Genomic DNA, 114,514 nt, shown 5'->3' with positions numbered 1-114,514 from the left:
GCCGAACGGTTGCCGTCCATCCTGCCCGAGTTGGACGACGACGCGGCGCTGGAGGTCACCGCGTTGCACTCGGTCGCCGGGCTGCTGCCGCCCGGCGGTCGCCTGCTGCGTCGCCCGCCGTTCCAGGCGCCGCACCACACCGCGACGGTGCCGTCGCTGGTCGGCGGTGGCTCGGGGCTGGCCCGGCCCGGCGCGGTGTCGCTGGCGCACCGCGGGGTGCTGTTCCTGGATGAGGCCCCCGAATTCAGCAAGGGTGCGTTGGAGGCGCTGCGCCAGCCGCTGGAGCACGGCCACATCCAGTTGAGCCGCAGCGGGGGCGGCACCGTGTACCCGGCGCGCACCCAGTTGGTGCTGGCGGCCAATCCGTGTCCGTGCGCGAAGCCGGCCGGCGACGCGCACTGCGAGTGCTCGCCGCTGGTCCGCCGCCGCTACCTGGGCAAGATTTCCGGTCCGCTGCTCGACCGGATCGACGTCCAGGTGCGACTGATGCCGGTACGGGCGGCCGAGCTGATGGCGACCGACGGTGGCGTCGAGCCGTCGGCGACGGTCGCCACCCGGGTGGCGGCGGCCCGGCAGGCGGCGGCCGCTCGCTGGGCCGACCTCGGCCGGCGGCTCAACGCCGAGGTGGACGGCCCGTACCTGCGCCGACCGCCGTGGCGACTGCCGGCCCGGGTCACCGTCGAGCTGCGGGGCCGGCTCGACTCCGGCTCGCTGTCGGCACGCGGCTTCGACCGCGTGATCCGGATGGCCTGGACCATCGCTGATCTGGACGGCCGGGACCGACCGGACCAGGACGACGTCCGGGAAGCGCTGCAACTACGGACGGGGGAGGCGACGTGAACGCCGAGGATGAGCGCAGGCTGGCCCGGGTCGCCCTGACCTGGTTGGCGGAGCCGGGCACACGCGCCGTGCACCGGCTGGTCGAACGGCACGGCCCGGTGGCGACCCTGGATCTGCTGCTCGACGGCGGCAGCCCGGACGGCTGGCTGCACACCACCGTCGCCGCACGGTCCGCGGCCGGCGACGCGCGGGCGGTGGCGGCCGAGGCTCTGGAGCGGGCGGACCGACTGGGCGCCCGGCTGGTCACGCCGGACGACGAGGAGTGGCCGGCCCAGGTCGCCGGCCTGACCACGTTGCGTCTGCCGGACGTCAGCCGCCGGGTGGACGCCGAGACCGCCCCGCCGCTGTGCTTCTGGGTACGCGGAAGCTGGCCGCTCGGCGAAGCCCTGGACCGCTCGGTGGCGGTGGTCGGGGCCCGGGCCGCCACCGGCTACGGGCAGCACGTCGCAACCGAGCTGGGGTACGGGTTGGCGGAGCGGGACTGGACTGTCGTGTCCGGTGGCGCGTTCGGCATCGACGCCGCCGCCCACCGGGGCGCCCTGACCGCGGGCGGGCTGACCGTCGCGGTGCTCGCCTGCGGGCTCGACCGCCCGTACCCGATGGGCAACGCCGCGCTCTTCGACCGGATCGCCGAGACGGGTCTGCTGGTCAGCGAGTGGCCTCCGGGTGCCGAGCCGCTGCGACCCCGGTTCCTGATCCGTAACCGGGTGATCGCCGTGGGCACCCGGGGCACCGTCGTGGTGGAGGCCTCGGCGCGCAGCGGCGCGACGCAGACCGCGCGGCGAGCCATCCACGCCAATCGGGTGACCATGGTGGTGCCGGGGCCGGTCACCTCGGCGATGTCCGTCGGCGCACACGAGTTCCTGCGCGAGTTCCCCGACAAGGCCCGGCTGGTCACCGGGGTGGCGCACGTGCTGGAGGAGGTGGGCCGGATCGGCGCGGACCTGGCCCCGTCGGCACGTGGGCCGCAGCGGGCCGCCGACGCACTCGACGACGACGCGCGGTCGCTGCTGGAGGCGCTGCCCCGTCGGGGCGCGATGGGCGTGGACCGGCTCTCCGCCCGCGCCGGTGTCGACGTACGGACCGCGCTGCGCAAGCTGTCGCTGCTGGAGGAGCTGTCCATGGTGGTCCGTCGTGAGGAGGGCTACGCCCTCGCCCTGCCCGCGAAGCCCAGGCGGGCGGCCGCATCGGAGACGTCCGGCCCGCCGTGAGGCTGAGCGGGTGCGACACGGCTCGTCGGGCGCGGTGGTCGCCGGATGCCCGCACGCTCTCCTGCTCCGGACCCCGGCCAACTGCCATTGCCGGTACGGTGCCCGGTCATGGGTGCAATCAAGCCGTGGCACATCAGCGTGCTCTTCTGTCTCGCCACGACCGCCGTGTTGGTTGTCGGCGTGGTCGTCTTCCTGATGAAGAAGAACAACCGCCACCAGTAGGCGAACGCCGGCACCGTCGTGTCCGGTGACGTGGGCGGACCGGCCGTAGGCTGGGGCCGTGCCAGCTGTCAGTGAGGGTGCCTGTCCCGGTGGACCGGGCGGCGCCTCGGCGCGGCCCCGGTGAGCCGCCCCGACCGGGGCACCCGGGCCATGCACCAGGCGTTGCCGCCGGCGTTGCGCGACGCTGTCGACGACTTCGCCGAGCACCTGTCCCGGGTCCGTAACCGGTCGACGCACACCGTCCGCGCGTACGTCACCGATCTGGTGTCGCTGCTCGACCACGCCGTCCGGATGGGCTGCGTGGACCTGGCCGATCTGGACCTGTCGGTGCTGCGCAGTTGGCTGGCGCGGCAGCGCACCACCGGCGCGGCCCGCACCTCGTTGGCCCGCCGCGCCGCGTCGGCGCGGGCGTTCAGCGGCTGGGCACACCGGGCCGGACTGCTCCCCGTGGACGTGGGTGCCGCGCTGGCCAGCCCACGCGCGCACCGGGAACTGCCCAGCGTGCTGCGCGCCGACCAGGCCGCCGCCCTGGTCGAGGCGCCGTCCCGGCAGACCCCGCCGAGCAACCCGCCGCCGACGGACCCAGCGGGCACGAACCCAGCGGGCACAGACCCAGCCGGCACGAACCAAGCGGGCACGCACCAAGCGGGCACAGACCAGGAGCACACGGGCCTGGTCTGCGCGGACGTAGCGGCCGGATCGGCGCAGGGCGCGGCGGAACGGGCCGAGGCGGTGTCGCTGCGTGACCGGGTGCTGCTGGAGTTGCTCTACGCCACCGGCGTACGGGTCAGCGAGGCATGCGGGTTGGACGTCGGCGACGTCGACCACGGCCGGCGGGTGATCCGGGTGTTCGGCAAGGGCGGGCGGGAGCGCGCGGTGCCGTACGGGGGGCCCGCCCAACGGGCGTTGGACGACTGGCTGCGCCGGGGCCGCCCGGCGATGGTGGCCGCCCACTCCGGCGACGCGCTGCTGTTGGGTGCCCGGGGCGGTCGGCTCAACCCGACGACCGCACGTCAGATCGTCGGTGCGTACGCCGAAACCGCCGGGCTGCCCCGAACCAGCCCGCACGGCCTCCGCCACTCCGCTGCCACCCACCTCCTGGAGGGCGGTGCCGACCTGCGCGCCGTGCAGGAGCTGCTCGGTCACTCGTCGCTGGCGAGCACCCAGATCTACACGCACGTCTCGGTCGAGCGGCTGCGTGCCGCGTACCGGCAGGCGCACCCGCGGGCCTGAGCAAGGGCCGGAGGGTGCCGAGCACCGCGGTTACGATCATCGAGTGAGCGTCCCGCAGCCCCCTGAGCCGATCCCGGGCGCCCGCCTGCTCTTCTCCCTGGACCCGGCGGTCAGCCACCTCAACCACGGTTCATTCGGCGCGGTGCCGATCGGCGTGCAGCGCGCCCAGCAGCGGCTGCGCGACGAGATGGAGGCGAACCCGCTGCGCTTCTTCACCCAGGGGCTGGTCGACCGGATCGCGCACACCCGTCGGCACCTCGCCAATTTCCTGGGCGCCGACCCGGACGGCAGCGCCCTGGTGGGCAACACCACCACCGGCGTCGCCGTGGTGCTCCAGTCGGTGGGCCTGCAACCCGGCGACGAGGTGCTGAGCACCGACCACGGGTACGGGGCGGTGAGCCTGGCCATCCAGCGCGAGTGCCGGCGCACCGGCGCGGTCAGCCGGGTCCTGCCGATCCCGCTGGCGGCCACCGACGAGCAGATCGTGCAGAGCATCCGGGCCGGCCTGCGCCCCGGGCGGACCCGGCTGCTCGTCGTCGACCAGCTCACCTCGGCTACCGCCAAGCTCTTCCCGGTCACCGCCATCGCCCGGGTGGCCCGGGAACACGGCGTGCCCGTCCTGGTGGATGCCGCGCACGCCCCGGGCATGCTGTCCACCCCGGTGGCGAGCATCGGCGCGGACTTCTGGGTGGGCAACCTGCACAAGTGGGCGTACGCCCCGCGCGGAACAGCCCTGCTGACGGTGGCACCGCAGTGGCGGGACCGGATCGAGCCGCTGGTGGTGTCCTGGGAGCAGGAGTCGGATTTCCCGGCCCCCCTCGAGTGGCAGGCGACTCTCGACTACACGTCCTGGTTGGCCGCCCCCGCGGGCCTGTTCACGATGCGCAGTCTGGGCGTCGACCTGGTGCGCACGCACAACGCCGCGCTCGCCGGGTACGGCCAGCGGGTGGTGGGAGACGCCCTGGGGGTGGCTCCGGTCGACCTGCCCGACCCTGGCGGGCCGGAGGTGGCTCTGCGTCTCATCCCGCTGCCGCCCGGCACGGGCACCACTATCGACGCCGCGCGGGCGTTGCAGACCCGGATCGGTGAGCGGCTCGCCGCCGAGGTGGCGGTGATGAGCTGGAACGGCCGGGGGTGGTTGCGGCTCACCGGTCAGGTCTACAACGGCGCCGACGAATACGACCGGCTGGCCGCACGGCTGCCGGCCCTGCTCACCCAGCGCTGACCGCACCGACCGGGAGCAGCCGCACCGGTCCGAGGCCGAGCAGGGCCAGCGGGTCGAGATAGTCGTCGCTCCGGCGTAGACCCCAGTGCAGGCACGCCTCGACCGGGCAACCCGGATGCCCGGGCAGCAGCTCGCCGAGCGGCGCGCCGGCACCGACCGGCTGGCCGGGGCGTACGGCGGGTCGGACCGGCTCGTAGGTGGTCCGCAGCCCGTCCGGGTGGCCCACGGTGACCACCGGTCGGCCGGCCACCGGGCCGGCGAAGAGCACCGTGCCCGCCCCGGCGCTGCGGACCACCGCTCCGACCGGGGCGGCCAGGTCGACGCCACGATGGCCGGGCAGCCACGGGCGGGGCGGCGGGTCGAACCGGCGCACCGGGCGGGGCGGCCCATCGACCGGCCAGCGGAACCGCCCGGCGGTGTCCGGGGCGGACGCGAGGGTCGCCGCGACCGGCATGGTCGGCGTCGGTGGTTGGCCGGGCACCGCCGCGACCAGCACCGCCAGCCCGCAGAGCTGGACGGTCAGCGCGAGCGGGAGCGCGGCGCAGAGCAGCACGGTGCGTCGGACCGAACGGAGGACTGGCGGTCGCATGACGGCAGCCTCCGGCCGAGGCGGGGTCGTCCGCCAGCCCAGCCGGCGGGCCTGTGGACAACCGGCGGCGCTGTGGACGACCACCCGACGGCTTCGATGATCTGTTATGGGCGGTCCCCCGGCCCGACGCGGGTACGCCGACCTACCTCCGGTGCCCGTTCTCGGGCCGCCACCCAGGGCCTAGGCTGGGCCGCGTGCGGCGGCTGCCGCCGTCTGCACCGGGGAGGCCCACATGACCACTCACGCTGACCGGACGTCGCCGCTCACCGGGCCGACGGTGGCCGACGTGAGCGGCCCGTCCCGGCTCGCGGAGCCGGACGAGACGATCAGCGCCGAGGAGTTGCAGCTCGCGGCCCGCAACCACGGCATCCCGTTGGAGGCGCTGCGCTACGACGTCACCCCGGCCGGGCTGCACTACCTGCTGATCCACTACGACATCCCGGCGCTCGACCCGGCGACGCACACGCTGAGCATCGACGGGGCGGTGGACCGGCCGTTGACGGTGACCCTCGCCGACCTGCGCGAGCGCCAGCGGGTCACCCAGCAGGTGACGTTGGAGTGCGCCGGCAACGGCCGGGCCCTTCTGCACCCCCGGCCGGTCAGCCAGCCGTGGCTGGTCGAGGCGGTCGGCAACGCCGAGTGGACCGGCACCCCGCTCGCTCCGCTGCTGCGGGAGGCAGGCATCGACCCGGACGCGGTGGACGTGGTCTTCACCGGCGCCGATCACGGCGTGGAGCGCGGCGTCGAGCAGGACTACCAGCGGGCGCTTCCGGTCGCCGACGCGCTGCGCGAGGAGGTGCTGCTGGCGTACGAGATGAACGGCGCTCCCCTGCTGCCGCAGCACGGCGCGCCACTGCGGCTGATCGTGCCGGGCTGGTACGGCATGGCGCACGTGAAGTGGGTCCACTCGATCGAGCTGCGGACCGAGCCGTTCGAGGGATACCAGAACGCGGTGGCCTACCGGGTCCGCCGCGACGCCGACGACCCGGGGGTGCCGGTCACCCGGATCGAGCCGCGTGCGCTGGTCCGCCCGCCCGGCTTCCCCGATTTCATGTCCCGCCGTCGGGTGCTGCGCCCCGGCCCGTGCACCCTGGATGGTCGGGCCTGGTCGGGGCACGCGCCGGTGGTGGCGGTGGAGGTGACCACCGATGGCGGGGAGAGCTGGGCACCGGCCGAGCTGGACCCGACGGACGCCGGAGATTTCGCGTGGCGGCGCTGGCGGCACGAGTGGGTTGCCACGCCCGGCCGGTACGTGCTCGGCGCGCGGGCGACCGACGCGTCCGGGCGGACCCAGCCGGTCGAGCAGCAGTGGAACCGTGGCGGCTTCGCCAACAACATGGCGCAGCGGGTCGAGGTCGTGGTGCCGGCCGAGTGACCGGCTGGTGTCAGGCCACGGGTGGGGGGCCCGTGGCGCGGCACCGCGCCTGGGGTGCGCTCAGCCGCCGAAGCCGGAGTCGGCGGGCAGCGAGATGTCGGGCTTCTCCAGCTCCTCGACGTTGACGTCCTTGAAGGTCATCACCCGGACATTCTTCACGAAGCGGGCGGGACGGTACATGTCCCACACCCAGGCGTCGTGCATCTCGACCTCGAAGTAGACCTCGCCGTCGGAGTTACGCACGTGCAGGTCGACCTGGTTGGCCAGGTAGAACCGCCGCTCCGTCTCCACCACATAGGAGAATTGGCGGACAATGTCGCGGTACTCCCGGTAGAGCTGCAGCTCCATCTCGGTCTCGTACTTCTCGAGATCTTCCGCGCTCATCGCACTCCGCCTTCCATGGCCACATCTTCCCCCACCGGCGCCGGAGGCCGAGGCTGCTCGCCCAACGCCACGCCGACGGTACCCCCTGACGCCCGCGAGCGCTCCATCGGCTCATCCGGGCCCTGGCCGCCGGGCCGCCGGGCGCGCGGCGGCCGGCCGTCGCGGCCGGAGACCGCGGCGACATTGACGTACGAGAAACGGTGCTCCCGGCACGGCCCGTGCTCCCGCAGCGCCGCCGAGTGCTCCGGGGTGATGTAGCCCTTGTGCTCGGCGAAGCCGTACGCCGGGAACACCCCGTCCAGCTCCACCATGAGCCGGTCCCGGGTGACCTTGGCAAGCACACTGGCCGCCGCCACGCACGCGGCCACCCGGTCGCCCTTCCACACCGCCAGCCCGGGCACCCCCAGGCCGTCCACGCCGAAGCCGTCGGTCAGCACGTACTCCGGGCGGATCGTGAGCGAGGCGAGCGCCCGGCGCATCGCGGCCAGGTTGCACACGTGCAGGCCCCGGGCGTCGACCTCCTCGGCCGGGATCACCACCACGGCGTACGCGAGCGCGCGGTCCACGACCTCCGCGTACACCCGTTCCCGGCTCGCCGGGGTGAGCAGCTTCGAGTCGGCCAACCCCTCGATCTCGCCGCGCCGCCCCTCGGGCAGCACCGCCGCAGCGGCGACCAATGGACCGGCGCACGCCCCCCGACCGGCCTCGTCCGCACCGGCGACGTGCCGGAAGCCACGCCGCTGCAACGCCCGCTCCAGGGCGTACAGGCCGGCCTCCCGGCGGACCACGGTACGCGGCGGGGTCAGCATGACGTCTCCTCCTCCTGGCCCGTGGTGGCGGGCCGCCCCAGCCGGGTCAGCAGGGCGGGCAGTTCCGGTGGGTAGAACCGGTCGCCGCTGGCGGCCAGCTCGTCCGGAAGCCACCAGCGGTGGCCGGCGATGCTGCGCCGCTCGACGTCGTTGAAGCCGGTGGTGTCCACCCGCCAGGAGTCCACCCGGAAGAGAAAGAAATCCTGCTCCTGGCGGTACCAGATGCCGTCGAAGGAGAACTCGGTCGCGTCGGACCAGACCGGCTCGCCCAACGCGGCCGGGTCGAGCAGCAGGCCGGTCTCCTCGGCCAACTCCCGGGCCGCGCCCGCCGCCGGGGACTCCAGCGGGTCGAGCCCGCCGCCGGGCGTGAACCAGTACCGGTGCCCGGGGCGGGCCGGGTCGAAGCCCTCGAACAGCAGGACCCGGCCGGCCGCGTCGACGAGCAGCACGCGGGCCGCGCGTCGAGGGGTGTGGACACGGTCGTCGCTGTTCGCGACTGCGGGGCTCGGACGTTCACTCCTCGCGCTCACGGTCACCGCACCAGCCTGCCAGACCGACGACGGATCGCCCACGCCCCGTCGGTCTACGGCTTGGGAATGCCGTCGAACCCGTCGGGCACTGTCAGCCAGGTGGCCCGGCTGACCGGCCAGAAGACGGTGAACGCCCGCCCGACGACGTCGTTCTCGGGGATCGTGGCCTCGGTGATGTTCTGCCCGGACTGCTGCCAGTGCTCCAGTGAGTCGCCGGAGGCCGACCGGTGGTCGCCCATCACCCACAGCCGACCCTCCGGCACGGTGATGTCGAACTCCTGGTCGGCGGGCTTGTCGCGAACCCCGTCCATCGAGAAGATGTACGGCTCGTCCAGCGACTTGCCGTTGATCATCAGCCGTTCCTGCGGGTCACAGCAGACCACGTGGTCGCCGGGAACCCCGATCACCCGCTTGATGAAGTCCTCACCGTCGGGGTTACCGCTCCACGAGGTGGGAGCCTTGAACACGATCACCTCGCCGCGGTGCGGTGATCGGAAGTCGTAGACCAGCTTGTTGACCAGCACCCGGTCATCGATCTTGAGGGTGTTCTCCATGGACGGGGAGGGGATGAAGAAGGTCTGCAGCACGAAGGCGCGGACCAGCACCGCGACCAGGATCGCCACACCCAGCAGGATCGGCAGTTCCTTCCAGAAGGAACTGCGCGGCTTGTCGGTCTGCTCGTCAATCACGCCAAGGAGCCTACGTTGCCCGGCTGGACAGCACCGACCGGAACGCGCGGGAACCACGCAGCGCGGCCACCAACGGGAGTATCAGCAGCACACCGCCCTGCGGGGTCGGTCGCACCGGAGGTGCTCCGGGAGACGCCGTGGCGGGCCCGGAGACGTCGTCGAACGTCGACGGCACCGACAGCGGATTCCACCGGGACGAGGGCCAGACCACGACGAAGGCCCGGCCGACCACGTTGTCGATCGGCACCGGGCCCTGGCAGCGGGCGTCCTGGGAGACCTCGCGGTGGTCGCCCATCACGAAGATCTGACCGGGCGGTACGACGACCTCGTCGAAGCGCCGGGAGCGACACTCCGCAGGGTTGGGCGGCAGGTCCAGTGGTGAGTCCCGCAGGACGTACGTCTCGTTGAGCGGGATGCCGTTGACTGTCACCCGCCCCTGACTGTCGCAGCACTGCACCCGGTCGCCGGGCAGGCCGATCACCCGCTTGATGAAGTCCTTCTCACCGGGCCGGCTCACCCCGACCAGGTCGCCGACGGTGCGGGCGAGCCGGCCGGCGACGCCCGGCTTCGGCTGCTCGTCGACCTGCGGCGCCCAGCGGTCGGTGCCCCGGAAGACCACCACCTCGCCGCGCAGCGGGTCCCGCACGTCGTAGACGACCTTGTTGACCAGCACCCGGTCACCGACGAGGAGGGTGTCCTCCATCGAGCCGGACGGGATGAAGAACGCCTGGAGCAGGAAGGTGCGGATCAGCACCGCGAGGCAGAACGCGACCACCAGCAGCAGCGGCAGCTCCTGCCAGAGGGGCATCTGTCGGCGGGTGCGGCGGGCCCGTCGACGCCACGGATCGACGGTGCCGTCATCGTCAAGCGTCTGCACCACGCCACTCCCCGGTCCGCAGAAACACCACCGCCCGGGAGCCTCGTCGAGGCTCCACGGGCGGTAGTGGACAACTGCCCGCCGCGAGGGCGGGGTCGCCGCCTCGCTGCGCCCGTACGACCAGGGTAGTGCGCTCTGGTCGGTACGGCATACGCGCAGCTCGGGCGGCGTGGCGAGCGGGAAGTCAGCTGGGCTGCTTCTCCCGCTTCTCCTTGATCTTGGCCTTCTTGCCGCGCAGCTCGCGCAGGTAGTAGAGCTTGGCGCGACGCACGTCACCGCGGGTCACGACCTCGATCCGGTCGATGCCCGGGCCGTTGAGCGGGTAGGTCCGCTCGACGCCGACGCCGAAGCTGACCTTGCGGACCGAGAAGGTCTCGCGCAGACCGTCACCCTGGCGGCGGATCACGACGCCCTGGAAGATCTGAACACGGGACCGGTTGCCCTCGACGACGCGGGCGTGCACCTTGACGGTGTCACCGGCCCGGAAGTCGGGAAGGTCGGTCCGCTTCGACTGGGCGTCAAGGGCGTCCAGGATGTTCATCGCTGCGTCCTCGTAAGGCTCACGGCGCACCGTCACTCGGTGCGCGGGTGGGTGATTCTGATTCCCGGGTGGTGATCGGCGGACCGACCCCGGTCGGGGATCCTCGCAGCCGACCGCGGGCGCGGACGGATGCGGCAACCCCCCTACTTTGCCACATCCCCCGGCGGAGGTTGAAATCCGGCCTGGTCCAGGGCCGCGATGTCCCGTTTGTCGAGCCGGTCGGCGGGCAGCGCGGCCAGCAGGTCCGGACGGCGGGCAGCGGTCCGCAGCAGACCCTCCTCGCGCCGCCAGCGGGCGATCTTGCCGTGGTCGCCGGAGCGGAGCACCTCCGGCACGTCGTGCCCACGCCAACTCGGCGGCTTGGTGTAGATCGGCGCCTCCAGCAGCCCGTGCGCGTGCGACTCCTCGTCAAGCGAGCCCGCGTTGCCCAGCACCCCCGGCAGCAGCCGGGTGACCGCCTCCATCATCACCAGGACCGCGACCTCGCCACCGAAGAGCACGTAGTCACCGAGCGACACCTCGGTGACCGGCATCCGGGTGGCGGCGTGCGCGAGAACCCGCTGGTCGATCCCCTCGTAGCGGCCGCAGGCGAAGAGCAGATGCGGCTCGGCGGCCAACTCGTATGCCATGGCCTGGGTGAACGGGGCGCCGGCCGGCGACGGCACCAGCAGCCGGGGCGGCGGGGCGTCCACCGGCGCGAGGGCGTCCAGCGCCTCACCCCACGGCTCCGGGCGCATCACCATCCCCGGACCGCCGCCGTACGGGGTGTCGTCGACGGTGCGGTGCACGTCGTGGGTCCAGGTCCGCAGGTCGTGCACGGCGAGCTGGAGTACGCCGTTGGCCCGCGCCCGTCCGATCAGCGACAGGTCCAGCGGGGCGAAGTACTCCGGAAAGATCGACACGACGTCGACGCGCATGCGGGCTGGTCCTAAAGGTCGAGCAGTCCGGCTGGCGGGTCGACGATCACACGTCCGCCGGCCAGGTCGACCTCCGGGACGATCGCCCGGACGAACGGGATCAACGCGGTACGCCCCTCGGGGCGCCGCAACACCAGCAGGTCGGACGAGGGTGCGTGGTCGATGCGGGCGACCTCGCCGAGGCGTTCGCCGGCCGGGGTCACCACGGCCAACCCGACCAACTGGTGGTCGTGGAACTCCTCCGGGTCGTCCGGTGGGGCCACGTCGGCGCTGTCCACCACGAGCAGCGTGCCGCGCAGCGCCTCGGCGGTGTTGCGGTCCAGGATGCCGTCGAACGCGATCAGCACCCGGCCCTGGTGGAAGCGGGCTTCCTCGATGGTCAGCTCCGCCGGAATCCGGAACGGCACCCCGGGACCGTCGGAGGACGGCGGGGGTGTCGCCCCCGGTTCAGTGCGCAGCACTGCACCGGGGGCGAACCGTGCCTCGGGCTCGTCGGTCCGCACTTCCACGGTGACCTCACCGCGGACACCGTGCGGCTTGCCGATCCTGCCGACGACGAGCTGCATCAGTACGAGTCGACGATGTCGACGCGAACCCCACGCCCGCCGATGGAGCCGATCACCTGGCGCAGCGCCTTGGCGGTCCGGCCGGACCGCCCGATCACAGTGCCGAGGTCCTCGGGGTGCACGCGGACTTCGAGCCGCTTGCCCCGACGGGAATCGACCATCCGCACCCGGACGTCATCCGGGTGGTCGACGATGCCCTTGACCAGGTGCTCCAACGCCGGACGCAGTGGCATGTCAGGCCTGCTCACCGGCGTCGGCAGCGGCCGGGGCCTCGGCCGGAGCCTCGGTCTTCGGAGCCTCGGCGGCCGGAGCCTCCGTCTTCGGAGCCTCGGCGGCCTTGGCGGCCTTCTTGGCCGGCTTGGCCGGGGTCTCCGGGGCGAGCCCGGCGGCGGCCTTCGACTCAGCCTCGTACGCCGCCTTGCGGTCGGCCTTCTCGGGGGCGACCAGGAGCGGCGGCGGGGCCGGCAGGCCCTTGTACTTCTGCCAGTCACCGGTCAGCTCCAGCAGCCGCTGCACCGCCTCGCTCGGCTGAGCGCCGACGGACAGCCAGTACTGGACCCGCTCCGACTTGACCTCGATGATCGAGGGGTCTTCCTTGGGCTGGTAAACCCCGACGAACTCGATCGCCCGGCCGTCACGCTTGGTGCGCGAGTCGGCGACGACGATGCGGTACTGCGGGTTGCGGATCTTGCCCATCCGCAGGAGCCGGATCTTTACGGCCACAGTTGTTTCGCTCCTGTTGCGATCTCACCGGCCCAAGACGGGCGGTGTGCATGGGTGAGCGCCGACCGGCACAGTGGGGTTGGGCCGGAGACTACTCGGTGGACTGGCGACGTGCCCGGGTTAGAGGGCGCCGGACGCGCGCCGGATACCAGCGGCCTATTCTGCCAGATCCCCGGCCGATCTTCCGCATCGGACCCGGACAGTACGTCGCCGGTGACCTGGAACACCGCTCATCGCACCGGCGGACGATCCCACCCTGGCGGCAACTTGTCCGGTGCGTCCCATTCCGGCGGAGGTGCGAAGTCAGTCCAGGTGCCGTCGAACGGGAACTCGCCCGCCTCGGCGAGCGCGATCACCCGCTCCCCCTCGGCGCGGACCGCCTTTTCGTCGATCACCCAGTAGTCGGCGCCGAAGGCGAGCCGCTCGACGAACTCGCCCTCGTCCTTCCACTCCCAGCTACGGTCCGGCCAGACCACCACGTCCAGGTCCTGGTCCACCACGTCGACGCCGGCCACCGGGCCGTCGTCCCAGCGGACACCGGGCTCCTCCAGGTTGACGTACCAGTTGGCGAACCCGCCCTGCGCGTCGGAGAACCACCAGACCGAGTGGGCTGCCCCGGTGGGCAGGAACTTCAGCAGCGGCGGACCGTTCCAACGCCCCTGCGCCAACCGGTAGCTCGACGCGATCCACTCGGCGAACGGCATCGCCCGCATCCCCAGCCCGGCCTCGGTCACCTCGTGGGCCACCGGCGAGTCCCGGGCGACCCAGACCAGCAACCCCCGATCGTCGTCGCTGACCACGCGGGCCGGCCGGACCCATCCGATCCGGCCGTGCCGCACGTTCCGGTGCATGATCAGCCGACCCGGCTCGAACCGGTCGACGAGCACCTCAGTAGGCGCGGGCGAGGATGGCGACCAGATCCGGCTCGTCCTCCGAGTCGGGAACCGAACCGTCGGCGCGCAACAGGCAGCGCACCGTGACGCCCTGACCGTTCGCCTCCGCCTCACCGGCCACACCGACCGCCGACCACGGCACCCGGGCCCAGCCGGTCGCGGCGGCCTCGATCGCCTCGGCCAGGGTGGCCACGTCCACCGTGCGCGCCTCACGGTTGGCCAACGCCTGATCGTGCAGCACCTGCTGGTCGGTCTCCAGCGCCGCCAGCACCGCGGCGACCACGTCCGCCACCGGCGTCGGGGTCTTCGAGCCGTCGGTCCGGCGAACCACCGTCGCGTTGCCCACGGCCAGGTCACGGGGGCCGACCTCGACGCGTACCGGATAGCCACGCAGCTCGGCGTCGACGGCCCGGCGGCCGAACGGGGTGTCGGTCCGGTCGTCGAGGGCGACCCGGACACCGGCGTCGCGCAGGCCGTCGCGCAGCTTGGCCGCCGCCTCGCCGACGCCGTCACCGTCCTTGACGATCATGACGTACGCCTGGATCGGCGCCAGCTTCGGCGGCACCCGCAGACCGTTGTCGTCGCCGTGTGCCATGATCAGGCCACCGAGCATCCGGGTGGACGTGCCCCAGGAGGTCGTCCAGGCGTGCTCCCGGCCCCCCTCCTTGGAGGAGTAGCTGATGTCGAACGCCTTGGCGAAGTTCTGACCCAACTCGTGGCTGGTGCCCAGTTGCAACGCCTTGCCGTCACCCATCATGCCTTCGCAGGTGTACGTGGCCGTCGCGCCGGCGAAACGCTCGCGCGCCGTCTTCAGGCCGACCACCACCGGGATGCCGATCACGTTGACCATCAGGTCCTCGTACGCCTCGTGCAGGATCCGCCGCGCGTACGCGCGGGCGTCCTCGCGGGTGGCGTGCGCGGTGTGCCCCTCCTGCCAGAGGAACTCGCTGGTCCGCAGGAAGATCCGCGGACGCAGCTCCCACCGGACCACGTTCGCCCACTGGTTGAGCAGCAGCGGCAGGTCCCGGTACGAGTCGATCCACTTGGCCATGAACTCGCCGATGACCGTCTCACTGGTCGGACGCACCACCACCGGCTCGGCCAGCGGCTTGCCGCCACCGTGCGTGACGACCGCCAGCTCCGGCGAGAAGCCCTCGACGTGCTGCGCCTCGCGCTTGAGGTAGCTCTCGGGGATGAACAACGGGAAGTACGCGTTCTCCGCACCCGCCGCCTTGATCCGAGCGTCCATCTCAGCCTGCATACGCTCCCAGATGGCGTAGCCGGCCGGTCGGATGACCATGGTGCCGCGAACCGGGCCGTTGTCGGCCAGCTTCGCCTTGGCGATCAGGTCCTGGTACCAGCGGGGGAAATCCTCCGCACGGGGAGTGAGCACGCGTGCCATGACCGCACATCCTATGCGCCGCGCGGGCGGACACCGCGTCCGGGAGTCGCCACGCCGCGCCGTTCCGCTCCGCTGACGGGCCGTGACGGCGCTGGGCCGGGCAGCGGGTGCGCCCGTAGAATTCGACCACCATGGTTACCTCGACGGACTCCCCCCGCCAGCGGCTGCGGGACACGATCGTGGACGCCGCCCGCGCCCGGACCGTCGCCGCCGGGTGGGACGCGGTCCGGATGGGCGGGGTGGCCACCGCGGCCGGGGTGAGCCGGCAGACGGTCTACAACGAGTTCGGCAGCAAGGCGGGCCTCGCCGAGGCGCTCGCCCGCTCCGAGGTGGACCGGTTCGTTGGCGATGTGCGCGACGCGCTGCTCGCCCACGACTCGGACGTGCGGGCCGGCGCGTACGCCGCCATCGCGCGCACCCTCTCCACGGCGGCGGACAACCCGCTGGTCAAGGCGATCCTGACCAGCGCCCGGGGCGGGTCGGACGAGTTACTGCCGTACCTCACCACCCGTGCCGAGGTGGTGCTCACCGAGGCGTCCGGCGCGCTGATCGACTGGGCCGGTGACCACCTGCCCGGGGCGGACCAGGCCGCGCTGGCCTTCGCCGCCGACACCGTCGTCCGTCTGGTGGTCAGCCACATCGTGCTCCCCCGCGAACCGATCGAGGAGACCGCGACGGCCCTCGCCGACCTCGCCGTACGCCTCTTCAGCGCCGCCGCCACCGCGCGCCGCTGACCCGCGCCCCGCGCCCCGCGCCCCGCGCCCCGCGCCCCGCGCCCCGCGCCCCGCGCCCCGCGCCCCGCGCCAAGATCCTCACAACATCACCGAAGTTGCTGCCTCAGACGCACCGGAAGCAGCAACAACCCTGATATTGCGCGGATCTTGGGCCGGCAAGATCGCGCTGCATCCCGGATGTCGTGGGATCCCACGACGCCGAGGCCACTACATCCAGGATCGAGCACGATCTTGCGCGGCCCGGCACAGCCCAGCGCGGCACAACGCGGCGCAGCCCAACGAGGCGCAGCCCAACGAGGCGCGGCGCGGAAGAGGTCAGCGGACCACTCGGCCGCGGAGGATCGTGCGGGACGGGGCGCGGACGACGCGCAGGTCGGTACGGGGGTCTTCGGGGTAGACGGTCAGGTCGGCGAGCCCGCCCTCGACCAGGCCGGGGAAACCGAGCCATTCGCGGGCGCCCCAGGAGGCTGCGGCGAGGACGTCGACGGGTGCCATGCCGGCCTGCTCGTGCAGCAGCAGCATCTCCTCGGCGGCCAGCCCGTGGTCGATGCCGCCACCGGCGTCGGTGCCCACGTAGATCGGTACGCCCGCCTCGTGGGCGGCGCGCACCACGTCGGGGAAGCCGTCGCGCAGCGCGAGCATGTGCTCGGCGTACCCGGGGAACTTGCCCCGCGCCTGCTCGGCGATGCCCCCGAAGGTGGCAATGTTGATCATTGTGGGGACCAACGCGGTGCCCTGGCGGGCCATCTCGTCGATCAGGTCGAGGCTGAGCCCGGTGCCGTGCTCCACCGAGTCGACGCCGGCCCGCACCATGATCTCGACGGCCGACTCGGAGAAGGTGTGCACCGCGGCGCGTACGCCGGCGTCGTGCGCCGCCCGCACGGCGGCGGTGAGGGTGTCCGCGTCCCAGGCCGGCGCCAGGTCACCGACGCCCCTGTCGATCCAGTCGCCGACCAGCTTCACCCAGCCGTTGCCGGCCCGCGCCTGGGCGGCCACCGTGGCGGCCACCTCGGTCGCGTCGACCTCCACGCCGATGTCGCGCAGGTAGCGCTTCGGCGGGGCGACATGCTGGCCCGCGCGGGCCAGTCGCGGCAGGCCCGGCTCGTCGTCCAGTTCGGGGTACGGGTACGGCGACCCGGCGTCCCGGATCGCCAGCACCCCGGCGTCCCGGTCGACGTGGGCCAGCGCGCGGGCCTGGTCGAGTGAGGTGATCGGGGCGCCACCTCGGGCGATGCCGATGTGGCAGTGCGCGTCGACAAGCCCTGGCAGCACAAAGCCGCCGTCGACGACGGTCTCCGCACCGGGCACCGGGGTGAAGGTCACCCGGTCGCCGACCAGCCAGAGATCCCGGACCTCGTCGTCGGGGAGCAGCACGCCGCGCACATGAAGAGCCATGTGCACAGTCCTACCGGATCACCTCGTCGTCCGCGCAAGGACCTCCTGCCGGCGCTGCGTCCACGCCGGCAGGACTCCTTCCAGGGGGCGACATCACCCCAGGTGCCGGATCAGTCGCCCGCCGTCACCGACACGCGTCAGCGCGGGCCCTTGTCGCCGCCCTTGCCGAGCTTGTTGAAGTCGATCTTCGGGAGCTTGAAGCCGGGCGGAAGGCCCTGCGCACCCGAGAGGTCGTTCGGGTCCATCCCCGGCGGTAGCTGCGGCATGCCACCCGGGAAGCCGGCCGGCATGCCGGCGCCGGTACGCGGGCGACCGCCGCCCTTGGTGCCCTTGCGCTTGTTCTTCGGCGACTTGGTCGCCTTGCGGCGGCCACCGCCGGGCAGGCCCATCATGCCGCCCATCTGCTTCATCATCTTCTGCGCGTCGGCGAAGCGGTTGAGCAGCTGGTTGACGTCCATCACGGTGACGCCGGAGCCGTTGGCGATGCGCGCCCGGCGGGAGCCGTTGATGATCTTCGGGTTGGTCCGCTCGCCCGGGGTCATCGACCGGATGATCGCGGTGACCCGGTCGAAGTGACTGTCGTCCAGCTCGGCGAGCTGGTCCTTCATCTGCCCCATGCCGGGCATCATGGCCAGCACGTTGGCGATCGGGCCCATCCGCCGCACCGCGATGAGCTGGTCGAGGAAGTCGTCCAGGGTGAACTGCTCACCGCCCATCAGCTTGGCGGTCATCTTCTCCTTCTGATCGGAGTCGAAGGCCTGCTCGGCCTGCTCGATCAGAGTGAGGACGTCGCCCATGCCGAGGATCCGGCTGGCCATCCGGTCGGGGTGGAAGACGTCGAAGTCCTCCAGCTTCTCACCGGTGGAGGCGAACAGGATCGGCTGCCCGGTGACCTCGCGGACCGACAGCGCGGCACCACCACGGGCGTCGCCGTCAAGCTTGGAGAGCACCACACCGGTGATGCCGACGCCGTCGCGGAACGCCTCGGCGGTGCGCACGGCGTCCTGACCGACCATGGCGTCGATGACGAAGATGACCTCGTCCGGCGAGACGGCGTCGCGGATGTCGGCGGCCTGCTGCATCATCTCGGCGTCGATGCCGAGGCGGCCGGCGGTGTCGACGATGACGATGTCGCGGGCGGCGCGCTTCGCGTGCTCGATCGACGCGCGGGCCACCTGCACCGGGTCACCGGTGCCGTTGCCGGGCTCCGGGGCGTACACCTCGACGCCGGCCCGGCCACCGAGCACCTGGAGCTGCCCGACGGCGTTGGGGCGCTGGAGGTCGGCGGCGACGAGCAGCGGCTGGTGGCCCTGGCCCTTGAGCCAGCGGGCCAGCTTGCCGGCGAGGGTCGTCTTACCGGACCCCTGGAGGCCGGCCAGCATGATCACCGTGGGCGGCTGCTTGGCGAACTGGAGCCGTCGCCCCTCACCGCCGAGCACGTTGATCAGCTCTTCGTTGACGATCTTGATGATCTGCTGGGCCGGGTTCAGCGCCTGCGAGACCTCCGCGCTGCGGGCGCGCTCCTTGACGGCCGCGATGAAGCCCTTGACCACCGGCAGCGCGACGTCCGCCTCCAGCAGCGCGAGGCGGATCTCGCGCGCGGTGGCGTCGATGTCGGCGTCGGTGAGCCGCCCCTTGCCGCGGAGCTTGGTGAAGATCCCGGACAGGCGGTCACTCAAGGTGTCAAACACGCGAACATCCCGTTTGTCAGTGTTTCCGGCGGGCACAACACGGCCGGCACTGCGGAGTCCGGCCACCGCTAGGGTAACCGCCCCACCGCGGGGCCGCTGTCGCCCGGCCCGGGCCTCACCCCGACACCAGACCCGACTGGTACGCGAAGACGACGAGCTGGGCCCGGTCCCGGGCTCCCAGCTTGCCCATCGCCCGGCTGACATGGGTCCGCGCGGTCGCCGGGCTGACCACCAACCGTGCCGCGATCTCCTCGTTGTTCAGGCCCTCACCGACCAGGCCGACGACCTGACGCTCCCGATCGGTCAGCGTGTCCAGCCGGGGGTGCGGACGAAGCACCCGGGACGGCCGGGTGGCGAACTCCCGCACCACCCGACGGGTCACCGACGGCGACAGCAGCGCCTCCCCCTCGGCGACGAGCCGGATCGCCCGCAGCAGCTCGGCCGGCCTGGTGTCCTTGGTGAGGAATCCGCTGGCACCGTGGCGCAACGCGTCGAAGACGTACTCGTCCAGCTCGAAGGTGGTGAGCACCACCACCCGCGTACCGGTCAGGTCGCTGTCGGCGACGATCCGGCGGGTCGCCTCGATGCCGTCGATGCCGGGCATCCGGATGTCCATCAGCACCACGTCCGGCCGTTCCCGGCGGGCCAACTCGACCGCCCGCAGCCCGTCGGACGCCTCGCCGGCCAACGCCAGGTCGTCCTCGCTCTCCACCAGCGCACGCAGTCCGAGCCGGACCAGGTCCTGGTCGTCGGCGATCAGGACCCGGATCACGTCGACGTCCCCACGGGCAGCCCGGCGTACACCCGGAACCCGCCCTCGGCGCGCGGCCCGGTGCTCAACCGCCCGCCCAACGCCGCGACCCGCTCCCGCATCCCGGCCAGACCGTGACCGCCCTCGTCGTCGGCCGGCGCGGTCCCGGCCCGGCCCGACCCCACCCCCCGGTCGGTGACCTCGACGGTCACCTCATCCGCGCGGTAGTCCACCGTCACCTGCGCGCTCGACACCCCCGCGTGCCGCAGCACGTTGGTCAACGCCTCCTGCACCACCCGGTACGCGGCCAGGTCCACCGCTGCCGGCAACTCCCGGGGATCACCCACCACGCGCACCTCGACGGCGAGCCCCGCCCCGGCGAGCCGGTCGCGCAGCGCGGGGAGCCGGGCCAGGCCGGGTACCGGCTCGCGCTCGGCGCCGCGCCGTACCGCGCCCAGGGTGACCCTCAGCTCGTCCAGGGCCTCGCGGCTGGTCCGGCTGATCGCGGTCAGGGCCACCTCCGCCTGCTCCGGGCGCTTGGGCAGCAGGTGCAGGGCGATCTCGGCCTGCATGCTGATCGCGGCGAGCCCGTGCCCGACCACGTCGTGTACCTCCTGCGCGATGCGCAGCCGCTCCTCGTCGGCCTGCCGTCGGGCCTGTTCGGCACGGCTGCGGGCCGCCTCGGCACGGGTACGCGCCGCCGTCTCACGGCTCACCCGCACCACCACCCCCACCGCGAACGGTACGACCACCCAGGCCGACGCGGGCAGCACTCCCGTCCAACCCGGGGCCGGCCCCCTGCCGACGAAGACGTGCGCCAACAACAGGACGAACGCGCCACCGGCGGCGAGCCCCGCCGGACGCACCGGCAGCCGCACCGCCACGCTGTACACCGCGATCAGGAACGTCAGCAGAATCGGCCCGTACGGGTAGCCGATCAGCAGGTACGTCGAGGTGGCCACGGTGACCACGGCGAGGGTGGCGACCGGAGCATGCCGGCGGACCAGCAGGGCGAGCGCGGCGACGGCGATCAGCGCCCGACAGCCGGCGTCCACCGGCCTCGACCCCGGCTGGTTGTTCCCGGCCAGACCGGTGGCGAGCAGCCCGAAGCAGAGCAGCGCCAGGGCGAGCGCGGCATCCGCCGTCTGCTCCGGCCATCGCCACCGCCCGCTGTCCCGCATGGCCGTCATTCTGCCCGCGCCGGGACCGTCCGACGTGCGTCCACGGGCGGCACCGCCGCTACGCCCCCGGACGTACCCGCGCCCGGCCCGAACGGCCCCGCGAGCCGCCGGGGGCGGGCCGGCGCGCGCGGACGAGCTGGCGCGTGCGGGCCGGCGGGCGCGCGAGCGGACTGGCCGGCGGGCCGGCGGGCGCGCGAGCGGACTGGCCGGCGGGCCGGCGGGCGCGCGAGCGGACTGGCCGGCGGGCCGGCCGGTACCGCCCGGGCTGGCACGTCGCGCCGCGACGCGGCAGTCGGAGGCGGACGTTCCTCCGAGCATGATGTCTGTGAGACATCAAGATGACTCACAGGCATCACGCCCGAAACGGAATGGCCGGCCGGACTCGCTACGGAGAGCGCACAACCCTGAGCCGGGCCGCGGGCTGCCGCGGGAACCGGGCTTCCTAGGCCAGCCGAGCTGCCGGGCTTCCGGGGTCAGACGGCGGCGAGGACCGCGGCTTCCAGGCGGGCTCGGGTGGCGTCGTCCGGCCAACCGCCGACCAGGTAGAACGCGTCGACCACGTCGGCGCCGAGGGTGGAGATGCGGGCCGCCCGAACCAGGGCGCCGGCCTCGTCGAGGGCACCGGCGACCCGGTAGAGCAGGCCGGCGGCGTCGGCGGCGCGCAGTTCCAGCAGGACGGCGTCGGTGGCCGCCTCGCGATGCCAGACCACCCGTGGAGCCGCGCCGCCGGCACGGCTGGCGAGTGCCCGACCGCGCAGCCGTTGGGTGACCGACACGTCGCCGGCGACCGCCCGGCGCAGGTCGGCGCGGAGCGGGACCGGGTCCGGCGGGAGGCCGTAGCGGGGCTGTACCCGGCACTCGACCAGCGCCCGGCCATCGACGGCGGAGGCGTCGGCGGAGATCACCTCCAGCCGGTGCAGCGCCAGGCAGCCGGCCACCGTGGCGAGCAGACCACGCCGGTCGGCCGCCGCCACCGACACCCGGTCGCCGGTCAGATGGATGACCGGCAGCGGCCCGGCCAGCAGCTCCGGGTCCGGGGCGGGTGGTTCGGGGAGTACACCGGTGTCCAGCGCGGTGCGGACCCTGGCGACCAGCTCGGCGACGAGTCGGCCCTTCCAGTCGGACCAGGCCGCGGGCCCGGTCGCCGCCGCGTCGGCGCGGACCAACGCGTGCAACAGGTCGAGGGTGCCGGTGTCACCGACCGCCTCGGCCACCGAGGCGATGGTGACCGGGTCGGCCAGGTCCCGGCGCGTCGCCACGTCGGGCAGCAGCAGGTGCAGCCGGACCAGCCTGCCGATCAGCTCGACCTCCGGGGCCGGCAGGCCGACCCGGGTGGCCACCGCCTGGGCGACCGGCACGCCGACGGTGCTGTGATCACCGGGGAGGCCCTTGCCGATGTCGTGCAGGAGGGCGCCGAGGAGCAGCAGGTCGGGGCGTTCCACCTCGCGGGCGTGCCGGCTGGCCTCGTGCGCGGTCTGCACGAGGTGCCGGTCGAGGGTGAAGCGGTGCACGGGGTTGTGCTGGGGCAGGCTGCGCAGCCGGGTCCACTCGGGCAGCCAGCCGTCGACAAGCCCGTACCGGTCGCAGGTCTCCCAGGCCGGCACCAACCCGGGACCGGCGCCGAGCAGGGTGATCAGCGCGGCCCGAGCCTCGGCGGGCCACGGGGCGGGCAGCGGCGGGCAGTACGCCGCCAGCCACTCGCAGGTGGCCCGCGCGATGGGGATTCGGGTGGTGGCCGACGCGGCGGCCACCCGCAGCGAGAGGCTCGGGTCCGGGCGTGCCCCGATCGCCGTGCGGGCGAGCACCAGCTCGCCGTCGTGTTCCACCACGTCGCGGGCGACCGGGCGGCGGGCGGGGCGGCCGTTCCCGCCCCGGGAGCGGCCGGAGCGCAGCCGGTCGGCGGCCCGGAAGGCGTCGTCCAGGGCGTGGCTGACCGTGCGGGCGTCACCGGCGACCCGCCGCAGCAACGCGTCGCGGTCTTCCAGCCCGAGCAGCGCGGCCACCCCGTCGCCCTCCTGGGCGACCAGCCGGTCGACCCGCCGGCCGACCTGCTGGTGCAGGGCGTCACGGGTGTCCAGCAGGCGCAGGTGGGCGGCGCGCACGGCGGGACGCAGCGCATCGGTGATACCGGCGGCGGAGATCGCCCGCAGCAGCCCCACGTCGCGCAGACCACCGGCGGCCTCCTTGAGGTCGCCTTCCAGCAGGAACGCCAGCTCACCGTGGGTCTGCCAGCGGCTGGCGGTGACCTCCCGCAGGCCGGGCAGGTGCCGGACGGCGGTGCGCCGCCAGTGATCGGCGGCGGTGCTGATCAGCGCGTCGGCCAGTGCCTGGTCCCCCACGACCAGCCGGGCGTCGAGCAGCCCGAGCGCGACCTTGACGTCGTCCTGGGCCACCGACAGCGCCTCGGCGACGGTACGGACGGAATGGTCGAGCCGTAGGCCCGCGTCCCAGATCGGGTACCAGACCGAGGCGGCCAACTCGTCAGTGCCGGGCACCCCGGCGTGCACCAGCACCAGGTCGAGGTCGCTGTACGGGGCGCACTGCCGCCGCCCCAACCCCCCGACGGCCAGCAGCGCCACCCCGTCGCGCGCCGGCAGCAGCCCGCGCAGGAAGCTGTCGTACGCGGCAGCCCGCCGCTGCCGAGCCGACTCCCCGATCCCCGCGGGAACGCCGACGACCTCGTTGATCAAGAGGTTCGCGTCGCCATCGGCGGCGTGCCCCGACGCGTTCTTCCTGATCAACGAGGTCATCTCAGTCGTGGCCGAGGTCAGAGTGCGTCGAGGCCGCGTTCGCCGGTACGTACCCGGACGACCTCTTCGACTCCGGTGACCCAGACCTTGCCGTCACCGATCTTGCCGGTGCGGGCCGCCCCGACGATGGCGTCCACGACCTTGTCCACGTCGATCTCGTCGGTGAGCACCTCGACCCGGATCTTGGGCAGGAACTCGACCGTGTACTCGGCACCCCGGTAGACCTCGGTGTGCCCCTTCTGCCGCCCGTACCCCTGAACCTCGCTGACGGTCAGCCCGGCCACCCCGAGGGCGTGCAGGGCCTCCTTCACCGCGTCCAGCTGGTACGGCTTGATGACTGCGGTCACCAGCTTCATGTCCAACCCCTCCATCCCAGGAACGTTAACCGGCGACCTTTTCGTTGACCGGCTCGGCGGGCTCCGCCTCCGGCTTGGCACCACTCGTCGTGCCGCCACCGGGGGTGCCGATGCCGGCCATCGCGAACGCGCTGCCCGTGCCGCCGCCGGCCGGGGACAGGTCGTAGCTGCTCTCGGCGTGCTCGGCGATGTCGATGCCCTCGACCTCCGCCTCGCCCTTGACCCGGAAGCCGATCGTCTTCTCGATGACGAAGGCGAGCACCCAGGCGATGCCGAAGGACCAGGCCGTGACGATCAGGCCGGCGAGGGCCTGCCGCCCGAGCTGGGTCGCGCCGCCGCCGTAGAAGAGCCCGTCGGAGGCGCCGACCACGTCGCTGATCGCGGCGTTGACCGAGTTGGTGGCGAACAGGCCGAGCCAGAGCGAGCCGATCCAACCACCGACGAAGTGCACACCGACCACGTCGAGCGAGTCGTCGTAACCGAGCTTGTACTTGAGGCTGACGGCGAGCGCGCAGACGGCGCCGGCGACGATGCCGAGCAGGACGGCGGCCCACGGTGCGATGAAGCCACAGGCCGGGGTGATGGCGACCAGGCCGGCGACGGCGCCGGACGAGGCGCCGACCATCGTCGGCTTACGGGTCTTGACCCACTCGACGGCGATCCAGCCGAGCACCGCCGCCGCCGTGGCGAGCTGAGTGTTGATGAAGGCGAGGCCGGCCACCGAGTCGACGGTCAGCTCCGAGCCGGCGTTGAACCCGAACCAGCCGAACCACAGCAGGCCCGCACCGAGCGCGACCAACGGGATGTTGTGCGGCTTCATGCCCTCCCGCGGCCAACCGAGCCGCTTACCGAGGACCAGGGCCACGGCCAGGGCCGCCGCACCGGCGTTGATGTGCACAGCGGTGCCACCGGCGAAGTCCAGCGCGTGGATGTCGGCGCCGATGATGCCGCCGCCCCACACCCAGTGCGCGACCGGGAAGTAGACCAGGGTGGCCCAACCGAACGCGAACAGCAGCCAGCCGGCGAACTTGGCCCGGTCGGCGATGGCACCGCTGATCAGCGCGACGGTGATCACCGCGAAGACCATCTGGAAGGCCATGAACACGTAGAGCGGGACCCCGATGCCGCTGGGGTTCTCCGCCGTGGCACCCCACAGGTCGGTCTCGGCGAGGAAGGTCTTGGTGCCGAGGTACGCGCCCGGGTCGCCCCAGAAGCCGTTCACGTCGGTCCCGAAGGCGACGCTGAAACCGTAGAACCACCACAGAATGGAGATGAGCCCGATAGCGGAGAAGCTCATCATCATCATGTTGAGTACGCCCTTGGCCCGGTTGAGGCCGCCGTAGAACAGCGCCAGTCCGGGGGTCATGAGCAGCACGAGTGCGGTCGAAACCAGCAGCCACGTGGTATTGGCGCCGTCGATCGTCGGTGCTTCAGGCACGCTGGCCTCCTAAAAGGTGAAGTCCTCCTTCGCGGCTTTCCGGGGCAGCGTCGCCCGTAGGCCGGTTGCGCGGAAGCTTCGCGGCCGGCTGTTTCACTTTGGGTCCCGTGCGGGTTTCCGTTTCGTGACGGGTTGTTTCGGACGTGTCACGAACTCCGCACACTCATCAGCATGGACGATTGTGGATCGACCGGACGGCGACCATCGATGACTGACCGGCCAGACGCATCGACCGGTCCGCTTGACGGGACCGGCCGAGCATCGACGGGGCGGCTCTCAGCGCAGGGCGTTCTCCAGGGCGTGCCGCTCGTAGTCGAGCAGCCGCAGATCGCGCATCGGTCGGCGCAGGTGGCCCTTGTGCACGATCCGCACGAACGCCGGCTCACCGGCGGCGGCCATCCGGCGGATCCCCTCGACGTGGTCCACGATCCGTTTGCGGATGGTCCGGATCAGCCGGTGCCGGTCCCGGGGGATCAGCCCGTACGCGTCGGCGAAGAGCCGGAGTCGGCGCGGCCGGTCCGGGTGCTTCCACCCGAGCGTGATCGAGTCACGGTCCGCGAAGATCGGCACCCAGGTCCAGGCCGCGTACGCCACGTCGTAGATCCGCGCTCCGGGTGAGGCGAGGTCGAAGTCGATCAGCCCGAGGGTGCCGTCCGGACGCCAGATCACGTTGTGCGGCGCCGCGTCGTGGTGGCAGATCACCTCGGTGTCCGGTGGCGGGGGCCCGAACGAGCGCCAGACCGCCGCCTGCGGAGGGGTGAACCCGTACTGCGCGTCGTGGAACATCCGCAGCATGGTGGCGACGGTGACCAGGGCCTCGTCGGTCACCCAGTGCGGGGCGAGTGGATATTCTCCGCACTCCCCCTCCAGGTACGACAGCACCTCACGGTTGCGCTCGTCCATGCCGAGCGCCCGGGGGGCGCCGGTGAACCCCACGTACTCCAGGTGGCGCAGCAGCGCGTGCACGGACGGGGTCCACGGCCCGGCGTTGCGCCGCACCGTGTCACCCACGCGGACAACGGTGCTCACGTTGCCGCCGTGCAGCGGGATCTCCTGCGAAGTCACGTACGGTCTCCCGAGGCGCTGCGAAGGATGGCCGGGGTCACGCCAACCCGCGTACGCGCGATCGTCAGTGGTCACTCGAGACTACGCGTCCCGGCCGGTGGCCTCGGTCCCCAGCAACGCGTCGACGAACTGCGCCGGGTCGAACGGGGCCAGGTCGTCCTTGCCTTCGCCGAGGCCGACCAGCTTCACGGGGATGCCGAGCTTGCGCTGCACGGCGATCACGATGCCACCCTTGGCGGTGCCGTCGAGCTTGGTCAGCACCACACCTGTCACGTTGACCACCTCGGTGAACACCCGGGCCTGCTCCAGGCCGTTCTGCCCGGTGGTGGCGTCCAGGATGAGCAGTGTCTCGTCGATCGGGCCCTGCTTCTCCACCACCCGCTTGACCTTGCCCAGCTCGTCCATCAGGCCGACCTTGTTCTGCAGGCGGCCGGCGGTGTCGATGAGCACGGTGTCCACGCCGGTGTCGATGCCGCGCTTGACGGCGTCGAAGGCGACGCTCGCCGGGTCGGCGGCCTCGGGCCCCCGGACGGTCTCCGCGCCGACCCGGGAGCCCCAGGTCTCCAACTGGTCGGCTGCCGCGGCCCGGAAGGTGTCGGCCGCGCCGAGCAGCACGCTGCGACCGTCGGCCACCAGCACCCGGGCGATCTTGCCGCAGGTGGTGGTCTTGCCGGCGCCGTTGACGCCGACGACCAGGACCACCGCCGGCACGCCGTCCTTGGGGGCGGTGCGCAGCGAGCGGTCCAGGCTCGGGTCGAGCGCGTTGACCAGCTCGGCGGCGAGCAGCGCCCGCAGCTCGGATGCCGAGCGGGTGCCGAGCACCCGGGTGCGCTCCCGGAGCCGGTCGACGATGTCGCGGGTGGCGTCGACGCCGACGTCGGCGGTGATCAGGCTGTCCTCGATCTCCTCCCAGACGTCCTCGTCGAGGTGGTCCCGGGCGAGCAGGCCAAGCAGACCCTTGCCGAACACGTTCTGTGAGCGGGACAGCCGCGAACGGAGCCGGACCAGCCGCCCGGCGGTCGGTTCGGGGACCTCCACCTGCGGTTCGAGCACCGGAGGCGGCTCGACCAGGACGCCGGTGGACAGATCGGACTCCGGTGCCTCGACCGGCGGGCCGGCGAGATCCTCCTCAGCCCTGGTGTCGACCTCGGTGCGCGGCAGCGGGGGCTCGGGCCGCCGCCGCAATCGCGGCACGACCAGCCCGACTGTGCCGGCGATCAGCACACCGAGCAGGACCAGAGCGAGGACGAGATATTCGGCCATGCCGGAATCCTGTCAGATGCCGGCGGCGGCGTCCCAGCCACCGCACCCGCGAGCGGTGCCCGGGGTCTCCGCCACCGCACCTCGAGCGGTGCCCGGGGTCTCAGCCACCGCACCCGGCCTGGGTCGCTCACCGGCGGTAGGCTCGGCCGCATGCCCGCCGCACACCTCCTCATCGGCCCACTGCTGCGGCGCGTGGTGGACACCCGGGCGACGATCTGGGTCGAGACGGCGGCGCCCGCCGTGGTCACGGTCCGCACCGCCGGCGGCGCCACCGGCACCGCGCCCACCTTCTCGGCGTACGACCACCACTACGCCCTCGTGGTGGTGGAGGGGCTCACTCCGGACAGCGAGACCACCTACGAGGTCCTGGTCGACGACGAGATGGTCTGGCCGGTGCCGAGCAGCGGGTTCCCGCCGAGCGTGATCCGCACCCGGGCCGCCGACGACCGGGACCAGCCGGTCAACATGATCTTCGGTTCGTGCCGGGAGACCACCCAGCACGCCACCACCCGCAAGCTGCCGCCGGACGCGCTGGACGCGTACGCCCGGCGGTTGATGGCCGACCCGGAGTCGAACCCGCTGCCCGACCTGCTGGTGCTGCTCGGTGACCAGGTCTACGCCGACGTCACCTCGCCGACCGTGCGTCGGCTGCTGCGTCGACGGCGGCGGCGGCCGAAGGGCGCGCCGGCCGACCAGGTGGTGAGCTTCGACGAGTACACCAAGCTCTACCTGGAGTCCTGGCGCGATCCGGAGATCCGCTGGCTGCTCTCCACCGTGCCGAGCGTGATGATCTTCGACGATCACGAGATCATCGACGACTGGAACACCTCGGCGGCCTGGCGTGCCGAGGTGCGCGAGCAGCCGTGGTGGCAGGAGCGGATCGGCAGCGGGCTCGCCTCGTACTGGGTCTACCAGCACCTGGGCAACCTCTCCCCCGACGAGATCGTCGCCGATCCGGTCTTCGCGAAGGTCGTCGCCGCCGAGGACGCCACCAGCGTGCTGCGCGAGTTCGGCCACCGGGTCGACCAGGAGTCCGACCTGGCGCACGACACCGAGCGTTGGCGCGCGGTGCAGTACCAGTGGAGCTACGCGCTGGATCTGGGCCGGACCCGGCTGGTGATGCTGGACAACAGGTGCAGCCGGGTGCTCGAGTCCAACAGCCGGGCGATGCTGCCGCCCGGCGAGTGGGCCTGGTTCCTCGATCAGGCGCACGGCGTCTACGACCACCTGGTGGTGGGCGCCTCGCTGCCCTGGCTGCTGCCGCAGGGCATTCACCACATCGAGGCGTGGAACGAGAAACTGGCGGACTCGCGCCGACCGTGGGTGGCACGCGGGGCGGAGAAGCTGCGCCGCGCCCTGGACCTGGAGCACTGGGCGGCGTTCCGGCGTTCCTTCGAGGCGCTCGCGGAGACGTTCGCGCGTATCGGCACCGGCACGCCGCGGCAGTCCGGGGCGCGGGTCGGGGCCGGTCCGGCGTACGCCCCACCGGCGTCGATCAGCGTGCTCTCCGGCGACGTCCACCACTCGTACGTGGCGCGGGCACGGTTCGCCGATCCGGCGGTGGTGACTCCGGTGCACCAGCTCACCTGTTCGCCGATCCACAACCAGGTGCCGGCGGGCATCCGTCCGCTGATGCGGCTGGGCTGGTCGCCCGGTCCGGCCGGGGCGACCCGGGCGTTGGCGCGTTCGGCGGGCGTACGCCGGCCGGGGGTGCGCTGGCGCAAGCTGGCCGGCCCGTACTTCGGTAACGCGGTCGCCACCCTGACGCATCGGGGGCGCGACGCCGACGTGGTCATCGAGGGCACCACGAGCGACGGGCACCTACGCCCGGTGATGCGGCGTCGACTCTCCGGGGGCAGCGGCGCGGACGCGCCGTAGTCTCTACGGCGTGGATGAGCACCTGCCGGAGCCGATCCGGGCGGTTGAGCACGAGTTGACCGCTCTGCTGCGCCGTGGCCGGGCGGTCTCCTGGGAGATCGCCCGGGAGGTGCACCCGAACCTGGAGCCGAACACCTACGGGTTGCTGCTCTGGTTGCGCCGTAGCGGGTCGATCCGGTTGACCGAGTTGGCGGCGCGGCTGGGCGTGGGCAAGGGGACGCTGAGCCGGCAGATCAACGCGTTGGAGGTCCTCGGTCTGGTCCACCGCGACCCCGATCCGAGTGACCGGCGGGCCGCGCAGATCAGCCTGACCGAGCAGGGGCAGCGCCGATTCGACGTGGCCCGCGCGGCCCGGCTGGGCGAGTTCGTGCGCGCCCTGGACGGCTGGTCGGAGCGCGACATCGAGGATTTCGCCCGACTGCTCGGCCGGTTCAACGACTCCTGGCAGTAACCCCCGGTGACGGGGAATAGGGTGCCAGTCCGACAAGTTGTTGCTTCAGGCAACTAAGGCATACGGTTGCTTCAGGCAACTCTCAGGCGGACGCGCGCCGCACTCCGCCGTTCCACCTCGACTCCGCTCGGAGGCAACAAACGATGAGCCAGGCGACAGTGCCTCCCCAGGCAACCGCCGTGACCATGACCCACCGGCAGATCCTGGAAGCACTCTCCGGCCTCCTGCTGGGCCTGTTCGTCGCGATCCTCTCATCCACGGTCATCTCGAACGCGCTGCCACGGATCATCACCGAACTGCACGGCGGCCAGTCCGCGTACACCTGGGTGGTGACCTCGGCCCTGCTCGCGACCACCGCGACGACCCCCATCTGGGGCAAACTGGCCGACCTGACCAGCAAGAAGACCCTGGTCCAGCTGGCCCTGGGGATCTACGTGCTGGGCTCGGTGCTGGCCGGCCTCGCCCAGGGCACCGGAGAGCTGATCGCGTGCCGGGTGCTCCAGGGCATCGGTGCCGGCGGCCTCACCGCACTGGCCCAGGTGATCATGGCCACGATGATCGCGCCCCGCGAGCGGGGCCGCTACAGCGGCTACCTCGGCGCGGTGATGGCCGTCGGCACCATCGGCGGACCGCTGATCGGCGGCGTGATCGTGGACACCTCCTGGCTCGGCTGGCGCTGGTGCTTCTACGTCGGCGTGCCGTTCGCCATCGTCGCGCTGATCGTGCTCCAGAAGACCCTGCACCTTCCGGTCGTCAAGCGGAAGGCCGAGATCGACTGGTGGGGCGCCACCCTGATCACCGCGGCCGTGTCGCTGCTGCTGATCTGGGTCTCGCTCGCCGGCGACCAGTACGCCTGGGCTTCCTGGCAGACCGCCGCCATGGTCCTCGGCGCGCTGATCCTCGGCGCCCTGGCGATCCGGGTCGAGACCCGGGCCGCTGAGCCCATGATCCCGCCGCGGCTGTTCCGCAACCGCACCATCACCCTCGCCGTGGTCGCCAGCATCGCGGTCGGTGTGGGCATGTTCGGCGCGTCGATCTTCCTGGGCCAGTACTTCCAGATCAGCCGCGGTCAGAGCCCGACCATGTCCGGTCTGATGACCCTGCCGATGATCCTCGGCCTGCTGGTCTCCTCCACCGTCATCGGGCGGGTCATCACCAGGACCGGCCGGTGGAAGCGGTACCTGGTGATCGGCTCGGCGCTGCTCACCATCGGCTTCGCGCTGATGGGCACCCTTCGCGCCGACACCAGCTTCACCCTGCTCAGCGTCTACATGCTGGTGATCGGCGTCGGCCTCGGCATGACCATGCAGAACCTGGTCCTCGCCGTGCAGAACACCGTCGGTCCGCACGAACTCGGCGCGGCCAGCTCGGTGGTGGCGTTCTTCCGCAGCCTCGGCGGCGCGATCGGTGTGTCCGCTCTCGGCGCGGTGCTCGCCCACAAGGTCAAGGACTACACCGCCGACGGCCTGGCCCAGCTCGGCATCCCGGCATCCAGCTCGGGCGGCGGCGGCACCCTGCCCGACGTGCACACCCTGCCCGGCCCGCTGCGGGCGGTGGTGGAGAGCGCGTACGGCCACGGCGCCGGAGACATCTTCCTGACCGCCGCCCCGTTCGCGTTGATCGCGCTGATCGCGGTGGCCTTCATCAAGGAGGTGCCGCTGCGCCAGCACAACGGCAACCCGGTTTCCGACGAGGTCGAGCGGGAATCGACACTCGCCGCCGGCGCTGGCGCACCCGTGATCCGTACCGGCGAGCAGAGGTGAGGTAGAACCATGGGCGTGGGAGCACCGGACCGCGAGGAGTACGGTCCCCGGACCCGACCGCTGCCGTTCGAGCGCGGCACGGACGGACCTCGGGTGATCATGGTGGGCGTCGACGGCACCCGCACCTCCGAGCGGGCCGGCTCCTACGCCGCCGGCCTGGCCCGTCGGCAGGGCGCCGCGCTGGTGGTGGTCTTCGTCAGCTCACCGAGCGGGTTGACCGCCCTGGTACCCGGAATGGATGCCGGCGCGGTCCAGCGCACCCACGACGAGCTGGCCGACGAGCTGCGCCGCGAGTGCCGGCGCGGGGCCGAGCAGTGGGGCATTCCGGTGACCCTGGTGGTGCGGCGCGGCGACGCGTACGGCGAGCTGCGCGCCGCGGCCGACGAGTTCCAGGCCGACATGGTGGTGGTCGGGGCCTCCGAGCAGGCCGGGCACCGGCTGGTCGGCTCGGTCGCCACCCGGCTGGTCCGGGCCGGCCGCTGGCCCGTCGTCGTGGTGCCCTGATAACGGGTCGCGGCTGTCGGAGGGGCCGGGCAGGATGCGCCGCATGACATGGATCGCACCGGAGATCACCCGGACCCCCGAACCGTACGTCGGCGACGAGCGCACCATGCTCGACGGCTGGCTCGACTACCACCGACAGACCCTGCTGCTCAAGTGCGCCGGCCTCACCGAGGAGCAGTTGCGCACACCGAGCGTCGAACCGTCCGGGCTGACCCTGCTCGGCCTGGTCCGGCACCTCGCCGAGGTCGAGGCCTGGTGGTTCCGGGAGAACTTCGCCAGCCAGCAGGTCGACTACCCGTACTTCACCCCGGAGAATCCGGACGCCGACCACGACGTCAGCGCCGCCGACGCCGAAGCCGACTTCGCCATCTTCCACCGCGAGGTGGCGCTGGCCCGCGAGGCCGCCGCCGGTCACTCGCTCAACGAGACGTTCACCGAGGTCGGCGCGAAGAAGCGCACGTTCAACCTGCGCTGGGTGTACGTGCACATGATCGAGGAGTACGCCCGGCACAACGGCCACGCCGACCTGATCCGCGAACGCATCGACGGCGTCACCGGCGAGTGATCGGGCCACCCCGTCGGTCCGGCCGTCCAGCCCGCAGCATGTGCTCGCCCAGCGGGGTCAGCGTGTGCACCACTGACGAACCGGCCCGGTGGGTGGCGACCAGTCCGGCCCGGCGCAGGGTGCTGGTGTGCTCGCTGGCGGAGGCGAGCGAGATGCCCACCGCGCGGGCCACCTCTGACGTGCTGAGGCCGTCGGCGACCACTCCCAGCACCGCGGCCCGGCTCCGGCCGAGCAGGTGGGCAAGGGACTGGCCGGTGGCCAGTTCCCGCTGGGCCGGCCGGATCGGGTAGGTCAGCACCAGTGGGCCGGTCGGGTCGTCGAGCACGGCAGGCTGCGGCACGAAGTACGAGGGCACCAGGGTGACCCCCCGGCCGCCCGGCGACAGACCGACGTCGCCGCCGAAGGCGCACCGGTACGACAGCTCGTACGTGTCCCCGGTCGGCGTGAACTGCAGGTAAGGGCTGAGCCCACGGAGCACGCGGTCGAGCCCGGCGTCCACGATGGCTCGACCGCGTACCGCCCGGTCGGCGTGCACCGCCGCGACGATCGTCTCCCAGTACGCGCCCACCGCGACGGCGTGGAAAGCCTCCATCGCACCGAGCAGCCGGCGTACCGCGTCCGGTTTCCCATCGGCGAGCGGACCGACCCGGGGTGGTAGCTCGCCGGCCTCGATCCGGGGTCGTAGCTGCTCGGTGAGGGCCGCCGCCGGGGTGGCCGCGACCTCCACCAGCGCGGGGCCCAACTCCCCGCCGAAACTGGGCGGAGTGAGGAAGTCCGGGAACCAGCGCTCGTGGCGGCACAGGTCCAGGTAGGGCAACATGACCGGACGCAGGGCGGCCCGGGTGCGGGCCCGCCAGGCGACCAGGTGTTCCGGAACGGTGCTCTGGAACACCCGTTGTCCGGCCGCTCCCAGCTCCAACAACACCGACGGCTCGGAGCGCAACACGGTGCGGCTGAGGTCCGCCGCGCTCAGGTGCAGAGTCACCACGGCATCGACGCTAGCCACCTTTCGGGCAGGTGCGAAAGGGGCTGGAGACCGCCCGGCGGTGCGGTGACCCTCGGGATATGAAGAAGTTGCTCGCATCGGCCACCGCCGGCCTGGCCGTGCTGACCGTCGCCGTTCCCGCGCCGGCGCTCGCCGTCGGCCCGCGCCCCGACACGTACGTGGTCTCCCGGGCATCCGGGGTGCTGCCCGAGGGGATCGCGGTGAGCCGGGACGGCACCCTCTACGTCACCAGTCTCGGCACCGGTGCCGTCTACCGTGGCCACGTCCGCGACCGGGAGCTGCGACAGTTCCTGCCGCCGGGGGCGGACGGGCGCACCCGGGCAGCCGGGTTGCACCTCGACGGGCGGGGCCGGATCTTCGTCGCCGGCTGGGACACCGGCGCGCTCTTCGTGCACGCCCCGGACGGTGAGCTGCTGGCCCGCCGGACGGGGCCGGGCGGCGCCCTCAACGACCTGGCGCTGACCGCCGACGCGGTGTACGTCACCGACTCGGCCACGGGCACGCTGTGGCGGGCGGCACTGGACGGCCCGACGGTCGGGAACCTCGTACGGTGGCTCACCGCCGCTGACTTCCCGGTCGCGCCGGGTTTCCTCAACGGCATCGTCGCCACCGACGGCGGGCGGGTCGCGCTCGTCGCCGATCAGGGCGACGGCCAGCCCGGCACCGAGCGGCTGTGGCGCGTCGACCTGGTCGGGCGGACGGCCACGGCCGTCGAGGTGATTGACGGTCAACTGGGCGCGGACGGGCTGCTGTTGGAGGGCGACCGCCTCTACGGGGTGGTGAACTTCCCCGACGGCGCCGGCGGCTGGGACTTCGCGGTGAATCTGGCGATCGTGGATGCCGACCGACGAACCGCGCGGGTGGTACGCCAGTCCCGTCCGGCCGGTCTGGCGCAGTCGCCGACCACCCTCGTCCGGGACGCCGGCCGGCTGCTCTGGGTGAACAGCCAGCTCAACGCGCCCGCCCCGGCACCACCCTTCACCGTCACCCAGGTCCCCGGTCTGCGCTGACCCGCCCCGACGCGGCGGCGTCAGGTGACCGGGTCAGCGCGATGTCGCCCGGCTCAGTAGGCCAGGGCGGCGCGCAGGTAACGGAGGTCGGCGTGACCGCCCCAGCGGTGCGCCGACAGCCCGGCGGCCCGGGCACCCCGCACGGCCCAGTCCTCGTCGTCGACGAAGAGCACCCGGGCCGGCGGGGTGGCCAGCGCCTGGCAGGCCGCCTGGAAGTACTCCGGGGCGGGCTTGTGCACACCGACGACTGACGAGTTGACCACCACGTCCAACTCGTCGACGAGGCCGAGAGCGGCCAGGTCGGCGTCGAGCAGGTCGGTGGCGTTGGTGCCCAGCCCGACCCGGACGCCGGCGGCCCGCACCTCCCGGACGAACGCCAGCACCTCCTGGTCGACCTCTCCCCGGTAGCTCTGCCACTGCTCCACCGCGGCACGGGCCCGTTCCGGGCTGCCCACCGATTCGGTCAGGGCGTCCGCCACGCTGCTCACCCACTCGGCGTGGGTGACCTGACCGGTGAGCACCGGCTGGAGCCGCCCCCACTGCATGGCGATCTCGCCGAGCACCCCCTCGGAGAGGCCGTATTCCCGCTCCACAACGGCGGCCACCGCCGGGTCCCACCGGCGCAGTACGCCGTCGAAGTCCAGCAGGAGCGCCGTCGCGCGTTCCCGAGCCACTACCCGTTCTCCTCGCCGCGGCCGTGCCGCTGGTCGTCCTCGTCGGCCCGGTTGAGCCGTTGGCTGATCACTTGGGTGACACCGCTGCGCATGGTGACCCCGTAGAGGGCGTCAGCGATCTCCATCGTCCGCTTCTGGTGCGTGATGACGATCAGCTGACTCTTCTCCCGCAACTGTGCCAGCAGTGTGATCAACCGGCCCAGGTTGACGTCGTCCAGGGCCGCCTCCACCTCGTCCATGATGTAGAACGGGCTCGGCCGGGCGCGGAAGATCGCCACCAGCATGGCCACCGCGGTCAGCGACCGCTCGCCACCGGAGAGCAGCGACAACCGCTTGATCTTCTTGCCCGGCGGGCGGGCCTCCACCTCGACGCCGGTGGTGAGCAGGTCCTCCGGTTCGGTGAGGATCAGCCGTCCCTCGCCGCCGGGGAAGAGCACTGTGAACACCTGCTCGAACTCGCGGGCGGTGTCCTCGAAGGCGCTGGCGAACACCTCCAGGATCCGCTCGTCCACGTCCTTGACCACGGTGAGCAGGTCCCGGCGGGTGGCCTTGAGGTCCTCCAGCTGCTCGGAGAGGAACTTGAAACGCTCCTCCAGCGCGGCGAACTCCTCCAGCGCGAGCGGGTTGACCTTGCCCAGCAGGGCGAGTTCGCGTTCCGCCTTCGCGGCCCGCTTCTCCTGCACCGGCCGCTCGTAGCGCACCGGCTCGGGCACCGGCAGACCGTCCCGTTCGGCTGCCGCGACGTCGACCTGGGTCGGCGGCACGGGCTGGGTGGGGCCGTACTCGGCGACGAGCGTCTCCACGTCCAGCCCGAAGTCCTCGGCGGCCTTCGCCTCCAACTGCTCGATACGCAGCCGCTGCTCCGCCCGGGCCACCTCGTCGCGGTGCACCTGGCTGGTCAGCCGCTCCAGCTCCGCGCCGAGCCGCTTGGCGGCGCCGCGTACCTCCTGAAGCTCCGCCTCGCGCGCGGCCCGTTCCAGGGCGACCGCGTCGCGGTGCTCCTCGGCCGTCGCGATCGAGGTGGTCAGCCGGGTGAGCGCCTCCCGGGCGCCACCGGCGACGGACCGGGCGATGCTCGCGCCCCGGGCGCGGGCGGCCCGCCGGGCCGCCGCGCGTTCCCGGGCAGCCCGCTCTGCGGTGGCCTGCCGGGCGAGGGAGTCGGCCCGGCCGGCGATCGAGGAGACCCGCTCCTCGGCGGTACGGACGGCGAGCCGGACCTCCATCTCGTTCTGCCGGGCCTGCGGCACCATGGCCGCCAGTTGGTCGCGTTCCTCGGTGGAGGGCTCGGCGTCGACGGGGGTTTCCTCGGCCAGCCGCAACCGCTCCTCCAGCTCGGCGAGGGCGGTGAGGTCCCGTTGCCGGGCGGCCTCGGCGCGGGAGCGGGAGTCCCCGAGCCGGTCCGTCTCGGCCTTCGCGGACCGGGCCGCCGCGCCCAGCTCGGCCAGGCGGCGGGCGGCGGCGTTGCGGTGGCTCTCCGCCTCGCGCTTCTCGGCGGCGGCGTGCTGCACGGCCTCCTTGGCGGCGGCCACCTCGGCGCGCGCCCCGACGAGCTGTTCACGTAGCACCGCGCCGGTGCGCTCGGCGGTGAGTCGGTTGGCGCGGGCCTCCTCGACGGCGGCCTGCACCTCGATGTAGCTGGGGGCCTTGGCCGATCCACCCGCCGCCGCGTACGCCCCGACCACGTCACCGTCCGGGGTGACCGCCCGCAGCTCGGGGTTGGTGGCGACCAGCTCCGCCGCGGCGGCGAGATCATCGACGAGCGCCACGTCGCGGAGGGCCCGGTGCACCGCCGGCCGCAGCTCCGCGCCGCACTCCACCAGGTCGGGGGCCCACCGGGCGCCGTCCGGCAGCTTCGGGCGCAGCGCGTCCGCGGAGCCGGTCATGCCGGGCCCCGCCGGGCTGCCGACCAGCAGGCCGGCGCGGCCGGCGTCGGAGATCTTCAGCAGCCGCATCGCCTCGACGGCCTCGTCCACCCCACTGACGGCGACCGCGTCGGCGAGGCCGCCGAGCGCGGCGGCCAGCGCGGCCTCGTGGCCCGGGGCTACGGTGAGCAGCCCGGCGAGGCTGCCGAGCAGGCCGGGCACGTCCCCGGCGCGGGCGAGCAGGGCCCCGGCGCCGTCCTTGCGCCGCAGCCCCAGGGCGAGCGCCTCCTCCCTGGCCTTCCAGGTGGCGGCGTCCTTCTCCGCCGCCCGCTCGGCGTCGGTCAGTGACCGGACGCTGGCCTGTGCGCGCTCCTGCACGGCGACGGCCTCGGCGTGCCGGGCGTCCAGGTCCGCGTTGTCCCGGTCGGCCTCGGTGGACTGGGCGGCGACCGCGTCCAGGTCGGCCTGCGCCTGCTCGGCGCGGCCCAGCGCGTCGGCGTGCGCGATGGCGAGGCGTTCGATCTCCTCGCCGGCACTGGTGGTCCGAGCCCGGGCGGAGTTGACCTGGCCGGTGAGCCGGGCCAGTCCCTCCCGCCGGTCAGCGATGGCCTTGGCCGCGGCGACCAGCTCCCGTTCGGCGGCGGCGAGCTGCCGCTCCAGCTCCTGGCGGTGCTCGACCGCCTCGGCCAGTCGGATCTGGTCGTCGGTGAGCGCGCCGCGCAGCTCCTCCTCCTGCTCGCGGACGCGTTCCGCCTCGGCCTCCAGCTGGTCCGGGTCGCGGCCGGGTCGCTCGTCGTCGCCGGTGGCGCTCAGGTGCCGCAGCCGCTCCCGGGCCAGTTGCTCGATCGAGCGGAAGCGTTCCTGCAGGGCGGACAGCTTGTACCAGGTGTCCTGGGCGGCGGCGAGCAGCGGCGCGTCCTCCGCGAGGGCGGCCTCCAACTCGCCGAGCCGGCCCTGCACCTCGGCGTGCTCACCCTCGATCTGCTCACGCCGCTCGCGCAGCGCGGTCTCGTCGGCAATCTCCCGGTCCAGGGTGGTCCGCAGGGTGGCCAGATCGTCGGCGAGCAGCCGCAACCGGGCATCGCGCAGGTTGGCCTGGATGGCGGCGGCGCGTCGGGCCACCTCAGCCTGGCGGCCCAGCGGCTTGAGCTGACGACGCAGCTCGGCGGTGAGGTCGGTGAGGCGGTTGAGGTTGGTCTGCATCGCGTCGAGCTTGCGCAGCGCCTTTTCCTTGCGCTTGCGGTGCTTGAGGACGCCGGCTGCCTCCTCGATGAACGCGCGGCGGTCCTCCGGCTTGGCGTGCAGCATGCCGTCGAGGCGGCCCTGCCCGACGATGATGTGCATCTCCCGGCCGATGCCGGAGTCGGAGAGCAGCTCCTGGATGTCGAGCAGCCGGCAGGAGTTGCCGTTGATCTCGTACTCGCTCTCGCCGGAGCGGAACATCCGGCGGGTGATGGAGACCTCGGTGTACTCGATCGGCAGCGCCCCGTCGGTGTTGTCGATGGTGAGGGTGACCTCGGCGCGGCCCAGCGGCGCCCGGCCGGCGGTGCCGGCGAAGATGACGTCCTCCATCTTGCCGCCACGCAGCGCCTTGGCGCCCTGCTCGCCGAGCACCCAGGCGATGGCGTCGACGACGTTGGACTTGCCCGAGCCGTTCGGGCCCACCACACAGGTGATCCCGGGTTCCAGCTTCAACGTCGTGGCGGAGGCGAAGGACTTGAACCCCTTCACCGTCAGGCTCTTGAGATACACCTACTCGATCCTCGTCCGGTGGCCGCCGTACCGTCGCCGGCTGTGGGGACCTGGGTGAACTCGCAGACTAACCCGGCGGTGGGAGCGGGCCGGCACGCGACCCGCCCCGCGTCGCGTCGACCATGGGGGCGCTGCCGTTCTGCCGCCCACAAAGAAAGACAAGCACCTTTCATGATCGCTTATCCATCGACGCGCTTTTCGGTAACTGCGAGGTGCGCTTCCCCGCCGACCCATCGCAAGATCATGAATGGTCGGTGTCGAAAAGATGCCGGACAGTGTTGCGCGCCGGCACAGAGGTGTCGGCGCGCATTTTTGCGGTGGTGCGATTCAGTTTTGAGGACCCGAAGATCAGGTCAGCGCCGGCTCGGCCAGACGGAGCAGATCGTCCGCCTCTGCCGCAGCCGCCGCGAGCCGATCATTGTCGGCACGCAGACGCGTGATCTCGAACTCCAGTGCCTGGACCCTGGCACGCAGTCGGGTGACCTCGTCGAGCAGACGCCGGTCGGGCGCTGCACCTACGTGGCCGTAGAGGGCCTTCGCCATGCTGACTCCTTGATATGCGCTGCCGGAAAGGCCGGCCAACGCGCGCCCATTTGTACGCGGCTGTCATTCCAGGCTGTATCTGGGCATGACCGGGCGCGACTGGCGACACCTATATATTGAGCCGCAAACCCCTCCTTCGTCAAGTTCTCGCAGGCCGTAGATCATCTCCACGTCGACCTGTCCACTTGGCGGGGGGCTGCCGCAAGGCACGGACACTCTCTGTCCGGACGCCTTTACTGTACGCCTGGATCCGCAGAAGTCCGCACCCTGGCGTCCGACTTCGCCTTAACTCTTTCTTAGCCACGTTGCCGCAGGTCGCAGGCGCGCCGTAGCGTCACCCCGGCCCGCAACCGACCCCTGGAGGCATAGGCGTGTACGGCTGGACCGATCCGATGGACCCGAACGGCGCCCCCCGGCGCACCGGAGGGCCGACCGACGAGCCGGCCTGGCTGCACGACCGCCCGGAGCCCCGCTCGGCCTACCTGTTCGGCGACGAGCCCGGTCAACCGGGCGACGAGTGGCACCGGGAACAGCCCACCACCGGCCGTCGGCCGGAGCCGGCGACGCCCGCGGAGGCGCACACCGAAGCCTGGCCGGCCCACCAGCCGGACGGTGCGAACAGCCGCTGGGGCGACAACCGCCCGGGGGCGCAGGACACCGGCGGCTGGCACGCCGAGAACGAGACGCCCGGCGGCTGGCACGCCGACAGCGACCCGGAGACCAGCAACGGCTGGCGCGCCGCCGCCGAGACCGGGCGGCCCGCAGAGGGACGGCACCGCTCCCCACGCCGCTGGCGCAAGCCGCTGATGATCGGGGGCGCCGCCGCGGCCGCCACCCTCGTGGTGAGCTTCGGCGTCGGCGCGCTCGCGCTTCCCGGCGGTGACGACGGGGCCGCGCAACCGACAGCCGTCGACGACTCCTTCGCCGCGTCGGCCGTACCGACCGAGGAGCCGGTGCTGGACACCCTCGCCGCGCCCTCCCCGTCCGCCTCACCCAGCCCGACGTCGCCGAGCCCGACGCCGAGCAAGGTCGTCAAGCCCACGCCGGCATCGTCGCGGAGCACCGCGGCGTCACGGCGCAGCGTCACGCGCACCAGCGCGCCGAGCAGCACCGGCGGCTCCACCAACACCGGCGGCTCCAGCGGCTCGGTCAGCGCCCAGGCCCGCGAGGTGGTGGACCTGGTCAACGCCGAGCGGGCCAAGGCCGGCTGCAAGGCGCTCAGCATCGACGACAAGCTGATGACTGCCGCCCAGCGGCACAGCCAGGATCAGGCCGACCACCAGAACATGTCGCACACGGGCAGCGACGGCAGCAACGCCGGCACCCGGCTGGACCGGGTCGGCTACACCTGGCGCACGTACGGCGAGAACGTGGCCTGGAACCAGAAGACCCCGGCCGCGGTCATGGACGCCTGGATGAACAGCTCCGGCCACCGGGCCAACATCCTGAACTGCGCGTTCACCGAGATCGGCGTCGGCATCGCCAGCAGCAACGGACCGTACTGGACGCAGGTCTTCGCGGCGCCGCGCTGACCGCACGTCGTTTCCGCCCCCGCGCTCGTTTGACCCCGTGAGGTACGTCGGGCCGGAGCGTGGGGGCCGCGTACCGGTGCGGGCGGCGACCGGCCGTCCGGGACCCGGGAGCTGCCGATGCGGATCCGGCCGCGGCGACGCGTCGCCGTACGCCCACTGCGCCGCGCCCTGTCGGCAAGCGTCGTGCTCGTGCTGGTGCTGCCGGCGTACGGGTGCCGGCCCGCGCTGACCCCACCCGGCGCGCCCACCGCGTGGCCGACGGAACAGGCCCGGCACTGGCAGTGGCAGTGGCAGCTCAGCGGACCGCTCGATCCGGCGGTGGACGCCGACGTCTTCCTGCTCGACCCGGTGACCACCACCGCTGCCCAGACCGCCGAGCTGCGCTCCCGGGACCGCCGGTTGATCTGCCAGGTGAACGTGGGGTCGGTCGGCTCCGACGACCCGGACGCCAACCGGTTTCCGGAGATCGTCCGGGGCGCGGCCGGGCGTCGGCCCGACAGCCGGTGGCTGGACGTCCGGAGTTGGGACGCGCTCCGGCCGGTGCTGGCCGACCGGTTCCGGCTCTGCCGGGGCAAGGGCTTCGGCGCGGTGGCGCTCTTCGACGCCGACGGGTACGCGGCGCGCACCGGCTTTCCGCTCGACTTCGACGACCAACTGCTGTTCAACCGCCGGCTGGCCGAGCTGGCCCGCTCGCTGAGTCTCTCCCCCGGGCTGGCCAACGACGTGCCGCAACTCGCCGCGCTCGCCCCGGACTTCGACTTCGCGGTCAACGAGGAGTGCGTCCGGCTGGCCCAGTGCGCCAAACTGCTGCCGTTCAGCGACGCCGGCAAGCCGGTCTTCCACGTCGAGTACACCGGCTCCACCGACGACTTCTGTGTCACCACGGTCGGCTACGGCTTCGCGTCGATCCGCAAGGACCGCACCCTCGACGCCTCCCGCGACCCCTGCCCCCTCCCCTAACCCACCCCACCCGGGCCCGCCCGCCCCGGCGATCTTGCACTTTCGATGGTCGATTTACCAGATACGTGCGACTTTGTCGCCACCGAAAGTGCAAGATCGGCGGATTGAGGGGCGCGGGGCGGGTCAGGGGACTGGCACCAGCTCTGGATTTGGGGCTGGTGGGTCGGTGGGGGCCGGTGCCGGGGTGCGGCGCAGGAAGCGCGGGGCCCACCAGTTGGCGTCGCCGAGCATGGTCATCAACGCCGGCAACACCACGCCCCGGATGATGGTGGCGTCCAGCAGGATCGCCGCCGCCAGACCGATGCCGAGCTGCTTCATGTCGATGGTGCTCAGCGTGGCGAAGATCGAGAACACCCCGACCATCACGATCGCCGCGCTGGTCACCACCCCGGCCGACGAGGTGATCCCGTACGACACGGCGTCACGGTTGGCCAGGCCGGAACGGACGCCCTCGCGGATCCGGCTGACCACGAAGACGTGGTAGTCCATCGAGAGGCCGAACAGCACCACGAAGAGGAACAGCGGCAGCCAGGACACGATCGCGCCCATCGACGTGAAGCCCAGCAGTCCCTGCGCCCACTCGCCCTGGAAGACCAGCACCAGTAGGCCGTACGCGGCACCGGCGGAGAGCAGGTTCAGCGCGATCGAGCTGGCCGCGATCACCACCGACCGGAAGGTGAACGCCATGACCAGGAAGGTCAGCACCAGCACGAAGCCCATGACCAGCGGCAACTTGTCCCGCACGTGCTGTGCGTAGTCCTCGCTGTCGGCCACGCCCCCGCCCACCGCGTACTCGATGCCGGGGATGCCCCGCAGCTCGGCCGGGACCAGGTCGCCGCGCAGCTTCTCCAACGACTGCACGGACCGGTCGTCGCGACTGGCGTACGGGGTCGGCACGTCCAGCACCGTGACCCGCTGGTCGGCCGACACCTCGATCTTCGGGCCGTCCGCCTCGGCCGGGGCGAACAGCGGATCGCCGGCCGCCCGGGCGGACAGGTCGGTGAGGGCGGCGCGCACCCGGTCGGCCTGATCGGCGGGCGCCCGGACGGCCACCACGTGATTGGTCCCGGCGCTCGGGAAGGCCGCGGTGAGCCGGTCGTACGCCTGCATCGCCGCAGTCGTGCGGGGCAGATCCTCCATGCCGGGGAACTTCAGCTTCATTCCGAGCGCCGGCGCGGCCAACGCGAGCAGCAGCCCGACCGAGATGGCAAGCGTCGCCACCGGCGCGCGCAGCGCGGGCCGGAGCACCGCGGGCCACAGCCGGGGCGAGCGGGGCTCACCGTGCCGGCCGGTGCGCGGCGCGGTGAGTCGCCAGAGCAGCGGCACCCGGGGTCGGTCCACCCAGCGGCCGAGTCGGGCCAGCAGCGCGGGCAGGACGGTCAGCGAACCGGTCACCGCGACGGCGACCACGAGGATCGAGCCGATGGCGAGGGACGAGAAGACCACGTCGCCGGCGAGCAGCAGTCCGGCCATCGAGATGATCACCGCGAAGCCGGAGACCACCACGGCGTGCCCGGATGTCTCCGCGGCGATCTCCACCGCGTCCAGCCCGGACCGGCCCTTGGCGCGTTCCTCCCGCTCCCGACGGATGTAGAACAGCGAGTAGTCGACACCGACCGCCATGCCGATCAGCAGGATCACCGGTGCCGTGGTGTCGGTGGCCGGCACCAGGTGCGAGGCGAGGGTGGACAGACCCATCGCGGCGGCCACCGAGGACAGCGCCAGCAGCACCGGCACGCTCGCCGCGATCAGCGCGCCGAACGCGACGATCAGGATCGCCAGGGTGACCGGCAGACTGAGCAGCTCGGCGCGCTTGAAGTCCTTGCCCAGGGTGTCGTCGAGGGCCTGACCGATCGACGGCCCGCCGACCTGCTCGACGCGCAGCTCGGGGTGCGCCGCCTGCACGGCGGCGGTGGCGTCCCGCAGCGGCTGCACCCTCTCCGAGGCGGTCTCCGGGTCGCCCGACATGGTGATCGGCAGCAACAGCGCCGAGCCGTCCCGCGCGGTGACCGGCTGGCCCACCCCGGCAACCCCGGCGACGGTACGCAGCCAGGCCGCCGCGTCGTCGGCAGCCGCCTTCGCCGCCGCCTGGTCCAGTGCACCACCGGGGGAGGTGATCAGGACGTTGTCCACGGCCGGGTCGGTGAAGTCGCCGGCTTCCACGATCAGGCTGGCCCGCCCCGCCTCGCCGATCGCCTGGTCGCCGTTGGTGGCCTCGTTGAGTCCGGCGGCGTTGCCGCCGACGAAGCACACTGCCACGAACACGGCCCACAGTGCGATCGCCCGCCACGGGTGCTCGGCGCTCCACCGCGCCAGCCGCACCGTCACCGGTCTTCTCCCCATCTCGGATCCCCCTGTCACGTCAGCCCCCTGTCAACGGTGCTGACGCTAGGTGCGCGACGGGGCGGTCACATCGGGGATCGACCCCGGCCCACCCTGGAACCACCGGACCGGGAGCAGGGGTAGGTGCGACGGGCGTCAGCCCGCGATCCGGGCGTACCCCGGGGTCCTGCCCGGAACGACCCGCCGCGACCCGCCGGCACCGCCCCGAGCCGGCTCGGGGTCATCCCCGAAGGGAACCCCGGGGCCGTGGCTGACAGCGCGGGCAGCTGTACGAGGACCGGTTCATGAACGCTTCCCGGCGGATCGGCGCGCCGCACCGGCGGCACGGCTCGCCCTCGCGGCCGTAGGCATTGAGCGCCCGGTCGAAGTAGCCACTCTCGCCGTTGACGTTGACATAGAGGGCATCGAAGCTGGTGCCACCCTCCTTGATCGCCTCGGCCAGCACGTCGCGGACGTGACCGAGCAGACGCTGCGCGGCCGGAGCGGTCAGCGCGTCGGTGGGTCGGGTGCCGTGCAGCCGGGCGCGCCAGAGCGCCTCGTCGGCGTAGATGTTGCCCACCCCGGAGATCAGGGTCTGGTCGAGCAGGGCCCGCTTCACCTCGGTGTGCCGGCGGCGCAGCGCCGCGACGAACGCCGCGTCGGAGAACTCCGGGTCCATCGGGTCGCGGGCGATGTGCGCGATCTCATCGGGCAACTCGGCGCCGCCCTCGCTCACCGAGAGCCCACCGAACGTGCGCTGGTCGACGAAGCGCAGCTCCGGGCCGTCGTCGCTGAACCGGAACCGGACCCGCAGGTGGGTCTCGTCCACTGTGCCGGGTGGCTGGAGCAGCAGCTGACCCGACATGCCGAGGTGCCCGACGATCGCGTCACCGCTGTCCAGTGGCAGCCACAGGTACTTACCGCGACGGCGGGCGTCCAGTACCGTCCGGCCGGCGAGCACGTCGGCGAAGTGCACGTCGCCGGGAGCGTGCCGGCGGACCGCACGCGGATGACGAACCTCGACCGAGGCGATCCGACGGCCGACGACCCACTGGGCCACCCCCTGCCGGACGGTCTCCACCTCGGGCAGCTCAGGCACGCGCCGGCCCCGTCTCGTGGCCGTCGGCACCACCGGCCGGCAGCGCCTGCGCCAGGTGGTCGGCCTGCTCGGCCGAAGCGGCCCGCTCGGCGCGCTCCAGCGGCCCGAACGGCTCACCCCGGTCGGCCGCGTCGTCCCGCTCGGTCGGCTGGTTCTGGCGGTCGTCGCCGGCCCGACCATCCTGGCCATCGTCGCCGTTCTGGTCGGTGAGCGTCCGCCAGGCGGCCTCGGCGGCCCGCTGCTCGGCCTCCTTCTTGCTGCGCCCCTCGGCGCCGCCGTACCGGTTGCCGGCCACCACCACCCAGGCGGTGAACGTCTTGAGGTGATCCGGGCCGGTGCCCTCGATGCGGTACTCCGGCACGCCCAGCCCGAGCGCCGCCGTCAGCTCCTGGAGACTGGTCTTCCAGTCCAGGGCGGCGCCGCGACCGGCGGACTCGGCCATCAGCGGGTCGAAGAGCCGGTGGATGACGATCCCCGTGGTGTCCAGGCCGTACTGCAGGTAGATCGCGCCGAGCAGCGCCTCCAGCGTGTCGGCGAGGATGCTCGCCTTGTCCCGGCCACCGGTCGTCTCCTCACCCTTGCCGAGCAGCAGGTACGCGCCGAGCCCGTCCGGGCCCAGACCGCGGGCCACGTCGGCGAGCGCCCGCATGTTGACCACGCTGGCCCGCAGCTTGGCGAGTTGCCCCTCGGGCAGATCCGGGTGGTTGTGGAAGAGCGCCGTGGTGATCACCACGCCGAGCACCGAGTCGCCGAGGAACTCCAGCCGCTCGTTGGTGGGCAGCCCGCCGTTCTCGTACGCGTACGACCGGTGGGTCAACGCGCGCTGAAGCAGTTCGGGTTCCAGGCTCACGCCGAAGGCGGCTTCCAGGTGACCGACGGACGCCCGCCGCCGCTTGTCGTTGCTCATGTGCGTACCTCGGTGTCGGTGGAGCGATCGGTGCGATTCGTCGCGGCGTTGCCGTCGAGCAACGCGGAGACCAGATCGGTGGCGCGCCGCCGCCACAGGTGGGCGGCGAGAGCTATGCCGGAGGCGACGTCGTCGGCGCGGGCGGACCCGTGGCAGACGACCACCGTCCCGGCGACACCCAACAGGGCCGCCGCGCGGGGGGCTCCGCCCTGCGCGGGTGGGCCGCCGGCCATCGCGTACGCGCCCTCAATGGCCTTGAGCAGCACGTTACCGGTGAACCCATCGGTGACGACGACATCGGCGCGCGCGCCGAGGGCCACGTCGAACCCCTCGACCAGACCGACGTAGCGCGCCCCGCCGGGCAGCGGTTCGGCGGCGAGCAGCGGGTCGGTGGCGCGGCGGACCCGGTCGCCCTTGCCGGCCTCGGTGCCGACCGAGAGCAGCCCGACCCGGGGCGCGGCGATCGAGTGGGCCACCGCCGCGTAGGCGGCACCGAGCACGGCGTGCCGGGCGAGGGTGGCCGGGCGGGGTTCCAGGGAGCCGCCGACATCGAGCAACACCACCGGCCCCGCCACGGCGGGCAGGGTGGCGGCCAGCGCAGGTTGGCGGATCTCCGGTGACCGGCCGAGGCCGAGCACGGCCGCGGTGACGGTGGCACCGGTGGCGCCGGCGGAGACCACGGCATCGGCGGTCCCGTCCCGGACGGCGGTGACCGCGGCCCGGACGGTGCTCTCGGCGCGGGCGGCGCTGGGATGGTCGGCCATGCCGACGACATCGCGGACGGGCCGCACGGTGATCCGGACGCGTTGCGCCGGATCGAGGGCGGCGATCAGCTCGTCGGCGACCTCGGTCGGACCGACGAGAAGCAGATGCAGGTCGGGGTCGGCGCGCATGGCCCGCAGAGCGCCGTCAACCACGACGGCGGGAGCGTCGTCCCCGCCGAGGAGGTCAACGGCGATCCGCGCGGCGCCCGGCTCCACCGGAACGCCGGCCGGGTTGGACCGGCCGGCGTCGGAGTGAGCCGGAGCACCGGGCGAATGCCAGGATGCGCGCGCCGCCCGACCTGGGGTCGGGGGCGTCACTCGGCGTCCAGGTCAGACCTCGAGAACCTGGCGGCCGTTGTAGGTGCCGCAGACGGAGCAGGCGGCGTGCGGCAGCTTCGGGGACTTGCACTGCGGGCACGCAACGGTCGCGACCACGGTCGCCTTCCAGTTCGCCCGGCGGGACCGGGTGTTGCTGCGCGACATCTTGCGCTTCGGGACGGCCACGGTTCTTACTCCTCTGTAACGGTCAGTTGCGACAGGCCCGCCCAACGCGGGTCGATCTGCTGGTGACTGTGGTCGGCCGGCAGATCGTCCCAGTGCGCCCCGCATTCGGGGCACAGTCCTGGGCAGTCCTCCCGGCAGAGCGGGTTGGTCGGCAGCGTGAGCACCAACGCGTCCCGCAGCGCCGGCTCCAGGTCGATCAGATCGCCCTGCATCCGGCCCACCTCGTCCTCGTCGGTCGTGGCGTCCGTGGTGCTGTCCTCGTACGCGTACAGCTCCTGGATCGTCACGGCCATCGAGTCGTTGATCTCGCGCAGGCAACGGCCGCACTCGCCCCGGACGGGACCGGTGATGGTCCCGGAGACGAGCACGCCCTCGGACACCGACTGCAACCTCAGATCGAGGTCGAGGTCCGCGCCCTCCGGCACGCCGATCAACTCCACACCGAGGTCCGCCGGTGCCGGCACGACCCGCTGGACCTCACGCAACGCGCCAGGGCGACGCGGCAGGTCCCTCGTGTCGAGGACCAGCGGCGACCTGGGGTTGAGTGTCGATGGCGAGTGCTTGGGCATAGTTAGACTCCGGCCGGTGAGAGGCCGACAAAAAAGGTTACCTGGACGACCGCCGGACCGTCGAACCGGGGGCGACGCCCGCCTGAGAAGTCGGCTGGTGAGGTGCCGCTCAGAAGGGTAGCGGGCGTTCCGCCTCATCCCCAGCGAAGGTGCCGATCTCACGCAACGCGTGCATCTTGTCCCGGCCGCGCTCTATCGAGGCAAGCGCCCGGGTGAGGAACTGCTCGAAGTTGGCCAACGCGGTGTCGACGTAGTCGTCGACCTCCTCCCGCAGGCGCTGCGCCTCGGCGCGGGCCTCACCGATGATCCGGGCACCCTCGTGCTCGGCGGACACGGTGATCTCGTTCACCGAGACCAGGCGGGCGTGTTCTGCCTCACCCTCGCTGATGATCCGGTCCGCCTCGCGCTTGCCGGCTTCCATGATCTTGTCGCGCTCCTCCAGGAGGGCGGCGGCACGACGCAGGTCGGCGGGGAGATCGGCGCGCATCTCATCGAGGGCAGCGATCATCTCACCCCGGTCGACCATGCAGTTGTTGCGCGACATCGGGACGGAGCGGGCCTGCTCCAGGATGGCGATCAGTTCGTCGATGCGATCGAGCGGGTCCACCGGCTACCTCACTCCTGTCGTTCGTCGGCCGACCTCCATGATGCGGGCTACGGCCGTTCCCCGCGCCACCAATCATGTCGTGCCCGCCCCACCGCCGCCCCACTCACCCCATCCCGGCGAGTCGCGACATAGTCACCCCCCGCGTCCCCGCGCGTGCACCTCCGGTCGCGCGAACGCCGCCGGAGGGGTGAGGGGGATCAGCTCAGCGGCGGGGGCCCAGCCGGGCCTGGAGCGCTTCGCGGACCGGGTCGGGGACATGGGCGGAGATGTCGCCACCCCACTTGGCCACGTCCTTGACCAGGCTCGACGACAGGAACGAGTAGAGCGGATTGGTCGGCATGAAGAGCGTCTCCACGCCAGCCAGACCGATGTTCATCTGGGCCATCTGCAACTCGTAGTCGAAGTCGCTGACCGCCCGCAGACCCTTGATCAGAACACTCGCCTGCTGGGCCCGGCAGAAGTCCACCAGCAGCCCGCGGAACGACTCGACCCGCACGTTGCCGTACGACGAGGTCACCTCGCGGAGCATCTCGATGCGCTCCTCGACGGTGAACAGGCCACTCTTCGACTGATTCACCAGCACACCGACGATGACCTCATCGAAGAGCCGACTGGCCCGCCCGATGATGTCGAGGTGTCCGTTGGTGACCGGGTCGAACGAACCGGGACACACCGCACGTCTCATGATCGGCGACCGTACCAAAGGGTGGTCTCGCCGTAACGGCGGCTGCGCTCGGCGGTGATCCCCTCCACCCAGTCGAACTCCCTGGTGCGGCGGGACCGCTCGACCACCACCAACGCGTCGGGCGCCAGCCAGCCGCCGTCGACGAGCGCGGCCAACAGCGCGGTGATCTCCTCGTCCGGCACCGCGTACGGCGGGTCGGCGAAGACCACGTCGTACGGCTCCCCGTCCGGCCCGGCGGCCAGCACCGTCGCCACCTTGCCGGTGACCAGACGGGCCGCCGGGCCGGCGCGCAGGGCCGCCACGTTCTCCCGGATCACCCGGGCCGCCCGCGGGTCGGACTCGACGAGCAGCACGTGCCGGGCGCCCCGGGAGAGCGCCTCCAGCCCGACCGCGCCGGAGCCGGCGTACAGGTCGGCGAAGCGGGCGCCGTCGAGATCGACGTCGGCCTGGATGGCGCTGAACAGCGCCTCCCGGACCCGGTCCGAGGTGGGCCGGGTGCCGGCGCCGGGGGGCGCGGCGATCCGCCGGCCACCGAGCGTCCCGGCCACGATCCGGGTCACCGTTTCCTCCTGCTCATGCCCGCGACGCTACGCGATGGGACGCAGGACCCGGTCAGGACGGCGCGGATCCGGGAGCAGGCCAGCCGGCGACGACGCGGCGCGACCGAGCAGCCACGCAGGCCCGGAATCCACAGTGCAGCAGCGGCGGGAGGACAGTCCCCAGTGATCGGACGGACACCTTCGGTTCATCAAAGATCACGAATCGACTACATTGCCGGATGGCAATGATCTGAACTCCCCTCATTAACCACCCATCAGTACAGTCTCCCCCTGTCCCCGCTTTCGCCGCGGGAACACCACCGCGTCGCGACGCCCCGGTGAGCAGGTGACTCCCCGGTCACCATGTCTCCCGGCCTCCCGCCACGCGATCCGTACCCCCCTCACCAGGAGCAGGCGTGAACCCTCCCAAGTCTCCGTTCCGGCGCGTCGCGGCCATCGCCGCGGGTGCGCTGATCGGCCTCGCCGGTGTCGGCGTCATCGCGAGCCCCGCGAGCGCCCACCACCCCGAGCCCTCCGGCACCTACTGCCTGACCTCCGACGGCCAGGTCAAGGTGACCTGGACGGTCGGCAACAGCGAGAACATCGACGCGACCATCACCAAGCTCGAGTCGACCGTCCCGGGTGACTTCACCGGCGACCTCGCGAAGGACGCCACCCTGCCGGCGAAGGGCAAGGGTTTCCTCACCGGCACCCAGGCGCACACCTTCGACACGAAGCGGCCGACGGTCGAGCTGACCGTCGAGGCGCGATGGGTGCGTTCCGACCGGATCGTGACCGAGTCGCGGACCGTCGCCGCCGAGCCGAAGGGCGCCTGCGCGCCAGAGTCCACGCCCCCGGCGAGCACCCCGACCCCCAGCGCGCCGGCGACCCCCACGCCGACCCCCACCACCGCCTCTCCGTCGCCGAGCCAGCCGCCGACCCAGAGCCCGACCCCGACCCCGACTGCCACCCCGGCTCCGGCGGAGCCGGTTGGCTCGGTCGAGTCGACCTGCGACAAGCTCACCTTCACGATCGAGAACCCCGCCGACGGTGAGACCGTCACGCTCACCCTGACCCCGAACAAGGGCGAGGTGAAGACGCTCGTCGTGAAGCCGGGTGAGACCGGTTCCGTCTCCTTCGACGCGACCGAGGGTCTCGTCGTCACGCCGGCCGCCGAGGGCCTGGACGACACCGCGCCGATCGCCTGGGAGAAGCCGGCCGACTGCGCCCCGGGTCAGGGTGGCGGCGACAAGGACGAGCCGGCTCTGCCGCTGACCGGTGCCGCCACCGGTGGCATCATCGCCGGTGCCGTGGTGCTGCTCGCCGCCGGTGCCGCCCTGTTCGTGGTGGCCCGTCGTCGTCGGGTTCGCTTCACCGCCTGAGACAACCCGCTCTGACGCCTGAGGGCGCGCCGACCACCCGGTCGGCGCGCCCTCAGCCATGTAGTGGTCGAACTGGTCGACTCGACATCATGGAAACCGGGGTATCCCTGTCGACGGGACACCCCGGTTTCATGGAACTGGAGGGGATCACGGCGGTGCGCGTGATCAACCCTTTTCCAGGTACTCCGCGCGGTCCTCGTCGACAAGTGCGGCCACCGAGGCGGCCAACGCCGGATTGCGGGTCAGCTCCGGGTCGTCCTCGATCAGGGTGATCGCCTCGGCGCGGGCCTCGCGGATCAGGTCGGCGTCGCGTCGCAGCGACAGCAACCGCAGGTGCGAGCGATGCCCGGACTGGGTGGCACCCAGCACGTCGCCCTCGCGGCGCTGCTCCAGATCGAGCTCGGCGAGCTTGAAACCGTCGCTCGTGGACGCCACCGCGTCCAGCCGCTCCCGCGCCGACGAACCCTCCGGCGCCTCGCTGACCAGCAGGCAGAGCCCGGCGGCGGAACCCCGGCCGACCCGGCCCCGCAACTGGTGCAACTGGGAGACACCGAACCGGTCGGCGTCCAGCACGATCATCACCGTCGCGTTCGGCACGTCCACGCCGACCTCGACCACTGTCGTCGCCACCAGCACGTCCAGGTCGCCGGCCGCGAAGGACCGCATCACCGCGTCCTTCTCGTCGGCCGGCAGCCGACCGTGCAGCACCCCGATCCGCAGGCCGTGCAGTGGACCCTCGGCCAGCAGCGGGGCCACCTCGGTCACCGCCAGCGGCGCCCGCCGGCCGTTGTCGTCCTCGGGTGGCGGTTCCTCCTCGGAGCCAGGGCCGTCCCCGATCCGCGGACACACCACGTACGCCTGGTGCCCGGCGGTCACCTCCTCGCGCAACCGCCGCCAGGCCCGGTCCAGATAGGCCGGCTTCTCGGCCGCCGGCACCACGTGCGAGGCGATCGGCGACCGCCCCCGGGGCAGCTGGGAGAGCGTGGAGACCTCCAGGTCGCCGTAGACCGTCATCGCTACCGTGCGCGGGATCGGCGTGGCCGTCATCACCAGCACGTGCGGCGGCTGATCGGCCTTGGCCCGCAGCGCGTCGCGCTGCTCCACGCCGAAGCGGTGCTGCTCGTCGACGACCACCAGGCCCAGGTCGGCGAAGTCGACCCCCTCGTAGAGCAGGGCGTGGGTGCCGAGCACGATGCCGGCGGCGCCGCTGGCCACCTCGCCGAGCGCCCGGCGACGGGCCGCCGCGCCCAGCGAGCCGGTGACCAGCTCGACCCGGGTGGCGTGCTCGGCGGCGCCCAGCTCGCCGGCCCGCCCGAGCGGCCCGAGCAGGTCGAGCATGCCGCGGTGGTGCTGGGCGGCCAGCACCTCGGTGGGCGCCAGCAGCGCGGCCTGCCCGCCCGCATCGACCACCTGGAGCATCGCCCGCAGCGCCACCACCGTCTTGCCCGAGCCCACCTCGCCCTGCAACAGGCGGTGCATGGGGTGTGGGGCGGCCAGGTCCGCCGCGATCTCCACGCCCACCTCGCGCTGACCGGCCGTCAGCTCGTACGGGAGTCGGGCGTCGAAGGCTTCCAGCAGCCCGCCCGGGCGTGCCGGGCGGGGCCGGGCCGGCCAGTCGGCCGCCCGGTGCTTGCGCTGCACCAGGGTCACCTGGACGGCGAACGCCTCGTCCCACTTGAGTCGCCGCCGCGCCTGGTGCAGCGCCTCCTTGCTGGACGGCCGGTGGATCTCGGTCAGCGCGGCGCCCAACCCGACCAGCTTGCGACCGGCCCGCACGGCGTTCGGCAGTGGGTCGTCCGGCGGGGTGAACGTGTCCAGCACGACGCGCACGCAGCGCGCGATCACCCAGGTCGGCACGGCAGCGGCGGCCGGGTAGACGGGGATGAGCGCCCCGGCGAACTCCTCGATGTCGTCGTTGACCGCCGCCTCGCCCTCGCCACCCTCGCCGAGCAGGACGTACTCCGGGCCGTTGAGCTGCCGTTTGCCCCGGAACTCGGTGACCTTGCCGGCGAACAGCCCCCACCGGCCGGGGCGCAGCTCCCGCTCGCGCCACGCCTGGTTGCCGAAGAAGGTCAACGTCAGCACCCCGCCGGAGCCGTCGCCGACGGTCACCTCCAGCAGGTTGCCCCGCCGCTGACGCATCGGGCGCACCGCGGTGCGCTGCACCTGGGCCAGCACGGTGACCTGCTCACCGACGTCCAGCGAGCGGATGTCGGTGTGCTCACCACGCTCGTCGTAGCGACGCGGGAAGTGGTAGACCAGGTCACCCGCGGTGTGCAGGTCGAGGTGTGCGGCCAGCGCCTTCGCTGTCTTCTCCCCGACCAGCTTCTTGAGCGGAGTGTCCACAGTGGCTGGTTCGCTCATTCGATCCCTACCAGGAGCGGATAAAACGGCTGGCCGCCCGGGTACGCGTGCACCTCGACGAACGGCCAGCGTCGCGCGACGTGCGCGCGGACGGCTTCGGTGAGCCCGGCCGGCGCGTCCGCCCCGGCCAGCAGGGTGACCATCTCGCCACCACCGCCGAGCATCCGGTCGACCACCGCAGCGCAGGTGTCGGTGAGGTCGGTGCCGATCAGGTGCACCTCCCCCTCCACCAGCGCCAGCACGTCACCGGGACGGCACGGGCCGGCCACGGTCAGCGCCTCCCGGCTGGCGTGGCAGACCTCGGCGTACCGGCAGGCGCCCGCCGCCTCGGCCATCGCGATCACGTCGTCCTCGAAGCGGCGGTCGCCGTCGCGGACCGCGAGGGCGGCCAACGCCTGCACGGGCGACCGGGTCGGCACCACGCTCACCTTGATGCCGAAGTGGTGGGCCTCGCGAGCAGCCGCGCTCGCCACCGCCTCGGTGTTGGCGTCGTTGGGCAGCACCACCACCCGGGCCGCGCCGGTGCTGCGCACGGCGTCGAGCAACTCACCGGTGGACGGGTTGCCCGGCACCACTGTGGCCCCTTCCGCGGCGAACAGCTCGGCGATGCCGCCACCGGTGGCCACCACCACCGCGGCCCGGCCGGTCACCGCCGGGCCGGCGGGCGGCTCCGGCTGGTCGGCGAAACGGGTCACCGAGATCCGGTACGGGCGGCCGGCGGCGACCCCGGCCTCGACCGCCGCGCCCACGTCGTTGACGTGCACGTGCACGTTCCAGGTGCCCTCCGGCTCACGCCCGTCGCCGACGACGACAAGCGAATCCCCCAACGCGTCCAGGGCCCGGCGCAACCCGGCGACCGCCTCGGCTCGGGCATCGAGCAGAAACTGCACCTCGTACGCGTACTCGTCGGAACCGGTCTCGCGGGCGACGGTGGCCGCCGGGCGGGCGGCGCGCGGCGTCGGCGCGGGCCGGGCCGTGCTCTCCCCGGTCAGCACCTCGACCAGGGCGTCGAGCAGCACGCAGAGCCCTCGGCCACCGGCGTCGACAACGCCCGCGCGGGCCAGCGCCGGCAGCTGCTCCGGGGTCCGGGCGAGTGCCTCGGCCGCCGCCCGGGCCGCGACGCCGGCCACCGCCGGCAGGTCGTCGCTGTCCGCGCCCTCGGCCGCCGCGGCGGCGGCCGCGACAACGGTGAGCAGTGTGCCCTCGACCGGCCGGGAGACCGCCGTGTACGCGGCGGCGGTGCCGGAGCGCAACGCGGCGGCCAACTCCCGGCCACGCACCGCCGGCATTCCGGCGACCTGGTCGGCGAAACCCCGCAGGATCTGCGAGAGGATCACCCCGGAGTTGCCCCGCGCGCCGAGCAGCGCGCCCTGGGCCATCAGCCGCAGGGCGTGCCCGTGCGCGGTCGGCCCGCTGTCGGGCAGGGTGTCCAGATCCATGGCGAGGGCCTGCTGGGCCGAGGTGAGGGTGAGCACCAGGTTGGTGCCGGTGTCGCCGTCGGGCACCGGATAGACGTTGAGCTGGTCGATCTCGCCCTGGTGACGCTTCAGTGCGGCCAACCCGCCCGCACACCAGCGGCGGACCGCGGCGGCGTCGAGGGTGTCCAGCACGGGCAGAAGCCTACTGGCGCACACCGACACCCGTCGGACTCGTCCGGCGTGTCCGCTGCGCCCCGGGCCGGCGCTGGCCGCGGCGGGGACGGACCGCTCCGGTAGCCTTGCCGCCGGGCCGGCCCGCCGTCCGGCGGACGGGCCCACGACCAGGCGTGAGCCGGGGCACGGGTGAGCGCCGGACCGGGCCGGTTGGCCGGGTCGGCGAGTCATCGGGTAACCTGACCAGGTTGCCCGGGCAGCACCTGCCGGCGACCCCATGAACGTATCAATCCCAGGAGTATCCCGTGGCTAGCGTGTGCGACGTCTGTGGCAAGGGACCGGGCTTCGGCCACAACGTGTCCCACTCGCACCGGCGGACCAACCGCCGCTGGAACCCGAACATCCAGTCGGTGCGTACCCCGGCCGGTGGCGGCAACACCAAGAAGTTGCAGGTCTGCACCTCGTGCATCAAGGCCGGCAAGGTCACCCGCGCCTGACGCGGTAGCACCCACCTTCTCGTACGACTCAGCCGGCGGACCCCGAGGGTCCGCCGGCTGAGTCGTGTGCGCGGTAGGCGCCGCAGGCCCGAGGTCCGGAAGGTCGGAGCGGGGCGCCCGGGGGTCTGGCCCGCGGATCAGAGGGTGCGGCCGAAGGAGATGCAGCCCTCCGCGTCCTTGTAGAAGCCGAAGTTCGGGATCCGCTCGTACCCGGCGGAGCCGTACATGGCGATCGCCTCGGGCTGCTTGTCGCCGCACTCCAGGACCACCCGCTTGCGGCCGTGCTCGCGGGCGGAGCGCTCGACGGCCGCCAACACCGCGCGGGCCACCCCCCGCCCCCGCGCCGCCGGCACCGTGTACATCCGCTTCAGCTCGGCCGTGTCCGCGCCGTGGCTACGCCAGCCACCGCAGCCGACCGGCTCACCGGCCAGGTAGGCGACGAGGAAGGCGCCATCGGGCGGCTCGAACTCGGCCGCGTCCACCGGGGTGTCGTCGCCGGTGCCGCCGTAGCGGGCACCGAGGTCCGCCAGGGCGGCGTGGATCAGGTGCTGTGCCACCGGTGCGTCGAACCGCACCACCCGGATCTCGATCTCACTCACGGTGTCCAGCGTACGGCGGTGCCCGGGTCTCAGCGGAAGTGGTCCCAGCCGGCCGGGCCGTCGTAGCCGACGCCGTCGACAGTCACGCCGGCACCGTCGGTGACCAGGCCGATCGGCCGCCAGCCCGGGGGCAGCGGCACCGCCGGGGGGAAGGTGGCGGCCAGCGCGTGGTCGTCGCCACCGGCGAGGATCCAGGTGTACGGGTCGACGCCGAGTGCCTGCGCCGCGTCGGCCATCTGCCGGGGCACCTCGAACCCGTCCCGGCGTACGTCGATGGCCACCCCGCTGGCCGCCGAGACGTGCCCGAGGTCGGCCAGGAGCCCGTCCGAGATGTCGATCATGGAAGTGGCGCCGGACCGGGCGGCCAGCGGGCCGGCCTGGTAGGGCACCTGTGGCCGCCGGTACGCCTCGACCAGCAGCCTCGGGGTGCGGAAGCCCCGGGTCAGCACGGTCAACCCGGCTGCCGCGTACCCGGTGCGCCCGGCCAGGGCGAGCACGTCCCCAGGTCGGGCGCCGGAGCGCAGCACGGGTGGGTGGCCCGCCAGGTCACCCAGCGCGGTGACCGCGACGGTCAGGGTGGGGCTGGCCGACATGTCGCCGCCGACGACGCTCGCGCCGACCGTCGACGCCTCCGCGGACAGCCCGTCGGCCAACTCCTCCGCCCAGCCGGTGTCCAGGTCCGCCGGCATGCAGAGCGCGACCAGCAGGGCGGTCGGTGTGGCACCCATCGCCGCGATGTCGGCCAGGTTGGCCGCCGCCGCCCGGTGCCCGACGTCGCGGGCCGAGGACCAGTCCCGCCGGAAGTGCCGCCCGTCGACCAGCACGTCCGTCGAGGCCGCCACCCGGCCGTCCGGCGCGGCCACCACCGCCGCGTCGTCACCCGGGCCGAGCAGGGTCGTCGGCCCGTACGAGAGCCGGGCGGTGATCTTCCCGATCAGCCCGAACTCCCCGATCCCGGACACGCCGACGCCACCGCGGGCGTCGCGCCCGTGCTGCCCGGCTCCGCCGTGCTCGCTCACCGCTGCTCCTTGACCACCGATAGGGATCAGACCTGGTCCGTAAGGTAGTTTCACCCTTCGGGCCGCTCCCGGGCGGCGACGGACGGAGGTCGAGTCGTGGTACAGGCGTACATCCTCATCCAGACCGAGGTCGGCCGCGCACGTGACGTGGCGGGTCTCATCGCGGACATCTCCGGCGTGGTTCGCGTCGACGCCGTCACCGGGCCGTACGACGTGGTCGTCCTCACCGAGGCGAACACCGTCGACGAGCTCGGCAAACTCATCGTCAGCAAGGTGCAGATGGTGCCCGGCATCACCCGCACCCTCACGTGTTCGGTGGTGCGGCTGTAAGTGGACGAGTTGACATCATCCTCCTCCGCGGTGGACGACGACGGCGCGCGTGACGCGACCGACGGCACGTCCGGGCCGGCTGACGGTAACGGTGAGCCGACCGATCCCGCCGCCGCCGCGCCGGCCGGCCGCGACCGGACCATGCGGGGCGCTGCCCTGCTGGCCACGGTGATAGCCCTGCCGATCACGCTGCTGGTGGCCGTGTTGGCGTTCAACAAGCTCAGCCCGGACACTCCGGCCGCCGCGCCGACGCCCTCCGCGACCACCGCCCGGGTGCAGTCCACCGCCCCGGTGGAGATGGCCGCCCCGGCGCTGGCCGCCCGCCCGGCCACGGTCTGCCGGGCGCTGCTCTCCCAGCTCCCGGCGAGCATCCGTGACCTGGCCCAGCGGCCGGTCACCGCCGGCCCGGAGCAGAACGCCGCGTACGGCGACCCCGCGCTCACCGTCGCCTGCGGCGGCACCGAGCCGACCTTCCCCAGCACCGACGAGGTCTGGACGGTCAACGGGGTCTGCTGGCACCTCGCCGAGCAGGCCGACGACGCGGTGCTCTCCACTGTCGACCGGGAGACGCTGATCACGGTGCGTGTCCCGGGCGCGTACGAGCAGCCGTTGCAGTGGTTGCCGGCGATCTCCAGCACGATCGTGGCGAGCGTGCCGTCCGGCGGGGCCGTCCCGTCCGGCTGCCAGCGCTGAACACGAACCGACCCCACCCGCACCGGCTGAGCCGCGCGGGCGGGGTCGGACCGCTCAGTGCAGGCCGACGCCGCGCCGCTGGGCGGTACGGATCAGGCGGTTGACCAGCTTCGGGTACTCCAGGCCGGAGGCCGCCCACATCCGCGGGAACATCGACGTCGGGGTGAAACCGGGCATCGTGTTGATCTCGTTGAGGTAGACGTCCAGCTCGGGAGTGACGAAGAAATCGGCGCGGGCCAGACCGGCGCAGTCCAGCGCGGTGAACGCGCGGACCGCGTACTCCTGCACCTGACGGGTCACCTTGTCCGGCAGGTTGGCCGGAATGTCGTACTCGCAGGAGTCGTCGAGGTACTTCGCCTCGAAGTCATAGAAGTCGTGGTCGGCGACGACCCGCACCTCGGCCAGCACTGACGCCTCGGGCGCGCCACCGGCCTCGCCCTCCAGCACCCCGCACTCGATCTCGCGGCCGACGATCGCGGCCTCGATGATGACCTTCGGGTCGAACTGCCGGGCGGCGGCGACCGCCGCGTCCAGCTGCGCCCAGTCGGTGACCTTGTTGACGCCGAACGACGACCCGGCCCGGGACGGCTTGACGAAGACCGGCAGGCCGAGCCGCTCCTTGTCCTGCTCGCTGAGGGTCATCCCGTTGCGCAGCACGGCGTACGAGCCGACCGGGATGCCCTCCACGGCGCAGAGCTTCTTGGTGAACTCCTTGTCCATGGCGGCGGCGGAGGCGAACACGTTCGCCCCGACGTAGGGGATACCGGCCATCTCCAGCATTCCCTGGATCGTGCCGTCCTCGCCGTACGTGCCGTGCAGCACCGGGAAGACCACGTCCACGTCGGCCAGCGCCCGGGGGCCCTCGGTGGGGTCGAGCACCATCAGGCCGTTGCCGGTGGGGTCGGCGCGCAGCACGATGTCGTCGCCGGAGTCGGCGGTGATCTCCGGGAGCTGACGGGCATTGATCGCGAGCTGGGCGGGATCGCCGTTGGTCAGCACCCACTGGCCGGCCCGGGTGATGCCCACCGGCACCACCTCGAACTCGTCCGGGTCGAGTGCGCCGAACACGCTGCCGGCGCTGACACAGGAGATGCCGTGCTCCGGGCTGCGGCCGCCGAAGACGATCGCCACGCGGGTCTTGCCTGGGGTGGTCACTCCGGTCACCTCTTCGTACGCGACTGCGGCTGGTCGTGCTCGCCGGTGGCGCTCACCCGGTTGACCTTACTGTGCGTGGCGAAAGGGCGAGGCGATACCCGGCGAGCCACGGCACGACACGGCAACTGGTCATCAGAGGATATACGGTGTGTAACCGGGAGGTAGCGCTGTCGCAGGCCGCCGACCTGGGCCCGCGCTCAGTCCCGGGAGTGCCGGCGACCGACCGCTATCACCTTCACCCGCTGCCGGCCGGCCCGCACCATGCCCAGCGCCATGAACGCGCCGGCGATGCGGTCGGCGGCCTCCCGGCTGCTGGCCCCGACGACCTGCCGGCGCCGCTCCGGCGCGACCCGCTCGTTGCGGTTGACGCCCTCGACCGGGCGCACGTCGGTGAGCACCACGAGAAAGCGCGTCATCGCGGGCCGACCGAGGGTACGGCGGGGGGCTCCGGGCGGGTTCGCACGTCGTCTCCTTCCGGCAGGCCGGGATGGCGGGGCGGCACGCGACGATCGGGTACGGGGGAGAAACCCGATCGCCGCGCGCCCCATCCCCTCCGGTCGCTCACCACCACCGTCGCCACGACAACCGGCGGTGAGGACGCCATAACAGATTGACACGTGTACAGCCGTGAATGCAACTCTCATCGACGTTCTCTCATGCAGACGTTCCCGCAAATGTGTGCGACCATCGATGCATGGCCCCGAAGACCGCCCGTGCCCGCCGGCTCGGCATCGCCCTGCGCCACCACCGGGAAGCAGCCGGGCTGACGCTGGAGACCGCGGCGGATGAGATCAACAGCACCCGCAGCACCCTCTCCCGGTACGAGAACGCCCAGACCCTGATCAGCCCGGCCACCGTGCGCGCCCTGCTCACGTCGTACGGGGTGAGCGCCGAGGAGGTGGCCGCGGCGGTGCAGCTGGCCAAGGACGCCCGCAAGCCGGGCTGGTGGGTGTCGTACTCGTACCTGCTGGACCCCCGCACCATCGACTTCATCGCGCTGGAGGCCGAGGCGACCGCCATCGCCAACTTCGAGCCCTCGGTGGTGCCCGGCCTGTTGCAGACCGCGGACTACATCCGTGGCGTGATGCGCGGCGGCCCGCACACCCTCGGCGACGACCTGGTCGAGCAACGGGTCAAGATCCGGCTCGACCGGCAACAGCGACTCACCGCCGACCAGCCGCCCATCCTCGACGCGATCATCGACGAGGGCGCGCTGCTGCGCCCGGTCGGTGAGCAGTCGGTGATGAACGGGCAACTACGGCACCTGGTCAAGATGGCCGAGTTGCCGAACATCACCGTCCAGGTGATCCCGCTCTCCGCCGGCTACCACCGGGGCACCCGGGGTTCCCTGCACATCCTCGAGTTCGCCGACCCGGAGGACCCGATCATCGCGTCGGTGGAAACCGTCGCAGGTCAGATGATCCTCGACCGCGCCGGCGAGACGCGTACCTGCACCAAGATCATGGAGCATCTCCGAAGCGTGGCGCTCAGCCCGGCGGACAGCCGCGAGATGCTCCTGTCAGTCCTGAAGGGACGGTAGGACCGATGACACCGATGATCACAGCGGCCTTGGCCGCGGCGGCGTGGCGCAAGAGCAGCCGCAGCGGCGACGAGGGCGCCTGCGTGGAGGTTGCCGCGATACCGCGGCTGGTGGCCGTCCGCGACTCCAAGGACCCGGCCGGCCCGGCGCTGCTGTTCCCCACGACGGCCTGGGCCGCCTTCGCCCAGGCGCCACCCCAGCGCTGACCAGACGTGCCTGAGCCGGCGTGGGTCGCGGCCCGCGCCGGCTCAGGCGACCAGCGGGCGGGGCTCCGGAGCGGCGCGCAGCGCCTCCAGCGCGGCGATCGCGACGCCCCGGGCGCCGGCCATGTCCCGGTCCGGCACCAACGCGAAAACGGCCACCGCCGCCTGCTCCTCTCGGAGCACCGTGTGCTCGCGGACCGTCGCCAGGAACCAGTCCCGGAACTCCGGCGCCGCCTCGACCACCCCACCGCCGACGAAGTACGCGTGCGGGTCGGTGAAGTTCGCCGCCACCGTGAACAGCCGTCCCAACGCCATCGCCTGCTGGGTGAACAGGTCCCGCGCGAGGGCGTCTCCCCGCTCGCCGTAACCGCGTACCAGCTTGGCCGCCCGGGACACCGGCTCGGCGACGAGCGGATGGTCGGGGTACCGGGTCAGCCAGTACGGCAGCAGGTTGCGTTCGATGCCGGTCAGCGAGGCGACGCTCTCCACGTCACCGGTGAAGCCGCAGGCGCAGGTGGGGTCCGGCTGACCCGGCCCGAGCAGCCCGCTCAGCGGGATGTGCACATGGCCCAACTCCCCCGCCATGCCTGCCGCACCGGCGATCACCCGACCGCTCTCGACCACCCCGCCGCCCAGGCCGGTGCCGACGATCGCGGACACCGACGAACGGTTCATCGCGTCGGCACCGAAGTAGACGTGGTGAGCGTAGAGCGCTGCCGCGTTGCCGTCGTTGTGGTAGATCACCGGCAGGCCGAGCCGTCGCTCCAACGCACCCCGCACGTCGAAGCCGCGCCAGGCCGGTTGGGAGAAGTTGGTGGAGCCCCGCGAGGAGATGACACCCTCGGCGCTGGCCGGGCCCGGCGTGTCCAGCCCGACCGCCCGGACCAGGTCACGCGGCACGCCGGTCTGCGCCAGGGCGCCGTCCAGCGCCCGGGCCAACGCCTCGATCGCCGCCTCCGGCCCGGCCCCCACCTCGCTGGGGATCTCCAACAGCCCGTCCACCAGGAAGCGACCGTCCACCGTCAGCACGGTGGCGTTGTTGCTGGTGCCGCCGTTGTCCAACCCGACGACCACCGGCACCCCTGCGCTGCCCACCGAAACCGCCTCCCGCCGTCATGAGTGTGAGCCGAGGCTAGTGCCAACCCCCCTCCCCCGCCACGCCCCGCACCACCCTCCCCGCGATCTTGCGCTTACTGTCCCGGCATAAGGTGCATAGCACCTCATCTCGACAACCGAAACTGCAAGATCGCCGGGGTCAGGCCCGGCGCGCGATCACCGCCGTGGCGTCCAGGTCTTCGTCCTGGCGCACGGTGGGCACCAGGCCGGCCGCTTGGAACGCCGCGCAGAGGACGTCTACCTGGGTGGTGCCGGCTTCCACCACCAGGTGGCCGCCGGGGGCCAGCCAGTGCGCGGCGTCCACGCCCACCCGGCGCAGCACGGAGAGCCCGTCCGGGCCGCCGTCGAGCGCCACCGGGGCCTCGTGCAGCCGCGCCTCCGGCGGCATCAGCGCCACCGCGTCGGTCGGCACGTACGGGGCGTTGGCGAGCACCAGGTCCAGCCGACCCCGCCACCGCCCGGGCAGCGGAGCGAAGAGGTCACCCTCGTACACCTCGGCGTTCAGCCCGGCGACGTTGCGCCGGGCGCAGGCGACGGCCGCCGGGTCGATGTCAGCGGCGGCCAGCCAGCGTGGCGTGAGTCGGTGCGCCAGCGCCACGGTGGTGGCACCGGACCCGCAGCAGAGGTCGACAACGGCCGGTGCCGGGCCGGTCACCTCGGCCGCCACCTCGACCAGCAGAGCGGTCCGGGCACGCGGCACGAAGACGCCGGTGTCGACGGCGATCCGCAGGCCGGCGAACTCCGCCCAACCGAGCAGGTACTCCAACGGCTCGCCGGCCACCCGCCGGTCGGTCAGATCGGCCAACGCAGTCGGCGAGTCGGCGGCGGCCAGCAGCAGCTCGGCTTCGTCCTCGGCGTAGACGCAGCCGGCCGTGCGCAGCCGGGCCACCAGGGCGGCCCGGGTCGGATCTGCCACCGGCACCCTCAGGCCGACCCGGCCGCGTCCAGCGCGGCGGCGATGTCGGCCACCAGGTCCGCGGTGTCCTCCGCGCCACAGGAGAGCCGGACGAAACCGGGAGCGGTGTCGTCGCCCCACTGCGCCCGCCGGTCCGCCGTGGTGTGCAGGCCACCGAAGGAGGTCGCCGCCGCCACCAGCCGGGCGGCCTCGATGAATCGGCCCACCCGGTCGGCGTCGCCCAGGTCGAACGAGAGCACCCCCGGTATCCGGTGCATCTGCGCCGAGGCCACCGGGTACGCAGGGTCGTCCGGCCGCCCCGGCCACCGCAGGCCGGTCACGTCCGACCGGCCGGCGAGCAGGTCGGCGACCGCTGCGGCGTTCACGCTCTGCCGCGCCAGCCGCAGGTCGAGAGTGGCCAGTGACCGGTGGGCCAACCAGGCGTCGAACGCGCCCGGCACCGCCCCGGTGGTGGTCCGCCAGGTCGTCACCGCGTCGATCAGCTCGGTGGATCGGCTGGCCAGGTAGCCCAGCAGCAGGTCGGAGTGGCCGGTGAGCGCCTTCGTACCGGAGGCGACCACCAGGTCGGCGCCGAGGTCCAGTGGGTGCTGACCGAGCGGGGTGGCCGTGGTGTTGTCCACCGCGAGCAGCGCGCCGGCGGCGTGCGCCCGCTCGGCGAGGGCGGCCACGTCGACCACGTCCAGGCCCGGGTTGGCCGGCGTCTCCACCAGCACCAGCCGGACGCCCTCGAACGACGGGTACGGCCCGACGGTCGGCACGAACAGCACGCGGACGCCGATGGCCTCCAGCACATCGGTGGCGAACGCCCGGACCGGGAAGTATCCGTCGCTGGGCAGCACCACGGTGTCCCCCGGCCGCAGCAGGGTGAGCAGCAGGCCGGTGATGGCCGCCTGACCGGTCGCGAAGACCCGGCAGTCACCGCCCTCCAACTCGCCCACCGCCGCCTCCAGCAGCCGCCGGGTCGGGTTGTCGGGGCGGCCGTAGCCGTTCGGCGACGTGCCCTGACCCTGGAACGGGTCGAGGTGGTACGGCGCGGCGAAGACCGGCCCGGGCAGGAACGGATCCCCCGGTGCCGGCTCGGGCAGTCCCGCGCGGACGCAGCGGGTGCCGTCTCCCCACTCGCTCATCGGGTTCCTCACTCGTACGACTCGGGTTTGGCGGTGCGGCTCATCAGGGTCTCCACGGCGAGGCGGGGGTCCATCCCCTCGTGGCAGATCCGCTCGACGTGCTCGGTGATCGGCATCTCCACGCCGTGAGCCCGGGCCAGGTCGCGGATCGCCAGGCAGCTCTTCACACCCTCGGCGGTCTGCCGGGTGGCGGCCTGGGCCTGCTCCAGCGTCTCCCCCCGGCCCAGGTGCTCGCCGAAGGTGCGGTTGCGGGCCAGCGGGGACGAGCAGGAGGCGACCAGGTCGCCCATGCCCGCGAGACCGGCGAAGGTGATCGGGTCAGCGCCGAGCGCCACGCCCAGCCGGGCCGTCTCGGCCAGCCCACGGGTCATCAGCATGGCCCGGGTGTTGTCGCCGAAACCCATCGCGGTGGCGATGCCGTACGACAGGGCGATCACGTTCTTGACCGCCCCGCCCAGCTCACAGCCGATCACGTCGTCGTTGGTGTAGGGGCGCAGGTACGGCGTCCGGATCGACGACTGGACGAGCGTGGCACGAGCGCTGTTCGTCCCGGCGACCACTGTCGCGGCGGGCTGCTCGACGGCGATCTCCGGGGCCAGGTTCGGGCCGGACACGACGACCACCCGGTCCGCGGCGACCCCGGCGGTCTCCACGATGACCTCGCTCATCCGCTTGGTGGTGCCCAGCTCGATGCCCTTCATGAGCGACACCAGGGTCGAGTCCGGGTGCAGGTGCCCGGCCCATTCGGCGAGGTTGCCGCGCAGCGTCTGCGACGGCACCGCCAGCACCACCACCTCGGCTCCGGTGATCGCCTCGGCGGCGTCGGTGGTGGCCGTGACGCGGGCGGGCAGCAGCAGGCCGGGCAGATATTCCGGATTGCGGCGCTCGGCCCGGATGCTCTCGGCGACCGGCGCGCGGCGGGCCCACACCGTCACGTCCCGCCCCGCGTCAGCGAGGATCTTGGCGAAGGCGGTGCCCCAGGAACCGGCGCCGAGCACCGCGACGTGCCCGCTCACGCCGCCGCCCCGTTCCGCTTCACGGCGGCCCGGACCGCACCACTGCTTCGCTCGCTCATGCCGCTTCGCCCTGCTGCTCACGGCCGGCGGAGGGCCGGGCCGGTCGCTCCCACAGTGGCGGCGGGGTACCGCCACGGATCTCGGCGAGCATGTCCCGCAGCCGCAACATGATGGTGTCCGTCATCTCCTCGAGGGTGGCCCGGGTCGGCTGGGCGTCCGCCCACCGGCTCAGGTCGATCGGTTCCCCGGCGGCAACTGTCACCGGGATCCGGGGGCGCAGACTGACGCGGGTCGTCCGCGGGTCGAAGATCCGTTCCGGCCCCCACATCACCACCGGTACGACCGGGGCGCCGGTGGCCAGGGCCAAGCGGGCCGCACCGGTCTTGGCCTTCATCGGCCAGAGCTCCGGCTGTCGTGTGGTGGTGCCCTCAGGGTAGATCACCACCGCGCCGCCCTCGTTGAGCGCGGCGACCAGGGCGTCCAGTGAGCGGACGGCGTCCACGGTGCCCCGCTCGACGGGGATCTGCCGGCACCGGTGCAGGATCCAGCCGACCACCGGCACCCGGAACACGCTGGCCTTGCCCAGGTACTGCGGCCAGCGCCCGGAGTCGTAGATGAAGTGCGCGGAGACCAGCGGGTCGGCGTGGGAGATGTGGTTCGCCACGATGATCATGCCGCCGTCGCGGCGGAGATGCTCCTGACCACGCCAGGTACGCCGGGTCCAGACGATCATCACCGGCTTCACCAGCCCCACGGCGAACCGTTGCCAGAACCCCAGCCTCCGCCGTGCCACTGTGCCTCCTCGTCGCGCCCCAACCCCGCCGCGAAATCCCGCCCGCGACACCCGCAGCGGAAATCATGCCTGCTCGCCCCCGGTACGGCCAGCGAGGGTCCCGTCGTCCGGCTGGCAGGATTGCGGACGTGAGTCAGCCGAGGTGGGCAGTGGTGGTGCCGGTGAAGCCGCTGGCCGCGGCCAAGAGTCGGCTGCGCGGCGCGCTGCCCGGCGTACCGCACGAGGAGTTGGCGCTGGCCGTCGCGGCCGACACGCTCCGCGCGGTGCTGGCCTGCCCGGCGGTCGCCGAGGTCCTGGTGGTGACCGACGACGCCCGGGTGGCGGCGGCGGCACGGGCGGCCGGCGCGCGGGTGTTGCCGGACGAGCCGAACGCCGGCCTGAACGCCGCGTTGCGGCACGGGGCGGCCGGGGCCCGCGGGTGGGTGGCCGGGATCACCGCGGACGTGCCGGCGCTGCGCCCGACCGAGCTGGCCGGCGCGCTGCTCGCGGCGCAGAACAGCCGACCCACGGTCCGCCGGTTCGTGCCGGACACACCCGGCGAGGGCACGGTGCTGCTCACCGCTCCGCCGGGGGTACCGCTGGAGCCTCGTTTCGGGGTGGGTTCGGCGCTCGCGCACGCGTCGAGCGGGGCGTTGCCGCTCGACGGCGACTGGCCCAGCCTGCGCCGGGACGTGGACACCGCGGCGGACCTGGCCGAAGCCGACCGGCTCGGGCTGGGGCCGCGCACGGCCGCGCTGGTGGACGCCGGCCGCCCGGCCCGCGCCACCGGCTGACCCTGCCCCGCCCGCGGAGCGGGCTGACCCTGCCCCGCCCGCCTAGCGGGCCGAGCCTGCCCCGCCCGCCTAGCGGGCTGACCCTGCCCGGGCCGCGCCACCGGCCGGCCCCCGGGTGTACGGTGCCAGCATGCAGGGCACTGTGGCCAGCTACGACGCGGCGACGCGCAGCGGTGTCCTGCTGCTCGACGACGGCACCGAGATGCGCTTCCCCGCGCGGGCTTTCGACGCCTCCGGGCTGCGGCTTCTCCGGCTCGGGCAGCGGGTCCGCATCGACACCGATCCCGACGGCGAGGTTGTCCGGGTGACATTGCCGACGATGATCTGACCCGGCGGGCCCAAGTTCATTTTGCGTTTACCGTAATCGGGTGATTATGAGCGGGTGAGCACCCCTCGCGAGCAACCGGCCCGCCCGCCCGCCACCAACCTCCGCAACGGCTCCACCGCGCGCGGCGCCGATGGGCGCTTCCGTCCGTCCCGCGCCGAACGCGCCGGCGCCGCCCGCGCCGACACCCTCGCCGACGACCCCGGCGCCGCCTCCTCCGGCCTGGACGAGGTCATCGACCCGGTGCCGCAGACCGAGGCGGACGGTCCCGCCGCCGGTGAGGTCCAACCGGTCGGATCGACAGCCACCCGGCTGGAGGACGACGACGAGCCCCCGGCCCCGCCGCTGCCGGAGGACCGGTTCCTCAACCGGGAGCTGTCCTGGCTCGACTTCAACGCCCGCGTGCTCGCCCTGGCCGAGGACCAGCGCACCCCGCTGCTGGAGCGGGCCAAGTTCCTGGCCATCTTCGCCAGCAACCTCGACGAGTTCTACATGGTGCGCATCGCCGGACTGAAGCGGCGGCTCTCCGCCGGCCTGCCGGTACGCGGCGGGGACCGGCTGCCCCTGCGTACCCAGTTGGAGCTGATCGCCGAGCGGACCGCCGCCCTGGTCGCCCGGCACGCCGCCTGTTTCGTCGACGACGTGCTGCCCAAGCTCGCCGACGAGAGCATCCGGATATTGCGCTGGGGCGAGTTGGGCGACCCCGAGCGGGAACGGCTGCGCACCTACTTCCGGGAGCACATCTTCCCGGTGCTGACCCCGCTCGCGGTGGACCCGGCGCACCCGTTCCCGTACATCTCGGGGCGGTCGCTGAACCTGGCGGTGGCGGTTCGTGACCCGGATGGCGGTTCGGAGCTGTTCGCCCGGGTCAAGGTGCCCAACAACGTGCCCCGTTTCGTCCGGGTGGACCGGGACCAGCCCGGCGTCCGGATGCTGCCCGTGGAGGACCTGATCTCGGTGCACCTGGGGCAGCTGTTCAGCGGCATGCAGGTGGTCGAGTGCCACCTGTTCCGGGTCACCCGCAACGCCGAGGTGGAGGTCGACGAGGACCGCGACGAGGATCTGCTCCAGGCCCTGGAGCGGGAGCTGGCCCGGCGGCGGTTCGGTCCGCCGGTCCGCCTGGAGGTCGCCGCGTCGATCTCCGACCACATGTTGGAGCTGCTCGTCCGCGAGCTGGACATGGACGACCAGGACGTGCTGCGGGTGCCCGGCCTGCTGGACCTCTCCGCGCTGTGGCAGGTCTACGGCGAGGCGGACCGGCCGGACCTGAAGGACCCGCCGTTCGTGCCGGCCACCCATCCCCGCCTCGCCGAGGGCGAGGTGCCGCGCAGCGTCTTCTCCACCCTGCGCGACGGCGACATCCTGGTGCACCACCCGTACCACTCGTTCGCCACCAGCGTGCAGCGCTTCATCGAGCAGGCCGCCGCCGACCCGAACGTGCTGGCCATCAAGCAGACCCTCTACCGGACCAGCGGCGACTCCCCGATCGTCGACGCGCTCGTCGACGCGGCCGCCGCCGGCAAGCAGGTGGTGGTGCTCGTGGAGGTGAAGGCCCGCTTCGACGAGGTGGCCAACATCGGTTGGGCCCGCACGTTGGAACGCGCCGGCTGCCACGTGGTGTACGGCCTGGTCGGCCTGAAGACGCACTGCAAGACCGCGTTGGTGGTCCGGCAGGAGGGCAATCAGATCCGCCGCTACTGCCACATCGGCACCGGCAACTACCACCCGAAGACGGCCCGACTGTACGAGGACTTCGGCATGCTCACCGCCGACCCGGAGATCGGCGCCGACCTCACCGACCTGTTCAACGTGCTCACCGGGTACAGCCGGCAGACCGCGTACCGGCGGCTGCTGGTCGCGCCGCAGGGCATCCGCAGCGGGCTGATCGAGCGGATCGAACGGGAGATCTCGCACGTCCGCCTGGGCATGCCCGGCCTGGTCCAGTTCAAGGTCAACTCGCTGGTCGACGAGGGGGTGACCGACGCGCTGTACCGCGCCTCCCAGGCCGGCGTCCACGTCGACCTGCTCATCCGGGGCATGTGCACGCTGCGCCCGGGGGTGCCGGGGTTGTCGGAGAACATCCGGGTCCGCTCGATCCTCGGCCGGTTCCTGGAACACTCCCGGGTCTTCCGGTTCGGCAACAACGGTGAGGCCGAGTTCTGGATGGGCTCGGCCGACCTGATGCACCGCAACCTGGACCGCCGGGTGGAGGCGCTGGTGCAGGTGAGCGACCCGATCGCCCGCGCCGAACTGGACCAGGTGCTCACCGCCGCGATGAGCCCCGAAGTGGACGCGTTCGAGCTGGCCGGCGACGGCACCTGGACCCGGCGTACCGGCGGTGACGACACCGCCGGGGAGCATCTGCAGGAACTGCTGCTGCGCCGCGTCGGTGGCACGGCCAGCTGACCGCGCAGCGCATAGGCTGAGCTGATGGTCGAGGAGGAGCAGAAGTACGAGGTGGACGACACCTACGTGCTGCCGGACCTGGCCGGTGCCGCCCCGGCCGGAGGTCGGGTCCGGGCACTGCCACCGGTGACGCTGGTCGCCCGCTACCTCGACACCGTCGACCTGCGGCTGGCCCGGGCCGGCGCGTCGCTGCGCCACCGGCGGGGAGACGACCTGCCCTGGACGGTGAAACTACCGACCGGGACGCCAGGCGTCCGGCACGAGATCTCCCGGCCCGGGCCGAAGCGGCAGCCGCCGCCGGAGCTGGTGGAGTTGGTCACCGTGCTGCACCGTGGGGCGCCACTGGCCCCGGTGACGGTGGTCCGGACGGTGCGGCACGCGTACGAGGTGTGTGACCGGGCCGGCACGGTGCTCGCCGAGGTGGTGGACGACCGGGTGACGGTGCTCGACGACGCCGGCACCACCACCGAAACGTTCCGCGAGGTGGAGGTGGAGCGCAGCGCCGGCGACCGGGAGTTGCTCGACCGGGTCGGTGGGGTGCTGCGCCGGGCCGGCGCCCGGGGCGGGTCGTTCACGCCGAAGCATGTACGGGCGCTGGGCGCGGCGGCGCGGGCCGAACCGGACCTGGTCGCGCCGGCCGGGTTGACCGCCGAGCTGAGCGCCGGTGAGGTGGTGACCGAGTCGGTACGCAAGGAGGTCCGCCGGCTGTTGGCGCACGACCCGCTGGTCCGGCTGCGCGCCTCGGCCGCCGGTGACGACACCGCCGTGCATCAGATGCGGGTGGCCTGTCGACGCCTGCGCAGTGATCTGCGCACCTTCAAACCGTTGCTGCGCAGGACCTGGTCGCGCCCGCTGCGCGCCGAGCTGCGCTGGTTGGCCGGGGTGCTCGGGGCGGCCCGCGACGCCGAGGTGCTCCGCGCGCGGCTGCGCCGTACCGCCGACGCCGATCCGCTGAGCCCGCTCGACCGGGGTGCTGTGGACCGGCTCGACGAGGTGCTCGCCGAACGGCAGCGGCGGGCGTTCACCGCCATCGACGAGATGCTGCGCTCCGCGCGTTACCTGGCTCTGGTGGACTCGCTGGTGCTGGCCGCCCGCGCGCCCCGGTTCACCCGCCGGGCCGCCGCGCCCGCCACCGAGGCGCTACCCGCGCTGGTGGCGCGGCCGTGGCGGCGGTTGACCGGGCCGGACGGCGTCGACGGGCTGGACGCGCAGTCGCCGGACGACCGCTGGCACGCCGTCCGCAAGGAGGGCAAGCAGGCCCGGTACGCGGTCAACGCGGTGGCCCCGACGGTCGGCAAGGGCGCACGCCGGTTGTCCCGCGCCCTCGCCCGGGTCCAGGACGTGCTCGGCGAGCATCAGGACGCCGCGGTGGCGGCGGACACCTGGCTGGAGATCGCCGCCGCGCGGCCGGACGACCACGAGCTGGCGGTCACCGCCGGGCGGCTGGCCGAACGGGAACGCGCCTCGGTGCGCCGGGCGCGGGAACGCCTGCCGGCTGCCTGGCACCGGGCCACCCGGCGACGGCGGACCAGTTGGCTGCCGTGACCGGCATCCGGGCCGCCGGCGGGGTGGCCTGGCGGCCGACCGACGACGGCGTACGCGTCTGCGTGGTGCACCGCCCCCGCTACGGCGACTGGACACTGCCGAAGGGCAAACTGGAACCGGGCGAGCATGCGCTCGCCGCGGCGGTCCGTGAGGTGGCCGAGGAGTCCGACGTGCGGGGTGTGCCGCAGGTGCGGCTGCCCTCGGTGCGCTATCGCAGCGAGGGGCAGCCCAAGCTGGTCGACTACTGGTCGATGCTCGCGGTGGCCAGCGGCGGTTTCCAACCGGACACCGAGGTGGACGACATCCGCTGGCTCGCTGTCGACGACGCGATCCGGTTGGTCAGCTACCCGCACGACGCCGAGGTGTTGGCGGCGTTCGCCGCTCTGCCGTCGGTGACGGCGACCATCGCTGTGGTCCGGCACGCGCACGCCGGTAAGCGGGCCACCTGGTCCGGCCCGGACGTCGGACGCCCCCTGGACGCCGAGGGGTGGGCCCAGGCGAATGCGCTGGCCGAGCTGATCGCCCTGATCCGACCGGCCCGGCTGCTGTCGGCGTCGCCGCGACGGTGCGTGCAGACGCTCGACCCGGCCGCCGCGTTGCTCGACCTGCCGATCGAGGTCTGCGGCGACCTGGACGAGCCGCAACCCGGCCAGCAGAGCGACGAGCAGATCCTGGCCACCGCCGCCCGGCTGCTGGAGTTGGCGGGCACCGGTGGCCAGGCGGTGGTGTGCAGTCAGGGCAAGGTCCTGCCCGGTGCCCTGGAGCGGCTGACCGGCCGTACCGATGAGGACTTCGCGACGCCGAAGGGCGGCGGCTGGCTGCTCGCCTTCGCCGGCGACCGGCTGCTGGCCACCGACCGCCTGTAGCGCCTGCGTTCGCCGGCCCCGGCCTCGGTCAGCGGGGCGGCAGGGTCACCGTCACCGCCACCGGCAGGTGGTCGCTGGCCGTGCTGCGCGGCGCGACCGGATCAGCGGGGGTCAGCTGGGGCGAGACGAAGATGTGGTCGATCTGCTGGCGCGGGTCGTCCGCCGGGCTGGTCGCCAACGGTCGGGCGGCGGCCAACGCGTCGACCAGGCCCGCCCTGGTGAACTCCGTGAACGCCTCGTCGCCCGGCTCCGTGTTCAGGTCGCCCCCCACCACCAACGGCCGACCGGCCGCGTACCGGATGGCGAAGTCGACGACCGCGCGGGCCTGGACCACCGGTCCGGTGCCCGGTGGCGGTTGCAGGTGGGTGCTGACCACCGTGGTTCGGACACCGTCGCCGAGGTCCAGCGTGACCGCGAGGGCCTGCGCCCCGGTGGGCGCGCCGACGGCGGCCAGCGGCAGGCTGCGCGGATCGCGCACCGGCCAACGGCTGAGCACCGCGTCACCCCAGACCGGATCGGCGGCCGGCCCGAAGACGTACGGCATACCGAGCCGGTCGGCCAGCAGGTCCAGGGTGTCGTGCCCGCCGTTGAGCAGCCACGCCCGGTCCACCTCGCTGAGCAGCACCACATCGGGCCGTTGCCGGTCGACGACCTCGGCGAGGCCGGTCAGGTCGAACCGGCCGTCGAGCCCGAAACCCATCCGGATGTTGTACGCCACCACTGTCAACCGTTGCGGCGGGCCGTCCCGGTTGCTGGCCACCGGCACCTCGTCGGCGAGCACGGGTGCCAGCAGGGCCAGCGCGGTGACAGCGGCGGTGGCCCGTAACGGCGGGAACGGCCCGGGAAGCCGGTGGGCGGCGGGACGGGCGGTGAACGCCACGGCGGCGATCAGCACGGCCACCACCACGGGCACCGCGGCGTTGGGGTAGCCCAGGTCGTAGGCCGAGTAGTAGCCGACCGCCCCGAGCGCGAAGACGAGCATGCCGGCGGCTACCGCGTACCCCCGGCGGGAGACGCTGGCGTGCGCCGCGTCGCTGGTGTCGTCGCTGCTGTCGTCGGTCAGGGCGAGGCACGCACCGAGACCGACCGCGGCGAGGAGAATGGCCGGCAGGAGCAGGTCCCCCCGGTCGAGGGCGAACAGCACCGCGCCGGTGAGCAGCGCCGCCGGACCGTACGCCCGGCCCCACCCTCGTGGCGGCCGGGTCAACGCGGCGCCCAGGAACCCGGCGACCGCCACCGGCACCGGCGCCAGGCCGAACAACGGCGAACGAGCCACCCCGTCCCCGACGAGGTACGACATCCCGGTCCGGGCCAGCGCCGGGGAGAGCGCCACCATCGCGGCCAGCAGCAGCGCGGGCCCGGCCACCAGCCAGGCCCGGCCACCACCGGGGCCCCCACGGGCGTCAGCGGGACCGTCAGGGCCGCCAACGGTGCCGGTACGGGTGGCGTCCGTGCCACCGAGCTGGCCCAGTTGTGCCGTGCCGACCAGGAACACCGTCACCGCGACGGCGCTGAGCAGCCAGGCCACCCAGTCGCCCCGCCAGACCAGGTCGACGGTGTCGAGCACCGCGTGTACCGCCGCGTTGACAGCGAACCCCAACGCCAGGCCCGGAACCGGTCGGTCGGTGTCGGCGGCGACGCCGACCAGCCAGACCAGGCCGGCGAGCAACCCGGCGGTGGCCACCCAGAGCTGGGTACGCCCACCGGGAGCGGCGGTGAGGGTGAGCCGGGCGACGGCGAGCGCGACGGCGGCGACGACAGTGACCGGGCGGGCCCCGACTCGGCCGACCACTGCGGGTGCGCCCAGCGCGAGCACGAACCAGCCGAGGGCGAACGCCCCCATCAGCTCGGCGGGGGTGGACGCCGCCTGACCGAAGATGGTGATGATGCCGGGCAGCCAGACCCGCAGCACGTCGATGAGGAGGAGCACGCCCAGCGCGAGCGTCCCGGTGGTGAGCTGGCGGTAGCGCACCGGCGCCCCACTTCCCGTCGGCGGGCCGGCGGAGGGGGGCCGGCACGGCGATTCTGCGCGAGCGGGCCAATCGGGTCAACGGTCCCCGTACCCGCGAAGCCGGTCCCGGCACGCCGAAAGGGCGCCCACCCACGGGTGGACGCCCTTGCGGAGCGGGTCGGTCAGCGCTTGCTGGCCGCCTTCTTGGCCGGGGCCTTCTTCGCGGGGGCCTTCTTGGCCGCGCTCTTGCTCGCCGCCGCGGTGGTCTTCTTCGCCGCGGTCGACCGGGTCGCCGCGGTGGTCTTCTTCGCCGCGGTGGTCTTCTTGCTGGCGGCCGTCTTGGTCGCCGTGGTGCTCTTGCTCGCCTTGGCCGGGGCGGTCTTCTTGCTGGCGGCCGTCTTGGTCGCCGTGGCGGTCTTGGTCGCCTTGGCCGGGGCGGTCTTCTTGCTGGCCGCCTTGGCCGCGGTCGCCTTGGTGCCCGTCGCCTTCGCGCCGGTCGCCTTCGCGCCGGCCGCCTTGGCCGTGGTGGTGCTGGTGGCGGCCTTCTTCGTCGCCACCGTGGCCTTCGGCACCTTGCCGCTGGCCACCATCTCCTTGAACCCGGCGCCGGGGCGGAAGGTCGGGACTGAGGTCTTCTTGACCTTCACCGCCTCGCCGGTACGCGGGTTGCGCGCTGTTCGTGCGCCGCGCACACGCTTTTCAAATGCTCCGAATCCGGTGATCGCCACCTTCTCGCCCTTGGTGACCGCCGCCTGGACCTCGGTGAGGACCGCGTCGAGCGCGGCCGTCGCCATCTTCCGGTCCCCCAGGCGAACGGCGAGCGCCTCGATGAGCTCGGCCTTGTTCACGACTTCCTCCCGATTGTGCAACTGACTCGTCGCGAGCCATTCTGCGCGCACGGTATGCCCTGTGCTGCCGGGACACAAACATTCGGTGGAAAAAAGCCCTTGTGTCGTAACGGATTCACCCCCACCGGTTGGACCGATGGGGGTGAAATCCGCTGTGCGAGCGGCCTAACGGCTATGCGACGGAGGGCAGGAACGGCAGTCGGCGCGCCTCGTAGGAGTCGATGTCGGCGGCGTGCCGGAGGGTGAGTCCAATGTCGTCGAGGCCCTCCAGCAGGCGCCAACGGCTGAAGTCGTCCAGCGGGAACGACCAGCTCGCATCCCCCGCCCGGAGTTGGCGGGCGGTCAGGTCGACGGTCACCGGGGTGCTCGGATCACCCTCGACCAGGTCCCACAGTTCTTCGACGGCTTTCAATTCCAACTCGACCGGCAACAGACCTTCCTTGAGGGCGTTGCCGCGGAAGATGTCACCGAAGCGCGGGGCCACCACGGCGCGGAAGCCCCAGTCCCGTAGCGCCCAGACGGCGTGCTCCCGGGAGGAGCCGGTGCCGAACTCCGGTCCGGCGATGAGGATCGACGCCCCGGAATAGTTTTCATCGTTGAGCACGAATGTCGGATCTTCCCGCCAGGCACTGAACAGCCCGTCGGCGAATCCGGTCCGGGTCACCCTCTTGAGGTACACGGCGGGGATGATCTGATCGGTGTCCACGTTGGACCGGCGCAGCGGCACGGCGGTGCCGGTGTGGGTGGTGAACTTGTCCATCTCGTCGGTCCCTTCTACAGGTCGGCGGGGGCGGCCAGCCGGCCGACCACGGCGGTGGCGGCGGCCACCGGCGGGGAGACCAGGTGGGTACGCCCACCCCGGCCCTGACGGCCCTCGAAGTTGCGGTTCGAGGTGGAGGCGGAACGCTCGCCCGGCTTCAGCGTGTCGGGGTTCATGCCGAGACACATGGAGCAGCCGGCGAACCGCCACTCGGCCCCGGCGTCGACGAAGACCTTGTCCAACCCCTCGGCCTCGGCCGCCTCGCGCACGGCGGCCGAGCCCGGCACCACGAGCATCCGGACGCCGTCGGCGACCCGGTGGCCCCGCAGCACGTCGGCGGCGGCCCGCAGGTCCTCCAGGCGACCGTTGGTGCAGGACCCCACGAAGACCACGTCGATGGGCAGTTCCCGCAGCGGGGTGCCGGGGCGCAGGTCCATGTACTCCAGGGCGCGGCGGGCGGCGGCGCGCTCCGAGTCGGTGGTGAACTCCTCCGGGTCCGGCACCGGGGCGCTCAACGGCGCGCCCTGCCCGGGGTTGGTGCCCCAGGTGACGAACGGGGTGATCTGGCTGGCGTCCAGGGTCACCTCGGCGTCGAAGCGTGCCCCCTCGTCGGTGGGCAGGGTCCGCCACCACGCCACCGCCGCGTCCCAGTCCGCGCCCTGCGGCGCGTTCGGGCGACCCTTGAGGTACGCGAAGGTGGTCTCGTCCGGCGCGATCATGCCGGCCTTGGCGCCCCACTCGATGGACATGTTGGCGATGGTCATCCGCCCCTCCATGGAGAGGGCGCGGATCGCCTCGCCGCGGTACTCGACGATGTGCCCGCGACCCCCACCCGTGCCGACCTGCGTGATCAGCGCGAGCACCAGGTCCTTGGCGGTCACGCCGGGCGCGAGGCGACCGGTGACGTTCACGGCCATCGTCTTCGGCCGGCTCTGCGGCAGCGTCTGGGTGGCCAGCACGTGCTCCACCTCGCTGGTGCCGATGCCGAAGGCGAGCGCGCCGAAGGCACCGTGGGTGGCGGTGTGTGAGTCGCCACAGACGATCGTCAGACCCGGCTGGGTGAGACCGAGCTGCGGGCCGATCACGTGCACGATGCCCTGGTTGTCGTCGCCGAGCGGGTGCAGCCGCACCCCGAACTCGGCGCAGTTGCGGCGCAACGTCTCGATCTGCGTACGCGACGTCGGGTCCGCGATGGTGAGCAGGTCACCACGGCGGAGGCGGAACGCCGGGTCGGCGTACCCGGTCGGGGTGTTGTGGTCCTCGGTCGCGAGGGTCAGGTCGGTACGACGCACCCGGCGCCCGGCGAGCCGCAGCCCGTCGAACGCCTGCGGGCTGGTCACCTCGTGCAGCAGGTGCAGGTCGATGAAGAGCAGGTCCGGCTCACCGGCGGCGGACCGTACGACGTGCGCGTCCCAGACCTTCTCGGCCAGGGTCCTCGGCTCAGGAGTGACTCCCACCATCTGGACATCCTAAATTCTGGGAGGTAAGTTTCGGCTTGTGGGACACAGTATGAGCGGTGTCGGCGTTCTCGACAAGGCGGTGGTCATCCTGGCCGCCTGCGTGGACGGCGCCAGCCTGGCCGAACTCGTTGAACGCACCAAGCTGCCCCGAGCCACCGCACATCGGCTGGCCCAGGCCTTGGAGATCCACCGGATGCTGGTGCGCGACACCCAGGGCAGATGGCGGCCCGGCCCCCGGCTGGGCGAGCTGGCCAACGCCGCACCGGACGTTCTGCTGACCGCCGCCGAGCCGTTGCTGGCCGCGCTGCGCGACGCCACCGGTGAGAGCGCGCAGCTCTACCTGCGCCGCGCCGACGAGCGGATCTGCGTGGCGGCGGCCGAGCGCGCCAGCGGCCTACGGGACACCGTCCCGGTCGGCTCGGTGCTGCCGATGACGGCCGGCTCAGCGGCCCAGATCCTGCTCGCCTGGGAGCCGCCGGAGGCGGTGATGCCGCTGCTGCCGCGCAGTAAGTTCACCGGCCGCACCCTCGCCGAGGTACGCCGTCGCGGCTGGGCGCAGAGCGTCGCCGAGCGGGAGGCGGGTGTGGCGAGCGTCTCGGCCCCGATCCGCGACCGCACCGGGAGAGTGATCGCCTCGGTCAGCATCTCCGGCCCGATCGAACGCCTCGGCCGCCGCCCCGGCGAACGGCACGCCATGGCAGTAGTAAGAGCCGGCCAACGCCTATCCGGCCTCTAACCCCCCCGGCCCCGGCCCCGGCCCCCAAGCCCGCCGGGCCCCCGGACCCCAATCCCCGGTCCCCGGACCCCCGGACCCCCGGACCCCCGGACCCCCGGACCCCCGGACCCCGCACCCCGTCCCAAGATCCGCGCAACATCCCCGATGTTGCCGCCTCCGACGCTCGGAAGGCAGCAACATCGGGGATGTTGCTGCCTCCAGCGGAGCCCCTGCCTCCAGCGGTGATCAAGAGGTTTGCGTCACGACACGCCGGGAGCGCTGACGCAAACCTCTTGATCACCGAGAGCGAGGGCAGAGGGTTGGAGGGGGTACGGGAAAAGGCTCATCTCGCGGGAGCGAGATGAGCCTTTGGTTGTAGCCCCGACCGGATTCGAACCGGCGCTACCGCCTTGAGAGGGCGGCGTCCTGGGCCGCTAGACGACGGGGCCAGAACTTCTTCCGTTCACCACCCTCGCGGGCGGTGCGGCAGTAGTCTAGCGGCACCGCCTCTGGGCCCGAGAACGGGGTCCGGGCTCGCGGGCTGGGCGCTGCGCCAGGAACTACCGCACGTGGGCGGCGCCGCTCAAATCAACTCGCGTTTCATGAACTCGGCCTGTCAGAGGGCCCAGGACACCACGGTTTCAGGAAATCCGAGTCGATCAAGCCGGCGGGTTGACCAGGGCTGCGGGGCGGGCACACACACGAAACAGCCCGCCTCACCAGGTGAGACGGGCTGTGCACGATGTAGCCCCGACCGGATTCGAACCGGCGCTACCGCCTTGAGAGGGCGGCGTCCTGGGCCGCTAGACGACGGGGCCAGAACAACTTTCGCTCCCCCACCTCGGCGGTGGAGGAGCTGCACTCTACCGAAGACCACCCTCCGCCCCCGAAGGGGCGGAGTCGAACTCCGTCAGAATCCAGCGTCTGGAAATTCTCGCGAATTCCAGCAGCGCTGGGGTACCAGGACTCGAACCTAGACTAACTGAACCAGAATCAGTCGGGCTGCCAATTACCCCATACCCCATTGGCCCCTTGCGGCGCCGGGAGTGAACTTTACCCTCCCGGTGCCGACAGGCCAAATCCGATCCCCCCGAACCACCCGTGAGCTGCGGAAACAGGGGCATCAGACGGATCAGGCGACGGGGACCACCGGGTTGGTGAGCTCGCCGATGCCCTCGATCCGCACGGTGACCGTATCCCCCTCGACAAGCGGGCTAACCCCGGCCGGAGTGCCGGTCAGAACCACGTCGCCGGGCAGCAGAGTCATCACGTGCGAGATGTACGACACCAGGCCGGGAACGTCGAAGACCATGTCCTTCGTCCGGCCGAGCTGGCGTACCTCCATCTCCTCCGGGTTGCGACCCACCTCACACCGGATCTCCAGATCGGAGACGTCCAGCCCGGTGGTGATCCACGGGCCGATCGGGCAGAACGAGTCGAAGCCCTTGGCCCGGGTCCACTGCCCGTCGGAACGCTGAAGGTCCCGAGCGGTGACGTCGTTGGCGCAGGTGTAGCCGAAGATGGCGCGTTCGGCGGCGGCCCGGTCGGCGCGGCGCGCCCCTGGGGCCCCGATCACGACCGCGAGCTCCGCCTCGTGCTCGACCTGCTTGGAGAAGATCGGCAGTCGGATGGCGTCCCGGGGGCCGATCACCGAGGTGGACGGCTTGAGGAAGAGCAGTGGCTCCTTGGGCACGTCGTTGCCGAGCTCGGCGGCGTGGTCGGCGTAGTTACGACCGACGCACACCACCTTGCTGGGCAGGATCGGCGAAAGCAGCCGAACGTCGGAAAGGGCCCAGCGGGCCCCACTGAAGGTCAGATTGCCGAACGGGTGGCCCTCGATCTCGGCGATGGTCAGGCCCTGCGGCCCGGCCTCCGCTTCACCTTCGACGGCACCGAACGACATTCCCTTGGCATGGGCGAAACGAGCGATACGCACCCGGCCAATCTAGCCCCGCCGGCACCCCGACCGGCCAGGACCGGCGCCCGGGTGTGCTCAAGCCATCACCGCGCGGCACCCTATCGGAGCTGGGGGTGACCGGGGCGGGCTTCCCGAATTCGTACCCGCACGGAAGCGACTCGCCCCTACCGTCGGCTCCGGAGGTTCGTTCGTATGCCTGCATCGACACGACACCACAGAGCCCTCGCAGTGTTCGTGCACTGCCTCGGCATCCTCGCCGCCGTGCCGGCCCTGCCGGCGGCGGCTCCGGAGGCGGCGGCAGCCCCACGACCACCGGCGGCCACGCCACAACCCACGGCCAGCGCGCCACGACCACCGGCGACCACGCCACGACCACCGGCCGGCGCGCCACGTCCCACGGACGTCCCGCCACCGCCGGCGACGGTCGGCACAGCGGTCACCAGGCCGCCGGTGGCGATGGCCGCCCGGGTGACCGAGCCCACGCCGCCCTCGGCGCCACCGGCGATGGCACCACCCACCCGGGCGCCGGCGTCCGCGCCCCCGCAACCGGTCACGGTGGCGGTGGCGACGGAGAGCAGCCCGGCACCGAGGTACCGGATCCAGGTGCGCAACGTGAGCAGCTCGACCCTGGACACCACGGTGCGTCAGGAGTTGCCGCCCGGCTCGACGACGACCGCGATCAGCGGTGGCGGCCGGTCCACCCCGGCCAACGGGTCGGCCACCGAGGTGACGTGGCGGCTGCGGCTGCCCGCGCACAGCACCACCACGTTGGGCACCGCGCTCGCCGCGACCGCACCAGGTCAGCCGCTGACCGCGCCGACCTGCGCGTTCACCAGCGACGGCAGCCGACCGTACGACTGCGCCACCGCCACCTGGCAGGCGGCGGCCGCACCGGCGGCCGAGGTGACCGAGGCACCGGCCTGGCGCCGGTACCCGGTGCTCCTCGCCGGCCTGGCGGTTCTGGTGCTGATCAGCGCCGCGGTGCTCTGGGTGTGGCGACGTCGGCGCGGGCGGCGGGTGACGGCTGCTGCGCTCGCCACCGGCGGCGGAGCCGAGGGTGGTCGCGGGACGATCTACCCGCGACCGGCAGCCCCGAGTCCGGTGCGGCGTCGGCGTACCCCGCCGGTCTGGATGTTGGTGGGCGCCGCCGTCGTGGTGCTGGCCGGCATCGTCGGCACCGCGGGTTGGACGGCGACCCGGCAGGTCGCGGCGATCGACACCCAGAAGCAGCCGACCAGCGGCGCGTGGACGGGCACCGGGGTCACCGGGTCGCTGGGTGTGCCGCTGCGCGAGTCGGCGTTCGAGTTCACCGTGTACCGGATGACCTGCGGCGTGCCCGGCACCGCCGGGAAGGCCGACGGTGGCGGTCCCGCGCCGGTCAACGGCCGCCGCTGCGAGGCGACAGTGGGTGTGCGCAACGTCACCGGCGACCACCAGCTGTGGCACAGCGAGCTGCAACGGGCGTACCTGCCGGGCGGGCGTTGGGTGAGCACCGACGAGTCGGCCACCCGGACGGCGAACCTGGGTCGGGACGTCTTCGCCAATCCGATGGCGGCGGGTACCCGGATGGTGCTGCCGCTGGTCTTCACCGTCGACGGGCGGGACCCGCCCGAGCAGCTGGAGCTGCGCAGCGGGGTGTTCTCCGCCGGGGTCCGGGTGCAGATGCCCTGACCGGTGTTCCGGGCGGCGGTCGTACCCTGGGGTGCGTGACCGCCGCCCTCGCCCGCACCGTGCTCGACGCGGCGCAGTGGCAGGCCCGCCGAGGGGCCCACGAGCAGCGGGTGGACGTCTGGCTGACCCCGCACCTGGCCCGGCGACGACGCGGTGAGCGGCATCCGGTGGCCGACTTCCTGTTCACCTACTACTCGCACCGCCCGGCCCAGCTGCGGCGCTGGCATCCGGGGCCCGGGGTCGAGCTGCGCGACGCCGACCCGGCCGAGTTCGGCCGCGACTACCGCGCCGGCACCGCCGGGGTCACCCTCGACACCGACGGGGTACGCGGGCGGCGCGGCGAGTCGATCGCCTGGATCCGCTCCCTGCTGGAGGCGACGCGTGGACGGGCGCCGCACTTCGGCTGCTTCGGGATGCACGAATGGGCGATGGTCTACCGGCAGACCCGGGAGGAGTTGCGGCACAACGCCTGGCCGCTGCGGCTGAGCACGGAGCGCACCGCCGCGGTCGTCGAGGAGCGCGGGGTGCGGTGCAGCCACTTCGACGCGTTCCGGTTCTTCACACCGCCGGCCCGCCCGTTGAATGTGCTCTCCCCGACCCGGGAGACGCAGCACGCGCACGAGCAGCCGGGCTGCCTGCACGCCAACATGGATCTGTACAAGTGGGCGTACAAGTTGTCGCCGTTGGTCCCCTCGGAGTTGGTGGCCGACGCGTTCGACCTGGCTCGGGACATCCGCACGCTGGACATGCGGGCCAGCCCGTACGACCTGGCGGCGCTCGGCTACCCGCCGGTGCGGGTGGAGACCGCGGATGGTCGGGCGGAGTACGCGGCGGCGCAGCGCGCGTTCGCCGAGCGGGCCGCGGTGCTGCGCGACCGGCTGCTCGCCGCCGTCCCGGCCTGAACCGGGGTCGGCCGCTCAGGTTGCCGGGCGGCTACGCAGGCCGTCGATGAGCAGGGCCACGACGGCTTCCATGTCGTCGTCGAGGCCGGGCTCGTTCCAGTCGGCCCGGTGGGCTGGGTGGTGGAACCGGGCGGTGGCCTGCAACAGGGCCCGGCCGGCCACCGCCGGGTCGGGCACGGCGAATTCGCCGGCGGTGACCCCGTCCGCGACGATCAGGCTGAGCTGACCGGCGAGGACCTCCAGGTGAGTGGCGACCGCGCCCTCGGAGAGGGTGGCGAGCTGGTGGAAGTTGTCGAACAGCTCGGGGTCCTCCCGCGCCATCCGGCGTTTGGTGCCGCTCAGCTCCGCCAGCCAGCGGCGCAGCCGCCGCGGGGCCGGGCCGGGCCCGGTGGCCACCTCGATCAGCGGGGTGGACACCCGGGCCAGCCACCGTTCGGCGACCGCGTCGCGCAGCGCCGCCTTGCTGGCGAAGTGCCGGTAGACGCTGCCGTGGCTCACGCCCAGCGCGCGGGCGACGTCCAGCACAGTGGCCTTGGCCGGCCCGTAGCGGCGCAGCACCTCTTCGGCGGCGTCGAGGATGCGGTCGGCCGTCAGGGCGGTGGCGTCGCTCATCGCTCAAGCCTTCCTGACGGCGCGACCGGCCATGGCGCGACCCCCGGTCGGCGGACGCGCCACGGCCGGGTGGTCACGCCCGCTCGCTGTCCAGGTGGGCCATCTGCGCCTCGTCGTAGCGGGCGCCGGCGGCCGCGCCGGCCGGGACGGCGGCCTCGATGGCAGCCAGGTCCGACTCGCTGAGCGTGATCGCCGCGGCTCCCAGCGCCTCGCTGAGACGATCCCGGCGGCGGGCGCCGATCAGGGGCACGATGTTCTCGCCCCGGGCGAGCACCCAGGCGATGGCGATCTGCGCCACGGTGACGCCCCGGGTCTCGGCGATGGCGCGCAGCGCCTCCACCAGGGCCAGGTTGCGGTCCAGGTTGTCGCCGGAGAACCGGGGCAGGTGGCTGCGGAAGTCGGTGCCGGCGGTCTCCCGCCGGGCCGTCCAGTGACCGCTGATGAGCCCGCGGGACAGCACCCCGTAGGCGGTGATCCCGACGCCGAGCTCGCGGGCCGCCGGCAGGATGTCGGTCTCCGGGCTGCGGGAGATCAGCGAGTATTCGATCTGCAGGTCGGTGATCGGGTGCACGGCGTGCGCCCGACGCAGGGTTTCCGCGCTCACCTCGGACAGACCGATGTGGCGGATGTGACCGGCCTTGACCAACTCGGCGAGGGCGCCCACCACGTCCTCCACCGGCACGTCCGGGGAGAGCCGGGCCGGGCGGTAGATGTCGACGTGGTCGGTACCGAGACGGCGCAGGGTGTACGCCAGGAAGTTCTTGATCGCGGCGGGGCGGACGTCGACGCCGTTCCAACCGCCGTCGACGTCCCGCAGAGCGCCGAACTTCACGCTGATCAGGGCGTTGTCGCGACTGCGGCCGCGCAACGCGTCGCGCAGCAGCAGCTCGTTGTGCCCCATGCCGTAGAAGTCGCCGGTGTCCAGCAGAGTGATGCCGGCGTCCAGTGCGGCGTGGATGGTGGCGATGCTCTCGGCCTCGTCGGCGGCGCCGTAGAGGTCCGACATGCCCATCAGGCCGAGCCCGAGCGCGGAGACGGTGGGGCCGTTGGTGCCGAGGGTGCGGGTGTTCATGGGGTGTTCCTCTCACCTGGGTGACCCGTTGAGCGTACACCTTTCAGATGACAGATTTCGGATTCTGTCACCTGAGGGTCGCCGGATCCCCGATGGCAGAGGACTTTTCTGGTGGTTTCCTACTCGCCGTCTGTTCGGCGGTCACGTTTGCGCTGGGACTGGCGCTTCTTGTCGGCCAGCCGGCGCTCCTTCGCCCCACGGGACGGGCGGGTCGCTCGACGGGTCGGGGGTGGGGGCGCGGCGGCCTCCCGCAACAGGGCGGTCATCCGTGCCCGGGCCGCCTCCCGGTTGGCCAATTGGGCCCGGTGCTCGCTGGCGGCGATCGTCAGCACCCCGTCGACGAGTCGGTTGGCCAGCCGGGCCAGGGCCCGCGACCGCAGCCAGTCGGGCACGGTGGGCGAGTTGGCCAGGTCGTAGCTGAGCTCGACGCGGGAGTCCGCGGTGTTCACGCCCTGCCCGCCCGGCCCCGAGGAGCGGGAGAACCGCTCCCGCAGCTCTGCGGCGGGGACGACCCACCGGTCGGTCACCCGCAGTCCGTCGTCCACGCCCCGAGGCTAACCCGCCACGGCCTGCCGGGGGTCATCGGTGCGGAGGCTCGCTCTGGGTCGGGGACTCGCTGGGCGCCGTCCCGGCGGTCTCCTCGTCGGAACCGACCGCCGCGTACGCCACCGCGCCGAAGAGCAGCAGCCCGACCACCGCGGCCTTCACGGCGACCCCACGGATCAGCGCCCAGGCGCCCCTGCGGGCGCCCGGCACCGATTTCTTGACGGTCTGGTAATCGTTCCACCCGCGTCGTGCCCGGGCGTACGCCGACCCCACTGCACATCCGATGACCAGCCCCACCAGCAGGAGGACCGTGAGAAGAGGACGCTCCACCTCCGCCAGTATCCATACCGACCGTAATATTTCCATGGTCCGATGCCGTCGGGCCGGATATCTGACAGTGACAGCCCCGGCGGGGGCGTTCGGGCAGCTCAGCCACCCTTGCCGATGATCGTGTCGGCGGTCTGCTGCACCTGGTCGATCGGGATGGCGAAACCGATGCCGATCGAGCCGTTCCCGTCGATGGTGGCGATGGCGGTGTTCACCCCGACCACCTCCCCACGGGCGTTGACCAGTGGCCCACCGGAGTTACCCGGGTTGATGGACGCGTCCGTCTGCACCGCGCTGTGCCGGTTGTTGCCGAGGCGTACCTGCCGGTCCAGGGCGCTGACGATGCCCGCGGTGACCGTTCCCGCCAGTCCGAGCGGCGAACCCACCGCGAGCACCGGCTCACCGACCCGGGTCGCGCCCGGCTTGGCCAGGGGCAACGGGGTGAGACCGGCCGACGCCGGCACCTTCAGCACCGCCAGGTCGCTGCGCGGCTCCCGCCCGACCACCTCGGCGGAGAACCGACGCCCGTCGGGCAGCTCCACGGTCACCGGACCGCCACCACCCTTGGCCAGGATGTGGTCGTTGGTGATCAGGTGCTGCTGGTCGTCCACGGCGAAGCCGGAGCCGGTCGCGGACCCGCTGCTCGCGCCGCCGGCCAGCACCGACACCACCCCCGGCACGGTCCGCTCGGCCGCGGTGACCAGTTCCGCCGGCACCGGGGCGGCGGACGCCGCGGCCGGGCCTCCGGCCCCGTCCCGGCCGGCCACCACACCACCGGCGACGGCGCCGGAAATGGTGGACAGCGCCACCACGGCCAGCGCGGCGAGCAGCCGCCGAGGCCGCCGCCCGCCCGGGTCGCGCTCGGGCGCGTCCCACCACCCGCGCCCGTCCGGGTCGAGTTCCGGCGAGATGAACCAGGGACCACGCGGTTCGCCCAGTCCGGTCTGCACTGCCATGCGTACTCCTCACTGACGACGTCGGTTGTGCGCAGCGGTCAGGGCAGCCGGGAGAACCAGCGCATCGAGCCGGCGGCGGCACCCATCGCGAACACCAGTCCGAGGCCGATGAACCGGGCCGAGACGTCCTGCCGCTCGGTGCGGTAGCCGACCGAACTGCCGATGTCGTCGTAGACGGCGCGCAGCTCGTCGGAGGTGCTGGCCTCGTGGAACATCCCGCCGGTCTCCTCGGCGACCGCCTTGAGGGTCTGCCCGTCCACCGGCACCTGGATGGGTCGGCCACCCCGGTCGACGAACCCGGACGGTGTGCCGAACGAGATCGAGTGCACCGGCACCTCCGCCGTCACCGCCTCCGCCGCCGCTTCCATCGGGTCCATCCCGGAGGTGTTGGCGCCGTCGGAGAGCAGGATGATCCGGGCCGGTGGCGGCTCCTTCGCGGCTTCGTTGTCCAGGCTCTTGACCGCGCCGAGCGAGGTGTTGATGGCCTCGCCGATCGCGGTGCCCTGCACGCCGGTGATTCCCTCGGCGAGCCGGTCGATCCCCTCTTCGAGGGCGTCCCGGTCGGTGCCCGGTGGCACCAGCACGGCGGCGCTCCCGGCGAACGCGACGAGCCCCACGTTGAACTCGTCGGGCAGGCCCTTGACGAAGCGCCGGGCGGCCTCCTTCGCCGCGGCCAGCCGGTCCGGCTCGACGTCGGTGGCGAGCATCGACGTCGAGACGTCCACCGCCACCATCACCGTGGCCCGTTCCCGGGGCACCCGGACCTCGGCGGTCGGGCGGGCGAAGCCGACCACGAGCAGCGCCAGCATGGCCAGGAAGAGCCCGGCCGGTACGTGCCGACGCCAGGCGGGCCGCTGCGGCGCCACCCGGTCCAGCAGCCGCAGGTTGGTGAAGCGGACCGCGTACCGGCTGCGTCGGCGCTGCATCACCAGGTACGCGACGACCAGGGCGAGCACGCCGAGCAGCAGCCAGAGTCGCAGCGGCGACTGCCAGATCACGCGGCACCTCCCCGCGGCTGGCCGGACGGTGCGGCGGCCAGCCGACGCTGGGCGTGCACGTGCCGGACGATGTCCGCGCTCCAGTCCCCGTCGGTGCGCAGCGGCAGGTGGGTGGCACCGCTGCGACGCAACGCCTGGTGGACCTGTTCGCGCTGGGCGGCGGCGGCTTCGGCGTACCGCTCGCGCAGCCGGCGGTCCGACGTGGACACCTCGCGGTGCCGGCCGGTCTCCGGGTCGACGAGTGTGATCAGGCCGACGTCCGGCAGTTCCAGCTCACGCGGGTCGGTCACCTCGATTGCCAGCACCTGGTGCCGGACGGCCAGCCGGCGCATGGTCCGCTCCCAGGGCGCCGCCTCGCCGGGTTCGTCGGGTAGACCGTCGAGGAAGTCGGAGACCACCACTACCAGCCCGCGCCGGTTGGCGATCCGGTGCAGCGCGTCGAGGCCGTCCGCCAGGTCGGGCGGTCGGGCCGTGGGACCACGCCCCGGCCGATCGGGGGGCGCGGTGACGCGGGGGGCGGCGAGCAGCGCGCGGAGCAGCGCGAGCAGATGGGTACGACCGCTGCGGGCCGGAAACCGGCGTACCCCGTCGGCGCGCAGCACCTGGGCGCCGAGGCGGTTGCCGACGCCCGCGGTCAGGAAGCCGACCGCCGCGACGGCGGCCACCGCCAGTTCCCGTTTGTCCAGCTCGGCGGTCCCGAACTCCATGCTGGCGCTGCCGTCGACGAGCAGCCAGGTGGTCAGTTCCCGGTCGGCGTCGACCTGCCGGACGTGCGGCACTGCCGTGCGGGCCGTCACCGCCCAGTCCATCCGGCGGACCTCGTCCTCGCCCGGTCGGTACTCGCGACTGCCGGCGGGCTCACTGCCCGGACCGGGCAGCAGCCCGCGGTACTGACCGTGCAGCAGGCCGTTCAGCCGACGCGTGACGGTCAGTTCCAGCCGGCGCACACGCTGGTCGGGGGCCAGCTCGGCCAGGCCGGGATCGGCGGGCGCGGCGGTGGCGCGTCTCATGCCGCCGCCAGGTCCGGCGCCTGCTGCGGGTGCCCGCTGGCCAGCCGGGGCGGTGGCACCGCCTCGACGAGCCGTCGCACCACACTCTCGGCCGACACCCCGTCGGCCACCGCGTCGAAGGAGAGCACCAGCCGGTGGGCGAGGACGTCGACGGCCAGCTCACGGATGTCCTCGGGCAGCACGTACTCCCGCCCCCGCAGCAGGGCCTGCGCCCGGGCGGCCGCGACGAGGCCCAGGGTGGCTCGCGGACTGGCCCCGTACGCCAGCAGCGGGGCGATCTCCGGCAGGCCGAACCGGCCCGGGTCGCGGGTGGCGAGGATCAGCCGCACCACGTACTCGGCCAACGCGTGGTGGACGAAGACCCGCTCGGCGTGGGCCTGGAGGTCCCGCAACCGTTGCGCGTCGAGCACCTGGCGCGGGCTCGGCCGGTCGGTGCTCATCCGGTAGAGGATGGCCAGTTCGTCGGCGTCGCTGGGGTAGTCGACCACCACCTTCATCAGGAAGCGGTCGCGCTGCGCCTCCGGGAGCTGGTAGACCCCCTCGGACTCGATCGGGTTCTGCGTGGCCAGCACCAGGAACGGCTCCGGGACCGGCCAGCTGCGCCCGCCGATCGAGACCTGCCGTTCGGCCATGGCCTCCAGCAGCGCCGACTGGACCTTGGCGGGGGCCCGGTTGATCTCGTCGGCCAGCACCAGGTTGGCCATGATCGGGCCCAGCTCGATGTCGAAGGTTTCCTTGGACGCCCGGTAGATCCGGGTGCCCACGATGTCGGAGGGCACCAGGTCCGGGGTGAACTGGATCCGGGAGAAGGTGCCGCCGACCACTGTCGCGAGGGTCTGCGCGGCCAGTGTCTTGGCCACGCCGGGCACCCCCTCCAGGAGGCAGTGTCCGTTGGCGACCAGGGCGGTGAGCAGGCGTTCGACGAGGCGATCCTGCCCCACGATCACGCGTTTGACCTCGAAGAGGGTCTGTTCCAGCTCGATGCCGGTCGGCTCCGGATCGACCGGGCTGGGCATGCTGGCCAGGGTGTCCGAGATGTCCGTCACGGTGCTTGCTTCCCGGGCACACGACCGGCAAACGTCGGATTGTGCGGGCCGGACCGGCCCGCAGTGGCCGGAATCGGGATGAGCCGCGCGGAAGGGTGACGACCAGCGCGAGCCTGCCGAGGAGCGCTCAACCAGGCAGCGACCGGCCAAGGGGCGCCGATCGGCGCGAGCCGGGTCACAGGACGCAAGCGGACCGGGTCCGGCCCCCGACGCCACAGGCGACGGGGGCCGGGTGCCGGTTCGGTCAGGGTGTGTGAGTGAGCAGGGTGAAGCCCAGGTCAGCCGGGGTCCCGGCCGAGTTGCGGGTCTGCACGAAGACCGCGTTGGGCGTGCTCAGCCGCGGAGCCACCGAGATCTCGCCAGCCGGCGGGATGCAGCAGGCGTCGGACCGCGAGATGGTGGCCAGGAAGGCACCGGCCGAGACGGTGTAGCCGAACTGCACCTCGTACTGGCCGGGGCCGTACTTGAGCACCGTGCCGGTGCCGCGCGCCTTGGTGCCGTTGGAGTTGACGACGGTGAAGACGTTGGTGGCCACCAGCGTGGTGGCCGCGCCCGACTTCAGCGCGGCTTTCGCCATGCGCGCCGACTCGGCGGTGACCGGAGGTTGGGCGTTGCTGCCGCGTGCCGCCGGCTGGACGGCCTCCTGCGGCGCCTTCGCCGCCGGCTGGGCGATAGCGATACCCCCGCCGGCCAGGCTGAGGCCCAGGACGGCGAACGTGACCGCCGCCAACTTACGTCGGAAGGATGTACTCATGACAGGTCCCCCTTGTGTGACCGTGCGAATTCGGCCGACCCGCGGGGCGGGACGGATGACTGCCCATAAATAGGAGCACGACGACTACTGGGCGAGGGAAAGCCAACTCACTTGCACCCTGGTAGATTGATTTCTCGGCAATCTACATCCCATCTGAGCTGCGGATACTACTCAGAGTTGCGTCGTTTGAGCCAGATGGAACGTAGCACCGGAAAAAGCAGCCAGTCAATAGTTGATCTCGCTTTTCCGGGGTGTCAACCAGCCGTCAGATAATTGTGAAAGGTGAGCGCGTCACCATTCATGAATGGTTTCTGACGCCCGGCTAGGATCATCGGCGTGACCGTCGACGCTGCACCCGCGCACCCGTTCACCCGGCTTCGCACGGTGCTCTGGTGGCTTGCCGTCGTACCCACAGCCCTGTGGGCGGCCGCGCGGCTGATCGGCCTGGACCGAGGGCCGTTGGTGCAGGCGCTCGCCTTCACCCCGTACGTCGCGGGCGTCAGCGTGCTGGTCCTGGGCCTCGCGCTCGCCCTACGGCGCTGGTGGCCGGCGGCGCTCGCGGCAGTGGCGGCGGTGGCGCTGCTCGGCACCGTCGCACCGCGGGCGCTGGCCAACCCGCAGCCGGCCGCGGCCGGGCCGACCGTGCGGCTGCTCACCGCCAATCTGCTCGCCGGGACCGGTGACGCGCGGACGCTCGTGGAGCTGGTCCGGCGACACCAGGTCGACGTGCTCACCGTGCAGGAGTTCACCCCGGACGCGCAGGCCGCCCTGGACCAGCTCGGCCTCGACACGCTGCTGCCGCACCGGCAGCTCAACCCGGAGATCGGCACCGCCGGCTCGGGGCTCTACTCGCGGTGGCCGATCACGGACATCGGTGTCCGGCGCAACCTCGAAGGTTGGGGCTTCAGCCAGGCGTACGCGACGGTGTCCGTCCCCGGTGGGCCCCCGGTCCGCGTCGAGTCGGCCCACCCCTCGGCGCCGTACGCCCTGGACCAGGTGGGCGCCTGGCGGGCCGACCTGAGCGCCCAACCACCGGCCACTCCGGACGGCGGCCTGCGGATCCTCGCCGGGGACTTCAACGCCACCCTCGACCACAGCCCACTGCGGGCCCTGCTGCGCACCGGTTACGTCGACGCCGCCGACGCCACCGGACAGGGCCTGACCGGCACCTGGGGCCCGTACGACGGCGACCTCATCCCACCCGTCACCATCGACCACATCCTGGTCGACCACCGGATCGCGGTCCACGCGGTGCAGGTGCTCGCGCTACCCGGCAGCGACCACCGCCCCGTCCACGCCACCCTCACCCTCCCCGTCTCCTAACCCCCACCCCGCCCGCCCGCGATCGTGCGCTTTCTGTCCCGTCACAACGAGCAACAGACTTGTCTCGACAACACAAAGTGCGCGATCGCGGGTGGGGTTCGGGGTTAGACAGGGGTGGGGGCGAGGCCGTAGGTCAGGGCGTCCACCAGGGCGTGCCAGCTGGCCTCGACGACGTTCGGATGGACGCCGACCGTGGTCCAGTCCCGGCCGCTGCTGTCGGAGGTCTCCAGCAGCACCCGGGTCACCGCCCCCGTGCCGTGGCTGCCCTCCAGAATGCGCACCTTGTAGTCGGCCAACTCGAAGTCGCGCAGCTGCGGGTAGTGCCGGGTCAGCCCCACCCGCAGCGCCTCGTCGAGGGCGTTGACCGGGCCGTTGCCCTCGGCGGTGGCGATCACCCGCTCACCGCGAACCCGGATCTTGACGGTGGCCTCGGAGACCACCCCACCATCCTCGCGGTGCTCGACCAACACCCGGTACGACTCCAGGGTGAACGGTCGGGCCGGGCCTCCCTCGGGCAGCTCGGAGCGGACCAGCAACTCGAAGGACGCGTCGGCCGCCTCGAAGGACCAACCACCCGCTTCCAACTCCTTGACCCGCTTGGTGACCCGGGTCAGGGCGTCCGGGCTGCTGGCCAGGTCCAGGCCCAGCTCACGGCTCTTCAGCTCGACGCTGGCCCGACCGGCCATCTCGGTGACCAGGATCCGCATGTCGTTGCCCACCACCGACGGGTCCACGTGGTTGTAGAGCAACGGGTCGACCTTGATCGCGCTCGCGTGCAGTCCCGCCTTGTGGGCGAAGGCGGCAGCCCCGGCGTACGCCTGGTGGGTGTCGGGGGCGATGTTGGCGATCTCGGCGATGGCGTGCGAGACCCGCACCATCTGCGCCAGGCAGCCCTCCGGTAGGACGGGCATGCCCAGCTTGAGCTGGAGGTTGGCGACGACCGCGAAGATGTCGGCGTTGCCCGGGCGTTCGCCGTACCCGTTGGCGGTGCCCTGCACGTGGCGCACACCCGCCTCCACGGCGGCGATCGTGTTGGCCACGGCGCAGGCGGTGTCGTTCTGGGCGTGTATGCCGAACAGCGCGGGGTCGATTCCCAGCCGGTCGGTCAGGTCGCGGATCACGGCGGTCACCTGGGACGGCAGCATGCCGCCGTTGGTGTCGCAGAGCACCATCCGCTCGGCCCCGGCGGCGAGCGCGGTCTGCACCACCGCGGCACCGTACGCGGGGTCGTGCCGGTAGCCGTCGAAGAAGTGTTCGCCGTCGACGAAGACCCGCCGGCCCTCGCGGACGAGGTGGTCGACGGTGTCGTGGATCATCGCCAGGTTCTCCGCGCCGGTGGTGCGCAGCGCGCGCTCGACGTGCCGGATGTCGGCCTTGGCGACCAGGGCCACCGCCGGTGTCTGCGCGTCCAGCAGGGCGCGCACCTGGGGGTCGTCGGCGACCGGCACGCCGGCCTTGCGGGTGGCGCCGAACGCGACGAGCACGGCGTGCCGCAGGTCCAGTTCGGTGCGGGCGCGCCGGAAGAACTCGGTGTCCTTGGGTACCGCGCCCGGCCAGCCGCCCTCGATGAAGCCGACGCCGAACTCGTCGAGCAGCCGGGCCACGGCCAGCTTGTCGACCACCGAGTAGGTGAGCCCCTCGCGCTGGGCGCCGTCGCGCAACGTGGTGTCGAAGACCTGGAACGTCATCAGGATCCTTTCTCGGAGCAACAAAAAGACCTCCCGCGGATGCGGGAGGTCTGCGCGCTCGGCAGAGGGGAGAGCCGGCGCGCTAGGTCGCAATAATCAGGACGGTGCGTGTCACGATGGCTACTCTGCCACCCCACCCGTGGTTTTGGGAGGAACAATCCACATGCCGAGACGATTACTGAGGGTTCGTTCAGCCCGTGCCATCGCCCGTGATCGGCTTCACACGTCACCAGGGCGCTCACCGGCAGGAACAGCGGTGCGGAAGCATCTGGAACTGGCCACGTGCCAGTTGCAAGGAGGGCCCGTGCTCACCGTCAGTAACCGCTTACCTGAGCACGGACTCACCGCCTGCGTATCGCTGGGCGCCACCAACGCGTCCAAGACGATCAACCACGCGTCCCACGAGGGCAAGTGGCGTCTGGTCTTCGTCGGGCCGATGGACGAGACCTCCATCAGCCCGACGAAGATCGCCGGGGTGTGACCATGGGCCTGGACGCGCTCACCGCAGCCCTGCCGGCGTACGCCACGGACATCAGGCTCAACCTGGGCTCCACCCTCGGTGCGTCGACGTTGACCCCGGCGCAGACCTGGGGCACCGCGCTGGCCTGTGCGGTGGCCGCCCGTAACCCGGTGGTGCTGCGGGAGATCGCGGCCGAGGCGCTCGGACACCTCGGGCCGGAGGGGGTCGAGGCCGCCAAGGGCGCCGCGGCGATCATGGGGATGACCAACGTCTACTACCGGGCCAAGCACCTCCTCGGTGACGAGCGGTACGCCTCGATGCCGGCCCGACTGCGGATGCAGATCGTCGCGCGGCCGGGGGTGGACAAGGGCGACTTCAAGCTCTGGTGCCTCGCCGTGTCGACCATCAACGACTGCGACGTGTGCGTGCAGTCGCACGAGAAGACGCTGCGCGACCGCGGCTTCACCCGGGAACAGGTGCACGAGGCCCTGCGGATCGCCGCCGTGGTGCACGCCGCGGCGGTCACCCTGGACGCCGAGGCCGCGCTGGCCTGAGCTGGTACGCCGTTTCCGGTCCCCGACGGCCGGGTAGCTCCGACCGAGACATGAGTTGCTCGGTGACAGTCAGGAGTGAACGGCATGGACAGGATCGATCCGCACGCCACCCACGCCGGGCCGGACCCGCTACGCGGCGGTGACCAGGGCAGCGTGCCCGGCGGCGCGCCGGCCGGCACGTTCGACCCCTGGCGCTACCGCGACCAGGCCGGCGTGGCCGACGTCGACCTGGTCGGCTACAAGGTCGAGGCCACCGACGGTGGAATCGGCAAAATCGACAGCGCCAGTCACGAGGTGGGCGGCAGCTACCTGGTCGTGGACACCGGGCCCTGGATCTTCGGCAAGAAGGTGATGCTGCCGGCCGGCACCGTCAACCAGGTCGACCACGACCAGCGCACCGTCTCCGTCGACCGGACCCGGGACCAGATCAAGGCCGCCCCGGAGTACGACGAGACCAGCCACAGCGACCCGAGCTACCGGGACAAGCTGGGTGGCTACTACGACGAGACGTACGGCGCGCTGCCGCCTGGCACCGCCCGGTGACTGTCCGACCCGACGGCCGGTGGGGCGAGGTCCCACCGGCCGTTACCGTGTGAACGTGGACACCACCGAGGACGACTCCCAGCTCTCGCTCCCCGCCACCTTCAACTTCCGCGACGTCGGTGGCTACCTCGGCCACGACGAGCGGACCGTGCGCCGGGGCCGGCTCTACCGCTCCGACTCGCTGCACCGCCTCACCGAGCAGGACCAGGACGCGTTCGCCGCGATCGGGATCCGCACCGTCATCGACCTGCGCCGCCCCACCGAGGTGGAGCGGGACGGTCGGGTGCCGGCGTACCAGGGACTGACCTACCGGCACATCCACCCGGAGCACGCCGACTGGGCGGGTACGCCGCACGAGGAGGGCGCGAGCCTGGCGCGCTACCTCGCGGACCGGTACGCCGACCTGGCCCAGACCGGCACCGCCGGGCTGGCCGAGGCGGTCGGGTTGATCGCCGACTCCGCCAACGCCCCGGTGGTGGTGCACTGCGTCGCCGGCAAGGACCGCACCGGGATCGTCTGCGCGTTGACCCTGGCCGTGCTGGGCGTCGACGACGCGGACATCAGCGCGGACTACGCGTTGAGCAGCGCGGCGTCGGCCCGCTACAGCGCCTGGCTGGCCTCCGTCACCCCGGACGGTGTCGACGTGCCGGCACCGTTCCTGAGCTCACCCGCCGAGGCCATGCAGATCTTCCTCAACGAGCTGCGCGAGGGGCACGGCTCGGTCGAGGGGTACCTGCGCCACGCCGGGGTGACCGACGAGCAGCTCGCCGCGCTGCGCGACCACCTGCTCGACGAGCCCGCCCAGGCCTAGGCCGGCGACGACGCGCAGGACAACGTCGGGCACGCGTTGCTGCACCGGCCCGTCCGGGTGGGCGGGCCGGCCACAGCGACAGAGGTCAGAAGACCCGCTGCACCCAGCCGTACGGGTCGGCCGCCGTGCCCCGCTGGATGTCGACCAGCTGCTGGCGTAGGGCCATGGTGACCTGGCCGGGCTCGCCACCACCGATCAGGAACTCACCGTCCGGGAAGCGGACCCCACCGATCGGGGTGACCACCGCGGCGGTGCCGCAGGCGAACACCTCCCGCAGGCGACCGCTGGCGGCGTCGGCCTGCCAGTCGGCGAAGCTGACCGGCCGCTCCTCGACCCGGTGCCCGGCCGCGCCGGCCAGCGCGAGGACGGCGTCGCGGGTGATGCCCGGCAGGATCGTGCCGGTCAACGGTGGGGTGACCACAGTGCCGTCGTCGTAGACGAAGAAGACGTTCATGCCGCCCAGTTCGTCGACGAACCGGCGCTCCACCGCGTCCAGGAAGACGACCTGGTCGCAGCCGGCCTCGATGGCCTCCGCCTGCGCCGCCAACGACGCGGCATAGTTGCCGCCGCACTTGGCCGCGCCGGTGCCACCGGGCGCGGCCCGGGTGTAGTCCGGAGAGACCCAGACGGTGACCGGCTTCACGCCACCGCTGAAGTACGCCCCGACCGGTGAGGCGATCACCATGTAGAGGTACTCGTTGGCCGGGCGGACGCCGAGGAAGACCTCGCTGGCGAACATGAACGGCCGCAGGTAGAGGCTGCCGTCCTCGCCGGTGGGGATCCACTCACGGTCGATCTCGATCAGCTTGTGCAACGAGTCGACGAACACCTCCGGCGGCAGCACCGGCATCGCCATCCGCTGCGCGGAGGTGGCGAAACGGGCGGCGTTGGCGTCCGGCCGGAACATCGTCACGCCACCGTCGGCCGTACGGTACGCCTTGAGCCCTTCGAAGATCTCCTGCGCGTAGTGCAGCACCGCGCTGGCCGGGTCCATCGGGATCGGGCCACGGGCCTCCACCCGGGCGTCGTACCAGCCCTTGCCGTCGGCGTAACGGACGGTGACCATGTGGTCGGTGAAGACCCGGCCGAACCCGGGGTTGGCCATGAGGGCGGCCCGATCGGCGGCGGATACCGGCGCGGCATTCGGACGGATCTCGAAGTCGAGCTTGTCACCACCGCTCATCGCGTTGACCTCCCTGCGGAACAACGGCATGCGGGACCGCACACCGAGATGGTTGTGCCAGAAACCTACCCCGAACGGTCGTTCAGCGGGTAGCGCCGGCCGGGCCGGGCGGACGGCACCGGGCGGACCGGCACCGGGCCGGTCGCCGGACGGCCGGGACGGTCAGGCTACGGCGTGGGCGGCGAGCCGGTCGCCGACCTCTTCGGTACGCAGCGGTACGCCCGGAACCCGGCTGGCCAGCTCGGCGGCGACCGCCGCGTTGACCCGGGCGGCGGACTCGGCGTGCCCGAGCTGATCCAGCAGCAACGCGGCGGAGAGCACGGCGGCGACCGGGTCGGCGATGCCCTGACCGGCGATGTCCGGCGCCGAGCCGTGCACCGGCTCGAACATCGAGGGGTACGCCCCGTCGGGGTTGATGCAGCCGCTGGCGGCCAGCCCGATGCCGCCGGTGACGGCCGCGGCGATGTCGGTGAGGATGTCGCCGAAGAGGTTGTCGGTGACCACCACGTCGTAGCGCTGCGGCTGGGTGACCAGGAACATGGCCGCCGCGTCGACGTGCTGGTATTCGGTGGCGACATCCGGGTGCTCGGCGGCGACGGCGTCGAACGTGCGCGCCCAGAGCGACCCGGCGTGGGTGAGCACGTTGGTCTTGTGCACGAGGGTGACCTTGCGCCGCTCCCGGCGGCCGGCGCGGGCGAACGCGTCGCGGATCACCCGCTCCACGCCGTGGCGGGTGTTCAGGCTCTCCTCGGTGGCGATTTCGGCCGGGGTGTCCCGGTGCAGGGAGCCACCGGCACCGGCGTAGAGCCCCTCGGTGCCCTCACGCACCACCACGAGGTCGACCTCGCCCGGCTTCACATTGCCCAGCGGACCGGCGACCCCGGGCCAGAGCCGGGACGGGCGCAGGTTGACGTACTGGTCGAAGGCGAAACGGAGCTTGAGCAGCAGCCCCCGCTCCAACACACCCGGCGGAACCGTCGGGTCACCGACCGCGCCGAGGAGGATCGCGTCGTGCCCGGCCAGCTCGGCCAGCACCGAGTCGGGCAGCACCTCACCGGTACGGTGCCAGCGGGCGGCACCGAGGTCGTACTCGGTGGCCTGCACGTCGGGCAGCACCGCGTCGAGAACCTTGCGGGCCTGCGCGACCACCTCAGGTCCGATGCCGTCCCCGGCCACCACCGCGATCCGCGCCACGACCGCACTCCTCTGCTCAACGGTTCCGTCTGCGCAACGGTACGTCGCCGTCCCGCCTCCCGGTACGCAGCGTCCATGCTTTGGGACACGGGAATGCACAGCACCCTCTCAGCTGAGACTCATGCAGCGATCATCTCCGCTGCCTACGGTAGTGCTCAGTGGGTCGCGGGGGCCCGCTGACCAACGGGGTCGCGATGATGCGGCACCACGTGCGAGGGGGCAGATGCGATGCGCATCGACGAACAGCCACGGACCCGCTGGCCGGACCCGTCCGCGTTCCGCAACCGCCGGCCGGACCTTCGACTCGGCAGCCGCCGGCACCGGATCGACCCGACCGGTGCCACCGAGGGCCGGATCGCGGTGCAGCACACCGTCCGCACCGCGACCGCCGAGTACACCCTGCTGCTCAACGCCCCCGAGTGGCTCGGCCGCCGGGGCGTGGGCGAGGCGCTGCGGGACAGCGTCGCCGAGCTGCGCGCCATCGACCTCACCTACGGCCCCAACCGACCGGAGAGCCTGGTCTCCCGGCTGCGTCGGGGCGAGATCAGCCCCGAGTCGTACCCGCCGCTCGCCGACCTGGTGGACCGCTGCGCCGCGATGCGTGCCGCCACCGACGGGTGGTTCGACGCCTGGGCGGTACCCGGCGGCTTCGACCCGGGCGGCCTGCTCGGCGGTTGGACGGTGGAACGCGCCGCGGAGCGGCTGCGCGCCGCCGGCATCCACGACTACGCCGTCCTCGCCGGCGCCGACCTCGTCGTCCGGGGCCGCGCGCCGCACGGAGGGCCCTGGCGGGTCGCCGTGCACCACCCGACCGCACCCGAGCGCGCGCCGCTCGTGCTGGAGATGACCGCTGGCGCTATCGGCACCTCCGGCGTGACCGGACGGCAGGGGCACGTGGTGGACCCGCACACCGGCGAGCCGGCCGAGCACCTCGCCGCCGCCACCGTCGTGGGCCCCGACCTGGCGGTCGCCGACGCCTACGCCACAGCGCTCTACGCCGCCGGCCCCACCGGCCTGGCCTGGTTCCGGGGAAACTCCGACTATCGCGCGCTCTTCGCCCACCGTCGCTGAGCTGGTCAGGCCCGCGATCGGCCCCCACAGTCTCGGCAACGACCATGGGGGCCGGTCAGCGACGAGTGCGCGTGGCTCGCACAACCGAGGGGTGCGGACCGGTCGGGCCGGACGTCGACCGCGCCACCCGAAGACGGGCCGGCGCCTCGAACTCGGCCAGTGACCGCAGTGCGTACGCTAGCGAATCGACGCAACTCGACGCAAGAGTCTCCACACCGGACCGTTGTCACCGGGGACTGCGACATTCGGTGGTTGACCGGCGGCGAGGCAATTTCGACATGGTGAACGGCGGATGGCACGCTGTCCGCCGTGAGTTTCGATCTGAGCGTGTGGGCCCTGGAGGACGGGGCGACGCCCGAGGACGTGCGGACAGCGGTCGACGGTTGCCGACAGGGACGGCACGTGGACCGCTACCCCGACCCGCGGGTGGTCAGCTTCTACCGGGCGATCACGGCGTCCTATCCGGACCGTCACCCCGGCCCGGACAGCCCGTGGGCGGTGGCGCCGCTGCACGCGGCCCACGACCACGTCGAGTTGAACCTGCACCCGACCTGCGCGGACCAGGTGCTCCTGGACATCGAGCGGTTGGCCGGCGAACACGGGTTGATGCTCTTCGACCCGCAGGACGGCTCGGTCTACCCGCCCCCGGCCCGACTGCCCGGCTGACCCGACCAGCGGCAGTAGACGGGAAATGACGAGGGGCCCGGCGAATCGCCAGGCCCCCCACAGTGCTTGTCGGCTGTTACTCGTCGCGCAGGTCGGCGGCGCTGGCCGCGGTGGCACCGATCGACTCGGCGGCCGAGGTGAGCAGGTCGGCGCCGAGCGCCTGGTCGACGGTGAGCGTCATCAGCGTCTCGCCGCCCGCCTCCCGACGCGCCACCTGCATCGCGGCGATGTTGATGCCCGACTCACCGAGCAGGGTACCGACGGTGCCGACCACACCGGGTCGGTCGGCGTAGCGCAGGAAGAGCAGGATGCCCTCCGCGCCGATCTCCACGTCGAAGCCGTCCACCTCGGTCAGCTTCAGCACGTCCCGAGCACCGGACTGGGTGACGGTGCCGGAGACACTCACCGTCCGGCCGTCCGGCAGCGCGCCGCGCACCGTGACCAGGGTCGGCTGATCGGCCGTCTCGGCCAGGGTGGCGAGGGTGACCTCGACGCCACGCTCGGCGGCCAGGTGCGGGGCGTTGACGTAGGTGACCTGCTCCTCGACCACGGAGCTGAACAGGCCCTTGGTGGCGGCGAGCTTGAGCACCGACACCTCGTGGCTGACGATCTCACCGCGAACCTCGACAGTGACGCTGGCGGCGACCCCGCCGGCGACAGCGGTGAACGCCCGGCCGAGCTTCTCCGCCAGCGGCAGCAGCGGCCGAACGTCCTCGGCGACAACCCCGCCGGCCTGCACGTTGACCGCGTCCGGGACGAACTCGCCCTGCAACGCCAGCTTCACGCTCTTGGCCACCGCGAGACCGGCCTTGTCCTGCGCCTCGTGGGTGGAGGCGCCCAGGTGCGGGGTGGCCACCACGTTGTCGAAGGCGAACAGCGGCGACGAGGTGCACGGCTCCTTGCTGTACACGTCGACACCGGCGCCGGCGACCCGACCCTCGGCGATCGCGTCCGCGAGCGCCTGCTCGTCGACCAGCCCACCACGGGCGGCGTTGACGATGCGGACGCCGGGCTTGACGATCGCCAGCTCCTTCTCACCGATCAGGCCCACCGTCTCCGGCGTCTTCGGCAGGTGGATGGAGATGAAGTCGCTCTCCCGCAGCAGCTCCTCCAGCCCCACCAGGCGAACGCCGAGCTGCGCCGCACGGGCCGGCTGGATGTACGGGTCGTACGCGATCAGCCGGGTGCCGAACGCGGCGATGCGCTGGGCGAAGAGCACGCCGATGCGGCCGAGCCCGACCACGCCGACGGTCTTGCCCTGCACCTCGACGCCCGTGTACTTGGACCGCTTCCACTCCCCCGCCTTGAGCGCGGCGCTGGCGCTCGCGGTGTTACGCGCCACGGCGAGCAGCAACGCGACGGCCTGCTCGGCGGCGGAGACGATGTTCGAGGTGGGCGCGTTGACGACCATGACGCCCCGGGCGGTGGCGGCCGGCACCTCGACGTTGTCCAGACCGACGCCCGCGCGGGCGACCACCTTGAGGCGCGGCGCGGCGGCGACGGCCTCGGCGTCGATCTGGGTCGCGCTGCGCACGATGACGGCGTCGGCCTCGGAGAGCGCCGAGAGCAGGGCCGGACGGTCGGTGCCGTCGACGTGACGGACGTCGAAGTCGTGGGCGAGCACCTCGATGGCGGCGGGGGCGAGTTCTTCGGCGATCAGTACGACAGGATTCATCGGTCCTCGTAGAGGTCGTGTTTGCGATCGGCCCGGGCGGCCGGGCGCCGCACTGCGCCCTGCGCTGATCCGTGCCGTGGCCGTCAGGTGCCGGCTGCTGCACCTACAGGCGATCGTAGGGGCCCCGCTGGTCGGCGTGTTCCGGTCTTCGGGGTGAGTGCCCTCACACGCCCGGTCGGGCGACGGACATCGGCCGTTTACCGCGTCGACACGGTCGCTCAGGCCGCGCCGAACCCCGGTGGCGTCGGTCACCCGGTCACCGTGGGCGAGTGGTGGCCCACGAACACCACCGCCCGACGCATCGACGGGCGGCAGCATGCCGAGCAGCCCCGGGGCGGCGCTGGGGAGAGCGCCAGCCCAGGGGCTGCCGGTGGATCGTCGTCCGGCCGGGCCGGACGGTCAGGCGGTCTCGGTGATCGGGCGGTCGACCCAGCTCATCATGCCGCGCAGCTTCTTGCCGGTCTCCTCGATCGGGTGCGCCGCACCCTCGGCCTGCCACTTGGTGAAGTTGGGCCGGCCGGCCTCGTCCTCGGCGACCCACTCGCGGGCGAACTCGCCGGACTGGATCTCACCAAGGATCTTGCGCATCTCGTCCTTGACCCGGGAGTCGATGATGCGCGAGCCACGCGACAGGTCGCCGTACTCGGCGGTGTCGGAGATGCTGTAGCGCATCTTCGCGATGCCGCCCTCGTACATGAGGTCGACGATCAGCTTCAGCTCGTGTAGGCACTCGAAGTACGCGACCTCCGGGGCGTAGCCGGCCTCGGTGAGCACCTCGAAGCCGGTCTGCACCAGCGCCGAGGCACCGCCGCAGAGCACCGCCTGCTCGCCGAAGAGGTCGGTCTCGGTCTCCTCGGTGAAGGTGGTCTTGATCGCGCCGGCCCGGGTGCCGCCGATCCCCTTAGCGTACGCGAGGGCGAGCGCGAGCGCGTTGCCGCTGGCGTCCTGCTCGACGGCGACGAGACAGGGCACACCCTTGCCGTCGCTGTACTGGCGGCGGACCAGGTGGCCGGGGCCCTTGGGCGCGACCATCGCCACGTCCACCTCGGCCGGCGGCTTGATCAGGCCGTACCGGATGTTGAAGCCGTGGCCGAAGAAGATCGCCTTGCCGGGGGTGAGGTGCGGGGCGATCGACTCCGCGTAGATCCCGCGCTGGGCGGTGTCCGGCGCGAGCACCATGATCACGTCGGCCTCGGCCGAGGCCTGCGCCGGCGTGAGCACCCGCAGGCCCTGCTCCTCGGCCTTGGGACGGCTCTTCGAGCCCTCCGGCAGACCGATCACCACGTCGACGCCGGAGTCACGCAGCGAGAGCGCGTGGGCGTGGCCCTGGCTGCCGTAACCGATGACCGCGACCTTCTTGGCCTGGATCAGGCCGAGGTCGGCATCGTCGTCGTAGTACACCTCAACGCTCATGAGAACTTCCCTTTCGTACGACGGCCGGGGCGGCCCGTCGTGGTCTGTGCGGATGAATTTCCGAAGGCGGCCCGCGAGGGCCGACCGGCGGCGGGTCAGGCGGCCCGCAGCGCGGGACCGGCGGTGATCGAACGCGAGCCGCGCCCGATGGCCACCAGCCCGGACTGGACCATCTCCTTGATGCCGAAGGACTCGAGATCGCGCAGGAGCGCGTCGAGCTTGTCCGGGGTGCCGGTGGCTTCGATGGTCAGCGTGTCCGGTGCGACGTCGACCACCCGGGCCCGGAACAGGTTGACGGTCTCCAGCACCTGCGAGCGCGCGGCCCGGTCGGCGCGAACCTTTACCAGCAGCAACTCCCGGGCAACCGAGACCTGCGGGTCCAGCTCAACGATCTTGAGCACGTTGACCAGCTTGTTCAGCTGCTTGGTGACCTGCTCCAGCGGGGACGACTCCGCGTTGACCACGATGGTGATCCGGGAGACGTCGGGGTTCTCGGTCTCGCCGACGGCGAGACTGTCGATGTTGAACCCACGCCGGGAGAACAGGCCGGAGACCCGGGCGAGTACGCCGGGCTTGTTCTCCACCAGCACCGAAAGCGTATGCATAGTCATGATCAGATGTCATCCTCGTCGAAGGCCGGGCGGACGCCACGGGCGAACATGATCTCGTCATTGCTGGTGCCGGCGGCGACCATCGGCCAGACCATCGCGTCCTTGCCGACCACAAAGTCGATCACCACGGGCGCGTCGTTGATCTCCATGGCGGCGGCGATGGTCTTGTCCACGTCGGCGGCGTTCTCGCACCGCAACCCGACGCAGCCCAGCGCCTCGGCGAGCTTGACGAAGTCGGGGATGCGGTGCTTGTGGGTGCCGAGCTCGGTGTTGGAGTAGCGCTCGTTGTAGAAGAGCGTCTGCCACTGCCGGACCATCCCCAGATTGCCGTTGTTGATCACGGCGATCTTGACCGGGATGCCCTCCAGCGCGCAGGTGGCCAACTCCTGGTTGGTCATCTGGAAGCAGCCGTCACCGTCCACCGCCCAGACCACCGTGTCCGGCTTGCCGACCTTGGCGCCCATCGCCGCCGGCACCGCGTAGCCCATCGTGCCGAGACCGCCGGAATTCAACCAGGTGTGCGGCTTCTCGTACGAGATGAACTGCGACGCCCACATCTGGTGCTGACCCACCCCGGCCACGTAGATCGCGTCCGGGCCGACGATCTCGCCCAGTCGCTTGATCACGTACTGCGGGGACAGCGTGCCGTCGGACGGCTCGTCGTAGCCCAGCGGGTAACGGTCGCGCAGGTCGTTCAGCTGCGTCCACCAGTCACCGAGGTCGGCGGTACGCCCCGCCGACCGCTCGGCGCTGACCGCGACGATCAACTCGTCGATGACGTGCTTGGCGTCGCCGACGATCGGCACGTCCACGTGCCGGTTCTTGCCGATCTCCGCCGGGTCGATGTCCGCGTGGACCACAGCCGCGTCCGGGGCGAACGAGTCCAGTTTGCCGGTGACCCGATCGTCGAAACGCGCGCCCAGCGCGACGATCAGATCCGCCTTCTGCAGGCCGTAGACCGCGGCGACGGTGCCGTGCATGCCGGGCATCCCCAGGTGCTGCTGATGCGAGTCGGGGAACGCCCCGAGCGCCATCAACGTGGTGACGACCGGGATGCCGGTCAGCTCGGCCAGCCGACGCAGCCCGTCGGTGGCACCGGCCTTGAGCACGCCGCCGCCGACATAGAGCACCGGCCGCCGGGCACCGGCCATCAGCCGCGCCGCCTCCCGGATCTGCTTGCCGTGCGGGTGCAGGGTCGGCCGGTAGCCGGGCAGGTCCAGCGTGGGCGGCCAGGAGAAGGTGGTCGGCGCCTGGAGCACGTCCTTGGGGATGTCGACCAGGACCGGGCCGGGCCGCCCGCTGCTGGCCAGGTGGAACGCCTCGGCCAGCACCCGGGGGATCTCCTCGGCGTTCTGCACGAGGAAGTTGTGCTTGGTGATCGGCAGGGTGATGCCCTGGATGTCCGCCTCCTGGAAGGCGTCGGTGCCGATCGACGGGCGGGCCACCTGGCCGGTGATCGCGACCATCGCCACCGAGTCCATGTAGGCGTCGGCGATCGGGGTGACCAGGTTCGTCGCGCCCGGGCCGGAGGTGGCGATGCAGACGCCGACCTTGCCGGTGGCCTGCGCGTAACCGGTCGCCGCGTGCCCCGCGCCCTGCTCGTGCCGCACCAGGATGTGCCGGACCGTCGAGTCGTAGAGCGGGTCGTACGCCGGCAGGATCGCGCCGCCCGGAATGCCGAAGACGACGTCGACGTCGAGCGCCTCAAGGGACCGCACGAGCGAGCCGGCCCCGGAAACCTGGGTCGCGGCGGCGGGCCGTACCACCGGGGTGGCCGGGGTGGCCGTGCGCGTGCCGGCCTGGTCGACGTCGAGGGTCGGGTCGGCGGCCGCGCGGGCCCGGCGGGCGGTGTGGGCGAGGGTCTCGGGCGTAGGTCTCGTCATGGCGGTTCTGGCCTTCGGCTGGAGTGGCTGGTGGCTAGTCAAGCGATGCGACGCGGGCGGGGCCCGCTTCGCCAGGTTCCGATGGCAATAAAAACGGCCCTCGTGCAGATGCACGGGGCCAGCGCACTCTCGGTGAGGGAGAGTGCGCTCAGGTAAGTACTCGCAGCGACCGGTACGACGACATGCGGCTAAGCCTGACGCATCTCACGCGATGAGTCAACTGATCCCACATGTTGGTTAACGGAGGTCGGCGCGTCGGCCGGCGACGCGCCATCGGTAGACGGGTTGAGCTGCCCGGACCTGCTCGGAGCGGGACGTGGCGCCGGCACCGCGGTGGGACGCGCACCCGGGGACGTGGCCGCCTCCAGCATCGCCTCCAGGTGCTCGGCCGGCACCCCCCAGCCGAAGAGCGCGCCCTGGCCGAACCGACAGCCGGCTGCCACCACGGCGGCCAGCTCGGTCGGGGTGGTCACCCCCTCGGCGATCACCTCCAGCCCCAGCTGATGGCCCAGTCGCATGACGATGTCGACCATCGGGGCGAAGGCCGGACCGTCCTGATCGACCGGGCGGACCGGCTCGTGTTCGGCGACCAGACTGTGGTCGATCTTGAGGATGTCGATCGGCAGCCGACGCAGCTGCCCCAGCGACGAGTAGCCGGCCCCGAAGTCGTCCAGCGCGATCCGGACACCGGTCAACCGCAGCGCGGTCAGCCGCCGGATCAGCTCGTCCAGGTCGGTGGCGACCGCGTGCTCGGTGACCTCCAGCACCAGCCGCTGCGGCGGCACGTGGTGCGCGCGCAGCGCCTCGGCGACCTGGACCACGTACTCCGGGGCGTGCAGCTCGCGGGGGGAGACATTGACCGACACCCAGACGTCGTGCCCGTCCGCCAGCCACCGGGAGAGCTGGTAGCAGGCCTGGTGCAGCACCCAGGCGCCGAGCGGAGCGATCATGCCGCACTCCTCGGCGAGCGGGATGAACTCGTCCGGACGGACGTTGCCCAGCTCACTGTGGTGCCAGCGCAGCAACGCCTCGGCGCCGACCGGCCGCACCGACGGCAGCGACGCCACCGGCTGGAAGGCCAACCGCAGCTCGTCGCGCTCGATGGCCCCGCGCAGCTCGTGCTCCACGGTCGTCCGCCGGCGCAGCAGCTTGTCGTACGCGGCGTCGTACCGCTCGATCCGGTTCTTGCCCCGCTGCTTGGCGTAGCGCAACGCCAGGTCGGCGTGCCGCAGCAGCAACTCCACGTCCGGCTCGTCGGCCCAGTCGGCCACCCCGATGCTCACCGACAGGAAGACCGGCCCCTCCGGCTGGTCGTACGGCCGGTTGAGCACCCCGAGGAGCCGCTCGGCGACCCGGTCCGCCTCGACCGACCGGCCCTGCATGAGCACGGCGAACTCGTCGCCACCCAGTCGGGCGGCCACGTCACCGGGGCGCAGGTTGCCCCGCAGCCGCCGGCCCACCTCGGCCAGCACCGCGTCGCCGACGTCGTGGCCCCGCATGTCGTTGACGTTCTTGAAGCCGTCCAGGTCGAGGCCGAGCAGCACGCACGGGTTGCGGTCCGCGGCGTTACGGTGCAGCGCCCGCAGCAGCCCGCGCCGGTTGGCCAACGACGTCAGCGGATCGGTGTGCGCCAACTCCCGGAAGTGCGCCTCCCGCTCGGCCAGGCGGCCCGCGTATCCCCGGACGTCACGAAGGGTGAGGTACTGCCGTGCCACCAGGGCGAAACCCTCGACGCTGCCGGCCACGATGCCGGCCGCGGTGAACCGGCCGTCCTGGGCGAGGTGGTACATCGCCGAGGCGGCCATCGCCAGCATCGGGGCGATGGCGTACTCGCCGTCGCGACCGACCATGTCCAGGTCGACCTGCCCCGGCCGGCCCGCCCGGTGAAGGGCGAGCGCGACGGTCAGCAGGCCGGCGGCGAGCAGCGACGCGCCGGTCAGCGCCATGATCGGCCCGGCCTGGCAGAGCCCGGCGCTCAGCCCCAGCCCGCCGCAGCTCACCGCGGTGATGCCGGCGCACAGCGCGGCGAGCCGTCGCCGTGGGGCGGCGGCCCGGAAGACGACGATCACGGCGAGGCCGGCGCCGAGCGCCGCGCTCACCGTGGCCACCAGGATCGCCGGGCAGGCCATCGGGGTGGCGGCACCGAGCAACCGGGTGGGCTCGGAGAAGAGCACCCAACCGACGAACCAGAGCGCCGCCGCCATGACCAACCCGTCCAGGGCGAGCCGGGCCGTTCCCGCCGCGGTGGCGGCCACCCCGGGCAGTCGGAGCAGACCAGCGGCGAAGGCCAGCCCGCTCACCGCCGTGCCGATCGCCACCAGCGTCGCCCAACCGGTGCGCTGCCCCTGCTCGTGGGCCCAGTGGTCGTTCGCGCTGAGCGCGGCGACCACCCCGGCCAGGAGGCTGAGCAGGGCGCCGCCGGCGGCCGCCGCGAGCAGCACGTGCGCCGGTCGACGCGGCCCCGTCCGCCGCCGGGCGACCACGGTCAGCAGCACGACGGCCACCGCGGCGACGAGCCCGCTGAGCGCCGCGACAGCGACCATGCCCGGTGGAAAATGCACGCCTCCAAGAGTGCCGGATGGGCGCACGTCATGGGGGGCTGAGTGTGCATCTGTTGGGACACGGCAGATACCCGGGTGGGCCGGCGCGTCGGCGGTGTCATGCTGGTATGCATGCCTGAGCTGCGGTCGAGGACTTCCACACACGGTCGGACGATGGCCGGCGCCCGGGCCCTCTGGCGGGCCACCGGGATGACCGACGACGATTTCGGCAAGCCGATCGTCGCCATCGCCAACAGTTTCACCCAGTTCGTGCCTGGTCACGTACACCTCAAGGACATGGGCGGCCTGGTCGCCGACGCGGTCGCCGAGGCCGGTGGGGTGGGCCGGGAGTTCAACACCATCGCTGTCGACGACGGCATCGCGATGGGCCACGGCGGCATGCTCTACTCGCTGCCCAGCCGTGAACTGATCGCCGACGCGGTCGAGTACATGGTCAACGCGCACTGCGCGGACGCCCTGGTCTGCATCTCCAACTGCGACAAGATCACCCCCGGGATGCTGCTCGCCGCGTTGCGGCTCAACATCCCGACCGTCTTCGTCTCCGGTGGCCCGATGGAGGCCGGCAAGACGATGGCGATCGAGGGCGTCGTGCACAGCAAGATCGACCTGATCGACGCGATGATCGCCTCCTCGAACGAGGCTGTCACCGACGAGCAGCTCGGTGAGATCGAACGCTCCGCCTGCCCGACCTGCGGCTCCTGCTCCGGGATGTTCACCGCCAACTCGATGAACTGCCTCACCGAGGCGATCGGGCTCGCGCTGCCGGGCAACGGTTCGACGCTGGCCACCCACGCCGCCCGCCGGTCGCTCTTCGTCGAGGCCGGCCGGACCGTCGTGGAGATCGCCAAGCGGTGGTACGACGGCGACGACGAATCGGTGCTGCCGCGCACTGTCGCCTCCAAGGCCGCCTTCGAGAACGCGGTCGCCCTGGACGTGGCGATGGGCGGCTCCACCAACACGGTGCTGCACCTGCTCGCCGCCGCCCGCGAGGCGGAGCTGGACTTCGGCGTCAAGGACATCGACGCGATCTCCCGACGGGTGCCGTGCCTGTCCAAGGTCGCGCCCAACTCTCCGCAGTACCACATGGAGGACGTGCACCGGGCCGGTGGCATCCCGGCGATCCTGGGCGAGCTGGACCGGGCCGGGCAGCTCAACCGGGACGTGCACGCCGTGCACTCCCCCTCGTTGGCCCAGTGGCTGACCGACTGGGACGTGCGCGGTGGCTCCCCGAAGCAGGAGGCGGTCGAGCTGTTCCACGCCGCCCCCGGCGGGGTGCGCACCACCGAGCCGTTCTCCACCACCAACCGCTGGTCGTCGCTGGACACCGACGCGGCCGGCGGCTGCATCCGGGACCACGAGCACGCGTACTCCGCCGACGGCGGGCTGGCCATCCTGCACGGCAACCTGGCACCCGAGGGCAGCGTGGTGAAGACCGCCGGCGTGCCGGACGACTGCCTGACCTTCCGGGGCCCGGCGAAGGTCTACGAGTCGCAGGACGACGCGGTGACCGCGATCCTCGCCAAGCAGGTGGTCGCCGGGGACGTGGTGGTGATCCGGTACGAGGGGCCCAAGGGCGGCCCCGGCATGCAGGAGATGCTCTACCCCACCTCGTTCCTCAAGGGACGCGGCCTGGGTCGTTCCTGCGCGCTGCTCACCGACGGCCGTTTCTCCGGTGGCACCTCCGGCCTGTCCATCGGGCACGTCTCCCCCGAGGCGGCCTCCGGCGGGATGATCGCCCTGGTCCGCGACGGCGACGAGATCGTCATCGACATCCCGAGCCGGTCGATCTCCCTCAACGTGCCGGAGGACGAGTTGGCGGCGCGCCGGGTGGCCGAGGAGAAGCGCGACCGGCCGTACACCCCGACCGATCGGCAGCGCCCGGTGTCGGCGGCGCTGCGCGCGTACGCCTCGATGGCCACCTCGGCCAGCGACGGCGCCTACCGGCGCGTCCCGGAGTAGCCGAGAGCATCCGATCGTCGACGCCGTCGAGATCTTGGACAGTTTCCGTTCGCGCAGGACGGAAACTGTCCAAGATCCCGGAGAAGGGACGACGGGACGGGGATCACCGGCTCAGGACGGTGCCCACGGTCCACTGACGAACTGCCCGTCGCCGACGAACGGGCTGACGTTGGGCAGGCAGCCGCCCAGGTCCATCGTCTGGGTCAGCATGACCGGGGCCGGCTTGCCGCGACCGCCGCACTTCATGTGGGCGAAGCCGAGGAAGTGGCCGAACTCGTGGTTGATCACGCCGGCGTGGTACTCGTCGATGCTGACCGGATATCCCGGTGAGCCCTGCAGCCACCGCCGCAGATTGACCATGATGGTCTTGCCGTACTTGCAGGAGTAGACCCCCTCGGTGTCGACGCCGCTCGCGCCGCAGAGCCGGTCCACCGTCCGGGGTGTCGCGAGCCGCACGTCGACGTCGGCCTTCGAGGTGCCGACCCGCTGAAAGGACCACGACGCGCGGGTCAGGCCCACCGCCTCGTTGGTGACCGGGTGCTGCGCCGACGTGGCCCATCCGTTCGGTGCCGCCAGCACCTGCTCGATGCTCGCGGCGAACCGGTCCGGTTTCCAGGCGGGGATGTCACCCCAGGCGATGCCCTTCTCCACCGAGACGCGGTAGCGCACCCGCTTCTTGCCCTCACCTATCACGCGACCGTTGCCGGTGGCGGTGGTGAAGGTGCCGGCGGCCCTGGTGGGAATCTGCTCGTCGGTCGGGATCTCCGGCGTTGGGCTGGAGGTGGGGCTCTGCTCCGCGCCTCCCGCAGTCGGGCCGGAACGTGGGACTTCGGCCTCCCCGGAAGCCCGCGCCGACAGGCCACACGCGGCGGTCGCCAGCACCATCGCCAACGAGATCGGTACGAGCATCCGTCCGCTGATCCGCACGGTGGGAACCTCCAGAGTCGATCACGGTCAGGTGAGGAACGCTGGAAGGCTAGGTGACCAGGAGTAAGGAAAACGTCAGGACGATCGGCGTCGACAGCCCGCCGTGCGGTGGCGGACGAGCGAGATCAGTGGGCCGCCACGACGTGGTCGATCACCAGGTGGGCGGCGCCGGTGATGCCGACGTCCTGGCTGGTGGCGACCCGCTCGATGAGCAGGGTCTGGGTGGCCAGCGGGAGGCACCGCTCGTAGAGGGTGGCCCGCATGCTGGCCAGCAGTGGTTCGCAGTCGGCGAGTCGGCCACCGATGGCGACCACCTGCGGGTTGAAGAAGTTGACCACGACGGCCAGGATCTCGCCGATGGCCCGGCCGGCCTGCCGTGCGAGCGCGGTGGCGTGCCGGTCGCCGTCGTCGATCAGGCGGATCACACCGGTCAGGTCGGAGACCGTCACGCCCTGCTCGCGTAGCGCGGTGACCAGGGCCGCGCCGCTGGCCACGGCCTCCAGGCAACCGGCGTTGCCGCAGCTGCACGGCGGCGCGGGGTCGGCCACCACCCGGCAGTGGCTGATGTCGCCGGCCGATCCCTGCGCGCCCCGGTGCAGCCGTCCACTGGAGATGACACCGGAGCCGATCCCGGTGCCGGCCTTGATGTAGACGGCATGGTCCAGTTCGGAGTGTGCGGTGCGGTGCGCGCCGAGCGCCATCAGGTTGGCGTCGTTGTCCACGATGATCGGCACGTCGACCCGGCCGGCGCAGAACGCGGCGACGTCGAAGCCGTTCCAGCCGGGCATCCGGGACGGGCTGACGATCCGGCCGGTGGCGTGCTGCACCGGGCCGGGAATGCCGATACCGATGCCCCGCAGCACGCCCGGGTCGCCGTCCGCCGTCGAGGCTGAGGTCACGAGACCGGCGGACGTCGGGTCACCGGCAGCGCCGACCAACGCCGCGACCTCGGCCAGCAGCGAACCGAGCACCTGCTCGGGGCCGTCCTCGATGCGGACCGGCAGGGTGCGGGCCTGGACCACCCGCCCGGAGAGGTCCAGCGTGCCGACGCGGGCGTGATGCGCGCCGAGGTCGATGGCACCGACCACGGCGCCGCCGGTGGGCACGGCGAGCTGGCGCGGCCGGCGTCCACCTCGGGACCGCCCGGCGCCGGTCTCCTCCAGCAACCCCTGGTTGATCAGTGCCTCGACCCGCTGGGAGACCGTCGACGGAGACAGCCCGGAGAGCCGGGACAGGTCGGCCCGACTGACGGCCGCTCCGGTGGCCACCCAACGCAGCAGCTCCCGAGGGCCGCCCCGGAGGGCTTCGCGTGGCGCGTCGTCAATCGTCACGTCAGGTTCTTAGCATCCACAGTTTGTTCAAGCAACTGGTTGACTTAGTTTCCTGGCTACCTTTAGATGGCGCTGTTGGTTCGATATGAAGCCGACTTGATTCGGTAGTCGAAGAAAGTGGGGCCGTCTGGTGGCACCGGGGACGACGGGTGCGGACCGACCGATGGTGTCGGTACGCGGCCTGCACAAGTGGTTCGGCCCGCTGCACGTGCTCAAGGACATCGACCTCACCGTGGCCGCCGGCGAGGTGGTCGTCGTGGTGGGGCCGTCCGGCTCCGGCAAGTCGACCCTGTGCCGCTGCCTGAATCGGCTGGAGACGGCCGGGCAGGGCAGCATCGAGATCGACGGCGAGCCGCTGCCGGCCGAGGGTCGGGCGCTGGCCCGGCTGCGCGCCGACGTCGGCATGGTCTTCCAGTCCTTCAACCTCTTCGGGCACAAGACGGTGCTGGACAACGTCACCCTCGGCCCCACCCGGGTCCGCAGGATCGCCCGCCCCGAGGCACGGCAGCAGGCCATGGCCCTGCTGGAACGCGTCGGGATCGCCGACAAGGCGAACCACCACCCGGCCCAACTCTCCGGTGGGCAGCAGCAGCGGGCCGCGATCGCCCGGGCGCTGGCCATGCAACCGAAGGTGCTGCTCTTCGACGAGCCGACCTCGGCCCTGGACCCGGAGATGGTCAACGAGGTGCTCGACGTGATGGTCTCCCTCGCCAAGGAGGGGATGACCATGATCGTGGTCACCCACGAGATGGGCTTCGCCCGTCGCGCCGCCGACCGGGTCGTCTTCATGGACGACGGGCGCATCGTCGAATCCGGCGCCCCTGACGAATTCTTCGCAGCTCCGCGCACCGAGCGGGCCCGCGACTTCCTTTCCAAGATCCTCCAGCACTAGCCCCCAACGGGAGGGTGTCATGTCAATCCTCAAGAAGAGCTTCACCCGGCGGCGCTCGCTCGCCCTCACCGCCACCGCCGTGGCGGTGGCCCTGGTCGCCACCGGCTGCGGCGGTGACGGCGACAGCAGCGCCCCGAAGCTGCCCGGCGACGCCGGCCTCGGTGGCGACGGCGTGGTCGCCCAGTCGGTGTACGACGCCGCCCCGGTCGCCAGCGACGCGGACATCCCGGCCGGCTCGACCATGGACGCGATCCGCAAGCGCGGCTACCTGAACATCGGCGGTTCCCTGGACGCGCCGCTGCTCGCCCAGCAGAACCCGGTCAGCGGCACCATCGAGGGCTTCGACGCCGACATGGCGAAGCTGCTGGCGAAGTACATCATCGGCAAGCCCGAGGTGAAGACGACGACCATCGGCACCCAGACCCGGGAGGCCATGCTCCAGGCCAAGTCGGTCGACGCCGTCTTCCAGACGTACACGATCACCCCGCAGCGGGCCACCCAGGTCGCCTTCGCCGGGCCGTACCTCACCTCCGGCCTCGCCGTCGGGGTCCGCAAGGACGACACCTCCATCAAGAGCGTCAAGGACCTCGCCGGCAAGACCGTCATCGTCGGGGCGAACACCCCCGCCGTCACCGCGCTGCCCTCCGCCGCGCCCGGCTCGAAGCAGATCGCCTTCGGCACCGACCCGCAGGCGCTGCAGGCCCTGCTGCAGAAGCGCGGCGACGCGTACGTGCAGGACTTCACGCTGCTCGCGTCGGGCGCCAAGGCCAACCCAGGGATGAAGGTGGTGGGCGAGCCGTTCACCACCGAGGCGTACGGCATCGGCCTCAACCGGGAGGACACGCAGTTCAAGGAGTTCATCAACAACTGGCTGAAGAAGATCCAGGCCGACGGCACGTGGGCGAAGGTCTGGGAGGGCACCCTCGGCTCGGTGGTCGAGGGCGGGGCACCCACCCCGCCGGCCCTCGGTTCCGTCGACGGCTCCTGAGCAGTCTCCCGTACCGATGGAAGCCCTCACCGCCCACCTGAGCCAGCTGGGCCACGGCCTGGTCACGACGGTCGAACTGACCGTCGTGACCACCGTCGGCGCGATGCTGCTGGGCATCGTCGTGGCCACCCTGCGGATCGCTCCCGTGCCGCTGCTGCGCGCCATCGGCACCGCGTACGTCGAGGTGTTCCAGAACCTGCCGCTGCTGGCGCTGCTGGTGCTCTTCGTGTTCGCGCTGCCGACCATCGGCATCACGTTCCCGCTGTTCACCTCCGCCGCGATCGTCATCGCGGTGTACGAGGGGGCGTACCTGGCCGAGGCGATCCGCGCCGGGATCAACACGGTCGGTGTGGGCCAGGCCGAGGCGGCCCGTGCCATCGGGCTCACCTTCGGCCAGTCCCTGCGGCACGTCATCCTGCCGCAGGGACTCCGGGCGGTGATCCAGCCGATCGGCAACATCTGCATCGCGCTGCTGATGAACACCTCGCTGGCCGCCGCCGTCGGCGTGGTCGAGCTGACCCAGGCGGCCAACAACGTGAACCTGGTCGAGGCCCAACCGATCGCCGTCTTCACCGGCGCCGGCCTCGCCTACATGCTGCTGGCGCTGATCATCGGTCAGGTCACCGGCCTGCTCGAACGAAGGCTGGCGATCGTCCGATGAACAAGACCCAACAGATCCTCTTCGACGAACCCGGCCCCCGCGCCCAACGGCGGATCCGGATCGCCACCGTGCTGGGCGCCGTCGGGCTGGCCGGCGCCCTGGCCGCGGCCGTCTACCAGTTCGCCAGCCACGGCGAACTGGCCGCCGACCGGTGGGAGCCGTTCACCACCT

Annotated in this window: 108 protein-coding genes, 3 tRNA genes and 3 pseudogenes (2 of these 114 only partly in view); 41 read left to right on the top strand and 73 right to left on the bottom strand. The window is 72.4% G+C overall.

The features are described 5' to 3' along the window. The 5 genes and pseudogenes from QSK15_RS07815 to QSK15_RS07800 form a co-directional block, all read left to right on the top strand. A protein-coding gene (locus QSK15_RS07815) for a YifB family Mg chelatase-like AAA ATPase (protein WP_285793539.1) crosses the window boundary here: on the top strand, positions 1–840 show its 3' portion. Its footprint begins 681 nt before the window's first position; the window shows 840 of its 1,521 coding nt (coding positions 682–1,521); the start codon falls outside the window, past its left edge; the stop codon is at positions 838–840. Next, a complete protein-coding gene (locus tag QSK15_RS07810; RefSeq protein ID WP_285793538.1) occupies positions 837–2,051 on the top strand; it encodes a DNA-processing protein DprA in 1,215 nt (404 codons plus the stop codon). Before QSK15_RS07815 ends, QSK15_RS07810 begins: the two co-directional genes overlap by 4 nt. 372 nt (positions 2,052–2,423) lie before the next feature. After that, positions 2,424–2,810: pseudogene (locus tag QSK15_RS32605) on the top strand (site-specific integrase); the annotation flags it as partial. 198 nt (positions 2,811–3,008) lie between these two features. Beyond that, positions 3,009–3,506 (top strand): annotated as a pseudogene (locus QSK15_RS32600) (tyrosine-type recombinase/integrase); the annotation flags it as partial. Positions 3,507–3,549: 43 nt separating this feature from the next. Continuing rightward, complete coding sequence (locus QSK15_RS07800; protein WP_285793537.1) at positions 3,550–4,731, top strand: aminotransferase class V-fold PLP-dependent enzyme; 1,182 nt, start codon at positions 3,550–3,552, stop codon at positions 4,729–4,731. Here QSK15_RS07800 and QSK15_RS07795 read toward each other — a convergent pair. Beyond that, entirely contained in the window at positions 4,718–5,320 is a 603-nt protein-coding gene (locus QSK15_RS07795) for a murein hydrolase activator EnvC family protein (protein WP_285793536.1), read from the bottom strand. The two genes, QSK15_RS07800 and QSK15_RS07795, sit on opposite strands and share 14 nt — an antisense overlap. 232 nt (positions 5,321–5,552) lie before the next feature. Here QSK15_RS07795 and QSK15_RS07790 point away from each other — a divergent pair, with 232 nt between their 5' ends. Further along, positions 5,553–6,695, top strand: a complete 1,143-nt coding sequence (locus QSK15_RS07790) for a sulfite oxidase (protein ID WP_285793535.1) — start codon at positions 5,553–5,555, stop codon at positions 6,693–6,695. 60 nt (positions 6,696–6,755) lie between these two features. Here the strand turns inward: QSK15_RS07790 and QSK15_RS07785 are convergent, their stop codons facing one another. The 12 genes from QSK15_RS07785 to proS all read right to left on the bottom strand — a co-directional run bounded on the left by QSK15_RS07785 (position 6,756) and on the right by proS (position 15,026). Further along, entirely contained in the window at positions 6,756–7,079 is a 324-nt protein-coding gene (locus QSK15_RS07785) for a DUF2469 domain-containing protein (protein ID WP_007075222.1), read from the bottom strand. Then, complete coding sequence (locus QSK15_RS07780; RefSeq protein ID WP_285793534.1) at positions 7,076–7,888, bottom strand: ribonuclease HII; 813 nt, start codon at positions 7,886–7,888, stop codon at positions 7,076–7,078. Before QSK15_RS07780 ends, QSK15_RS07785 begins: the two co-directional genes overlap by 4 nt. Beyond that, positions 7,882–8,424, bottom strand: a complete 543-nt coding sequence (locus tag QSK15_RS07775) for an NUDIX hydrolase (RefSeq protein ID WP_285793533.1) — start codon at positions 8,422–8,424, stop codon at positions 7,882–7,884. The genes QSK15_RS07780 and QSK15_RS07775 overlap by 7 nt, the downstream gene beginning before the upstream one ends. Positions 8,425–8,471: 47 nt before the next feature. Then, on the bottom strand, positions 8,472–9,107 hold the full coding sequence (gene lepB / locus QSK15_RS07770) for a signal peptidase I (protein WP_030335221.1): 636 nt from the start codon (positions 9,105–9,107) through the stop codon (positions 8,472–8,474). A 10-nt stretch (positions 9,108–9,117) separates the two neighbouring features. Continuing rightward, a complete protein-coding gene (gene lepB, locus QSK15_RS07765) occupies positions 9,118–9,987 on the bottom strand; it encodes a signal peptidase I (RefSeq protein WP_285793532.1) in 870 nt (289 codons plus the stop codon). 181 nt (positions 9,988–10,168) lie between these two features. Beyond that, the gene (gene rplS, locus QSK15_RS07760; RefSeq protein ID WP_030335223.1) at positions 10,169–10,525 is read right to left on the bottom strand and encodes a 50S ribosomal protein L19; all 357 of its coding nucleotides are present in this window, start codon (positions 10,523–10,525) and stop codon (positions 10,169–10,171) included. Positions 10,526–10,668: 143 nt separating this feature from the next. Then, entirely contained in the window at positions 10,669–11,442 is a 774-nt protein-coding gene (gene trmD / locus QSK15_RS07755; RefSeq protein ID WP_030335224.1) for a tRNA (guanosine(37)-N1)-methyltransferase TrmD, read from the bottom strand. A gap of 11 nt (positions 11,443–11,453) precedes the next feature. Next, positions 11,454–12,008, bottom strand: coding sequence for a ribosome maturation factor RimM (rimM, locus tag QSK15_RS07750; RefSeq protein WP_285793531.1), 555 nt, complete (start codon positions 12,006–12,008; stop codon positions 11,454–11,456). Then, a complete protein-coding gene (locus QSK15_RS07745) occupies positions 12,008–12,268 on the bottom strand; it encodes an RNA-binding protein (RefSeq protein WP_172862164.1) in 261 nt (86 codons plus the stop codon). The genes rimM and QSK15_RS07745 overlap by 1 nt, the downstream gene beginning before the upstream one ends. After that, positions 12,243–12,731, bottom strand: coding sequence for a 30S ribosomal protein S16 (gene rpsP / locus QSK15_RS07740; RefSeq protein WP_210859599.1), 489 nt, complete (start codon positions 12,729–12,731; stop codon positions 12,243–12,245). Before rpsP ends, QSK15_RS07745 begins: the two co-directional genes overlap by 26 nt. 230 nt (positions 12,732–12,961) lie before the next feature. After that, positions 12,962–13,582 (bottom strand): ribonuclease FAU-1 family protein, encoded by a 621-nt coding sequence (locus QSK15_RS07735; protein ID WP_285794351.1) that lies wholly within the window; start codon positions 13,580–13,582, stop codon positions 12,962–12,964. A gap of 37 nt (positions 13,583–13,619) precedes the next feature. Further along, on the bottom strand, positions 13,620–15,026 hold the full coding sequence (gene proS, locus QSK15_RS07730) for a proline--tRNA ligase (RefSeq protein WP_030335232.1): 1,407 nt from the start codon (positions 15,024–15,026) through the stop codon (positions 13,620–13,622). Between the two features lie 131 nt (positions 15,027–15,157). Here proS and QSK15_RS07725 point away from each other — a divergent pair, with 131 nt between their 5' ends. Then, on the top strand, positions 15,158–15,760 hold the full coding sequence (locus QSK15_RS07725) for a TetR/AcrR family transcriptional regulator (RefSeq protein WP_285793530.1): 603 nt from the start codon (positions 15,158–15,160) through the stop codon (positions 15,758–15,760). 315 nt (positions 15,761–16,075) lie between these two features. On the opposite strand, the gene QSK15_RS07720 is transcribed toward QSK15_RS07725, so the two are convergent. From QSK15_RS07720 to ftsY, 9 genes are all read right to left on the bottom strand, one after another. After that, positions 16,076–17,155, bottom strand: coding sequence for an amidohydrolase family protein (locus QSK15_RS07720; RefSeq protein ID WP_285793529.1), 1,080 nt, complete (start codon positions 17,153–17,155; stop codon positions 16,076–16,078). Positions 17,156–17,292: 137 nt separating this feature from the next. Further along, positions 17,293–18,846, bottom strand: coding sequence for a signal recognition particle protein (ffh, locus tag QSK15_RS07715; protein WP_285793528.1), 1,554 nt, complete (start codon positions 18,844–18,846; stop codon positions 17,293–17,295). Positions 18,847–18,961: 115 nt separating this feature from the next. Continuing rightward, complete coding sequence (locus QSK15_RS07710) at positions 18,962–19,618, bottom strand: response regulator transcription factor (RefSeq protein ID WP_030335241.1); 657 nt, start codon at positions 19,616–19,618, stop codon at positions 18,962–18,964. Continuing rightward, on the bottom strand, positions 19,615–20,778 hold the full coding sequence (locus tag QSK15_RS07705) for a sensor histidine kinase (RefSeq protein ID WP_285793527.1): 1,164 nt from the start codon (positions 20,776–20,778) through the stop codon (positions 19,615–19,617). Before QSK15_RS07705 ends, QSK15_RS07710 begins: the two co-directional genes overlap by 4 nt. A gap of 473 nt (positions 20,779–21,251) precedes the next feature. Continuing rightward, a complete protein-coding gene (locus QSK15_RS07700; RefSeq protein ID WP_285793526.1) occupies positions 21,252–23,528 on the bottom strand; it encodes a [protein-PII] uridylyltransferase in 2,277 nt (758 codons plus the stop codon). A gap of 17 nt (positions 23,529–23,545) precedes the next feature. Continuing rightward, a complete protein-coding gene (locus QSK15_RS07695; protein WP_172862163.1) occupies positions 23,546–23,884 on the bottom strand; it encodes a P-II family nitrogen regulator in 339 nt (112 codons plus the stop codon). A gap of 25 nt (positions 23,885–23,909) precedes the next feature. Beyond that, a complete protein-coding gene (locus QSK15_RS07690) occupies positions 23,910–25,322 on the bottom strand; it encodes an ammonium transporter (protein ID WP_285793525.1) in 1,413 nt (470 codons plus the stop codon). Between the two features lie 276 nt (positions 25,323–25,598). Further along, positions 25,599–26,462 carry a phosphotransferase gene (locus tag QSK15_RS07685; protein WP_181539524.1) on the bottom strand — a complete coding sequence of 288 codons (864 nt, stop codon included), beginning with the start codon at positions 26,460–26,462 and terminating at the stop codon, positions 25,599–25,601. Between the two features lie 6 nt (positions 26,463–26,468). Next, positions 26,469–27,650 (bottom strand): signal recognition particle-docking protein FtsY, encoded by a 1,182-nt coding sequence (ftsY, locus tag QSK15_RS07680; protein ID WP_030335252.1) that lies wholly within the window; start codon positions 27,648–27,650, stop codon positions 26,469–26,471. 150 nt (positions 27,651–27,800) lie between these two features. Between ftsY and QSK15_RS07675 the strand changes: the two genes are divergently transcribed. The 5 genes from QSK15_RS07675 to QSK15_RS07655 all read left to right on the top strand — a co-directional run bounded on the left by QSK15_RS07675 (position 27,801) and on the right by QSK15_RS07655 (position 32,811). Beyond that, on the top strand, positions 27,801–29,528 hold the full coding sequence (locus tag QSK15_RS07675) for an alkaline phosphatase D family protein (RefSeq protein WP_285793524.1): 1,728 nt from the start codon (positions 27,801–27,803) through the stop codon (positions 29,526–29,528). A gap of 10 nt (positions 29,529–29,538) precedes the next feature. After that, on the top strand, positions 29,539–29,979 hold the full coding sequence (locus QSK15_RS07670) for a MarR family winged helix-turn-helix transcriptional regulator (RefSeq protein WP_245233712.1): 441 nt from the start codon (positions 29,539–29,541) through the stop codon (positions 29,977–29,979). Positions 29,980–30,164: 185 nt separating this feature from the next. Continuing rightward, positions 30,165–31,742, top strand: coding sequence for an MDR family MFS transporter (locus QSK15_RS07665; RefSeq protein ID WP_502889557.1), 1,578 nt, complete (start codon positions 30,165–30,167; stop codon positions 31,740–31,742). Between the two features lie 9 nt (positions 31,743–31,751). Further along, entirely contained in the window at positions 31,752–32,246 is a 495-nt protein-coding gene (locus tag QSK15_RS07660) for a universal stress protein (RefSeq protein ID WP_285793522.1), read from the top strand. Between the two features lie 43 nt (positions 32,247–32,289). Further along, positions 32,290–32,811 (top strand): DinB family protein, encoded by a 522-nt coding sequence (locus tag QSK15_RS07655; protein WP_285793521.1) that lies wholly within the window; start codon positions 32,290–32,292, stop codon positions 32,809–32,811. Here the strand turns inward: QSK15_RS07655 and QSK15_RS07650 are convergent. Further along, positions 32,798–33,799, bottom strand: a complete 1,002-nt coding sequence (locus QSK15_RS07650) for an ArsR/SmtB family transcription factor (protein WP_285793520.1) — start codon at positions 33,797–33,799, stop codon at positions 32,798–32,800. The two genes, QSK15_RS07655 and QSK15_RS07650, sit on opposite strands and share 14 nt — an antisense overlap. Positions 33,800–33,876: 77 nt before the next feature. On the opposite strand from QSK15_RS07650, the gene QSK15_RS07645 reads away from it, so the two are divergent. Further along, positions 33,877–34,827 carry an SMP-30/gluconolactonase/LRE family protein gene (locus QSK15_RS07645; RefSeq protein ID WP_285793519.1) on the top strand — a complete coding sequence of 317 codons (951 nt, stop codon included), beginning with the start codon at positions 33,877–33,879 and terminating at the stop codon, positions 34,825–34,827. A gap of 53 nt (positions 34,828–34,880) precedes the next feature. Here the strand turns inward: QSK15_RS07645 and QSK15_RS07640 are convergent, their stop codons facing one another. The 3 genes from QSK15_RS07640 to QSK15_RS07630 form a co-directional block, all read right to left on the bottom strand. Further along, positions 34,881–35,501, bottom strand: a complete 621-nt coding sequence (locus tag QSK15_RS07640; protein WP_285793518.1) for an HAD family hydrolase — start codon at positions 35,499–35,501, stop codon at positions 34,881–34,883. Further along, positions 35,501–39,115, bottom strand: coding sequence for a chromosome segregation protein SMC (gene smc / locus QSK15_RS07635; RefSeq protein ID WP_285793517.1), 3,615 nt, complete (start codon positions 39,113–39,115; stop codon positions 35,501–35,503). Before smc ends, QSK15_RS07640 begins: the two co-directional genes overlap by 1 nt. 348 nt (positions 39,116–39,463) lie before the next feature. After that, on the bottom strand, positions 39,464–39,658 hold the full coding sequence (locus QSK15_RS07630) for a hypothetical protein (protein WP_007456482.1): 195 nt from the start codon (positions 39,656–39,658) through the stop codon (positions 39,464–39,466). A 371-nt stretch (positions 39,659–40,029) separates the two neighbouring features. Here QSK15_RS07630 and QSK15_RS07625 point away from each other — a divergent pair, with 371 nt between their 5' ends. Together QSK15_RS07625 and QSK15_RS07620 are read left to right on the top strand one after the other, a co-directional pair. Further along, on the top strand, positions 40,030–41,190 hold the full coding sequence (locus QSK15_RS07625) for a CAP domain-containing protein (RefSeq protein ID WP_285793516.1): 1,161 nt from the start codon (positions 40,030–40,032) through the stop codon (positions 41,188–41,190). Between the two features lie 117 nt (positions 41,191–41,307). Further along, a complete protein-coding gene (locus tag QSK15_RS07620; protein WP_285793515.1) occupies positions 41,308–42,150 on the top strand; it encodes an endo alpha-1,4 polygalactosaminidase in 843 nt (280 codons plus the stop codon). 123 nt (positions 42,151–42,273) lie between these two features. Here QSK15_RS07620 and QSK15_RS07615 read toward each other — a convergent pair whose 3' ends face one another. The 9 genes and pseudogenes from QSK15_RS07615 to rsmD all read right to left on the bottom strand — a co-directional run bounded on the left by QSK15_RS07615 (position 42,274) and on the right by rsmD (position 50,167). Then, complete coding sequence (locus tag QSK15_RS07615; protein WP_285793514.1) at positions 42,274–44,493, bottom strand: MMPL family transporter; 2,220 nt, start codon at positions 44,491–44,493, stop codon at positions 42,274–42,276. A gap of 220 nt (positions 44,494–44,713) precedes the next feature. Next, positions 44,714–45,571, bottom strand: coding sequence for a bifunctional DNA-formamidopyrimidine glycosylase/DNA-(apurinic or apyrimidinic site) lyase (gene mutM / locus QSK15_RS07610; protein ID WP_030335278.1), 858 nt, complete (start codon positions 45,569–45,571; stop codon positions 44,714–44,716). Positions 45,572–45,737: 166 nt separating this feature from the next. Further along, positions 45,738–46,478: pseudogene (gene rnc / locus QSK15_RS07605) on the bottom strand (ribonuclease III); the annotation flags it as partial. Next, the gene (locus tag QSK15_RS07600; RefSeq protein ID WP_285793512.1) at positions 46,475–47,458 is read right to left on the bottom strand and encodes a phosphate acyltransferase; all 984 of its coding nucleotides are present in this window, start codon (positions 47,456–47,458) and stop codon (positions 46,475–46,477) included. The gene QSK15_RS07600 and the pseudogene rnc, both read right to left, overlap by 4 nt. 114 nt (positions 47,459–47,572) lie before the next feature. Continuing rightward, on the bottom strand, positions 47,573–47,746 hold the full coding sequence (rpmF, locus tag QSK15_RS07595) for a 50S ribosomal protein L32 (protein WP_030335284.1): 174 nt from the start codon (positions 47,744–47,746) through the stop codon (positions 47,573–47,575). 5 nt (positions 47,747–47,751) lie between these two features. Beyond that, the gene (locus QSK15_RS07590) at positions 47,752–48,315 is read right to left on the bottom strand and encodes a YceD family protein (RefSeq protein ID WP_030335285.1); all 564 of its coding nucleotides are present in this window, start codon (positions 48,313–48,315) and stop codon (positions 47,752–47,754) included. A gap of 109 nt (positions 48,316–48,424) precedes the next feature. Further along, positions 48,425–48,922, bottom strand: a complete 498-nt coding sequence (locus QSK15_RS07585) for an SPFH domain-containing protein (RefSeq protein ID WP_030335287.1) — start codon at positions 48,920–48,922, stop codon at positions 48,425–48,427. Positions 48,923–49,124: 202 nt separating this feature from the next. Then, complete coding sequence (gene coaD, locus QSK15_RS07580) at positions 49,125–49,607, bottom strand: pantetheine-phosphate adenylyltransferase (RefSeq protein ID WP_030335289.1); 483 nt, start codon at positions 49,605–49,607, stop codon at positions 49,125–49,127. Next, positions 49,604–50,167 carry a 16S rRNA (guanine(966)-N(2))-methyltransferase RsmD gene (gene rsmD, locus QSK15_RS07575; protein WP_285793511.1) on the bottom strand — a complete coding sequence of 188 codons (564 nt, stop codon included), beginning with the start codon at positions 50,165–50,167 and terminating at the stop codon, positions 49,604–49,606. Before rsmD ends, coaD begins: the two co-directional genes overlap by 4 nt. A 395-nt stretch (positions 50,168–50,562) precedes the next feature. Here rsmD and QSK15_RS07570 point away from each other — a divergent pair, with 395 nt between their 5' ends. Beyond that, positions 50,563–51,528 carry an LPXTG cell wall anchor domain-containing protein gene (locus QSK15_RS07570; protein ID WP_285793510.1) on the top strand — a complete coding sequence of 322 codons (966 nt, stop codon included), beginning with the start codon at positions 50,563–50,565 and terminating at the stop codon, positions 51,526–51,528. Positions 51,529–51,693: 165 nt separating this feature from the next. On the opposite strand, the gene recG is transcribed toward QSK15_RS07570, so the two are convergent. Beyond that, positions 51,694–53,892, bottom strand: a complete 2,199-nt coding sequence (gene recG, locus QSK15_RS07565; protein WP_285793509.1) for an ATP-dependent DNA helicase RecG — start codon at positions 53,890–53,892, stop codon at positions 51,694–51,696. Continuing rightward, positions 53,889–55,502 (bottom strand): DAK2 domain-containing protein, encoded by a 1,614-nt coding sequence (locus QSK15_RS07560; protein ID WP_285793508.1) that lies wholly within the window; start codon positions 55,500–55,502, stop codon positions 53,889–53,891. The genes recG and QSK15_RS07560 overlap by 4 nt, the downstream gene beginning before the upstream one ends. Positions 55,503–55,789: 287 nt before the next feature. On the opposite strand from QSK15_RS07560, the gene rpmB reads away from it, so the two are divergent. Next, a complete protein-coding gene (rpmB, locus tag QSK15_RS07555; protein WP_007456456.1) occupies positions 55,790–55,981 on the top strand; it encodes a 50S ribosomal protein L28 in 192 nt (63 codons plus the stop codon). 137 nt (positions 55,982–56,118) lie between these two features. Here rpmB and QSK15_RS07550 read toward each other — a convergent pair whose 3' ends face one another. Next, on the bottom strand, positions 56,119–56,580 hold the full coding sequence (locus QSK15_RS07550; protein WP_285793507.1) for a GNAT family N-acetyltransferase: 462 nt from the start codon (positions 56,578–56,580) through the stop codon (positions 56,119–56,121). 29 nt (positions 56,581–56,609) lie between these two features. Then, the gene (locus tag QSK15_RS07545; RefSeq protein ID WP_285793506.1) at positions 56,610–57,599 is read right to left on the bottom strand and encodes a thiamine-phosphate kinase; all 990 of its coding nucleotides are present in this window, start codon (positions 57,597–57,599) and stop codon (positions 56,610–56,612) included. A gap of 96 nt (positions 57,600–57,695) precedes the next feature. On the opposite strand from QSK15_RS07545, the gene QSK15_RS07540 reads away from it, so the two are divergent. Both QSK15_RS07540 and QSK15_RS07535 read left to right on the top strand, forming a co-directional pair. Beyond that, a complete protein-coding gene (locus QSK15_RS07540) occupies positions 57,696–57,929 on the top strand; it encodes an Lrp/AsnC ligand binding domain-containing protein (protein ID WP_030335303.1) in 234 nt (77 codons plus the stop codon). A 30-nt stretch (positions 57,930–57,959) separates the two neighbouring features. Then, positions 57,960–58,622 carry a DUF3515 family protein gene (locus QSK15_RS07535; protein WP_285793505.1) on the top strand — a complete coding sequence of 221 codons (663 nt, stop codon included), beginning with the start codon at positions 57,960–57,962 and terminating at the stop codon, positions 58,620–58,622. A gap of 54 nt (positions 58,623–58,676) precedes the next feature. Here QSK15_RS07535 and QSK15_RS07530 read toward each other — a convergent pair whose 3' ends face one another. After that, the gene (locus QSK15_RS07530; RefSeq protein ID WP_030335307.1) at positions 58,677–59,777 is read right to left on the bottom strand and encodes a D-alanine--D-alanine ligase family protein; all 1,101 of its coding nucleotides are present in this window, start codon (positions 59,775–59,777) and stop codon (positions 58,677–58,679) included. A gap of 197 nt (positions 59,778–59,974) precedes the next feature. Further along, a complete protein-coding gene (locus QSK15_RS07525; protein ID WP_030335309.1) occupies positions 59,975–60,193 on the bottom strand; it encodes a hypothetical protein in 219 nt (72 codons plus the stop codon). Between the two features lie 278 nt (positions 60,194–60,471). On the opposite strand from QSK15_RS07525, the gene QSK15_RS07520 reads away from it, so the two are divergent. Both QSK15_RS07520 and QSK15_RS07515 read left to right on the top strand, forming a co-directional pair. Beyond that, positions 60,472–61,317: a helix-turn-helix domain-containing protein gene (locus tag QSK15_RS07520; RefSeq protein WP_030335311.1), complete on the top strand. Its 846-nt coding sequence runs from the start codon at positions 60,472–60,474 to the stop codon at positions 61,315–61,317. A gap of 5 nt (positions 61,318–61,322) precedes the next feature. Continuing rightward, complete coding sequence (locus QSK15_RS07515) at positions 61,323–61,523, top strand: DUF397 domain-containing protein (RefSeq protein WP_285793504.1); 201 nt, start codon at positions 61,323–61,325, stop codon at positions 61,521–61,523. A 42-nt stretch (positions 61,524–61,565) separates the two neighbouring features. Here QSK15_RS07515 and QSK15_RS07510 read toward each other — a convergent pair whose 3' ends face one another. The 5 genes from QSK15_RS07510 to QSK15_RS07490 form a co-directional block, all read right to left on the bottom strand. Beyond that, positions 61,566–62,615, bottom strand: coding sequence for an ROK family protein (locus tag QSK15_RS07510; protein WP_285793503.1), 1,050 nt, complete (start codon positions 62,613–62,615; stop codon positions 61,566–61,568). 160 nt (positions 62,616–62,775) lie between these two features. Then, positions 62,776–63,558 (bottom strand): putative protein N(5)-glutamine methyltransferase, encoded by a 783-nt coding sequence (locus tag QSK15_RS07505; RefSeq protein WP_285793502.1) that lies wholly within the window; start codon positions 63,556–63,558, stop codon positions 62,776–62,778. A gap of 2 nt (positions 63,559–63,560) precedes the next feature. Beyond that, positions 63,561–64,679 (bottom strand): cystathionine gamma-lyase, encoded by a 1,119-nt coding sequence (locus QSK15_RS07500; RefSeq protein ID WP_285793501.1) that lies wholly within the window; start codon positions 64,677–64,679, stop codon positions 63,561–63,563. A gap of 8 nt (positions 64,680–64,687) precedes the next feature. Continuing rightward, the gene (locus QSK15_RS07495) at positions 64,688–65,695 is read right to left on the bottom strand and encodes an NAD(P)H-dependent glycerol-3-phosphate dehydrogenase (protein WP_210860954.1); all 1,008 of its coding nucleotides are present in this window, start codon (positions 65,693–65,695) and stop codon (positions 64,688–64,690) included. A gap of 55 nt (positions 65,696–65,750) precedes the next feature. Further along, positions 65,751–66,488, bottom strand: coding sequence for a lysophospholipid acyltransferase family protein (locus QSK15_RS07490; protein ID WP_285793500.1), 738 nt, complete (start codon positions 66,486–66,488; stop codon positions 65,751–65,753). 128 nt (positions 66,489–66,616) lie between these two features. On the opposite strand from QSK15_RS07490, the gene cofC reads away from it, so the two are divergent. The 5 genes from cofC to QSK15_RS07465 all read left to right on the top strand — a co-directional run bounded on the left by cofC (position 66,617) and on the right by QSK15_RS07465 (position 72,403). Then, positions 66,617–67,261, top strand: a complete 645-nt coding sequence (gene cofC, locus QSK15_RS07485; RefSeq protein WP_285793499.1) for a 2-phospho-L-lactate guanylyltransferase — start codon at positions 66,617–66,619, stop codon at positions 67,259–67,261. 130 nt (positions 67,262–67,391) lie between these two features. Beyond that, complete coding sequence (locus tag QSK15_RS07480; protein ID WP_030335323.1) at positions 67,392–67,589, top strand: cold-shock protein; 198 nt, start codon at positions 67,392–67,394, stop codon at positions 67,587–67,589. A gap of 54 nt (positions 67,590–67,643) precedes the next feature. Further along, a complete protein-coding gene (locus QSK15_RS07475) occupies positions 67,644–69,992 on the top strand; it encodes an RNA degradosome polyphosphate kinase (protein ID WP_285793498.1) in 2,349 nt (782 codons plus the stop codon). A gap of 24 nt (positions 69,993–70,016) precedes the next feature. Next, positions 70,017–71,537: a CYTH and CHAD domain-containing protein gene (locus QSK15_RS07470; RefSeq protein ID WP_285793497.1), complete on the top strand. Its 1,521-nt coding sequence runs from the start codon at positions 70,017–70,019 to the stop codon at positions 71,535–71,537. Next, entirely contained in the window at positions 71,525–72,403 is an 879-nt protein-coding gene (locus QSK15_RS07465) for an NUDIX hydrolase (RefSeq protein WP_285793496.1), read from the top strand. Before QSK15_RS07470 ends, QSK15_RS07465 begins: the two co-directional genes overlap by 13 nt. 28 nt (positions 72,404–72,431) lie before the next feature. Here QSK15_RS07465 and QSK15_RS07460 read toward each other — a convergent pair whose 3' ends face one another. From QSK15_RS07460 to leuC, 4 genes are all read right to left on the bottom strand, one after another. Further along, positions 72,432–74,375 carry an endonuclease/exonuclease/phosphatase family protein gene (locus QSK15_RS07460; protein WP_285793495.1) on the bottom strand — a complete coding sequence of 648 codons (1,944 nt, stop codon included), beginning with the start codon at positions 74,373–74,375 and terminating at the stop codon, positions 72,432–72,434. Between the two features lie 161 nt (positions 74,376–74,536). Next, on the bottom strand, positions 74,537–75,202 hold the full coding sequence (locus QSK15_RS07455; RefSeq protein WP_352232165.1) for an HU family DNA-binding protein: 666 nt from the start codon (positions 75,200–75,202) through the stop codon (positions 74,537–74,539). Between the two features lie 172 nt (positions 75,203–75,374). After that, positions 75,375–75,962 carry a 3-isopropylmalate dehydratase small subunit gene (gene leuD / locus QSK15_RS07450; RefSeq protein ID WP_279516867.1) on the bottom strand — a complete coding sequence of 196 codons (588 nt, stop codon included), beginning with the start codon at positions 75,960–75,962 and terminating at the stop codon, positions 75,375–75,377. 14 nt (positions 75,963–75,976) lie between these two features. Further along, the gene (gene leuC, locus QSK15_RS07445; RefSeq protein ID WP_285793493.1) at positions 75,977–77,422 is read right to left on the bottom strand and encodes a 3-isopropylmalate dehydratase large subunit; all 1,446 of its coding nucleotides are present in this window, start codon (positions 77,420–77,422) and stop codon (positions 75,977–75,979) included. A gap of 49 nt (positions 77,423–77,471) precedes the next feature. Here leuC and QSK15_RS07440 point away from each other — a divergent pair, with 49 nt between their 5' ends. Continuing rightward, positions 77,472–78,158: an IclR family transcriptional regulator gene (locus QSK15_RS07440; RefSeq protein ID WP_007456408.1), complete on the top strand. Its 687-nt coding sequence runs from the start codon at positions 77,472–77,474 to the stop codon at positions 78,156–78,158. 355 nt (positions 78,159–78,513) lie between these two features. On the opposite strand, the gene QSK15_RS07435 is transcribed toward QSK15_RS07440, so the two are convergent. The 4 genes from QSK15_RS07435 to QSK15_RS07420 form a co-directional block, all read right to left on the bottom strand. Beyond that, positions 78,514–78,586, bottom strand: a tRNA-Glu gene (locus QSK15_RS07435). Positions 78,587–78,882: 296 nt separating this feature from the next. After that, positions 78,883–78,955: transfer RNA gene (locus QSK15_RS07430), tRNA-Glu, on the bottom strand. A gap of 134 nt (positions 78,956–79,089) precedes the next feature. After that, positions 79,090–79,161, bottom strand: a tRNA-Gln gene (locus QSK15_RS07425). Positions 79,162–79,269: 108 nt separating this feature from the next. Next, positions 79,270–80,073: a fumarylacetoacetate hydrolase family protein gene (locus QSK15_RS07420; RefSeq protein WP_279520440.1), complete on the bottom strand. Its 804-nt coding sequence runs from the start codon at positions 80,071–80,073 to the stop codon at positions 79,270–79,272. Between the two features lie 174 nt (positions 80,074–80,247). Here QSK15_RS07420 and QSK15_RS07415 point away from each other — a divergent pair, with 174 nt between their 5' ends. Together QSK15_RS07415 and QSK15_RS07410 are read left to right on the top strand one after the other, a co-directional pair. After that, positions 80,248–81,726 (top strand): hypothetical protein, encoded by a 1,479-nt coding sequence (locus QSK15_RS07415; RefSeq protein WP_285793492.1) that lies wholly within the window; start codon positions 80,248–80,250, stop codon positions 81,724–81,726. Between the two features lie 35 nt (positions 81,727–81,761). Next, positions 81,762–82,628, top strand: coding sequence for a 3-methyladenine DNA glycosylase (locus QSK15_RS07410; RefSeq protein WP_285793491.1), 867 nt, complete (start codon positions 81,762–81,764; stop codon positions 82,626–82,628). A gap of 15 nt (positions 82,629–82,643) precedes the next feature. On the opposite strand, the gene QSK15_RS07405 is transcribed toward QSK15_RS07410, so the two are convergent. From QSK15_RS07405 to QSK15_RS07365, 9 genes are all read right to left on the bottom strand, one after another. Then, on the bottom strand, positions 82,644–83,240 hold the full coding sequence (locus tag QSK15_RS07405; protein ID WP_285793490.1) for a TetR/AcrR family transcriptional regulator: 597 nt from the start codon (positions 83,238–83,240) through the stop codon (positions 82,644–82,646). A gap of 73 nt (positions 83,241–83,313) precedes the next feature. Further along, on the bottom strand, positions 83,314–84,312 hold the full coding sequence (locus QSK15_RS07400; RefSeq protein ID WP_285793489.1) for an aldo/keto reductase: 999 nt from the start codon (positions 84,310–84,312) through the stop codon (positions 83,314–83,316). Positions 84,313–84,431: 119 nt separating this feature from the next. Beyond that, a complete protein-coding gene (arfB, locus tag QSK15_RS07395) occupies positions 84,432–84,857 on the bottom strand; it encodes an alternative ribosome rescue aminoacyl-tRNA hydrolase ArfB (RefSeq protein ID WP_285793488.1) in 426 nt (141 codons plus the stop codon). A 34-nt stretch (positions 84,858–84,891) separates the two neighbouring features. Further along, positions 84,892–85,188, bottom strand: a complete 297-nt coding sequence (locus QSK15_RS07390; protein WP_285793487.1) for a hypothetical protein — start codon at positions 85,186–85,188, stop codon at positions 84,892–84,894. Positions 85,189–85,286: 98 nt separating this feature from the next. Then, on the bottom strand, positions 85,287–86,141 hold the full coding sequence (locus tag QSK15_RS07385; protein WP_285793486.1) for a S1C family serine protease: 855 nt from the start codon (positions 86,139–86,141) through the stop codon (positions 85,287–85,289). Positions 86,142–86,179: 38 nt separating this feature from the next. Further along, positions 86,180–87,139 (bottom strand): VWA domain-containing protein, encoded by a 960-nt coding sequence (locus QSK15_RS07380; protein ID WP_030335353.1) that lies wholly within the window; start codon positions 87,137–87,139, stop codon positions 86,180–86,182. After that, a complete protein-coding gene (locus QSK15_RS07375; protein WP_285793485.1) occupies positions 87,136–88,149 on the bottom strand; it encodes a DUF58 domain-containing protein in 1,014 nt (337 codons plus the stop codon). Before QSK15_RS07375 ends, QSK15_RS07380 begins: the two co-directional genes overlap by 4 nt. Further along, complete coding sequence (locus QSK15_RS07370) at positions 88,146–89,195, bottom strand: AAA family ATPase (protein ID WP_030335357.1); 1,050 nt, start codon at positions 89,193–89,195, stop codon at positions 88,146–88,148. Before QSK15_RS07370 ends, QSK15_RS07375 begins: the two co-directional genes overlap by 4 nt. A 244-nt stretch (positions 89,196–89,439) precedes the next feature. Then, positions 89,440–89,949, bottom strand: coding sequence for a hypothetical protein (locus QSK15_RS07365; protein ID WP_285793484.1), 510 nt, complete (start codon positions 89,947–89,949; stop codon positions 89,440–89,442). 384 nt (positions 89,950–90,333) lie between these two features. Here QSK15_RS07365 and QSK15_RS07360 point away from each other — a divergent pair, with 384 nt between their 5' ends. After that, the gene (locus tag QSK15_RS07360; protein WP_285794350.1) at positions 90,334–91,272 is read left to right on the top strand and encodes an endonuclease/exonuclease/phosphatase family protein; all 939 of its coding nucleotides are present in this window, start codon (positions 90,334–90,336) and stop codon (positions 91,270–91,272) included. Positions 91,273–91,376: 104 nt separating this feature from the next. Here QSK15_RS07360 and cimA read toward each other — a convergent pair whose 3' ends face one another. Further along, on the bottom strand, positions 91,377–92,960 hold the full coding sequence (gene cimA, locus QSK15_RS07355; RefSeq protein WP_285793483.1) for a citramalate synthase: 1,584 nt from the start codon (positions 92,958–92,960) through the stop codon (positions 91,377–91,379). A gap of 304 nt (positions 92,961–93,264) precedes the next feature. On the opposite strand from cimA, the gene QSK15_RS07350 reads away from it, so the two are divergent. From QSK15_RS07350 to QSK15_RS07335, 4 genes are all read left to right on the top strand, one after another. Beyond that, entirely contained in the window at positions 93,265–93,441 is a 177-nt protein-coding gene (locus QSK15_RS07350; protein WP_285793482.1) for a thioredoxin domain-containing protein, read from the top strand. A 2-nt stretch (positions 93,442–93,443) separates the two neighbouring features. Then, positions 93,444–93,974, top strand: a complete 531-nt coding sequence (gene ahpD, locus QSK15_RS07345) for an alkylhydroperoxidase, AhpD family (RefSeq protein ID WP_285793481.1) — start codon at positions 93,444–93,446, stop codon at positions 93,972–93,974. Positions 93,975–94,058: 84 nt separating this feature from the next. Continuing rightward, positions 94,059–94,517 carry a PRC-barrel domain containing protein gene (locus QSK15_RS07340; protein ID WP_285793480.1) on the top strand — a complete coding sequence of 153 codons (459 nt, stop codon included), beginning with the start codon at positions 94,059–94,061 and terminating at the stop codon, positions 94,515–94,517. 55 nt (positions 94,518–94,572) lie between these two features. Continuing rightward, positions 94,573–95,328: a tyrosine-protein phosphatase gene (locus tag QSK15_RS07335; RefSeq protein WP_285793479.1), complete on the top strand. Its 756-nt coding sequence runs from the start codon at positions 94,573–94,575 to the stop codon at positions 95,326–95,328. A gap of 85 nt (positions 95,329–95,413) precedes the next feature. Here QSK15_RS07335 and QSK15_RS07330 read toward each other — a convergent pair whose 3' ends face one another. Together QSK15_RS07330 and QSK15_RS07325 are read right to left on the bottom strand one after the other, a co-directional pair. Continuing rightward, positions 95,414–96,511 carry a branched-chain amino acid aminotransferase gene (locus QSK15_RS07330; RefSeq protein ID WP_285793478.1) on the bottom strand — a complete coding sequence of 366 codons (1,098 nt, stop codon included), beginning with the start codon at positions 96,509–96,511 and terminating at the stop codon, positions 95,414–95,416. 162 nt (positions 96,512–96,673) lie between these two features. Then, positions 96,674–97,705 carry a 3-isopropylmalate dehydrogenase gene (locus QSK15_RS07325; protein ID WP_285793477.1) on the bottom strand — a complete coding sequence of 344 codons (1,032 nt, stop codon included), beginning with the start codon at positions 97,703–97,705 and terminating at the stop codon, positions 96,674–96,676. 228 nt (positions 97,706–97,933) lie between these two features. On the opposite strand from QSK15_RS07325, the gene QSK15_RS07320 reads away from it, so the two are divergent. Beyond that, positions 97,934–98,776, top strand: coding sequence for an FAD:protein FMN transferase (locus tag QSK15_RS07320; RefSeq protein WP_285793476.1), 843 nt, complete (start codon positions 97,934–97,936; stop codon positions 98,774–98,776). A gap of 309 nt (positions 98,777–99,085) precedes the next feature. After that, a complete protein-coding gene (locus QSK15_RS07315) occupies positions 99,086–99,442 on the top strand; it encodes a hypothetical protein (protein WP_030337238.1) in 357 nt (118 codons plus the stop codon). Between the two features lie 76 nt (positions 99,443–99,518). On the opposite strand, the gene serA is transcribed toward QSK15_RS07315, so the two are convergent. From serA to QSK15_RS07290, 5 genes are all read right to left on the bottom strand, one after another. Continuing rightward, positions 99,519–101,117, bottom strand: coding sequence for a phosphoglycerate dehydrogenase (gene serA, locus QSK15_RS07310; protein ID WP_285793475.1), 1,599 nt, complete (start codon positions 101,115–101,117; stop codon positions 99,519–99,521). A gap of 399 nt (positions 101,118–101,516) precedes the next feature. Then, on the bottom strand, positions 101,517–102,530 hold the full coding sequence (gene ilvC, locus QSK15_RS07305; protein ID WP_285793474.1) for a ketol-acid reductoisomerase: 1,014 nt from the start codon (positions 102,528–102,530) through the stop codon (positions 101,517–101,519). 95 nt (positions 102,531–102,625) lie between these two features. Then, positions 102,626–103,141: an acetolactate synthase small subunit gene (gene ilvN, locus QSK15_RS07300; protein ID WP_030337232.1), complete on the bottom strand. Its 516-nt coding sequence runs from the start codon at positions 103,139–103,141 to the stop codon at positions 102,626–102,628. Between the two features lie 2 nt (positions 103,142–103,143). Then, positions 103,144–105,024 carry an acetolactate synthase large subunit gene (locus QSK15_RS07295; RefSeq protein ID WP_285793473.1) on the bottom strand — a complete coding sequence of 627 codons (1,881 nt, stop codon included), beginning with the start codon at positions 105,022–105,024 and terminating at the stop codon, positions 103,144–103,146. 188 nt (positions 105,025–105,212) lie between these two features. Next, positions 105,213–107,567 carry a putative bifunctional diguanylate cyclase/phosphodiesterase gene (locus QSK15_RS07290; protein WP_502889556.1) on the bottom strand — a complete coding sequence of 785 codons (2,355 nt, stop codon included), beginning with the start codon at positions 107,565–107,567 and terminating at the stop codon, positions 105,213–105,215. Between the two features lie 129 nt (positions 107,568–107,696). Between QSK15_RS07290 and ilvD the strand changes: the two genes are divergently transcribed. Then, positions 107,697–109,544 carry a dihydroxy-acid dehydratase gene (gene ilvD / locus QSK15_RS07285; RefSeq protein ID WP_285793471.1) on the top strand — a complete coding sequence of 616 codons (1,848 nt, stop codon included), beginning with the start codon at positions 107,697–107,699 and terminating at the stop codon, positions 109,542–109,544. A gap of 111 nt (positions 109,545–109,655) precedes the next feature. Here ilvD and QSK15_RS07280 read toward each other — a convergent pair whose 3' ends face one another. Next, positions 109,656–110,471: a DUF3152 domain-containing protein gene (locus tag QSK15_RS07280; protein WP_285793470.1), complete on the bottom strand. Its 816-nt coding sequence runs from the start codon at positions 110,469–110,471 to the stop codon at positions 109,656–109,658. Positions 110,472–110,596: 125 nt separating this feature from the next. Next, the gene (locus tag QSK15_RS07275; protein ID WP_285793469.1) at positions 110,597–111,802 is read right to left on the bottom strand and encodes an ROK family transcriptional regulator; all 1,206 of its coding nucleotides are present in this window, start codon (positions 111,800–111,802) and stop codon (positions 110,597–110,599) included. A 163-nt stretch (positions 111,803–111,965) separates the two neighbouring features. Here QSK15_RS07275 and QSK15_RS07270 point away from each other — a divergent pair, with 163 nt between their 5' ends. The 4 genes in view from QSK15_RS07270 to QSK15_RS07255 are tightly spaced (at most 19 nt apart) and all read left to right on the top strand, a layout consistent with a single transcriptional unit that may run on beyond the window. Further along, positions 111,966–112,694: an amino acid ABC transporter ATP-binding protein gene (locus tag QSK15_RS07270; protein WP_030337219.1), complete on the top strand. Its 729-nt coding sequence runs from the start codon at positions 111,966–111,968 to the stop codon at positions 112,692–112,694. 19 nt (positions 112,695–112,713) lie between these two features. Beyond that, complete coding sequence (locus QSK15_RS07265; protein ID WP_285793468.1) at positions 112,714–113,682, top strand: glutamate ABC transporter substrate-binding protein; 969 nt, start codon at positions 112,714–112,716, stop codon at positions 113,680–113,682. Between the two features lie 16 nt (positions 113,683–113,698). Beyond that, positions 113,699–114,343, top strand: coding sequence for an amino acid ABC transporter permease (locus QSK15_RS07260; protein WP_030337216.1), 645 nt, complete (start codon positions 113,699–113,701; stop codon positions 114,341–114,343). Then, positions 114,340–114,514, top strand: the start of a protein-coding gene (locus QSK15_RS07255; RefSeq protein WP_285793467.1) for an amino acid ABC transporter permease. Its footprint extends 695 nt past the window's final position; only the first 175 of its 870 coding nucleotides appear in the window; the start codon lies at positions 114,340–114,342; its stop codon lies off the right edge, out of view. The genes QSK15_RS07260 and QSK15_RS07255 overlap by 4 nt, the downstream gene beginning before the upstream one ends.

This window comes from Micromonospora sp. NBRC 107095 (assembly GCF_030269705.1).
In the GTDB taxonomy this organism is placed as follows: domain Bacteria; phylum Actinomycetota; class Actinomycetes; order Mycobacteriales; family Micromonosporaceae; genus Micromonospora; species Micromonospora parva.
The sequence above is the reverse complement of the archived record's forward strand: the minus strand, read 5'-3'. Positions and strand labels throughout refer to the sequence as shown.

Excerpts from the sequence above, each read along its gene's own strand:
- QSK15_RS07795 (WP_285793536.1), bottom strand. The coding sequence starts at position 5,320 with ATGCGACCGCCAGTCCTCCGTTCGGTCCGACGCACCGTGCTGCTCTGC.
- QSK15_RS07790 (WP_285793535.1), top strand. The coding sequence starts at position 5,553 with ATGACCACTCACGCTGACCGGACGTCGCCGCTCACCGGGCCGACGGTG.
- QSK15_RS07785 (WP_007075222.1), bottom strand. The coding sequence starts at position 7,079 with ATGAGCGCGGAAGATCTCGAGAAGTACGAGACCGAGATGGAGCTGCAG.
- QSK15_RS07780 (WP_285793534.1), bottom strand. The coding sequence starts at position 7,888 with ATGCTGACCCCGCCGCGTACCGTGGTCCGCCGGGAGGCCGGCCTGTAC.
- rplS (WP_030335223.1), bottom strand. The coding sequence starts at position 10,525 with ATGAACATCCTGGACGCCCTTGACGCCCAGTCGAAGCGGACCGACCTT.
- trmD (WP_030335224.1), bottom strand. The coding sequence starts at position 11,442 with ATGCGCGTCGACGTCGTGTCGATCTTTCCGGAGTACTTCGCCCCGCTG.
- rimM (WP_285793531.1), bottom strand. The coding sequence starts at position 12,008 with ATGCAGCTCGTCGTCGGCAGGATCGGCAAGCCGCACGGTGTCCGCGGT.
- QSK15_RS07735 (WP_285794351.1), bottom strand. The coding sequence starts at position 13,582 with ATGCACCGGAACGTGCGGCACGGCCGGATCGGATGGGTCCGGCCGGCC.
- proS (WP_030335232.1), bottom strand. The coding sequence starts at position 15,026 with ATGGCACGCGTGCTCACTCCCCGTGCGGAGGATTTCCCCCGCTGGTAC.
- QSK15_RS07725 (WP_285793530.1), top strand. The coding sequence starts at position 15,158 with ATGGTTACCTCGACGGACTCCCCCCGCCAGCGGCTGCGGGACACGATC.
- QSK15_RS07720 (WP_285793529.1), bottom strand. The coding sequence starts at position 17,155 with ATGGCTCTTCATGTGCGCGGCGTGCTGCTCCCCGACGACGAGGTCCGG.
- QSK15_RS07705 (WP_285793527.1), bottom strand. The coding sequence starts at position 20,778 with ATGCGGGACAGCGGGCGGTGGCGATGGCCGGAGCAGACGGCGGATGCC.
- QSK15_RS07700 (WP_285793526.1), bottom strand. The coding sequence starts at position 23,528 with ATGACCTCGTTGATCAGGAAGAACGCGTCGGGGCACGCCGCCGATGGC.
- QSK15_RS07695 (WP_172862163.1), bottom strand. The coding sequence starts at position 23,884 with ATGAAGCTGGTGACCGCAGTCATCAAGCCGTACCAGCTGGACGCGGTG.
- ftsY (WP_030335252.1), bottom strand. The coding sequence starts at position 27,650 with ATGGCCGAATATCTCGTCCTCGCTCTGGTCCTGCTCGGTGTGCTGATC.
- QSK15_RS07675 (WP_285793524.1), top strand. The coding sequence starts at position 27,801 with ATGCCCGCCGCACACCTCCTCATCGGCCCACTGCTGCGGCGCGTGGTG.
- QSK15_RS07665 (WP_502889557.1), top strand. The coding sequence starts at position 30,165 with ATGACCCACCGGCAGATCCTGGAAGCACTCTCCGGCCTCCTGCTGGGC.
- QSK15_RS07660 (WP_285793522.1), top strand. The coding sequence starts at position 31,752 with ATGGGCGTGGGAGCACCGGACCGCGAGGAGTACGGTCCCCGGACCCGA.
- QSK15_RS07655 (WP_285793521.1), top strand. The coding sequence starts at position 32,290 with ATGACATGGATCGCACCGGAGATCACCCGGACCCCCGAACCGTACGTC.
- QSK15_RS07645 (WP_285793519.1), top strand. The coding sequence starts at position 33,877 with ATGAAGAAGTTGCTCGCATCGGCCACCGCCGGCCTGGCCGTGCTGACC.
- QSK15_RS07630 (WP_007456482.1), bottom strand. The coding sequence starts at position 39,658 with ATGGCGAAGGCCCTCTACGGCCACGTAGGTGCAGCGCCCGACCGGCGT.
- QSK15_RS07620 (WP_285793515.1), top strand. The coding sequence starts at position 41,308 with ATGCGGATCCGGCCGCGGCGACGCGTCGCCGTACGCCCACTGCGCCGC.
- QSK15_RS07615 (WP_285793514.1), bottom strand. The coding sequence starts at position 44,493 with ATGGGGAGAAGACCGGTGACGGTGCGGCTGGCGCGGTGGAGCGCCGAG.
- QSK15_RS07590 (WP_030335285.1), bottom strand. The coding sequence starts at position 48,315 with ATGCCCAAGCACTCGCCATCGACACTCAACCCCAGGTCGCCGCTGGTC.
- coaD (WP_030335289.1), bottom strand. The coding sequence starts at position 49,607 with ATGAGACGTGCGGTGTGTCCCGGTTCGTTCGACCCGGTCACCAACGGA.
- recG (WP_285793509.1), bottom strand. The coding sequence starts at position 53,892 with ATGAGCGAACCAGCCACTGTGGACACTCCGCTCAAGAAGCTGGTCGGG.
- QSK15_RS07525 (WP_030335309.1), bottom strand. The coding sequence starts at position 60,193 with ATGACGCGCTTTCTCGTGGTGCTCACCGACGTGCGCCCGGTCGAGGGC.
- QSK15_RS07520 (WP_030335311.1), top strand. The coding sequence starts at position 60,472 with ATGGCCCCGAAGACCGCCCGTGCCCGCCGGCTCGGCATCGCCCTGCGC.
- QSK15_RS07515 (WP_285793504.1), top strand. The coding sequence starts at position 61,323 with ATGACACCGATGATCACAGCGGCCTTGGCCGCGGCGGCGTGGCGCAAG.
- QSK15_RS07500 (WP_285793501.1), bottom strand. The coding sequence starts at position 64,679 with ATGAGCGAGTGGGGAGACGGCACCCGCTGCGTCCGCGCGGGACTGCCC.
- QSK15_RS07480 (WP_030335323.1), top strand. The coding sequence starts at position 67,392 with ATGCAGGGCACTGTGGCCAGCTACGACGCGGCGACGCGCAGCGGTGTC.
- QSK15_RS07470 (WP_285793497.1), top strand. The coding sequence starts at position 70,017 with ATGGTCGAGGAGGAGCAGAAGTACGAGGTGGACGACACCTACGTGCTG.
- leuD (WP_279516867.1), bottom strand. The coding sequence starts at position 75,962 with ATGGACAAGTTCACCACCCACACCGGCACCGCCGTGCCGCTGCGCCGG.
- leuC (WP_285793493.1), bottom strand. The coding sequence starts at position 77,422 with ATGGTGGGAGTCACTCCTGAGCCGAGGACCCTGGCCGAGAAGGTCTGG.
- QSK15_RS07440 (WP_007456408.1), top strand. The coding sequence starts at position 77,472 with ATGAGCGGTGTCGGCGTTCTCGACAAGGCGGTGGTCATCCTGGCCGCC.
- QSK15_RS07415 (WP_285793492.1), top strand. The coding sequence starts at position 80,248 with ATGCCTGCATCGACACGACACCACAGAGCCCTCGCAGTGTTCGTGCAC.
- QSK15_RS07405 (WP_285793490.1), bottom strand. The coding sequence starts at position 83,240 with ATGAGCGACGCCACCGCCCTGACGGCCGACCGCATCCTCGACGCCGCC.
- QSK15_RS07400 (WP_285793489.1), bottom strand. The coding sequence starts at position 84,312 with ATGAACACCCGCACCCTCGGCACCAACGGCCCCACCGTCTCCGCGCTC.
- QSK15_RS07385 (WP_285793486.1), bottom strand. The coding sequence starts at position 86,141 with ATGGCAGTGCAGACCGGACTGGGCGAACCGCGTGGTCCCTGGTTCATC.
- QSK15_RS07375 (WP_285793485.1), bottom strand. The coding sequence starts at position 88,149 with ATGAGACGCGCCACCGCCGCGCCCGCCGATCCCGGCCTGGCCGAGCTG.
- QSK15_RS07365 (WP_285793484.1), bottom strand. The coding sequence starts at position 89,949 with ATGAGTACATCCTTCCGACGTAAGTTGGCGGCGGTCACGTTCGCCGTC.
- cimA (WP_285793483.1), bottom strand. The coding sequence starts at position 92,960 with ATGACGTTCCAGGTCTTCGACACCACGTTGCGCGACGGCGCCCAGCGC.
- ahpD (WP_285793481.1), top strand. The coding sequence starts at position 93,444 with ATGGGCCTGGACGCGCTCACCGCAGCCCTGCCGGCGTACGCCACGGAC.
- QSK15_RS07340 (WP_285793480.1), top strand. The coding sequence starts at position 94,059 with ATGGACAGGATCGATCCGCACGCCACCCACGCCGGGCCGGACCCGCTA.
- QSK15_RS07330 (WP_285793478.1), bottom strand. The coding sequence starts at position 96,511 with ATGAGCGGTGGTGACAAGCTCGACTTCGAGATCCGTCCGAATGCCGCG.
- QSK15_RS07320 (WP_285793476.1), top strand. The coding sequence starts at position 97,934 with ATGCGCATCGACGAACAGCCACGGACCCGCTGGCCGGACCCGTCCGCG.
- serA (WP_285793475.1), bottom strand. The coding sequence starts at position 101,117 with ATGAATCCTGTCGTACTGATCGCCGAAGAACTCGCCCCCGCCGCCATC.
- ilvC (WP_285793474.1), bottom strand. The coding sequence starts at position 102,530 with ATGAGCGTTGAGGTGTACTACGACGACGATGCCGACCTCGGCCTGATC.
- ilvN (WP_030337232.1), bottom strand. The coding sequence starts at position 103,141 with ATGACTATGCATACGCTTTCGGTGCTGGTGGAGAACAAGCCCGGCGTA.
- QSK15_RS07295 (WP_285793473.1), bottom strand. The coding sequence starts at position 105,024 with ATGACGAGACCTACGCCCGAGACCCTCGCCCACACCGCCCGCCGGGCC.
- QSK15_RS07290 (WP_502889556.1), bottom strand. The coding sequence starts at position 107,567 with ATGGTCGCTGTCGCGGCGCTCAGCGGGCTCGTCGCCGCGGTGGCCGTC.
- ilvD (WP_285793471.1), top strand. The coding sequence starts at position 107,697 with ATGCCTGAGCTGCGGTCGAGGACTTCCACACACGGTCGGACGATGGCC.
- QSK15_RS07270 (WP_030337219.1), top strand. The coding sequence starts at position 111,966 with ATGGTGTCGGTACGCGGCCTGCACAAGTGGTTCGGCCCGCTGCACGTG.
- QSK15_RS07265 (WP_285793468.1), top strand. The coding sequence starts at position 112,714 with ATGTCAATCCTCAAGAAGAGCTTCACCCGGCGGCGCTCGCTCGCCCTC.
- QSK15_RS07260 (WP_030337216.1), top strand. The coding sequence starts at position 113,699 with ATGGAAGCCCTCACCGCCCACCTGAGCCAGCTGGGCCACGGCCTGGTC.